The organism is Devosia albogilva (assembly GCF_042685625.1).
Lineage (GTDB): Bacteria > Pseudomonadota > Alphaproteobacteria > Rhizobiales > Devosiaceae > Devosia > Devosia albogilva.
The window spans coordinates 1-111124 of sequence record NZ_JBHUNP010000001.1 but is presented as its reverse complement, the minus strand read 5'-3'; the positions used below and the strand labels follow the sequence as shown (position 1 = coordinate 111124).

Here is a 111124-nt window from a genome sequence, read left to right as displayed (position 1 = left end):
CCCGCCGTGCCCTTCATTCCCGTCTCTATGCCGATGAGACCGAACTCGTTCGAGGTCTGATCGCCGATACGGGGCTGGACGAGGCGGCACGGCAGGGCATTTCCGCCCGCGCCGTGGAGTTGGTGCAGGCGGTGCGCGGCGGCACCAAGCTCGGGCTGATGGAGAGCTTCCTCGCCGAATACGGGCTCGACAGCGAGGAAGGGCTGGCGCTGATGTCTCTTGCCGAGGCGCTGCTGCGCGTGCCGGACAGCGAGACGGTGGATGCGCTGATCCACGACAAGGTTGGCGGCGCCGATTGGGCCAGCCATTTCGGAGGTTCGCCGAACCCGCTGGTCAATTTCTCGTCCTGGGCGCTCAACCTGACCGCGGAAGTGCTGGGGGAGCCGGAAGTCGGACCGAAGAATGCGCTGCATCGCGCCGTGGCGCGACTGGGCGAACCGGTGATCCGCACCGCGGTGGGGCACGCGATGCGGCTGATGGGCAGCCAGTTCGTGTTCGGCCGTACCATCGATGAAGCGATCGGCCATGCGCGCAAACCGGAAGCGCTCGGTTACCGGTATTCCTACGACATGCTGGGTGAGGCGGCGCGTACGGCCGCGGATGCGCAGCGCTATTTCGAGGCGTATCTCCACGCCATCGAGGCGCTGACGCCGCACTGCATCCATGGCGCGGTGCGCGACAATCCCGGCATCTCGGTGAAGCTCAGTGCGCTGCATCCGCGCTACGAGGTGGCGCAGCGGGATCGGGTCATGGTCGAACTGGTGGAGGCGACCCGCAAGCTGGCGCTGGCGGCGGCCAAGGCAAACATGGGGTTCAATATAGACGCCGAGGAGGCGGACCGGCTCGACCTGTCGCTGGATGTGATCGAGGCGGTGCTCGAGACGCCGGAACTCGCGGGCTGGGACGGCTTCGGCGTGGTGGTGCAGGCCTATGGCAAGCGGGTGCTGCCGCTGATCGACTGGCTGGAGGCGACGGCGGCGCGGCTCGATCGCAAGATCATGGTGCGGCTGGTCAAGGGCGCCTATTGGGACGCCGAGATCAAGCGGGCGCAGGTGCTGGGGCTGCCGGACTACCCGGTCTATACCCGCAAGGCCGCGACCGATGTCAGCTATATCGCGGCGGCGCGGAAGCTGTTCGGGGCGGAGCACATCTACCCGCAGTTTGCGACGCACAATGCCCATACGGCGGCGGCGGTGCTGCATCTGGGCAATGCGGCGGGGCGCAGCCGCGACAGCTACGAATTCCAGCGCCTGCATGGCATGGGCGAACAGTTGCACGAGGTGCTGCGCAAGCAGCATGCGACGACGACGCGCATCTATGCGCCGGTGGGGGCGCACAAGGATCTGCTGGCCTATCTGGTGCGGCGGTTGCTCGAGAACGGCGCCAACGGATCGTTCGTGTATCAGATCGCCGACAACGATATCCCCGCCGAGGCAGTGGCGGAGGATCCGATCTGCAAGCTGCTGGCGCTGGGCGATGCCATCCCCAATTCGGCCATTCCGCAGCCGCTCGACATCTTCGGCGGCCGGCGGAACTCCAAGGGGCTGGACCTCACGGACCCGGTGGCGTTCGGGGAGGCCGATGCTGCGCGTGAGCGGTTCCGGACGCACCGGTGGCGGGCCGAGCCGCTGGGGGCAATGTCCGCGCCCGGCGGGGCGGAGTTGGCGGTGGTGAACCCGGCGGATCATGCGGATCAGGTCGGTGCGGTCGTTGAAGCGTCCGAGGCGCAGGTGCACGAGGCGTTTACCGCCGCGGTGGCGAGCGGTTGGGGCGGGCGGCCAGTGCAGGAGCGGGCCGAACTGCTGCGGCGAGTGGCGGACCTCTATGAGGCCAATGCCGTCGAGTTCTATGCGCTCTTGGCGCGGGAGGCCGGCAAGGTCTGGGCCGATGCAGTGTCGGAAGTGCGCGAGGCGGTGGATTTTCTGCGCTACTATGCCGATGAGGCAGCGAAGCTGACCGCGTCGCCGCGCGGGCCGTTCGTGTGCATCTCGCCCTGGAATTTCCCGTTGGCGATCTTCACCGGCCAGATTGCGGCGGCCCTGGTGGCGGGCAATCCGGTGCTGGCCAAGCCGGCGCCGCAGACGCCGCTGGTCGCCCATCGCGCGATGCAGTTGATGCACGAGGCCGGAGTGCCCAGGGATGCGGTGCAGTTGCTGCCCGGCGGACCACAGGTGGGGACGCTGCTGACCTCGAACCCGGCTCTGGCCGGAGTGGCGTTCACCGGCTCGCTGCCGACGGCGCGGGCGATCGAACGGGCGATGGCGGAACATGCCTCGCCGCAGGCGCCGCTGATCGCTGAAACCGGCGGGCTCAACGCCATGATCGTCGACACGACGGCGCTGACGGAGCAGGCGGTACGGGACGTGGTTGCGTCGGCCTTCCAGTCGGCGGGGCAGCGCTGCTCGGCGCTGCGCATCCTCTATGTTCAGGAGGAAGCAGCCGACCGCACCATCGAGATGCTGAAGGGGGCGATGGACGAACTGCGCCTCGGCAATCCGTGGGAACTGGCGACCGATGTGGGACCGATCATCGATCGGTCGGCGCGCGACAAGATCAGCACCTATGTCGCCGCGCGCGAGACACAGGTGGTCCACCGGCTGGCGGCGCCGGAGGGCGGCACCTTCGTTGCGCCGACGGTGATCCGGGTGGGTGGCATCGCCGATATTCCCGAGGAAATCTTCGGGCCGGTGCTGCATGTCGCGACGTTCCGCGGCGATCAGCTCGAGCAGGTGATCGCGGTGGTGAACGCTTCGGGCTTCGGGCTGACCTTCGGCATGCACACGCGCATCTCGTCGCGGGTGAAGCGGTTGGTCGGGCAGGTCCACGCCGGCAACATCTATGTCAACCGCAACCAGATCGGCGCGGTGGTGGGCTCGCAGCCGTTCGGTGGCGAGGGGCTGTCCGGCACAGGCCCAAAGGCGGGCGGGCCGCACTATCTGCCGCGGTTCACGGGAGCTGGCAGCAGCCTGCAGGATGGCGTGCTCGACCTGCCGGGGCCGACGGGGGAGAGCAATCGGCTCCACGTCGTGCCGCGCGGGACGCTGCTGTGCCTGGGGCCGAGCGAAGAGGACATGCTGGTGCAGCGGCAAATGGCGGAGCGGGCAGGATGCCGTGCCGAGGTTGCGGACGATGTCGCGGCGCTGGCCACGGCCGGCGGCTTCGATGCGGTTGCATGGTTCGGAGATGATGCCGGGCTCAAGCTGATCCGGCAGGCGCTGAGCCGTCGCGACGGCGCCTTGCTGCCGATCATTGCCGGTCCGCAGGATATCGGCCGGCTGCAGCTCGAGCGTCATGTGTGCATCGACACGACGGCGGCGGGCGGCAATGCGTCGCTGATTGCGTCGGCGGCTTAGGGGAGAGAACCCCCCCCAGCCTCCCCCGCAAGCGGGGGAGGGGCGGGCCGGCGTAACTCCGAACCTAGTGCCACACTCGGTCGACTCCTCCCCCGCTTGCGGGGGAGGTGGGGTGGGGGCCTGCGATGTTGGAAACGTCAGCCGCGGGCGGCTAGGACGGCGAGCTTGGCAGGGATCAGGAGCACGTCGCGGATGGTCTGCAGGCGTTCCGGTGTGTAGTGGCCGGCGACGTCGAGCAGGTTCATGCAGCCGACCAGCTCGTCCTTGAGGATGAGCGGGACGTTGACCACAGACTGGCAGCCCAGCGAGTTGATTAGCTCGTGGTCGAACAGCACCTTGGCGATGTCCTCGATGGTGTTGGCGACGAAGAACTCGCGCTTGCCGTGGACGATGTCGAACCAGGGGCCGTAGTTCAGCGGCTTGGTGCCGGAAGTGGGGTAGCTCACGGGATCGCTGGTATAGGCGCGGCGGGACAGCTCGGCTTCCATGTCGACCAGCATCACGGTGAACAGCTTGGCGCCGACGACGGCGCGGGCAAGGTCCTGCAGGGCGCGGAAGGCTTCTTCGGCGCTCTTGGCCTTGCTGATGGCGGCGTCGAAGGCGGCGAGGGCAGGGGTGTGGTCGGTCATTGGTCGTCCTTGGGGCTAGTTATTGGGTGGGGAGCCGCAGGGAATGACTGGCGGCCGTGCCCACCCGGCCTCCCCGAGAGGGAGGGGTGGAGCGAGTTTCAGGCGCCTTCGGTGGCGGCGAGCAGCTCGCGGGAATAGGGGTCGTTGAGCTTGCCGGCCTTGAGCTGCGCCACATCGGCGACCTCAACGATCCGGCCCTGGCGCATGACGGCGAGGCGATCGCAGAGGAAGCTCACCACCGGCAGGTTGTGGGTGACGAGCAGATAAGTGAGGCCCTGCTCGCGGCGGAGGCGCTTCAGCAGGTTGAGGATTTCGGCCTGAACGGAAACGTCGAGTGCGGAGGTTGGCTCGTCGAGCAGCAGCACCTTCGGCTCGAGCATCAGGGCGCGCGCGATGGCGACGCGCTGTCGCTGGCCGCCGGAGAGCTGATGGGGGAAGCGGAAGCGGAAACGCTGGTCGAGGCCGACGGCGCTGAGCATGGCTTCGACACGCTCGCCGCGGTTGCCGACGCCATGGATGGCGAGCGGTTCGGACAAGGTGGCGTCGATGGTCTTGCGGGGGTGCAGCGATCCGTAGGGATCCTGAAACACCATCTGCACCTGGCGCGATACGGCGCGATCGACATGGTGGCTGCGCGGCTCGCCCATGACCGAGATGGCGCCGGTCCAATCGGGGGCGAGGCCGGCGATGGCGCGCAGGATGGTGGACTTGCCGGAGCCGGATTCGCCAACCAGCGCAAAGCTCTCGCCTTCGCTGATGGTGAGGTCGACGCCGAACACCACCTTGGTGTCGCCGTAGGAGATATCGAGATCGGAAAGAGCGATGGCGTTCATGTGCCGGCCCACTGGGTGCGATCCAGCACCGGCAGTTCGTCCCGGGCTTCGTCGATGGTTGGCATGGCGGCGAGCAGGCCGCGCGTATAGGGGTGCTGGGCCTTGTCGAGCTCGCCGGCAGCGCATTCCTCGACCACGTGGCCGGCATTCATCACCAGGATGCGGTCGCAATAGCGGCTGACGAGATTGAGGTCGTGGCTGATCAGGATAAGCCCCATGCCCTTGCGGGTCACGAGATCGTCGATGATGTCGAGCACCTGCGCTTGCACCGAGACGTCTAGCGCCGAGGTCGGCTCGTCGGCGATCAGCAGTTCCGGCTCGGGGATCAGCATCATCGAGATCATGATGCGTTGCCCCATGCCGCCGGAGACTTCGTGCGGGTAGAGGCCGGCGACGCGCTCGGGATCGTTGATGCGGACCGCGTGGAGCATCTCGATCACGCGGGCCTGCACGTCACCGCGCGGCAGCTTTTGGTGCGCCACGAGCGCCTCGGCGATCTGGGCGCCGACGGTCATCACCGGATTGAGCGAGAATTTGGGGTCCTGCATCACCATCGAGATGCGGGCGCCGCGAATGTCCCGCATCTGTCGCTCGCTCTGGGCGAGGATGTCGATGCCGTCGAAATGCAGCCGGTCGGCAGTAACCTGGCCGGGCTTGCGGATGAGCTTGAGGATGGAGCGGCCGGTCATGGACTTGCCCGAGCCGGATTCGCCGACGATGCCCAGCCGCTCGCGCCCGAGGGTGAAGGACAGGCCCTTCACCACTTCGACGCGACCGCGGTGGGTGGGGAAGCTGACGCGCAGGTTTTCGACTTCGAGGAGGGTGTTCATGAGTGGGCCTCCTCATGCACAAGACCTGTGGAGGCATTCTCCCTCCCCCCCTCAGGGGGAGGGTTAGGGTGGGGGGTAGTCCGGTGTTCCGCCGATGGCCCCCCACCCTCGATCCCTCCCCTCAAGGGGGAGGGAGGCAAAGGAGCACAGAGAGCAATGCTCGCGGAGTAGAGAGTCATCAGCCTTTGCCCTCGCTCTTGGGGTCGAGCACGTCACGCAGGCCGTCGCCCAGGAAGCAGAAGCCGAGGGAGACGATGATGATGGCAAAGCCGGGCATGGTTGCGACCCACCACTGGTCGAGGATGAAGGTGCGGCCGCGCGAGATCATGGCGCCCCATTCCGGCAGCGGCGGCTGGGCGCCGAGGCCGAGGAAGCCGAGGCCGGCGGCGGTGAGGATCACGCCCGCCATGTCGAGGGTGACGCGCACGATCATCGAGGAGGTGCAGAGCGGCAGGATGTGCTGGACGATGACGCGGATGGGACCGCCGCCCGCAAGCTGTACGGCCGAGATGTATTCGGCATTGCGGATGGTCAGCGTCTCGGCCCGGGCAATACGGGCATAGGCGGGCCAGGAGGTGATGGCGATGGCGATGATGGCGTTGTTGATGCCTGGGCCGAGGGCGGCGACGAAAGCCAGCGCCAGGATCAGCTTGGGCAGCGACAGGAAGATGTCGGTGAAGCCCATCAACACGCGGTCGACCCAGCCGCCGAAATAGCCGGCGACGGCGCCGATCAGGAGGCCCAGCGGGGCGGAGATCAGGGCCACCAGCAGGACGATGGTCAGGGTGATCTGCGAGCCCCAGATCACGCGGGAGAAGATGTCCCGGCCCAGTTCGTCGGTGCCCATCCAGTATTCGCCCGAGGGCGGCAGCAGCCGCGCGGAGAGGTTCTGCCCGGTCGGGGAATAGGGCGCGATCCAGGGCGCGAAGGCGGCCGTCAGCAGCAGCAGGAGGATGATCGCCAGCCCGAGCGCCGAGAGCGGATTGCGCACCAGGGCGGTGACGACGCGGTAGAAGCGGCCGGCATTGGCCTGCAGGCGCGAAGTGGGGGAGTCGGCGAGAAGCCAGTCGCGAGTGGACATCAGCGGGCCCTCGGGTCGAGGACGCGGTAGAGCACGTCCGAGATCTTGTTGATGGCAATGAACACGGCGCCGACGACCAGGGTAGCGCCGAGCACGGCGTTCATGTCGGCGTTGAGCAGGGCGGTGGTGAGATAGTTGCCGATGCCGGGCCAGGAGAACACGGTCTCGATCATGACGGAGCCTTCGAGCAGGCCGGCATAAGAGAGGCCGACGACCGTGATCAGCGGCACGCGGATGGGCTTGAAGGCGTGGCGCCAGATCACCACGCGTTCGGAGAGGCCCTTCACCCGGGCGGTGGTGACGAACTCCTGGCTCAACTGCTCGAGCATGAAGGAGCGGGTCATGCGGGCGATATAGGCGAGGCTGAAGAAGCCGAGCACCGAGGCCGGCAGGATGATGTGGGACACGGCGTTCCAGAAGATGTCGATCTCGCCGCGGATGAGGCTGTCGACCAGGATCATGCCGGTGACGGGCTCAACCAGGCCATCGTAAAAGATGTCGAGGCGCCCGGGGCCGCCAACCCAGCGCAGACGGGCGTAGAACACGGCGAGACCGACGAGGCCGAGCCAGAAGGCGGGGACGGAATAACCGAGCAGGCCGACGACGCGGATGGTCTGATCGAGCCAGGAGCCCTGGCGGGCGGCGGCAGTGACGCCGAGCGGCACGCCCAGGGCAACGCCAATCAGGATGCCGAGGGTAGCCATCTCGAAAGTGGCTGGGAAGAAGCGGCTGAGATCCTCGATGACTGGGCGGCCGGTGGACACGGACTGGCCGAGATCGCCAGTGAAGACGCTGCCGACATAAGAGATGAACTGCTGCCACAGCGGGCGATCGAGGCCCATGGCGATCTTGGCGGCGTCGTATTGCGCCTGGGTGGCGCGGTCACCGACGACGGACAGGACCGGATCGATGGGGATCACGCGGCCGATGAAGAAGGTGATGGCGAGCAGGCCGAGGAAGGTCAGAAACAGCGTCAGCGCGAAGCTGCCCAAGGTGACAACGCCGCGTCCGACACGGCGGCGCTGGGCGCCGTAGTCCGGCGGCTGGGTCAGGTTCTGCTCTAGCGCCACGGTGGTTCTTTCGCTCGAAAACAATGACTTGCCGGCGCTTCCGGAACCTGTCCGGGCGCTCGGGTCGCTTCACATGGTCCTTCCATTCTACAAGGAAGTTTGCTTATATCAAAAAAATTTTGGTGGGGCGGTCCGTGAGCGAAGCGGCGGTGATGGAGGAGAGGCGGCACCCCAAGGTCGGGGCTCTGATCCGTGCCCGCCGTCGCCAGCAGCAGATGACGCTGGTTGAACTCGGCGAGGCCGCCGACGTCTCCGTTGGCTATCTAAGCCAGGTGGAGCGCGACCATGCGACCCCGTCGCTCGGCACTCTGGCGCAGATCGCCCGGGCTCTTGAGGTCAGCATCGACTACTTCGTTTCGGCGCCGGCGACGCATGAGGCGCTGACGCGGGCAGGGGAGCGCAACCGCTTCTCGGTCGACGGCTCCTCGATCATCTATGAGCGGCTGGGCACGGAGTTTCCCGGCAATCAGCTCTCGAGCTTTCTGATGACGGTGCCGCCCGGCTATCGCTCGGAAACGGTCGCCCATGAGGGCGAGGAAATCCTGTTCGTGCTGGAAGGCTCCATCACCCAGCGCCTCGATGGCGAGGAGATGGTGATGAATGCCGGCGACAGCCTGCATTTCCGCGGCAATCGCCCCCATTCGTGGTCCAACCACACGGACAAACCGGCGCGCCTGCTCTGGACCGGCACGCTGGCTCTCTTTCGCTCCACCGCCCGCCCTCGCGCCGCGGCGGCGAAACCGAAAACCGGCGTCAACAAGCCGGTTAAGAAGCAAGTCACCCACAAGGAGAAACGCTCATGAAGCTCTTCCGCGCTGCCCTTCTGGCATCCGCGCTCACCCTGCCGCTGGCAGCCGGAGCTGCCTTTGCGGCGACGCCGGCCGATGCGCTGGTGATCGCCCAGAACATCGACGACATCGTCGCGCTCGATCCGGCTCAGGCCTACGAGTTCTCGGCCGGCGAGATCAACGCCAACCTCTATGACAAGCTGGTGCAGTACGACGCCGAGGACACCACCGTTCTCGCGCCCGGCCTTGCCAGCGAGTGGGTGGCCGACGAGGAAGCCAAGTCACTGACCTTCACCATGCGCGAGGGCGCCACCTTCGCCTCCGGCAACCCGGTGCGCCCGGAAGACGTGAAGTTCTCCTTCAAGCGCGTGGTGACGTTGAACCTCACCCCGGCCTTTATCCTGACCCAGCTCGGCTGGACCCCGGAGAACATCGACGAGATGGTGACGGTCGACGGCAACACCGTCACCGTGAAGTGGACCGGCGACTTCGCTTCGGCCTTCGTGCTGAACGTGCTCGCCGCCCGTCCCGGCGCCATCGTCGACGAAGTGCTGGTGATGGAGCACGAGGAGAATGGTGACTGGGGCAATGCCTGGCTCAACACCAACTCGGCCGGTTCCGGCCCCTATGTGCTGACCGACTACCGTCCGGCCGAACTCGTTCGCCTCACCGCCAACGAGAACTACTGGAACGGTGCCCCGGCGATGAACCAGGTGCTGATCCGTCACGTGGCCGAAGCGGCGACCCAGCAGTTGCTCTTGACCTCGGGCGACATCGACATCGCCAAGAACCTGACCCCCGACCAGATCGGCGGCCTGGGTGACGGCGTGAAGGTCGAGACCTATCCGCAGGCGGCCGTGCACTTCTTGTCGTTCAACCAGAAGACCGAAGAGCTGACCCCGCCGGCCGTGTGGGAAGCCGCGCGTTACCTCGTCGACTATGATGGGATGACCGAGACCTTCCTCAAGGGCCAGATGGAAAAGCACCAGGCATTCTGGCCGAAGGGCTTCCCGGGTTCCTATGACGAAACCCCGTTCAGCCTCGACGTCGAGAAGGCCAAGCAGATCCTGGCCGACGCTGGTGTCGAGACCCCGATCGATGTCACCCTCGACGTGATCAACTCGGCGCCGTTCACCGACATCGCGCAGTCGCTGCAGGCGACGTTTGCCGAGGCCGGCATCAACTTCGAGATCCTGCCCGGCACCGGCGCGCAGGTGATCACGAAGTATCGCGACCGTACTCACGAAGCCATGCTGCTGTACTGGGGCCCGGACTTCATGGACCCGCACTCGAACGCCAAGGCGTTTGCGTACAACTCCAACAATGCGGACGACAACTACACGGCAACCACCACCTGGCGGAACGCCTGGGCCGTGCCGCAGGAGATGAACGACGCCGTCAACGCGGCGCTGGCCGAAGCCGACCAGGACACCCGTAACGAGATGTATACGGAACTGCAGAAGCAGGTTCAGGCCGAAAGCCCGATCGTGATCATGTTCCAGGCGGCGCTGCAGATCGCCATGGCCGAGAACGTCGAGGGCTATGTGAACGGCTCGAACTCGGACTTCGTCTACTACCGGCTCGTGACCAAGAACTGATCCTCGGATCAGCAAGCGAAACTGCGGCGGCCCTGATGGCCGCCGCAGGCGTTTTCAGACCGCGGTATAGCCGCCGTCGACCAGATAGTAGCTGCCGGTGACGAACGAGGCGTCGTCCGAGAGCAGGAAGCGCACCACCTTCGCCACTTCCTCCGCCCGCCCAAGGCGCCCGAGCGGATGGCGCGAGACGAGCTGGGTGCGGGCCTCATCCGGCAGGTTGCCGAGGAGCGGAGTGTCGATATAGGCAGGGCCGACGCAGTTGATGCGCAGTCCCTGCGGCCCGTATTCAGCGGCGGCGTTCTTGGTGAGGCCCACCACGCCGTGCTTGGCGGCAGTGTAGGCGCCGTTGCCGATCGCGGCGACCGTGCCGTGGATCGAGGCCATGTTGACGATGGCGCTTTCGGCCGCGCCGGCCTGGACCATGGCCGGGATCTGATAGCGCATGCCGTAGAGGACGCCATTGAGGTTGATGTCGATGACGCGGTTCCAGTCGTCGAGATCGACATCGCCTGCGGGGGCCGACTTGCCGCCGATGCCGGCATTGTTCACGGCGTAGTGGAGCTTGCCGTAGGTGCTGAGTGCGAATTCCACGGCGGCCTTGTTGTCGGCCGCGGAGGCGCTGTTGGCGATCACGGTCGCCGCCTGGCCGCCAGTGGCGGCGATCTCGCCGGCGACGCGGTCGGCGCCCTCCTGGCTGATGTCGGCCAGCACGACCCTGGCGCCGAGTGACGCCAGCTCCTTGGCGATGGCTTCGCCGATGCCGGAACCGGCGCCGGTCACCAGCGCAACCTTGTCCTTGAACGTCATGGCTGTGTCCTCCGGTTGATGCTGTGGGGCAGGTGCTAGGTCGAAATGCTCAGAATGTGGCTCTCGAAGGCCACAAAGTCCCCCTCGATGGGAGTGCCCTGGTCCACAAGGGTCCGTTCGCCGGTGATGCGCAGATAGCCTTCCGAGACGACCTGCTCGATGATCTCGTCGAGTTCGCGTTCGTCGCTGAAGCCGATGCTGGTGCCGTTGCTGAGGGTGAGTTGATAATCGGCCATGGAGGGCTCCTCGTGGTTGCCCTGCTCAACGCTCTACCCGGAGGATGGGTCCATCCGGGCTGCCGCATGATCGACTACTTGATGATCAGCACCGGTACGGTGGAGCGGGCCAGAACTTCCGTGGCCTGGCTGCCGAGGATCAGCCGCCGCAGTCCGCGATTGCCATGCGAGCCCATCAGTATGGTGTCGCAGCCGCGGGATTCGGCCTCTTGCAGGATCGCGTCGGCCGGGCGTTGGCGCGGCGCGTACACGGTTTCAGCACTTACGCCGAGCTCTGATGCGCGGTTGGCCGCCGCGTTGAGGATCTTCGCCGCGCCGTCTCGGTAAGCTTCCTCGAGCCGTTCCACGAGCGGTCCGGCGCTCAAGGTGCCAAAGCCGCCGCTTCCGATGCCGGTGCTGATGGGATCGCTGGCGGTGAGAAAGGTCACGCGTGAGCCATGGGATTTCGCCAGATCCAGCCCAGCCTCCAGCGCCTTGTTGCTCAAATCGGAGCCATCTATCGCGATCAGCAGGTTCTGGAACATCGTCGTCTCCTCGGGACATGTGCGGGGAGACGATAGCCGCTCGCCCTATGGCGTCAACAAGGCGAAGGAGGCAGCCTCCGCGGCACGCCGCCGCGCTGGCGATGGAATTCCATTCTCTGTCGCCCAAGGCCGGTGGTCGGGTTTTGCCTTTCGCTGCGGACCTTTGGGACCGATGATGTCGCTCCGGCGCGGACGATCCGATAACATCGGATTACCTTTCCCGCAGGACTATCAGATGCGTCTTTCCTTTGTTGCTGCTGCCGCGATGTTGCTGGCGGCCCCCGTTGCTGCCCAGGCCGCCGACGTCACCCCGCTGGTGACGGCTGAATGGCTCAAGGCCAATGCCGCCGACGAGAACGTCGTCATCCTCGACATTCGCGACGACATCGAGGCGACCGACCTGGGTGACCTGCCCTATGTCGCCAACGCCGTCGTGGCGCCCTATGGGAGCGCCGGCTGGCGCACCGAGGTCCAGGGCGTGCCCGGCCAGATTCCGGCGGACGAGCAGATCGCCGAGCTGATCGGCGGCCTCGGTATCGATGGCGACGATCATGTGGTGATCGTGCCGTGGGGCACGGATTCGTCCGAATTCGGCGGCGCCACCCGCGTCTACTGGACGTTCAAGTATCTCGGGCACGACGCCGTCTCAATCCTCGACGGCGGCTGGCGCCAGTATGACGCCCAGGGCGGCGAACGCGTCGCCGAGCCGGTGACGCCGGTGGCGGTGGAGTTCCCCTACGAGGTACAGCCGCAGTTGCGCGCGACCACCGAGGACGTGGTTGCCGCACTCGAAGCCGGCACCAAGCTGGTCGATGGCCGCCCCGAGGAGCAGTATCTGGGCCAGGGCAAGAGCCCTGTGGCCCGCGTCGCCGGCACCCTGCCTGGCGCCGTCAACATCCCGCATTCCTCGTTCTACAGCGCCGAATATGCGAGCTTCGCCCTGCCGGAGACCATTGCCGCGCTGGCGGAGGGCGTCGGCCTTGCCGAGGACGAAGAGAACATCGTGTTCTGCAACACCGGCCACTGGGCCTCGATCGCCTGGTTCGCGCTGAGCGAAGTGGCCGGCAACAAGAACACCGCCATGTATGACGGCTCCATGGCCGAGTGGACTGCCGATCCGGCCCGCCCGGTTCAGTAAGCCCACCGACATGATCTTCGGGTTTGGGTGTTGCACTCGATCGGTGCGGCATCCAAACCTTTTTGTGCATTCCGCTGATTGAGTCCCATGACTGACCTGACCGCCTCCGCGCCGAAGCTTGCTCCGCCTCCTATCGCCTTCGACCGCGCCCCCTTCTTTGTTTCCGCCGCGATGCTGCTGGTCGGCTTCGCGCTCATCACCCTGCTGGTCGATCTGCGCCAGGGCACCCTGTTCCTGATCGGCGGTGGCCTTGGCGTGGCGCTCTACCATGGCTCCTTCGGCTTTACCGGCGGCTGGCGCCGCATGGTGGTGGAGCGCCGCGGCCGCGGCATGCGCGCCCAGATGCTGACCATCGGCGTTGCCGCCCTGGCGATGATCCCGCTGGTTGCCGCCGGCAATATCGGCGGCCAGCCGATGGTCGGGGCGATGGCGCCGGTCGGCGTCTCGGTGCTGCTCGGTGCGGCCATGTTCGGGCTCGGCATGCAACTCGGCGGCGGCTGTGGCTCGGGCACATTGTTCACCGTCGGCGGCGGCTCCGCCCGCATGCTGGTGACGCTGGTGTTCTTCATCGTCGGGGCACTGGTCGGCACGGCGCACTTGCCGTTCTGGCTCGAACAGCCGGCCCTGCCGGCCGTCAGCATCGGCGCCGAGCTCGGCGTCGGCTTTGCCGTGGCGGCGACGGTTGCCGGTCTCGCCCTGGTGGCGCTGATCACGGCCGTGATCGAAAAGCGCGTCCATGGGGACATCGAGCGGGAGCCCGTTCCCAAGAGCGGCGACTGGAGCTGGATCTGGCGTGGTCCGTGGCCGCTGGTCGGCGCCGGCCTGGTGCTGGCACTGCTCAACATCGCCACGCTGCTGCTGGCCGGTCATCCGTGGTCGATCACCTATGGTTTCGGATTGTGGGGCGCCAAGATCGCGCAGGCGGTCGGCATCGACGTCGCGAGCTGGGAATTCTGGACCTGGCCGGCGCAGGCGCAGGCACTGAACTCCAGCGTGCTCGCCGATTCCGTGTCGGTCATGGATTTCGGCCTGGTGCTGGGCGCCGCAGTGGCTGCCGCCGTGGCCGGCAAGTTCGCGCCCAAGGCCAAGCTGCCGCTGGGTTCGCTGCTGGCGGCCGTGGTCGGCGGCCTGCTGATGGGCTATGGCGCGCGGCTGTCCTTCGGCTGCAATATCGGTGCGCTGTTCTCGGGCATTGCCACGGGAAGCCTGCATGGCTGGCTGTGGTTCGCGGCCGCCTTTGTCGGCTCCATCGGCGGCATCGCCCTTCGTCCTGTGTTTGGTCTCGACGGATTTGCCAAGAAATGAGCGCCCGCAACACTCTCCTCTTCGGTGCAGCGCTCGCCGTCACCACTGCCGCCGTGGCCTATGACCACATCAGCAATCCGGTGCCGCCTCGCCCCGTCTATGGCGGCACCGCTGCTGCGGCCGGCAACGCGCCGTGCGCCGCTGCCCCCTGTGCGGCCGGCGCGGCGCTAGCGCCCTGCGCTGCAGGGGCGCCGACTGCCGTTTCGAAAGCGCCGCCGCCACCGCCGCCCGCCGCGGCACCTTGTGCGGCCGGTGCACCGCAACTGGCAGCGCCGCCACCGCCACCGGCTACGCCGCCTGCTGCCGGCAAGGCGCCGCCACCGCCGCCGCCCGCAACACCTCCCGCCGCCGCCACGCCGTTGCAGGCGCCGCCACCACCGCCCCAGGCCAAGCCTGCAGGCGAGGAGGCGCCGGACCTGGTGGTTGGAGGGCAGTAAGGTGTCCGACGATGCCCGCGAGAGAGCCTTGGCCGAGATCGCCTTCTGCGAGGCGGTGCTGGCCAAGGGCGGCCAGACGGTCTTGACCGAGACCTTTGCGGGCGTGTCGAGCATCGATGCCTGGGAGCACTACCCACCCGGCGACGTGTTCGATCCGGCCAGCAATTCGCAGTGGTTCTACCACTGCCATCCGGCCAGCGAAGGTTCCGCCGAGCACGGCCACTTCCATTGCTTCCTGCGGCCCGAGGGGCCGCAGGGGCCGATCCATCATCTCGTCGCGGTGGGAGTGGATGCCAACGGCAAGCTGCTGCGTCTGTTCACCGTCAACCAGTGGGTGGTGGGCGATGACTGGGCCGATGCCGAGGCGACCATTCCGTTGCTATCGCGGTTCGACATGCAGATGCCGCGGCCGTCCTATCTGGTGAACCGCTGGCTCACCGCGGTGCTGGCGGCGTATGAGGCGGAAATCGCCGACTTGCTGCGCCAGCGGGATCGGGTGCTCGCCGGCCATCGGTCGGCCGACGGCGTTCCCGTTCGAGAGGACCGCTCGCTCGAGGTGACATCCGAACTGCTGATCAGCGCCGTGCGGTAATGGCAAGCTGCGCGAAACGGCAGCCGGATTAGTCCAGCACCGCCTTGAGGAATTCGCGGGTGCGGTCCTCGCTGGGGTCGGTGAACAGCTCTTCCGGCGTGCCTTGCTCGCGGATCTTGCCCCGGTCGAAGAAACAGACGCGGTCTGAGATCTCCCGGGCGAAGCGCATCTCGTGCGTGACCAGCAGCATGGTTAGGTCGTGCTCCTCGGCGAGCATACCGATGACGTTGAGGACCTCCCCTACCAGTTCCGGGTCGAGTGCTGACGTCGGCTCGTCGAAGAGCAGCACGTTGGGCCGCATGGCAAGGGCGCGGGCGATGCCGACGCGCTGCTGCTGGCCGCCGGAGAGCTGGTGCGGGTATTTCTGCGCCTGATCGGCCAGGCCAACGAGCTCGAGCAGTTCCTCGGCGCGTAGGCGGGCGTCCTGCTTGGACAGGCCCAAAACCTTGGTAGGCGCTTCGGTGATGTTGCGCAGCACGGTCATGTGCGGGAACAGGTTGAACTGCTGGAACACCATGCCGAGCTGGGCGCGCATCTTGCGCAGATGCGCTTCGCTGGCCGGCTTGAGGCCGTCGGGTTCCGGTTCGTGCCATAGGGGCTCGCCCGCGACGGTGACGACGCCGTCGTCGATGTTCTCGAGCGTCATCAGGATGCGGAGGACCGTCGACTTGCCGGAGCCAGATGGGCCGATGATGGACACCTTCTCGCCCTTGGCAACTTGGAAATCGAGCTTGTTGAGCACGGTGAGGTCACCGAACCGCTTCACCACCTTGTCGAACTTGATGATTGGGTCGTCGGTCATTTCAAGGGGATTCCCTGTTTCGGCAGCCAGTTGTCGAGCAGGCGCACGCCTGCCGAGGCCACCAGCGTCATGATGAGGTAGAGCGCGCCGACCATCGACAACGGCACGAGATAGTTGAAGGTGCGGTCGCCGACGATCTTGGCGACGTTGAGCATTTCCAGCACGGTCACGACCGAGAGGACGGGCACGTCCTTCATGATCGAGACGAGGTAGTTGCCCATTGCCGGCACGATGCGGGGCACCGCCTGCGGCACCACGATATGGGTGAAGGCGCGGGACGGCGAGAGATTGAGGGCTCGCGCCGCCTCGCGCTGGTCTCGTCCCACCGCTTCCAGGCCGGCCCGGTACACTTCGGAGGTGTAGGCGCTGTACTGGATGCCGAGGGCGAGCGCCCCGGTCATGAACGCGGGCAGCAGGATGCCGTATTCGGGCAGCACGTAGTAAAGAAAGAACAGTTGCACCAGGAGCGGTGTGTCGCGAATGAATTCGGTCACGATCGTTGCCGGCCAGGAGATGATCCGCGCCGGAGCCGCCTTGAGCACAGCCCAGAACAGGCCGAGCACCAGAGCGACAAGGAAGCCGAGAACGGTGGCCTGGATCGTCACCACCATGCCGGTGAGCAGGATCGGCAGGATTGATATGGCGAAGGCGAGGGGACTGGAGAGGTCCCATTCATATCCGAAAAGCATGGGTCAGCTCCTCACCGCGCGCCAGCGGCCGACATAGGCTTCAAGGGCACGCATGAGCGCGGTCAGCACCAGAGCCATGCCGAAATAGGTGAGCAGCAGCATCGAATAGATGGTGGTGCTGTCCTGGGTGAAATTGCGGATCTGCTCGGCGCGGAAGGTGAGATCGCCGAGACTGATCAGCGAAACCAGCGCAGTATCCTTGAGGTTCTGCACGGCCAGGTTGCCGAAGGACGGCATCATTTCGGGCACAGCCTGTGGAATGGTGATGTTCCACAGGGCCTGGCGGGGCGTGAAGTTCAGGGCACGCGCGGCTTCGTACTGGTCCTTGTGCACCGCTTGGATGGCGCCGCGCACGACCTCCGCGCCGTAGGCGCCGATGTTGAGGCCGAGGGCGAGAACGCCGGCGAGCACCGGCGGCAGCCGCAGGTCCAGCCCGATCGCCATGCCCGCGATGGGCAGTGCGAAATACAGCCAGAACAGTTGCACCAGCAGGGATGTGCCGCGGAACACCTCAATATAGGCAACCGAGATGGATTTGATGGCGATGTTGGAGGAGAGTTTGCCGAGGCCGAAGGCGAAGGCGAGGATCGCACCCAGTATGGTCGAATAGGCGGTCAACTGTATGGTAACCCAGGCCCCCTCCATCAGGGCCGGGAAATACTCAGTCCAATGCATGACAGTGTCTCTTGCAAGGGTGGAACGCATTTCGGGCGGGCGCCGGAGCGCCCGCCCAAATCCGCGCCTTGGGAGCCGATTACTCTGCGGCGCAGAGCTCTTCGGTCGTGCGGGCGGTCGAACCGTCGATATCGGCCTGGGTGAAGCCGTAGCTCGACAGCGTCTCGCTCCATTCGTCGGTCTGCTTGTAGTCGGCCAGCGCCTGGTTGACCGCGTCACGCAGTTCTTCATTGCCGCTGGCGAAGGTGAAGCCACCCCAGCTGCGCACTTCCTCACCATCGATCACCGGATCGGTGAAGTCGCCGGCGACTTCCACATCGTCGCTCTGGTCGGCCAGGCCGCTCGCGGTGAGGCTGGTTGCCGCGTAAGCGTCGGCTCGGCCGGTCGACACGGTGGAGATCGCGTCGGCATTGGCGGCGATGGTCACGAGATTGCCCTCGGGCACGCCCAGCTTCTGCATCATCTCGAGCTGGTCGGCGCCGGCCATGATCGCCACCTTGAGTTCGGTGTTCTCGGCGAAGTCCGAATAGGCGTGGATGTCCTTGGGATTGCCGGCGGCGACGAGCAGGCCTTCACCATAGGAGGTGTTGGGCTCCGAAAAGAGCACCTGCTGGCAGCGGTCGGGGAGGATGGCCATCTCGGCAGCGACCATGTCGAAGCGATCGGCGCGCAGGCCCGGGATCAGCGACGAGAAATTGGTGGTGACCCACTCGATGTTCTCGACGCCGAGTTCTTCCATGATGGCTTTCGCCACGTCGGGGCCAGCTCCCATGGCTTCGCCGTTCGGGTCGACATAGCCGTAGGGGATCTCGTTGGCGACGGCGATGCGGATCGAGCCCGATTCCTGGATCTCGGCCAGGGTCGCGGCGGTGACGGCGGTGGACGCCAGCGCTGCCGTGGTGATGGCGGCCAGCGCTGCAACTGCGGTCTTTCGGATAGTCATGTGTGTACTCCTGAATTGTGGTCTTCGGGCGGTGAAACCGGCTGGAGCCCATCCAATCAGCCGGAAAAGGAGGACGCGCGTCGCGTGGGAGCGCGCGGCGGTAAAGGGGTTTTCGTGGGGAAGTGGCCGTCTTGCGTGCCGCTTCGGGCAGCCGCCGGCCTCTCTGTGAGGTTGTTCGGGTCTCGATGTCGGCTCGAGCGACATCACACGAGCTTGCCGCCTTCGATCGAGATCGGACCTTGGGGATTGCGCGAACTCAGGAAGGCCGGACGTGGGGCCTTGGCGGCGAAGGGGGCGACCACCCGGTTGGACCAGGCATTGTAGACAAAAAAGGCGTTTGAGCGCGGGAAGGGCGTGATGTTGCCGTTCGAGCCGTGCAGCGTGTTGCAGTCGAACAGGATCACGGTGCCCGCCCTGCCGGCCGCGTAGTCGATCCCGAACGTCTCCGCCATGCGGGTCAGGCTGTCATGCGACGGGACGCCGATTTCCTGCTTCTTGAGCGAGGTCTTGTGGTTGTCGTCCGGCGTTTCGCCGGCACAGGCCACGAAGGTCTTGTGCGAGCCGGGCATCAGCATCAGCGGACCGTTGAGCGCATCGTTGTCGGTCAGCAGCACCGAGGCCGAGATGGCGCGCATGCGTGGCATGCCATCCTCGGCGTGCCAGGTCTCGAAGTCGGAGTGCCAGTAGAACTCCTTGCCGGTGAAGCCCGGTTTGTAGTTCAGGCGGGACTGGTGGAGGTACACCTCGTCGTCGAGCAGGTAGCTGACGCGACCGGCGATGCGCTTGTCGCGTGCCAGGCGATCGAACAGGGTACTCTGCTCATCGAGGCGGAACACCGTCCGCACCTCGTCAGAGCCCGGCTCGGTGATGACGTTCTCCGCGGCGAGTTGGGTTTCGCCCGACCGCATACGCGCCGACTCCGCTTGCAGCGCGGCCACTTCAGTGGCCGAGAACACACCCTTCAGGATCAGAAACCCGTCCTTGTCGAACTGATGTGTCTCTGCTCGCGTCAGCGGCGCTTCGGGGGTCCATTTGCCCCAAACGACCGGGTCCTTGCGCTCCTGCCACTGCTCCTCGGGCAGGCGGGTGGGGTAGTCATCCTGGCTGGAGATGTCGATTGCGGACTGTGTCATGGTTTTTCCGTCTTTTCTGTTTGCTGCGCGAGACGCTGGAGCGTCTTCGAAGACCGGGGGTCAGGCGGAGCCGGCGAGTTCGAGGATGATCCGCCGGTCGAATGGACCGATGCTGACGCTATATTCGGTGAGCCCGCTCGACTGCTGGCGACGGTCGAACGGCTCGATCTGGCGCATCTGCGCCTTGAGGCGCCGTGCGATCGAGGTGAACAGGTCCCAGGACGGCTCATCGTCATGGCGGATGGTGCACTGGAGGGTGGTCACCCGGTCACAGGCCGGGCGCGACAGCACATCCACAACAAGCCGGCTGCCAAGGTGGTCGCCCTGCGCGTCATCGCTGACGCAAACCTGCCAAAGGAACAGGGTGTCCGTTTGCTCGGGCAAGACATAGCCGGTGGCCCACCCGAGGACTTCTCCCCCCCGCTCGGCGACCGCACTGGTGCCGGCAAAGTGGGTCGCCTGCAGCCGGATGGAGCGGGGCGAATGCTCCTCGAGCAGCGGCATGGACCTGGTCAGCGACCAGATCTGATCGTTGTCGGCCACACATGGCCTGCGAATGGTCGCAGGATGTGTGACCGCAGCATGCCGACGCAGCGCGCCGGCATCGTGCATCACTGAGGTGCCATAAATCATCCTGCCGATAGTTAGCTGCACGGAACTAAATATCAAGGCGAAATCTGCCTAAGTTCGGTCGCATTATGCGGCGCAGTCGCGCTAGTGGGCTGTATCTAAATGGTTCTCGTCGCTCGTGTATGGGCGTAATATGTTTGTCCACAGGGGTGCATGCAGACGCGCGGAGCGTCCAATCGTTAGCTCCGGTGAATCAAATCGTTAGCCCAATGCGATCTCTGTTGGGTTCTGCCAAGCGTCGCGCTAGAAGTGCTCGGATTATCGCCAGAGTAGTGCCGTGGAAGACCGAACCAAGTTGGCCTTGACCGCGATGCGCAAGATCCTGCGCACGACGGAACTGAACTCAAAGCAGTTGATGCGTGAAACGGGGCTGACCCCCTCACAACTCGTTTTCATGCAGTTGCTCGATGCGGAGGGCGAGCGGACGGCAGGATATGTCGCCGGGCGCATGGGCATCACCCAAGCCACCACGACGGCGCTGCTGCAGAAGCTGGAAATAGCCGGGATGATCCAGCGCCGGCGCGGAGACAAGGACCGCCGCCAGGTGCTGCTATCGTTGACGGAGGCCGGACGGAAGGTGCTCGACGTCGCTCCGGACGGCGTTCATGCCCAGTTTCTCGCCCAGTTCTCCGCCCTCAAGGATTGGGAGCAGCAGATGCTGGTTGCCGCGCTCGAGCGGGTTGCGGACATGCTCGACAACAGCCAGGAGGATGCTGCCGCCGTTTTCGACCACGTGGTGGAACTCTCGAGCGACGAGCGCTGACAGCCAGATGTTCGCGGCATTGCCCGCCGCGAACGAAGAGGCGTACTCGTGTCAGGCCGCAGCGGGGCGCCTGGGCATGCCAGGCTGATCCCAACTGCGCCGACGCCATTGCAGGGCCGCGATGATGCCGATCAGCAGGAAGGCCGGCAGATAGAGCAGTTCCTGCGGCGGCCGCTGGGTGTTCGGCAACAGCACGCGGGTGACGGTCTGTCCGGCCTCGAGGCCAAGGCGCTCGGCCTGGCTGCGGAAGCGGACGTTGACCACCTGGGTCTGGCCGGCGAAGCTGGTGACCTGGATGCCGGCATTCGTCAGCCGCTCGACGCCCTCACCGCTCTCGCCCAGGGGAAGTCTCATCACGCGGGTATAGTCATTGCCGCCGAGGTCGACGCCTGCGACTTCCACCCGCAGGAAGGTGCCGGGCCCGGCGTCCTCGGCGATCTGCACGATGTTCTCTGCCGGCGCGTCCATGGTCGCCGGCACGAGGCGATCCATGAACATGCCCGGCAGGAACAGCATGGCGCAGGCCAGCAGCAGGGCGGCAGTCTCGTAGAGGCGGCTGCGGGTGATGAAGATCTGCTGGGTGACGGAGACAAAGACCAGCATGCCAGCCAGGGCACTGGTCACTACCAGGACGAACTTCAGCCAGTTGTCGACACCAATCAACAGGAGCTGATGGTTGAAGATGAAGATCAGTGGCAGGATCGCCGTGCGCATCTCGTAAGTGAAGGCCTGGACGCCGGTCTTGACCGGGTCAGCACGCGAGATCGCCGAGGCGGCGAATGATGCCAGCCCCACGGGCGGCGTCACGTCGGCCATCAGACCGAAATAGAAGACGTAAAGGTGCACGGCCACCAGTGCGACGGCGACGTCGTTGAGGGTCGCGACGTCGACGATGACGGGCGCGATCAGGGTCGCCACCACGACATAGTTTGCCGTGGTCGGCATGCCGAGCCCAAGGACCATGCAAATTACTGCGGTCATCAGCAGCATGATGATCAGATTGCCGCCCGAGAGGGTGATGACGATCTCGGTGAGTGCCAGACCGATTCCGGTCAGCGCCACGGTGCCGACCACGATGCCGGCTGCGGCGGTGGCGATGGCGATGCCGATCATGTTGCGCGAGCCGGTCACAAGCCCGTCGAGTAGGTCCGAAAAGCCGGCCCGGAACTCGGACCATATGTGCCGGCCGCCCCGGAAAAGGGCAATGAGCGGCCGTTGCGTGATCACCAGGAACATCAGCGCACAGGTGCCGTAGAAGGCCGAAAGCCCCGGCGAGAGCTCTTCCACCATCAGGCACCAGACGAGGATGAAGACCGGCATCAGATAGTGGACGCCGGCGGGTGCCACCTCGAGCGTGTCGGGCAGCTTCACCTCGGTGGCGTTGGGATCGTCCACCTCAAGATCCGGATAGCGAGCGCGGAAGGCGACGGAGCCGACATAGATCGCCAACGCCCCGATGCCAACGGCCCAGCTTGCGGCGGAGCCGAACAGTGTGCGCGTCCAGCCCAGGCCATAATAGACCAGCCCGCAGAAGAGCACGAAGGCAGCGGCGGTCATGCCGAACAGCGCCAGGCTCATCAGCCGTGACCGGCTCCGCTCGCGCGGCAGGCCTTTGAGGTTGGCCTTTCGCGCTTCGATGTCGACCAGGTAGAAGAGCGAGATGTAGGTGAGAAGCGCCGGAATGATCGCGTGCCGCACCACCTCGGAATAGGGAATGCCGACATATTCGGCGATCAGGAAGGCCGCGGCGCCCATCACCGGCGGCATCAACTGGCCGTTGACGGAGGCCGACACTTCCACCGCACCGGCCTTGACCGGATCGTAGCCGACCCGCTTCATCAGGGGGATGGTGAAGGTGCCGGTGGTCACCACATTGGCGACCGACGAGCCGGAGATGAGACCCGTCGCACCGGAGCCCAGGACCGCAGCCTTGGCCGGGCCGCCGCGCAGGTGACCGAGCAGCGCGAAGGCGACCTTGATAAAGTAGTTGCCGGCTCCGGCTTTCTCGAGCAGCGAGCCGAACAGCACGAACAGGAAGACGAAGGCGGTGGAAACGCCAAGCGCGACGCCGAAAACGCCTTCGCTGGTCAGCCAGTACTGGGTGGCCATGCGGCTGATCGAAGCGCCGCGATGGGCGAACAGGTCCGGCATGTAGGGGCCGAAATAGGCATAGGCGAGGAACAGCAGGCAGACGATGGGCAGGGCGATCCCGATGGAGCGGCGCGCCGCCTCGAGCAACAGCACGACGCCCAGTATGCCGACGACCAGATCAGTCGTGGTGGGGAGGCCCGGGCGCGCGGACAATTCACTCTGGAAGACGAAGAGGTAGGCCGAGCATCCGGCCGCGATCAGCCCGATGATCCAGTCCAGCCACGGCACGTGGTCGCGCGGTGATTTGCGGGTGGCCGGGAACGCAGCAAAGACCAGAAAGATGGCGAAGGCCAGGTGGATGGCCCGGGCCTCGGTGGCGTTGAACACCCCGATCCGCAACTGGAAGGGCAGGGGCGAGGCGTACCAGAGTTGGAAGAGAGCCCAGAGCAGCGGGACCACGAACAGCACGGTCCGGGCGGCGCGGCTGCGCGGCTGCCGGCCGCCGGTGTCAGCTTCGGCGACGAGCCGTTCGAGTTCGGCCCGGTCGTGTACCTCCGGCTCGACCGAAGCCGGGCCGACAACGCCATTGTCTTTGCTCATCACCAACTCGCTGCAGCAGAAAAGGCGGCGGCCCGGAGGCCGCCGTCCGAGGCTTTCTTACTCGATCCAGCCGCGCTCGCGGTAGTAGCGCTCGGCACCGGGGTGCAGCGGAGCCGACAGGCCGTCGACGACCATGTTCTCCTCGCTCAGATTGGCGAGGGCCGGGTGCAGGCTCTTGAAGGTATCGAAGTTCTCGAACACCGAGCTCACCAGCGCATAAACCGCGTCGTCCGGAGTGCTGGTCGAGGCAGCGAGAGCTGCAAGCACGCCGAAGGTCTGCACGTCTTCTTCGTTGTTGGCATAGGTGCCGCCGGGGATGGTGGCCTCGGCATAGTAGGGGTTTTCTTCGATCAGCTGATCGATCGCATCACCGGTGATCGGCACCAGCTGCGCTTCGCAGGTGGTGGTCGGGTCGGCGATGTTGGCCGAGGGGTGACCCACACCGTAGATGAAGGCGTCGATCTGGTTGTCGCAGAGCGCCGGGCCGTGCTCGTCCGGGCGGAGCTCGGAAGCAAGGCTCAGATCGGAGCGGGACATGCCCATGGCCTCGAGGATGATATCCATCGAGGTCTGAGTGCCCGAACCCGGCGCGCCGATGTTGACGCGCTTGCCAGCGAGATCGGCAAATTCCTCGATGCCGGCATCGGCGCGGGCCACGAGGGTGAACGGCTCGGGATGGAGCGAGAACACGGCGCGCATGTCGCCCCAGGGACCGGCATCGGCGAAGTCCTGCTCACCTTCGACGGCGTAGTACATGACGTCCGACTGGGTGACGCCGAAATCAAGCTCGCCCTGCTTGATGGCGTTCAGATTGTAGACGGAAGCTGCCGTGGATTCGACCGAACAGCGGAAGCCGTGCTCGTCGCGTGTCTGGTTCATCAGGCGGCAGATGGCACCGCCCGCGGCATAGTAGACGCCGGTGACGCCGCCCGTTCCGATGGTGATGAATTGCTGCTGTGCCTGTGCAGCTCCCGTGCCGGCGAGGAGCGTAGCAGTGGCCAGGGTGAGTAGCGTGCGTTTCATATATTCGCTTCCGTCTTCTTGCAGTCGTCCGGAAGTGGCCGACTTTCGTAGCTGCGGCCGAAGCCGCAACCGAGAAAGCGGCATTAAGGCAAGCTTTACACCGAGGGGCAAGCATCAGATTGGCAGAATGCCATTTCTGGCTCATAAGGTGCGGCGCGAAATTTTGCTCAAGAGCGAACGGGAATGAAGATCATCGTCATTGGTGCCGGCGTCGTCGGCTTGGCCACCGCGTGGCGGTTGTCCCTTGCGGGCCATGAGGTCACCGTCGTCGACAGCGCTGCATCCGCCGGCGCCGGGACAAGTTTCGCCAATGGTGCCCAGCTCAGCTACTCCTATGTGGCGCCGCTGGCCGATCCTTCCGTCTGGGGGCAGTTGCCGAAGCTGCTGACCGACCCGGATTCGCCGGTCCAGTTCCGGCCCGGCGCCGATCTGTTCCAATATCGCTGGCTGCTGCAGTTCCTGGCTGCGTGCAATCAGCGGCAAGCTCATGCCACCATCGATCGGCTGGGCATGATCGCGGATCTCAGCAAGCATATCCTGCATGACAGCGAGGAGCTGCGAACCGCGGATTTCTGCTGGACAAGGACGGGCAAGCTCGTCGTCTACAGCAGCGAGAAGAGTTTCGCCTCCGCGCGGCAGCATGCCGAATACCAGGCGCAGGGCGGTGTCGACAAACGCGCTGTCGGCCGGGAAGAATGTCTCGCGATCGAGCCCGCCCTGGCGTCCATCGGCCACCGGATCGTGGGCGGACTGTTCTCCCCGGGCGACGAAGCCGGCGACGCCCTGATGTTGTGTCGGGAGTTCGAGCGGTTGCTGAGCCAGGCTGAAAGGCCAGCAACCTTCCTCTATGACACCACGGTCACCAGGCTCGTGCGTGAGAAGGGCGTGCTGCGCGGCCTCGACACCAGTCGCGGGCATCTGGAGGCAGATCTCTATGTTCTGGCCGCCGGTGTCCAGGCGCGCGCGCTGGGGCGTACTGCCGGTCTCGACCTGCCGATCTACCCCATCAAGGGCTACAGCCTCTCGGTTCCGGTTGCCGCGCCGGCAGCGGCGCCGACGGTCAGCATCACCGATGCCATGCGAAAAGTCGTTCTCGCCCGCCTGGGCGAGACGCTGCGCATCGCGGGTGCCGCCGACCTCGTGGGCGAGAATCTCTCCATCGACACTCGCCGCGTGGGCAAACTGCTGGCCGATGCACGTTCGGACTTTCCCGATGCTGCCGACTGGTCAAACCCGGTCTTGTGGTCCGGGCTGCGCCCGGCGACCCCGACAGGGCAGCCGATGATCGGCGAAAGCGGCGTCGAGCGTCTGCTTCTTAATGTCGGACACGGCGCCCTCGGATTCACGCTGGCCTTGGGATCGGCCGAGCTCCTGGCTCGCGAGATCTGAGGCGCGAAACGGCTGCGTTCAGCCGAGCATCACCAAGCCGGCTATCAGAACTGCGGTGAAGGCGCCATTCAGCGCCATGGCGATGCCGGAGAATGCGCCCGCGGTGTCGCTGACCTGCAGAGCCCTCGCGGTACCAATGCCATGGGATGCAACGCCCACGGCGAAGCCGCGCGCAGCATAATTCTGAATGCCGAGCGCATTCATCAGAGGGGTAACGATCACAGCTCCGGTGATGCCCGTAAGGATGACGAGCACAGCGGCGAGCGAAGGGATGCCGCCAAGGCCCTTCGCCAGTTCCATGGCGATGGGTGCGCTGACCGACTTCGGCGCGATGGACGCGAGCACATCTGCCGGGGCGCCAAACAGGGCGACAATGGCAAGAGCGCTGCCCATCGCCGTCAGCGAGCCCGCGACCAGCGCCACCGCTATCGGCAGCAGCGCCCGCTTCACCGCATGGAGGTTGCGGAAGAGTGGGATGGCCAGTGAGACCGTGGCAGGCCCCAGCAGGAAATGCACGAACTGCGCGCCTTCGAAGTAGACCGGATAGGAGGTGTCGCTGAGGAGCAGCAGAGGAATGATCAGGGCTGCTGTCAGCAGCACGCTGTTGGCGAAGGGCGGGTTACCTATGGCTTCCGCGATACGCAGAGACAGTATGTAGGCGGCCAGGGTGATCCCGAGCCAGGTGAGGGGTGACGCGGCAAGATAGATCCAGATGTCGCCGAGCGCGGTCATCTGCGCCCCCTCGTCAACCATTTCTCGGTGGCGATGAAGGCTCCCACAGTGACGAGCAGGGTCAGGATGGTAGACCCGAGAACGGCCAGGAGCAGTGGGCCACCCCAATCCCGTATCAAGCCGCCATACTGCATGATGCCGACTGCTGACGGGACGAAGAGTAGCGACAGAATGCCGAGCAAGCCGTCGGCCGTGGCAATGACCGGCCGCGCCCGCTCACCGATCATGGTCAGCAACCACAGCAGCAGCAACATGCCAGCCACGGGACCGGGGAAAATCATCGATGGGGTGACCAGGCGCAGCAACTGCACCAAGGCTTCGCCCGCGAGTTGGCAAAGCACCAGCAACGCGAAACCGGCCACCCCATCAGCCGGTTTCAGGGGCTTCGCCGTCAGATCAGCCATTCGGGGCAAGTCTGCTTCTCAGAGTGTCCGATCGAGACCATTCTTCACGACCCGTCCATTGGCCATGATCAGCGGCATGTGGGCGCCATCGTCCTGCAGCAGGGTGATGTCTTCGAGCGGGTTGCCATCGACCACGAGCAGGTCGGCATAGGCATTCTCTGCAATCGTGCCGGCCAAGCCCTCCAGCCGGCAGAGACGGGCGCCGATCGTGGTGGCGGAGCGGATGATCTCGGCCGGGCTCAACACCTTGGCGAGAAGCTCGAATTCCATGCAGTGGTATTTGCGGACTCGCCGAGGAGGTCCGAGCCGAAGGCCATCGGCAAGCCGGCATCGCGCATGATTTCCAGAGAGCGCAGGCCGCCGCTGCGGACGGTCTCGATCTTGGAAAACTCGGCAGCCCCAAGGCCGAGTGCCTCGCCTTCGAGCGCAAGTGCATCGTAGGCCACCAGCGTCGGCACGGCGATGCAGCCCTGTTCGGCAGCGAGCCTGGCGGTCTCGGGTTCGATGAGATTGCAATGCTCGAGCGAGTGCACACCGAGCTCGACGCAGCGGCGGATGGCCTTGTCGGTATAGACATGGGCGGAGACGTATAGGCATTGTCGGCCTCCTCCACCATGGCTGCGATCTCTTCGCGCGAATACTGGATGGAGTGGATCGGGTCATTGGGCGAGGACACACCGCCATTGGCCATGACCTTGATGAAGTTCGCGCCCTCCTTGATCATGGTACGGCAGGCAGCGCGAACGTTGTCGACGCCGTCGACGATGAGGCCCATCGTACCCAGCCGGTCCGACATGATGCCCGGGCGGTCGTCGGTCCGCTTCCTGCCTCAACACCGACTATATCGACCTCTATCAGTTGCACCGGTTCGATTACGACACCCCGCTCGAAGAGACGCTGGACGCGCTCAACGATGTCGTGCGCGCCGGCAAGGTGCGCTATCTCGGTGCCTCCTCCATGCATGCCTGGCAGTTCATGAAGGCCCTGGGGCTGCAGCGAGCCCATGGCTGGGCACCGTTCGTGTCGATGCAGCCGCACTACAACCTCATCTATCGGGAGGAAGAGCGCGAAATGCTTCCGCTTTGCCGCTCCGAGGGCATTGGCGTCATTCCATGGAGTCCGCTGGCGCGCGGACGCCTGGCGGGCCGCACCGATGCCGGAACCACCCGCGCCCAGACCGACAAGACCGCTTCGGCTCTCTATGATCGCACCAAGGACGCCGATGAGGCCGTCATTGCCGCCGTTCGGGCGGTCGCCGAGCGCCATGGCCGCTCGCCGGCGCAGATTGCCTATGCGTGGGTGGCGAGCCGCCCCGGCATCACTGCGCCGATCGTCGGCATTTCCAAGCTGCACCAGTTCGACGACGCCGTTGCCGCCCTCGAGGTCAGGCTGACCGACGAGGATGTGGAGCAGCTCGAGGCTCCATACGAGCCCAAGCGCGTCGCCGGGCACGTTTAGGGACAAGAGAGATGAACATCGGCAAGGAACTCGCTGAACTCACCGCCGGCATCGATGCGCTCTACCGCAGGACGCCGCGCTCGGACGGTTTCCTGGACAAAGAAGGTCTCATTCCCGTCGCCATGGCAGAGGTGTCCCCGCTGCCGTTGCGCGACTACGTCGACGCACGCGAGAAGCTGCAGGCGCTAGCTGCGCGGCTGCCGGCGGAAGCCGAAAGCCCGCTGCGCGCGGACTATGTGGGCGAGATGATCGACTCGCTCCTGGCGCTGCTCGACACATTCGAGGGCAGGCCGATCAGCTTCGACGATCGCGTTGCCCGTTAGATTCGCGTGCCGCAGACGTTGGTGCCCACCGATGAACTTGAGGGCTACCGCACCACCATCCGCGAAAAGCTCGATGAACTAGGTTACACCGGCGGCAGTCTGATCGAGGACTTCGAGCGCTGGGAAGCCCAGGCTCGTGTGCCGGTGGATCAGGTTCTGTCCGTGCTCAGCGACCTGATTTCCGAGGCACGCGATCGGGTGACCGCCTCCATGTATCCCTTCTCCCACGAAGGCATGGAGCCCGAGGGCGTGTCGGCGGTGCCGTTCTCCGCCTACTGCGACTATCCCACCCGCAAGGTGCTGCTCAATCTGGACTTCCCCTATACGCGGTTCTCGCTGAAGCATCTGGCGACGCACGAAGTGTTTCCCGGGCACCTCGTACACATGAACATCCGCGAAAAGGCCGTAGCCGCCGGCACCATGCCGCTCGATGGGGCACAGGTGGTGACGAGTTCAGCCAGTTCCGCCCTGTTCGAAGGCATTGCCGACAACGGCATGTTCTTCCTCGACTGGGTGAATGGACCGGAAGACGAACTCGGGGTGGCGCTCCAGCGGCTGCGCAGCGCCATGCGCTGCAACGCCGCCTGGATGATGCATGCGCAGGGCATGACACTGGACGAAATCGTGCCCGTGGTGGCGGAGACCGCCCTGCAGGATCCGGTGACGGCGCGCTCCCGGCTCGCCTTCCTCAATCACGATCTGCGAGCACCGTTCGTCTACGCCTACTACGGCGGTGACATGGCGGTGCACGCGGTGTGGAAGACCGTGGCTCCAGAGGAGCGCAAGGCATTCTTCGACTACATCTACGGCAACATGCATACGCCGAACACGCTGGCCAAATACTGGAAGCCGGCCTAGGCGCGGTTATGTCAGGTCGGCGCGACGTGGCGCCGATACCTTGTGGACCCTGAACTGAGGACTCGGCAGCATCTGCCGCCGAGTTCGGGACCTCCAGCGTCTTGCCTCAAGCCTCGATGTGGGCATCACGCAGATGCTTAGTCCTTAGCGAGCGACTCACGAAAACAGCACGCCGCCGTTGATGTCGTAGCAGGCGCCGGTGATGTAGGCGGCGTCGGCGGAAGCGAGGAAGGCGACGAGGGCTGCGTAGGGCGAGAGAGGATGAAGACTGCGCAGGCCGCCAACGTGGCACCGACAATCACCGGAAGAACTGGGTGAGGGCTGCCGGCGATCAGCAGCGCTGCGAAGCTGCAGGACATTGCGATGATGGCCACGATCTTGGCCTGCAGGGGTATGGCGCGGGAATCGCGCCACGCCCGTACTGGTTGTCCGAGAGCTGGGTGATTGACCAGCCAGTGCTCAAATCGGGGGGAAGACCGGGAGAAACAGGCTGCTGCGGCGATGAAGAATGGCGTCGTGGGTAGAACGGGCAGGACGATTCCCGCTCCGCCGAGCGCAAGGAGAAATAAGCCTGCTGTTGTGAGCAGCGGGCCTCGGACCGTCCCTATCATGCATCTTCCCCGTCTAGCAGCCGCAACGCCTCTGCCCCGAGTCGTGCATGGTGGGCGATGTCGTCGAACAGGCTGGCGAATTCCGCGAACACGCTGCGGTCGGCCTCGTGGAAGCTAATGTCCTCCAGTTCTGCGAGCAGGCCCACAAGCGCGGCAATGGCGGCGCGGTGCTGCCGCGAGGACATCAGGTGACATCGCGTTACGCGCTGCTGTTCCATTTCCGCAAACCGACCGAGGGCCTCGTTGACGCGTTGGCGGCAGTCACAGTCAACTGCCACCGAGCCGATGATAGAGCGAATGCGGCCTACCAGTGCCTCGGCATCAGAGGCAGTTCCGGAAGGCTCATGATGGAGTAGGATGCGGGTCCTGATCATGCGTCGCTCCGAGCCATTCTGCCCCCTTAGGTTGTCCGGGGTGGTAAGCGCACCCTAGAGACTGCCGCCGCAGGGAACCTTGACACAGCGCAAAGACGGGACAGCGCATGCCGGCCTTCGCGCTGCGCAGGCCCATGGCAGTGCATGTCGTCTACGGGTCAAGAGTATAGCTCGAGACCTCGGGTCATGTGGAGGTGGGACTTACCCGAGCGGGGCCTGGCGCTCGAAGGTTGCGCCGATGGCGAAGTGCGACAGCAACAGGGCGTCGGCTGCGGCTTCGTCGCGGTCGAGAATCGCGGTGAGCAGTTGGCTGTGGTGGTCAGCCAAGTAGTTCTCGAGCTCGGGCAGGGCGGTGATGCGGACGCGACGCTCGTAGTGCGAACGGCGCAGCAGCGCCGCGATGGCTGCGTGCAGGCTCTCCAGCATCGGCGCGTGTGCGGCGGCGATGATGGCCTCGTGGAATGCGAAGTCCGCCTCGGCGCCGGCCACCGGGTCGTGGAGCGTCGCCTTGAGTTCGGCAAGGCGAGAACGAAGCAGGGTGATGTCCGCTGCCGTCGAGCGCTGGCATGCGAGCCGGATCGCCTGGCGCTCGATGGCGATACGAGCCTCGAGGATGTCTTCTACGGCATCGTGCTGCTGCGCCAGCATCAGCGTAAACACGTCACCCATCTCGCTGAAGTCCGGCTTGCGAACGATGCTGCCGAATCCGTGTCGTATCTCCACGACGCCGATGGCCGACAGGGCCCGCAGCACTTCGCGTACCACAGGGCGGCTGACACCAAGCCTTAGCGCCAGTTCGCGCTCGGGCAGCAGCCGGTCGCCTGACTTGAGCGCGCCCGACAGCAACTGCTCGCGCAGGAAGCCGAACACCTTGTCGTAGTGCGGACCGGCCTCGTCGCCACCGCGGGTCAGCGTTGCATCCATTCCCACCCCCGTCACCGGAGCGATGATCTCCCGCGACTGGCTTGTCAAGCCGCACTTGCATGAGTGGTAATACCACGGTATGAACACCATCAGCAATCAGGGAAGAGGAGGCTCCTGATGTCAAGCGAGGCTGAGCAAAAGGGTGGGGGGCTTGTGATCCCGCGCCGCACCGCGCTGGGACTGGCCTCGGACCACGCCGGCTTTCCCATGAAGCGTTACGTGCACGACATCATGGCTGCCCATTGCGACCGGGTGATCAGCCTTGGTGCGACGTCCGAAGAGCCTGTGGACTTCCCCGATGTGACACGCAGTGCGGTCGAACTGATCCGAACCGGGCAAGCAGAGCGGGTCATCCTGGTCTGTGGCACCGGCGCCGGCGCCTGCATCGCCGCCAACAAAGTCAACGGCATTCGCGCTGCCGTGGCGCACGACACCTATGTGGCGCGCCAGTGCGTGGAGCATGACGACGTCAACGTGCTGTGCATGGGCGCCTGGATCATCGGTCCGCAGATCATGGCGCAGGTGGTTCGCGCCTTCCTGGCCGCCGAGTTTTCCACCGAGGCGCATTTCCGTCGGCGGGTCGCCAAGCTTGGCGACCTCGAGGCCGAGATGCGCGGCGAAAAATCCTGAACACGAGACAGAGGAGAAATCGTTGGACCAGGCCAAACGCAAAGAGATTCTGGACACAGTCGCCAAGCTGCGCGTCACCGACATTCGGGACGGCATGGACTGGGTCGGCTTGCACCACGTCGGCACCGTGGATCCGGAAATCCGCCCGCTCTACCGTACCAAGGCGGCGGGCTTTGCCCAGACCTACAAGCACATTCCGACCCAGATCCGGGTGCCGGAACTGTCGCCCGAGGATTACACCAAGTGGGCCTATGAATACTGGTACGGCCAGCTCTGGAACATGGGCGACTTCCGCGAGCAGGTGGGCGAGGGCGACTTCCTCGTCATCGACACCATGGGCCAGAAGACACCGGCGATCGGCTCCATGGACTCGATGGTCTGGGCCGCCCGTGGCGTGAAGGGCGTGCTGACCAATGGCGGTGCCCGTGACACCGATGAGCAACTTTACCAGAAGGCGATGCCGTGCTGGCACCGCTGGGTGGTGCAGCCGATGTATCAGGGGCGCGTGGAATTCGGCGAGCCCAACTCGACCGTGAATATCGGTGGCGCCACAGTGCGCCCGGGTGACCTCGTGGTGGCGGACGGCGACGGCGCCATTGTCGTGCCGCAGGACGTCATTGAGGACGTGCTCTACTACGCCAAGCAGGAGTCCGAGAACGATCGCTACGACCGCTCCATGCTGTTTGAAGCGCTGGGCATTGCTCCTGACGAGTCGACCCAGTCGATGTTCCCCGACATGCCCCCGCACCCGTATCGAAAGAACCGCGAAGACTTCATGAAGCGGCTGGGCAAGAAATAAGCCCTCACCCTCGTGCAATCCCTCGGCGCCCTTCGGGGCGCCTTTTTGTCTGCGGAGAGGGCTCTGGGAAAAGGAGAACGGCGCCGACCCGTGGCCAGGTCGACGCCGCTCCTTCCGGGAGGAAACTCGAGAGGTCAGATGCGTTCCAGCATCAGGCCCCAATCCTGGGTGTCCGGCCGCTGCGGCAGGACCAGAACCGAACTGCGCGGCACGGTCAGCACATCACCCGGTTCGCCCCACTGGCCGCTACGAGGATCGAAGAAGCGCGGCCGGTACTTGGCGCCGACGTCGACGCCACGCAGCTTGGCTTCCAGTGGCGCCTGATCCTCGAAATAGAGCATGAACCAGCTTCGGTCAGGGGTACGCGCGCAGTAACTCCAGCCATGGTAGGCGAAGTCCGGACCTGCCTTGTTCGGCATCACCAGATCAGCCATGGGCTCGAGCTGGCGATAGGCCTCGCCCTTGACCATCGCGAAGGTCTTGAGGTGCCGCACTTCGGCGCCGGACTGCCAGCGGAAGCTATCCCACATCTTGTAGAGCGACTCCGGCTCGATGTCGGACTGCCAGATGCCTTCGGCGCCATAGATGAAGCCCGCGAGCCCACCCGACAGGAAGCTGCCATAGAGGCCGGAGCGGACGTAGTAGCGATCCTCGCGGCTGTCCGGCGGCACCCGGAGCGGGTAGGGGGTGCCGAGCTGGTGCAAGCCAGCGTAGTAGGGTTCGCCGTTGATCGCCGGCTTGGTTGGCGCCGACTGGTGGATCTCGGTCAGGTACCAGTAGGTGTAGTGCTCTCGCACATTTCCCGACTGGTGGAGGTCGACCCAGCTATCCGCTCCGAAGTTCACGAGCGTCGACGGGTTCGGATTTGCCGACAACAGCGTGCCGAACGGCGGCTTTCCGTGGCGCTCGAGCGCGATCTCGATCGGCACCGAGTACTCGGAGGCTGGGATGGTCTGCTCGAAATAGTCGTAGTGGATGGGGCTCAGGATGGTGATGTTGGCCTGGTAGCGCGCGAACACGTAATTCACGTAGCGCGAGTAGGACTCGTTCCAGTCGTGGAACTTCTGCCAGGCCTGCCCGGTGTCGCGCCGCGCCACTTCGATGAACGGCACGAAGCCCTGCTCGTTGAGGTGATCGATCTTCCGGTCGAGCACCTTGAAGTATTCCGGATTGATCCGGTCCATGTCAGGGAACACATCCTCGAAGCCGGGGACCTTGCCCGGGAACTCGAACGGCCGGCCCCCTTCGTTGTGCATGTCCTTGGCGGATTCGGTGCCGGGCTGCTTCCAGGCGGCGCGCACCCAGGTGCCGTCTTCCATCTGCAGGCTGTTGGGCTTGCCGTCATTGGCCCAGGCTGGCTGGGCGGCGATCAGGCCGACGCAGTTATAGCCTTGGGATTTACGAAGGGCGACATAGTCGTTGAGCGTCGCATCCGGACCGACGCTGGCCGGGTCGCCAGGACCTTCGCCGAGCGGAAAGCGGAAGCTCGGCACCGACCACCAGGTATCGCCGAGCAGGAAGAATGGGGTGCCATCGGCATACTGCAGACCGCGCTTGTCCGCAGTGGCGACTATCATGCCGCGCAGGTTCGGGTTGGCGGCCTTCTCGGCCTCGCTTGCGGCACGTGCCGAGAAGCTGCCGGTCTTGCCATCGAGGCCGGCATCGCCCACCGAGGAGCCGGAGCGCCAATGCCACTCGCCGGGTGCCGTCGCCAGCACGCGCACGACGAACTCCTTGCCGCCGTTCCAAAAGCCGTAGACTCGCTTGGAGAAACCCGGGCCTTCGAGGTCCACCCAGACGTCGACCTCGACATAGGAGTTTGCGTACTCCGCTTCGGCGTTCAGGACCAAGTCGAGCTTGGTCCAGACCGGCACCTCTCCTGCCGCCATGGACGATTCCTCCCTGTATTGCCCTCTGGTGAGCGCCTAGCGGCCGACCCACTCCGGCTTGTTCTTGTTGACGAAGGCGGTGACGCCGCGCCGGAAGTCCTCGCTGCCGTAGATCAGCGAAACCAGATCGTCGGCGGGGTCGATCTCGCGTGGGGAAAGGCGGCGCATCGCTTCCTTGCTGACCCTCAGCGTCAGCGGCGCGTTGGCGAGCAGCTTGTCGACGATCTCGGACGCCGCGGCGTCCATCTCGTCGCGCTCGGCTACGCGAGTGACGAAGCCGGCGGTGAACGCCTCGTCGGCGTCGATGAACTCGGCGAGCAACAGCATGCGCTTGGCACGTGTCTCGCCGAAGCCGCCCATAATGCGCGCGTAGGTTTCCATGGAGACGCAGTTGCCGATGGTCCGCGCGATCGGGGTGCCGAACTTGGCGCCCTTCGCCGCAAGACGGATGTCGCAGCAGGCGGCGATGTTCAGCCCACCACCGACGGCCCAGCCGTCGATGATGCTGACCGTTGGCATAGGCATGTCCAGCAGCCGACGGAAATAGCGGTTCATCTTGGCTTCGTAGACAACGCCGTCCTGCCCGCCCTGGAACTCCTGGAACTGACTGATATCGGAGCCAGCGACGAAGGCCTGGCCGCCGGCGCCACGAAACGTCACTACCCGCACAGTCTCGTCCGCCGACAGCTCGGCGCAGATGGCATCGAGCTGCTCATACATCTCCCAGGTGAAGGCGTTGCGTGCCTCCGGGCGATCGAAGAGGACGTGAGCGACGGCGCCATCGCGGGTCAGGCGCACATTACCCGAAGCTGTGCTGGTCATGCTGCAAAGGCTCCGGCCTCGCTGAGGGTGTTCTGCTCGGTGTCGAGCCCCACTTCGGCGAGAATTTGTTCGGTATGCTCACCCAGCAGGGGCGGCGGCATGCGCACGGCGGCTGGGGTGGCCGAGAGCTTGGCGGGGAAGCCGAGTGCCTTGAAGCGACCTTCCACCGGATGCACGATCTCGATCACAGCTTCACGGTGCCGCACATGCTCATTGTCAAGCGACTTGGAGTAGTCGTAGATCGGCCCCGCGGGCACGCCTGCTGCATGGAAAGCCTCGACCCATTCCTCGGCAGTGCGGGTGACGAAGGTGGGTGCCAGCACCTGCGCGAGCTCGGAGCGACGGCGGACACGCTCGACATTGGTCGCGTAGAGCGGATCATCCTTCAACTCGGGCCGCCCGATCACATCGCAGAAGATCAGCCAGAGCTTCTGGTTGGCCGCTCCGACCACAAAGTCCCCGTCGGAAGCACGGAACGCTTGATAGGGAGCGCTCATACGGTTGGCGGTACCCAGCGGCCCGGGCGACTGTCCGGTTGCCCAATATTCGGTGCTTTCCCAGACGGAGAGGGCCAGCGCCGCATCGAGCAGGGAAGTGTCGATGTACTGCCCCCGTCCGGTCTTTTGCCGCCCGATCACCGCGCTCAGGATGCCGTAGGCGGCGAACATGCCGGCGCCGAGGTCACCGACAGGAATTCCGGATTTCACCGGCTCGGCACCAACCAGGCCAGTGGCGCTGATCACGCCAGCCATGGCCTGGGCGATAAGGTCGAAGCCCGGGCGCTGCGACCATGGTCCGGTCTGCCCGAAACCCGAGATGCTGGCATAGATGAGCCGGGGGTTGATCTTCGACAGGGTTTCGTAGTCGGCGGCGAGCCGCTTGGTGACTCCGGGGCGGCCGTTCTCGACCAGGATATCGGCCGTTTCGACTAGCCGGTGCAGCACCCGCCGCCCAGCTTCGGACTTGAGGTTCAGGGTGATCGATCGCTTGTTGCGGTTGAGCGCGAGGAAGCCGGGGCTGTCTTCACCCTTCATGCGAAAGCCCATCGACTTGCGCGTCTGGTCACCAACGCCGGGCGGCTCGATTTTGATGACGTCCGCACCCATGTCGCCGAGCAGCATGCAGCAGAACGGCCCGGCCATGACCTGGCTCATGTCGAGCACCCGCAATCCCGCGAGCGGCGACATGTTTGCCGGAGTTGACCCGTATTGGTCGTTCATTGCCTACCTCCATGCTGGTCCTGATCATCTATGATCGGCCAAATCTTGTATGCAAGAAATCGATAATGGCAAAGTTCCGGCACTGCAACTGCCGTATTGTGTTTTTTTGTGGGATTGCATACGAGCAGGTATGGACGACACCGACCAGATAGCCCAGCCCGTCGACGACGATGCCGCCACTGGCGGTCGCCGGAAGGGGCAACTGCATACAGAAGCTGCAGCGCATCTGCGCTCGATGGTCCTGTCCGGCGAGTTGCCGCCAGGCACCCGATTACGGGAGCAGCAGCTTTGCACCGAGCTCGGCGTGTCGCGCACGCCTGTGCGAGAGGCCCTGCGTACCCTTGCTGCCGAAGGTCTGGTGGATCTGCTGCCCAACCGCAGCGTGGTCGTCTCGCAGTTGCATGCCCCTGACGTGGCGGACCTTTTTACGGTCTTCGGGACCATTGAAGGGCTCGCGGCCGAGCTTGCCTGCCAGAAGATAACCGAGGCAGAAGTTGCGGAAATCGGGCGTTTACTGGCGGCGATGGTGGATTATCACGCTGCTCGAGAGCGCGCTGAGTACATGCGGATCAACCAGCTGATCCATCAGCGCACGGTGGAGATTGCGGCCAATCCGGTGCTCTATTCGGTGTGGCAATCCCTGGTGCCGCGAGTGGAACGTGCACGCGCGCTTGCGAACCTCGACACCGGTCGCTGGACCCAGGCGCTGATCGAGCACACCAAGATGTTCACGGCTCTTGCTGCCCGTGATGGGGCCATGCTTGGGCCTCTGACTCGCAAGCATTTCGAGAACAGCCTTCCCTATATCGCGCCGCAGCTGGATACCTCGCCGAACCGGTAAGGCTACGGCGAATGACGAATTTTTTGCAGCGCTTGCCCTTCTGCGGGTGTTGACACCCCCCGATCTTGCATACAAGAATGCGCCCAATAACGAGCACGCGGCCACTGTGGACCGGAGTGCATTTGGGAGTGAGATTGCATGTCAGAAGCGAGCTTTACGGATTCTCAGGGTCGCGCCGTGGATCCCTACAAGATCCGCAAGTATTTCCAGCCGCTGCGCGTCGTCGACGTCGTGGACGCGATGGATGGGCTTGGTTATTTCAACATCGGACTCGTTTCGCAGGAAATCCGGCCGCTCTGGCTCGGCATGAAGTTCTGGGGCCCGGCGGTGACGCAGCGCTGCGTCCCGGCCAACAAGCCGATGTGGAAGCTCGACACGACTGAAGAGATCGTCGGCGCTCACGGCATCTGGTTTAACAAGCACGGCCACAAAGGCCGTGGTCTCACCGACCTCGTGAAGGAGGGATCGGTGGTGGTCACCGATACCGGTAGCTCCGGTGAAGTCGGCTTCTTCGGCTCGGAAAACGTGCTGGCCCTGCAGGCGGCGGGTGCTGTCGGCATCGTCACCAACGGCTATTGCCGCGACACTGGCGAAGTCACCATGCAGAAGACCCCGATGGTCTGCCGCGAGCGTGGCCGCACCATCATTCCGGGTCGCATTGAGGTGGTCGAACTCAACACCACCATCGGCATCGGCGGTGCCCAGGTTCGTCCGGGTGACATCGTCGGCTGTGACGATGATGGGCTCGTGGTCGTACCGATCGAGATCGCACGTGAAGTCGCGCTCCATGCCAAGGCGGTCCTTGCCGCCGACATGAAGGCGCGCCGCGGTCGTTACGATGCTCTCGGGCGTGCTCACGACGAGACCGTCGATACCGACGCGCTCGATCGCTACTACGCCGAACTCGAAGCCTGATCCAGGCGCGGTCCGGTGCGTATCCTCGACGCTCACCAGCACTTCTGGGACTTGTCGGCCAACTATCTGCCTTGGCTGGCCGACAAGCCCGTGAACTTCCGCTACGGCAACTACGACGCCATCAAGCGCAACTACATGCCGGAGGACCTTCGGGCCGACGCGGCGGAGTTCGAGTTGGTCGGCAGCGTGTTCATCGAAACGGAATGGAATCCCGAGGACCCTGCGGGCGAAGTCGCCTGGGTCGCCGGGGTTCGCGACACCTCCGGGCTTCCGAGTGTGATGGTGGCGCAGGCGTGGCTCGACCGCGCAGATGCGCCCGACGTTCTTGCTGGGCACGGGCGAACCTCGTTCGTGCGCGGCATCCGGCACAAGCCAAAGGCTGCTGCTGCGCCCACGGATGTGATGAAGGGGGCGCCCGGCTCGATGGGCGACCCTGCCTGGCGTCGCGGCTATGCACTATTAGCGCCGAACGGCCTGTCCTTCGACCTGCAGACGCCATGGTGGCACCTGGCGGAAGCGGCTGACCTGGTTCAGGCCTTTCCCGAGACGCAACTGATCCTGAATCACACCGGCCTTCCGGCCGACCGCTCCGATGAGGGGCTCGCCGGCTGGCGCGAGGCGATGCGCATCCTGGCCAGGAACAGCAATGCCGCCGTGAAGATTTCTGGACTTGGGCAGCGGGGCCAGCGCTGGTCAGCGGATGCCAATCGCGGCGTGGTTCTGGACACGATCGACATCTTCGGGATCGACCGCTGCATGTTCGCTTCGAACTTTCCCGTCGATAGCCTTGTCGGAGACTATCGCACCATCTTCTCCGGGTTTGCGGAGATCGTCTCCGATCTGCCGGCTGCGGAGCAGGAGAAGCTGTTCCTCGGCAACGCCGCACGCATCTACCGCATCGATCTGGAGGAACGCTCATGAGCGACAAACCCGCGATAGGCATTGTCGGTCTTGGCATCATGGGGGCGCCTGTCGCTCTCAACCTCGCTTCGCGCGGGTACAAGGTCACCGCCTGGAACCTGGAGCGCGAGTACTATGATCGCGTTAAGGATGAAGGCGTCGCGTGGGCGGAGAGCCCGGCCGAGCTGTGGGAAACATGCGACATCGCCCTAGTCTGCGTGCTCGGCGACGATGCGCTCGAGGATGTGGCTCTTGGCGACAACGGCTTTGCCGCAGGGCAGGGTAGGGCGAAGCTCGTCATCGACCTGTCGACGTCCTCGCCCAGCGCGACCGTCGATATTGCCGAGCGCTTCAAGGACAAGACGGGCGCCGATTGGCTCGACGCGCCGATGTCGGGTGGTCCGCAGCCGGCGCGGGAAGGCAATCTTGCCCTGATGGTGGGCGGCGACGAGGCTGTGTTCAAGCGCACCGAGACGCTACTGCGCGATATCGGATCCAATGTTACCTATATGGGGCCGCTCGGATCGGGCCAGAAGACGAAGGTGCTGAACCAGGCGATCGTCGGGGTGAACTACATCCTGATGGCGGAATTGCTCGCCACTGCGAAGGCGGCGGGGATCGACCCGAAGCTGCTGCCGGTGTGCCTCAAGGGCGGGCTGGCCGACAGCTCGATCCTGCAGCGCATCTACACGCAGATGATGAACGATGATTTCGATCCGCCGCGCTCCTACGCACGCCAGGTGAACAAGGACCTGAAGTCGGTCCACAAGTTCCTGGGCGAACTCGACCTCGACATGCCGATGATCGAACTGGCGGTGACCCGCTACGGCGAGTTCGCCAAGGGCAACGACATGGCCGACAGCGCTTCCGTGTCGCGGCTGTACCAGAGGGACTGACGAGCATGCTGTTCATCGTGAGTGGCCGCGACCAGCCCAACGGCATCGAAGCGAGGCTCAAGCACCGCGCCGCTCACCGGGCGTATTACAGCGCGCTCGGCGACGATCTGGTGCTTGCCGGTCCGTACCTGGACGCCGCCGGCGAGCCGATCGGCAGCATGATCATCATGCGCGCGGCCAGCCAGGAAGCGGCGGAGGCGTTTGCCCGTGCAGACCCCTACTGGGTGGAGCGGGTATTCGCCGATCTCACCGTTTCACGCTGGGACTGGTTCATGAAGCGTCCCGACGGGCTGGTTTCCTAGCTCGTTCTGTATGCAAACAGGTCTGGATGGTAGAGCGGGACAACGCCGCTCTGCCACCTGATAGGCTGTCCTTCCTGCACGCATGTCCCTCGTAACCCCTTGATTTAGCGACTGTCATCCTGATCTTGAGCCCGGATCCTTCCCGTTAAAAAACGGTGTCTCTGCATACATTCTGCGATTGACACTTGCCTACCTTGCATACAAGACTAGCGATGGTGATGGGGGAGAATAGCGAGTGATGAACGCTCGCCACATCACAGAAGTCGGCGCCGGTGCACAGCCGTGACGACGATTGCAACAAGGAGGAAGCCATGACTAATTCCGTGAGGGCCGGCGCCACCCGTCGACTCTTCCTCGCTGGCACGGCCATTACGCTGGCTCTCAGCGTCACCGCTACCAGCCTGCCTGTCGCTGCTCAGGACCTGACCGGCGACATTCGGTTCAGCTGGTGGGGCGGCCAGGTCCGCAACGACAAGACTGACCGGATCATCCAGCTCTTTGAGGAGCAGAATCCCGGTGTGACAATCGCGCGTGAAAACGCCGACTTCGCGCCCTATTGGGAACGCCTGACCATTCAGTCGACGGGCAATAACCAGCCCTGCGCCATCACCATGCAGACCCGGTGGCTGGCAACCTACGCACGACCCGACATCCTGATGCCGCTCGATGATCTCGTGGCTGACGGCACGCTGGACGTCACCGGCATTCCGGAGTCGGTGATGAGCGGTGCCCGGGGTGCCGACGGCAATCTCTACATGATCCCGCATGGCGTGTTCTATTTCGCGCTCATGTACAACGAGCAGATGCTCGAGGACGCGATCGCTGCGGGTGTCGAGCCGCTGGAGTGGCCCTATACTTGGGATGAGTACGCCGATCACCTCCGTGCCGTGCAGGCGACGCTGTCGGACGGGGCAGTGGCCACCCACAACATGGGCCGTGAACCAGACGCTTTCGTTCCGTGGGTGCAGTCCCATGGCGAAAAGGTCTTCGACGGATCCAAGGTCGCCTTCTCGCGCGATATCGCTATCGCCTGGTTCAACTACTGGGAGACCTTGCGCAACGAAGGCGTGACGGAATCTCCGGAAGAGATGATCAGCGAGAACAGCGCTCTCGTCGAAGAATCCAATCTTGCGAATGCCCGCGGCTATGCCACGAACCGTCCGCCGAACCAGCTCGGCTCGGTTCAGACGGTGGTGGACACCGTGAGCCCTGGTACCACCATCAATACCCGGCCGTACCCGACCGGTCCTGATGGCACCATCGGCATGGACCTGGGTTCGAACGGCATCGCCATCGGCGCTAACTGCACGGCCGAGCAGCTGCCGGCAACGACCGCATGGATCAACTTCTGGACCCAGAATCCGGAAGCCGCAGCGATCTACCAGTCGGACAACGGCGTCGTTGCCATTCCGGAACTCGCTGCTGCCCAGGCAGCCGACCCAGAGACGCAGCCGACCCAGGTCCGCCACATCGAGCTGTACCAGCAGGTCGTCGACGACGCGAAGCCGGTGATTTGGCCCGCGGGCGGCTACCAGGCCATGACCGACGTGCTGAACCGCACCTATGACGCCGTGGCCTTCGGCCAGCTCAGCGTCGAGGACGGCGCAGACCAGCTCATTGCCGAGCTTCAGCAGCAGCTCGACCAGGCGGCGCCGAGATAAGCTTCTGCCTACGCCATGCGGGCGTCGAGACGTCCGCATGTGCCCCGCGGCCACGGGGCGGTGCCCTTACCGCCCCGTTGGCACCTTGAGCGCAGCCGCGAGATGGGACTTCTGATGAGCACACTGGATTCACCCAACAATCCCGTCCTGACGGCTTCCGAGCCGGGGCGACCGGCACGCGTGGTGCCCGAAAAGCGCACCGGTTCCGCTCTCAAGAAAGCCGACAACCGGGCTGCCTACCTGTTTCTGCTGCCGTGGATCACCGGCATCGTGCTGATCACGGCCCTTCCGATGCTGGCCTCTCTTTATCTCAGCTTCACCAACTACGCGGTGATCGGGTGGCCGACGTGGGTTGGCCTCGACAACTACATCCGCCTGTTCACGGCTGACCGACGCTTCATCACCTCGATCTGGGTGACCCTGAAATATGTGGGGTTCTCGGTGCCGCTGGTGCTGCTGTTTGCCCTGACCATCGCCGTCGCCCTCAACCGGGGTCTACGTGGGCTCGCGATCTACCGCTCGCTATTCTACGTGCCATCGCTGATCGGCGCGAGCGTGGGTATCGGCCTGCTCTGGAAAGAGGTGTTCGGCGAGCGCGGCGTGGTCAACGAGATCCTCGGTTGGTTCGGCATTGCGGGCCGCGGGTGGATCAACAACCCGACCTTCGCGCTGCCGACCGTCATCACGCTCAACGTGTGGACCTTCGGTGCCTCGATGGTGATCTTCCTCGCGGCGCTGCGGCAAATCCCGGAATCCTACTACGAGGCCGCCTCCATCGACGGGGCCAATGCCTGGCAGCGCTTCCGGCGCATCACCCTGCCGCTGCTGACGCCGGTGATCTTCTTCAACACCGTGCTTCAGTTGATCGGCTCCTTCCAGGCCTTCACGCAGGCCTTCGTGGTGTCCAACGGCCGCGGCGGACCCGTCGACGCGACGCTGCTGTACTCGCTCTATCTCTACCAGCAGGCCTTCCAGCAGATGCAGATGGGGTACGCCTCGGCGATGGCCTGGATCCTGCTGATCGCCATCGGCCTCGCCACCGCGCTGCTGTTCTGGTCCTCTCGCTATTGGGTGTTCTATGGCGACCGCTAAGACCTACGATCCCGAACTCCTCCGCGCCGAAAAGCGCCGCCGCGCCAACCTTAAGCGGCTCAAGGGCCTCGGCCTCCATGCCCTGCTGATCACGCTGCTCGGCATCATGCTCTATCCGGTGATCTGGATGGTGTTCAGCGCCTTGCGGCCGGAAGCCGAGATCTTCGGCGACATGGGGTTCATCCCCACCAACTGGACGCTCGAGAACTTCCAGCGCGGCTGGCAGCTCTACGGCAATCTGACCTTCACCCAGTTCTACATCAACTCGTTCGTGCTCTGCGCGCTGTCGATCGTGGGCAATCTGCTGGCCTGCTCCATGGCGGCCTATGCGTTCGCCCGCCTGGAGTTCCGGGGCAAATGGATACTGTTCGCGATCATGCTGGGCACCATGATGCTGCCCATCCATGTGCAGTTGATTCCGCAGTACATCTTCTTCCTCAACATCGGCTGGGTGAACACCATCCTGCCGCTGGTGGTGCCCAAGTTCCTCGCCCACGACGCCTTCTTCATCTTCCTCATGGTGCAGTTCATGCGCACCCTGCCGGCGGAGCTGGAACAGGCGGCAGTGGTGGACGGTGCGTCGTACTGGCAGCGCTACTGGCGCATCATCCTGCCCTTGTCGATGCCGGCGCTTGCCACCACGGCCGTGTTCACCTTCATCAACACCTACAACGACTTTTTCAGCCAGCTGATCTACCTCACCGACACCAATCGCATGACCGTGCCGGTGGCGTTGCGCCTGTTCCTCGACCCGAGCGGTGGTGCCTCCTCCTTTGGTGGCCTGTTCGCGATGGTGCTCGTCTCGATCGGACCGGTGCTCGGCTTCTTCCTGGCTTCGCAGCGACTGCTCACCAAGGGCATCGCTACCCAAGGCTTCAAGTGACCGGTCGGAGACTCCTATGGCCAGCGTAACCCTTCAGAACCTGACCAAGACCTATGCCGGCGGTCAGCTCAAGGCCGTGAACGGCGTGTCGCTCGACATCGAGGATGGCGAGTTCCTCGTGCTCGTCGGTCCCTCCGGATGCGGCAAATCCACGGCCTTGCGCATGATCGCCGGGCTCGAGGAGATCAGCGACGGCGCCGTGTGGATCGGCGACGACTTTGTCAACGACGTGCATCCCAAGGATCGTGACATCGCCATGGTGTTCCAGTCCTACGCGCTCTATCCGCACATGAGCGTCTACGACAACATCGCCTTCCCTCTGCAGATCGCGAAGCTTCCCAAGGCCGAGATCGACCGGCGGGTTCAGGAGGCCGCGCGCGTCCTTGAGCTCGAGGCTTATCTCAAGCGTCGCCCCGGCCACCTTTCGGGCGGTCAGCGTCAGCGCGTGGCCATGGGCCGTGCGATCGTGCGGCAGCCGGCTGTGTTCTTGATGGACGAGCCGCTGTCCAATCTCGACGCCAAGCTCCGTGTGCAGATGCGTGCGGAAATCGCCTCACTCCAGCATCGGCTCGGCGTCACCACGATCTATGTGACGCATGACCAGGTCGAAGCCATGACCATGGGTCACCGCGTCGCCATCCTCAAGGATGGGGTGCTGCAGCAGGTGGATACGCCGGCCAACATCTACAACAGGCCACGCAACACTTTCGTCGCTGCCTTCATCGGTTCGCCCACCATGAACATGTACTGGGCGACACTGGAAGGGCAGGGGGACAGCCTCGGCGTTCGGCTCGGCAGTCATCTGTTGAAGGTGCCGGCGAGCACAGCGGCGCAGCACCGCGGGCTCTCCCGCTATGCCGGCAAGCGGCTGATCGTCGGCATTCGTCCGGAAGACATCGCCGACGCGTCCACCCTGCCGCAGGCGGATGCGGCCAACACCGTCACCTCCAAGGTGGACCTGGTCGAAGCCTTGGGTTCGGACGTCATCGTTCACCTCGGCATCGATGCTGAAGCAGCGGAAGTGCGCAGCTCTGACAGCCTCGACGAGATCAAGGCTGACGCCAACAAGTCACGCTGTGTGGCCCGTTTCACCAACAAGAGCCAGGTTCGGCTCGGCGACACCGCCACGGTGCTGCTCGACACCGAGCGCATGCACTTTTTCGACGGGGACACCGGCGAAGCCATCCGCGACTGAACGGTCGCGGCTCCGATCACCACCACCCATCAACGCCAACAGGAATCAAGTAATGGCCATCAACTCTGATACCCTCGCGATCCTTCGCAAGGTACGTACCTCTGACGTCACCGACGCGCTCGACTCCATGGGCTACATGAACACCTACGAGATGGACCCGCGTCTGCGGCCGCTGTTTCCGGGCGTGTTCTTCGCTGGCATCGCCACCACGGCCGAGTTCAACATCATCAATCGCCACATTCCGGCGATGAGCTATGACGAGTTCGACGACCGTCAGTACAAGCGTAACCCCGACCGGACCACGCATCCCGACGCCCTCTGGCCAGCGGGCCACAGCTTCGGCGCCCCGGACGAAGTGCACGTGATCGACACCAAGCAGTCGCGCTGCGGGCTGCTCGGCTCGAACAACCTCCTCGACGCGCGCGTGAAGGGCTCGGTAGGCTTTGTCATCGACGGCGCCTGCCGTGACTCCGGCGAGTGCATCATGCAGAAGGACCCTGTGTTCTGCTCTGTCCGCTCCATGCGCCACATGGCCGGCCGCCTTGAACTCGCTTCCGTCAACAAGCCGATCACCTGCGGCGGTGTGTATGTCCGGCCCGGCGACGGCGTGATTGCCGATGACGACGGCATCGTCGTCATTCCGCAGGAGGATGCTGAAGAGGTCGCAAAGCGCGCCTGGCGCGTCCAGGACAAGGACCGCCGCATGCGTCGTGCGTTCTACGAAAAGCTGGGCATGCCCTTCGACAAGACGGTCGAGCTCGAAGAGCGTCCTTGGTAAAGGTCATGAGCAGGCGTTACCGGCGCCTGCTCAACCTTCTGGATCCAAATGCACTCCTTGCTCAAAAGAATGCAGGACGTGGTCGGCGAACGCCACGTACTCGTCGGTGACCGACAGACGCGGCGCTACCGCAAGGGGTACCGTTTTGGCGAGGGCAAGGTGCTTGCTGTGGTGCGGCCCGGCACCCTTCTGGAGCAATGGCGCGTCCTCCAGGCGTGCGTTGCTAACGACGTCATCGTTATCTGCCAAGCGGCGAATACGGGTCTCACCGGCGGCTCTACGCCGGCCGGTGAGGGCTACGATCGGCCCATCGTCATCATCAACACGCTGAGGATCGATCGCATCGATCTGCTGGGGGCAGGGGAGCAGGTGGTCTGCCTGCCCGGCGCCACGTTGGACAAGCTGGAGAAACGTCTCCGCGCCATCGGCCGCGAGCCGCACTCCGTCATTGGGTCATCCTGCATCGGCGCTTCCGTCACCGGCGGCGTGTGCAACAATTCCGGTGGCTCCCTGGTGCGCCGAGGGCCGGCCTTTACGCAGATGGCCCTTTTTGCCCAGGTGGACGCCGTCGGACGCCTGCACCTCGTCAATCATCTCGGCATCGAACTCGGCAGCAACCCGGAAGAAATCCTGGCGCGCCTCGACGGCCAGCGATACCGGCCCGAGGATGTGCGCAGCGACGGCAACCTTTGGGCCTCGGACCGCGCCTATTCCGACCATATCCGCGACATCGACGCCCCGACCCCGGCCCGGTTCAACGCCGACCCGCGCCGTCACTACGAAGCTTCCGGATCCGCGGGCAAAGTTGCGGTGTTCGCGCTGCGCCTCGACACCTTCCCTGCCGACAAGGACGTCACCGTCTTCTACATCGGCAGCAATGATCCTGCTGAACTGGCCGAGATCCGCCGCGACGTGCTTGGTGGCTTCCGTAACCTGCCGATTGCCGGAGAATACATGCATCGCGGGGCCTATGATCTGGCACACCGTTACGGCAAGGACCTTTTCCTGTTCATCCGAGCGTTCGGCACCGACAATGTGCCGAAGGCCTATGCAGCCAAGAGCTGGTTTGACGGCGTGACCGAAAGCACCGGCCTCGGCGGGCATGTCAGTGACCGTCTGCTGCAGTTCTTCGCGCGGCTGTTCCCTGAGCACCTGCCGGCGCGCCTGAACGCGTTCCGGGATCGCTATGCGCACCACTTGCTGCTCAAGATGGGCGGCGAGGGGGTGGCCGAGGCTCGCGAATACCTGGCAAGGCGCTTCCCCACTGCGGTCGGAGACTTCTTCGAATGCACGGCGCGGGAGGGAGCGGACGCCTATCTCAACCGGTTCGTGGTCGGAGGCGCCGTGGTTCGCTACCGCGACGTCCATCCACGCGACGTCGAAGACATCGTCGCGCTGGACGTCGCTTTGCCACGCAACACGCTGGCCTGGTTCGAGACCCTGCCGGCAGACCTGCAGGCGCGCTTCGAAACCACCATGTATTGCGGGCACTTCCTCTGTCACGTGATGCACCAGGAATATCTTGTCCGAAAGGGCGAGGACTGCCACGCCATTGAGCAGGAACTGCTCCGCCTGTTGGACCTCCGCGGTGCCGAATATCCGGCGGAGCACAATGTCGGGCACCTCTACGAGGCCAAGCCCGCCCTAAAGGATTTCTACCGCTCGCTCGATCCCACGAACACCTTCAATCCCGGTATTGGCGGCACGTCGAAGCTGCGGCACTGGCATCCTCCGGAGGCTCCGGCGGGCCATCCGGTGGAGACGGTGGAATGAGGATCGCCGCGGAAGAAGCGCGGGCGCTTGCACGGACCTTGCTGGAGCGGGCAGGGGCACCCGTAGCGCATGCGACGCTGCAGGCAGACGTTTTGCTCGAAGGGGAGTTGCGCGGCCATCCGTCCCATGGCCTGCAGCGCTTGCCGCGACTGCTGAACCGCATCGAGCGCGGCCTCGCCGATCCAGCCGCCACTGGCGCGCAGTCCTGGCGCAAGGCCGGATTGCTCGAGGTCGACGGAAATGCAGGGCTCGGCCCCGTGGTCGCGACGCGTGCCATCGACGCGCTGCTCTCCCGTGTCGGCCAAACGGGTGTTGCCGTGGCCGCCGTGCGCAACGCCAATCATCTCGGCATGCTGGCGGGCTATGTGGAGCGGATCGCCGCAGCCGGGTCGGTCGGCATCGCTCTTTCCACCAGTGAGGCGCTGGTCCATCCGCACGGCGGCACCAGGGCCATGCTGGGGACCAACCCCATTGCCGTTGCCGTTCCCACTGCCGGCGCACCGTTCGTACTCGACCTCGCGACCAGCGTCGTGTCCATGGGCAAGATCCATGACCATGCGCTGCGTGGCGCCACCATTCCGCAAGGCTGGGCTCTCGACGCGAACGGGGACCCGACTACCGATGCCATCCAAGCAAAAAGCGGCGCCATCGCACCGTTCGGCGGCGCCAAGGGCTACGCCCTCGGCCTTGCCTTCGAGTTGCTTGTCGGGGCCCTGGCAGGATCCCCCTTTGCGCCCGACGTGCGTGGCACACTCGATGCAGAGCACAAGGCGAACAAGGGCGATGTCTTCATCGTCATCGAGCCCAACGGCGCCCCTGAACTCGCCGAGCGCATCTCGGCCTACCTTGATGCGCTTCGATCCAGCCGTCCGGCCGATCCCAGCCGACCGGTAACGGTCCCTGGCGACGGTGCACGCGCACGCCGTGAGGCGGCCCTCCAGGGCGGCATCGAGATTCCAGACCAGCTCTGGCGAGACCTACAAAGCCGCCTTTCCAAGGACATCCAGTCATGAGCCTGTTTGCAGCCCTCCGCCTGCCGCGCGAAATCCTCTTCGGCGCCGGCCAGCGACACGTCCTGGGCGAGGTCGCCGCCAGGCTGGGAGCGCGCGCGCTGGTGTGCACCGACGCCCGTCTCGCAGCCGAGCCCGTGTTTGAAGAGATGCTGCAGCACCTGCGGCAAGCTGGCCTCGGAGTGCAGGTCGACAGCGAGGTGCTGCCGGACGTGCCACGCGACTCCTGTGCTCATGCCGCCGAGCGCGCCCGGAGTTTTGCGCCGGACCTCGTCGTCGGCATCGGCGGCGGCAGTTGCCTCGACCTTGCCAAGACGGTTGCCTTGCTGCTCCGTCACGGCGGCACGCCGGACCAGTACTATGGCGAAGGCAAGGTGCCCGGCCCGATCCTGCCGGTGATCGCCGTTCCCACTACGGCCGGCACAGGCTCGGAGGTCACGCCTGTGGCCGTGCTGTCCGATCCCGACCGCACCATGAAGGTCGGCATCTCCAGCCCCCATTTGATCCCCTCGGCGGCGATCTGCGACCCGGAGCTGACGCTGACCTGTCCTCCAAGCCTCACCGCCATCACCGGCGCGGACGCCCTAACGCACGCGATCGAAGCCTTTACTGCTCGCACGCGGGAGGCCACGCCGGCGCTGGCACAGGAGCGGGTCTTTGTCGGCAAGAGTGCCATCACCGACCATTTCGCGCTGCTGGCCATCGGCAAGCTGGCCCGCAGCCTCGAGCGCGCTGTCACGGATGGGAATTCCCTAGAGGCGCGGTCTGACGTCATGATGGGCGCGCTGGCGGCCGGCGCCGCCTTCGGCACGGCCGGCACTGCTGCCGCTCATGCGATACAGTACCCCATCGGCACCATCACTCACACCGCCCACGGTCTGGGAGTTGCCTGCATGCTGCCCTATGTGATGGCCTACAATCGGCCGAACATCACGCCTGAGCTTGCCAGCATCGCTCGCGAAATGGGCGAGACCGGTCCGGACGACGCTTCCCTTGCTGATGCTGCTGTTCACGCAGTGAAATCCTTGTTCGATCGGATCGGCATCGCGCCGGATCTGCGTAAGCTTGGCCTGCCGGAAGAGCGGCTCGCCTGGACGGGCGAGCAGGCGCTGACCATTGGCCGGCTGATCGACAACAACCCGCGACCGTTCGACGCCGCCAGCATGGATCGCCTGCTCCGGGCCGCCTATGACGGACACCTGGACCTAGTCCCCTGAGTTTGAAGAGGAAAATCGTCATGACCACCACGCTGGATTGCGCCCGCTACGCCAAGGGCCTGTTCATTGGCGGCGAGTGGATTCCCGGCGGGGGCATTCCGGTGGTGAATCCTTCGACCGAGGCCGTGCTGGCCGAGGTGGCCGATGCCAATGAAGCTGACGCCGCGCGGGCAGTCGATGCCGCGCATGCCGCGGCGCGCGGCTGGCGCAACACGCCTCCGCGCCGACGCGCCGAAATCCTCCGTCGCTGCTACGACTTAATGATGAGCCGCATCGATGAACTCACCATGCTGATCTCGCTGGAGAACGGCAAGGCGCTGAGTGATGCGCGCGGGGAGGTTGCCTACGCGGCGGAGTTCTTCCGCTGGTATTCTGAAGAAGCGGTGCGGATCGGCGGTGACTTCCGCCTCGCTCCGGCAGGCACCAACCGCATCCTTGTCGATCATGAGCCGATCGGCATTGCCGTGCTGATCACGCCGTGGAACTTCCCCGCCGCCATGGCCACGCGCAAGATCGCGCCTGCCTTGGCGGCGGGTTGTACCGTCATCCTGAAGCCGGCCACAGAGACTCCGCTGACCGCCTATGCGCTGGCCGAGCTGTTTGCCGAGGCAGGGGTACCGGCGGGCGTGGTCAACGTCCTGACCACCCGCCAAGCGGGCCCGATGACTTCAGCCATGTTGCGTGACCCGCGCGTGCGCAAGCTGTCCTTCACCGGCTCCACTGGTGTGGGACGCACACTGCTCGCCGAAGCGGCCAAGAACGTCATCAGTTCCTCCATGGAGCTCGGCGGCAACGCACCCTTCGTCGTCTTCGACGATGCCGATCTCGATGCTGCTCTCGACGGCGCCATGGTCGCCAAGATGCGCAACGCCGGCGAGGCCTGCACGGCTGCCAACCGGTTCCTGGTGCAGGACGGCATCTACGACAGCTTCGCCAAGGGGCTCACCGAGCGCATGGGCGCGCTAAAGCTTGGGGCAGGGACCGATCCGGCGACCAATTGCGGGCCGATGATCACCCGCAAGGCTGTCGACAAGATCGAGCTGCTCGTCGCCAACGCGGTGGAACAGGGCGCCCGCATTCTCCTCGGCGGCAAGCGAGTCGAGGGGCCCGGATTCTTCTATCCGCCCACGGTGCTGGCCGACGTGTCCGCCCAGGCAAAGATGGCCCGCGAGGAGATCTTCGGGCCGGTTGCGCCGCTCTATCGCTTCAGCCGCGACGACGAGGCCATCGCGATGGCCAACGACACCGAGTACGGGCTCGCCGCTTACGTCTATACACGCGACATGAACCGCGGGCTGCGGGTAGCCGAGCAAGTGGAGGCCGGCATGATCGGGCTCAACCGTGGCCTTGTATCGGATCCCGCGGCACCCTTCGGCGGCGTCAAACAGAGCGGTCTCGGCCGCGAGGGCGGCGTCCATGGCATCATGGAATACCTCGAGCCGAAATACGTCGCCCTTCCGACATTCTGATCGGCGGCGCGAACACTGGCCGCGTGGGACTTCTGTCCCACTCAGCCCCGCCTCGGCCCAGTCGGTCGAGGTGAAGCAGTTGGTCTGAAACAGACATGGACGACAAAGGGGACGCCTGGAACACTAAACCGGCAGAATGAGCGTTGCCTTGGTCCGCGACATGTCGTTCGGATACAAGGACCAATGCCCTTGGGGCACCACAAGATTTGCAAAGCGTCGCTGCGCGCTGCGCGCTGCGGCTGCCCTTCAGCTAATCGTATCCCTCCGAAGCTGATTGGGCGTCATTCCATAGGCTCGCCTGAAGTGCTCGTAGAACTGGCTCTGGCTCGAGAATCCCGCCTGAAACGCAACATTGGCGACGGTCAGGTTGCTGTCGAACAGCAGGCTGCGGGCGCGGATAAGGCGTATCCGGAGAACGAACTTCTGAATCGAGATATGCATGACGCGGGAAAAAACGTCCGCCGCATAGTTGGGATGCAGCCCCACGACCCGCGCGATATCCGCTGACGAAAGCGGATCGGCGATGTTCTCTACGATATGGCGGACCATGCGAACGACATAGCGCACAGGCGTGGCGGTGCGAGTGCGAGCGCCGGTCTTTTCGAGCCAGGCGGGGAGCAGCGTTTCCCAACCGGTGATAGCGGCGCGACGGAACATGGTGCCGATCTCCGTGCGGACCAGGTCTGCGCGAAGGGAATTGCCGCTGCGATAGTCGGCGTACCAGCGCTCCAGCATGTCGAGGCCGCCGCATTCCGGTGAGAGCTGGATGACACCGCCGCCCATCAAGGTTTCGGTGAGACGCCCCAGTTGCGGCATTTCCAGAAATGCGTCCATCGGCAGATAGATATTGAGCTGCCTGGCTTCGGCGGTGCACCGCAAGCCCACCGTCTGGTGTGGAATACCTGCCCAGAAGGCGACGAGTTGCCCCGCTTCCACCGAGACCCGGCCGCCGTCGAAGGCATAGTCCATGCTCCCTTGGGTCAGCCAGTTGAACTCGATGTGCCCGTGGCTGTGCGGCGCCGGCATCAATTGCGGCGCGAAGGCGCGAATGCCGAAGCGCCCGAAGGCTTTACCGGACGCATAGAAACTCCGATCCGAGCGCGGCATGGGTCGAGGCGCCTTTTCGCGAGGGCGCGAGGAGAGAGCATTGCTCATCACGATCGTCGGCATAATCTGAGAAATCCGGAATAAGTCTCTATCATTCCGGATTGCTTCGACGCAGGCAAGTCGTAGGCTCTCATCGTGCACGGGATCCCCAGAGCCAGCGGGAGTGACTGGCTCGCGGCACGACGCTGTCCCGTTGCGAAGGGAGGTTCTGTTGAAAAAACCTATTTATGCCCTTAGCGGGGCAGGACTTTTGCTGTCCGTTTCCATGCTGGCCATTCCGGCGCAGGAACTAACGGGCGAGCTGCCCGATCCGCCGGAATTTACCGCCCAGAGCGAGCCGATCTTCGTGTCGGTGAGCGATATTCTCGAGTACAGGGCGCTGCCCGAATATCACGAGCCGGGCTGGGTCACGTCCAAATATGTCGATGCCGGCACGCTGCCTCCGGTGGCCGAGCGACTGCCCAAGGAGCCGCTGGTCTACAAGGCCGCCAACATGCCCGACGGGATCGGCGTTTATGGCGACACCATGCGCCATGTGATCGGCGGGCGGCCCGAAGGCTGGAATTATATCGGCGGGCAATCGCAGGGCTGGGGCGGCATCGATATCGGGCTCTCCGAGTGCCTGACCCGCACAGGGCCGCTGTTCATGATCAAGGCGGACGAGCTGGAGCCGCTGCCGAATCTGGCCAAGAGCTGGGAATGGTCCGAGGACGGGCATGAGTTGACCATGCACCTGATCGAAGGGGCGAAATGGTCCGACGGCGATCCGTTCGACGCCGAAGACGTGATGTTCTACTGGGACGATCACATCATGGACCCCAACGTCTCCCCGCTCAATGGCGGGACGCCAGAGACCTTCGGTGAGGGTACGACGCTGGAGGCGATCGACCCCTACACCATCAAGTGGACGTTCAAGGAAAGCCGGCCCACGCAATATCTCTATGCGATGGCCTATGGCACCTTCTGCCCGGGGCCGAGCCATATCCTCAAGCCCGAGCACCCCAAATACAATGCCGACAACACTTATGACGAGTACAAGAATGCCTTCCCGCCCGAATACATGAACATCCCGGTGATGGGGGCATGGGTGCCGGTGGAATACCGGCCGGACGACATCATCGTGATGCGCCGCAACCCCTACTACTGGAAGGTCGACGAGAACGGGAACCAGTTGCCCTATCTCGACGAGATGCATTACCGGCTCTCGACCTGGGCGGATCGCGACGTGCAGGCGGTGGCCGGCTCGGGCGATTTCTCCAACCTCGAACAGGCGGAAAGCTATGTCGAGGCGCTGCGCCGCTCGGCCGAGGAAACGGCTCCGGCGCGCCTCCAGTTCGGCGCCCGCACCATCGGCTATGCGCTGGAGATGAACCTCTCCGGCAATGGCTGGGGCGAGCCGGACGAGCGCGCGCAGAGGGTGCGTGAACTCAACCGGAACCTCGACTTCCGCAAGGCGGTGTCGATCGCTCTGGATCGGCAGCGCCTGGGTGAATCGCTGGTGCGCGGCCCGTTCACCGCCATCTATCCGGGCGGGCTCTATGCCGGCACGGCCTATTACGACAAGGCCTCGACGGTCTACTATCCCTACAATCTGGAAGCGGCAGGAACGCTGCTGGACGGGATCGGGCTGACCGATACGGACGGCAATGGCATCCGCAACTTCCCCGATGGGGGCGGCGACGTCGAAATCACGCTGCTGGCCAACACGGACTATGGCACCGACACCAACCTGGCCGAAGGCGTCATCGCCATGATGGAGCCCCTGGGGCTGCGCGTCATCGCCAACTTCCAGGCGGGTACGGCGCGTGACGACATGCAGCAGGCAGGCCAGTTCGACTGGCATGTCCGGCGGCAGGGTACCGAGATGGTGGCGGTCGTGCAGGGCACCTCGTCACTCGCCCCGACCGGGCCGCGCACCAGCTACTTCCACCGCGGGGGTACGGATGGCACCGTCGACATGCTGCCCTTCGAGGAGGAGATGGTGGATGTCGTCAACGCCTTCATTGCCTCGAGCGACAATGCGGAACGCGCCGAGCTCATGAAGCAGTACCAGCGCCTGTTCACCGAGAATGTCTATTCGGTGGGGCTGACCCAGTATCCGGGCGCGCTGATCATCAACAAGCGCTTCGCCAATATCCCCGCCGGCGCCCCGATCTTCCAGTTCAACTGGGCCGAGGACAACATCATCCGCGAGCGGGTGTTCGTTCCCGAGGACCGGCAGGGCGATTACGAACTCCATCCCGAGACGCTTCCGGGCGAACCGGGCGGCGCGGGGCCGGTGTAGGCCGGTCTGCACACTCTCCCTTGTTGCGAGAGGTGCAGGACCTGGCGCTTGCCAGGTGCGTGACCGAGCGGGGGCGGAGGCACCACGCGGTGTGTGTGTCTCCCCCCTCCCTTGATCCCTCCCCCGAGGGGGAGGGTGTCGACTGGAACGCTGGGTTCCCTCCCAGCACCTCCTCCTAACCTCCCCCGTCAAGGGGAGGTGCCGCCCGGTGATCGTGACAAGATCCCGTCCTATTCGAGAGGCTTGCGGCCATGCTCCGATTTCTGATCCTGAGGGTGCTGGGCGCCATTCCGCTGCTGTTCCTGCTCAGCGTGGTGACCTTTGCCATCATCCAGGCGCCACCGGGCGACTATGGCGACACCATCCGCTCCATGCTGATCAACCAGGGCGGAGCCGCGCCTGACGTGGCCGAGGCACAGGCCGAGATCTATCGCGAAGCCCATGGCCTCAACGATCCGATGATCACCCAGTATTTCCGCTGGATCACCGGCATCGTCACCCGTTTTGATTTCGGCCATTCCTTCTTCTACAACAAGCCCGTGGGCCAGGTCGTAGCCGAGCGCCTGCCCGCCACCATCGCCCTGGCGCTGGTCTGCCACCTGCTCGCCTCGGGCCTGGGCATTGGTCTCGGTATCCTGGCCGCCACCCGGCAATATTCCTGGGTGGATACCGCGCTGGGCTTCCTCTCCTTCCTCGGCATGACCATTCCGCGGTTCCTGCTGGCGATCATCATCCTCTACATCCTCGTCTTCCGCCTCAATGTGAGCGAGGTGGGCATGTTCTTTTCGGCGCGCTATGGCGGTGCCCCCTGGAGCTGGGACAAGTTCGTCAACCTCGTCCAGCACATCTGGCCGGTCGTGTTCATCGCCACCTTCGGCGGGCTCGCCTACAACATGCGTGTCATGCGCGGGAACCTGCTGGACGTGCTCAACAGCCAGTATGTGGAAACGGCGCGCGCCAAGGGCCTGCCCGAAGGTGCCGTGATCATGAAGCATGCCGTTCCCAATGCGCTTCATCCCCTCATCGCCTATCAGGGCGTCGCCTTGCCCTACATGCTTACCGGTGAGATCGAGGTCGCCATCGTCTTTGGCCTCGCCACCGTGGGCCCGGCCATCGTCGGCTCCATGGGCGTCGGCGACGTTTATGTCACGGCCACCTTCATGCTCGTGCTCGCGGCAACCCTGATCGTCGGCAACATCATCTCCGACATGCTGCTGGTCGCGCTCGATCCCCGGGTTCGCCTGGGCGGAGGCAGCGAATGACCGATATCGATACCCGTTCGTCAATCCCGCTTCCCACAGACCCGGCCGGCGGCCCCATGCCGACCCCAGCTACCGAGGCGGATGCGCCACCCGTCCACGTGCGCTTCGGCAATGGCAGCGAAGGCTATGCGAGCCTCGTCTGGCGCCGGTTTCGCCGCTCGCCTATGGGGATGGTAGGCTTGGTGCTGGTCGTCCTGATGCTGGTCGTCTCGGTCTTCGCCGACTTCTTCGCGCCCATGGACCCAAAGGCTGCTCACTTGCCCTTCGCGCCACCGGATGTGATCGCCTTCGAAGACCCACAGGGCAAATTCAGCCTCATTCCCTATGTCTATCCCATCGGCGATACCGGCGAATTCGACCCGGTCACCTTCCAGCCGCTGACTGGGCTGATCAGGGATAACCCGACACCCACCGGCTTCTTCGTCGAGGGCTTCGAATACAAGTTCGTCTGGTTCATCCCGTCCAACATTCACTTCTTTGGTTCGGTCGACGGGCGGCCGATCCATCTCCTGGGCACCGATAAATTCGGACGCGATATTCTCTCGCGCGGCATCATCGGCTCGCGCATCAGCCTGATGATCGCGCTGGCCGTGGTGACCCTGACGACGCTCGTCGGTACGCTGGTCGGCATCACCTCCGGCTATATCGGCGGACGGCTGGATGCCTGGGTGCAGCGCTTCGTCGACTTCGTCCTGGCCTTCCCGCAACTGCCGCTCTACCTGGCGCTGACCTCGCTCATCCCGGTGACGGCACCGTCCAACGTCTTCCTCAGCTTCGTCATCTTCGTCATGGCGGTGCTGGGCTGGGCGCAACTGAGCCGCGAAGTGCGCTCCAAGACGCTGTCACTGGCGCGCATCGACTATGTGCGTGCCGCCATTGCCGTGGGCGCCACCGACGGCCGCATCATCACCCGGCACATCCTGCCCAACGTGCTGAGTCACATCATCGTGGCGGTGTCGCTGGCCATTCCCAGTGTCGTGCTGCTCGAGAGCTTCCTGGGATTCCTCGGCTTCGCGGTGAAGCCGCCGCTGATCTCCTGGGGCCTGATGCTGCAGGATACCGGCACCTTCTCGGTGATCGGTTCCTATCCCTGGATTCTCTCACCCGTGGTCTTCGTGCTGATCACCGTCTTCGCCTTCAATGCGTTGGGTGACGGGCTGCGCGACGCTGTCGACCCCTATTGAAGCCAGGCCCATGACCGACACCGTTATCACCCCTGTTTCTGCCACCCGCCACGACCTGGGCCTGCATGGTCGCGAACTGATCCTCGACGCCCGCAATATCGGCGTGAACTTCAAGGTCGAGGGCGGCGTGGTCAACGCGGTGCGCGACGTCTCCTTCCAGCTGCATAAGGGCGAAACCATTGCGCTGGTCGGCGAATCCGGCTCGGGCAAGTCCGTCACCGCCCGCACGCTGATGAAGCTTCTCACCAAGCGGGCGACCATCCTGCCCGAGACGCAGATCACGCTCAGCGGCAGGAACATCGTCGCCATGGGCGACCGCGAGATGCGCCGGCTGCGCGGCAACGACATCGCCATGATCTTCCAGGAGCCGATGAGTTCGCTCAATCCGGTCTATACGATCGGCCAGCAGGTCTGCGAAATCCTGCACCTGCACAACAAGATGAGCAGCAAGCAGGCCATGGCCCGCGCCGAGGAACTGCTGGCGGAAGTGCAGATACCCGAGCCAGCCGCCCGGCTGCGGCAATATCCGCACCAACTCTCTGGCGGCCAGCGCCAGCGGGTGATGATCGCCATGGCGCTCGCCAACCGGCCCGACGTGCTGATCGCCGACGAGCCGACGACGGCCCTCGACGTGACGGTGCAGGCCCAGATCCTCAACCTCATCAAGGACCTCAAGGACAAGTACGGCATGGCGGTGATCCTCATCACCCATGACCTGACCATCGTCCGGCAATTCTCCGAGTATGTCTATGTGATGCAGAACGGGCGGGTGCAGGAGCACAACACGACCGAGGCGCTGTTCGCCAATCCGCAGCACCCCTACACCAGGCATTTGCTGGCCTCCGAGCCGCGGGGCACCGCCCTGGCCCTGGAGGAGGGCGCCCATGAGGCGGTGCTCGAGGGAAAGGAAGTCAAGGTCACCTATACGCTGAAGCGCGGGGGCTTTTTCAAGCCGGACTTCTTCGAGCTCAAGGCGGTGGACAATCTCGACATCAAGCTGATGCGCCACGAGACGTTGGGCATCGTGGGGGAGTCGGGCTCGGGCAAGACCACGTTCGGGCAGGCGCTGATCCGGCTCATCAACAATCAGGGCGGCCAGATCTGGTTCGACGGCGAGCCGATCCACGACAAGAGCCGCGCCGCCATGCGGCCGCTGCGCAGTCGCATGCAGATCGTCTTCCAGGACCCCTTCGCCAGTCTCAATCCGCGCATGTCCATTCGCCAGATCATCGAGGAAGGTCTGATCGTCAATGGCATCGGCGCCAACAGCCGCGAGCGCGTCGATCGCGTGCGCCAGGCGCTGCGGGATGCCGGCATGCCCGACACCATTCTCCAGCGCTTCCCGCACGAATTCTCCGGCGGCCAGCGCCAGCGCATCGCCATTGCGCGGGCCATTGCGCTCGAGCCCGAATTCATCCTGCTCGACGAGCCGACCTCGGCGCTGGACCTGTCGGTACAGGCCCAGATCATCGACCTCCTGCGCAAACTGCAGGACGAAAAGGGCCTCTCCTATCTCTTCATCAGCCACGACCTCAAGGTCGTCCGCGCTCTCTGCCACCGCGTCATGGTCATGCAACGCGGCAAGATCGTCGAAGAAGGGCCGGTGGCCGATGTCCTCACCAATCCCCAGACCGAATACACGGCCCGCCTCGTGCGCGCCGCGTTCGAGATAGCCGCCTAATCGGAGCATCCAATGGCAAACCCCAAGATCACCTTCATCGGTGCAGGCTCGTCGGTGTTCATGAAGAACATCGTCGGCGACATTCTGCAGCGGCCGGCCTTGGCCGGCGCGCAGATCCGCCTGATGGACATCAACCCTACGCGGCTGGAAGAAAGCGAGATCATCGCTAAAAAGCTCATCGCCACCCTGGATGTACCGGCGACGGTCGAAACCTATTCCAACCAGCGCCAGGCACTCGACGGCACCAACTTCGTCGTCGTGTGCTTCCAGATCGGCGGTTATGAACCCTCCACCGTGGTCGATTTCGAGGTGCCAAGGAAATACAACCTGCGCCAGACCATCGCCGATACGCTCGGCGTCGGCGGCATCATGCGCGGCATCCGCACCGTGCCGCATCTGTGGAGCATCTGCGAGGATATGCTGCAGGTGGCGCCGGACGCCATCATGCTCCAATACGTCAATCCGATGGCCATCAACACTTGGGCCATCGCCGAGAAGTATCCGACGATCAAGCAGGTCGGGCTCTGCCATTCGGTGCAGGGCACCGCGCATGAGCTCGCACACGATCTCGACATTCCCTACGAGGAAATCCGCTACCGCTCGGCCGGCATCAACCACATGGCATTCTTCCTGAACTTCGAGCATCGCCAGCCGGACGGAACCTACAAGGACCTTTATCCGGAACTGCATCGCGCCTATCGCGAGGGGCGAGCGCCCAAGCCGGGCTGGAACCCTCGCTGCCCCAACAAGGTGCGCTACGAGATGATGACGCGCCTGGGCTATTTCGTGACCGAAAGCTCCGAGCATTTCGCCGAATACACGCCATATTTCATCAAGGAAGGGCGCGAAGACCTCATCGAAAAGTTCGGCATCCCGCTCGACGAGTACCCCAAGCGTTGTGTCGAACAGATCGCCCGGTGGAAGCAGACGTCGGAAGACTACAAGATGGCTGACCGGATCGAGGTCAGACAATCCAAGGAATACGCTTCTTCCATCGTCAACTCGGTGTGGACCGGCGAGCCGTCGGTGATCTACGGGAACCTAAAGAACAACGGCGTCATCACCTCGCTGCCTTTCAATGCGGCAGTGGAAGTGCCGTGCCTTGTCGATGACAACGGCTTGCAGCCCACCTTCATCGGCGACCTACCGCCACAGCTTACGGCACTCATCCGCACCAACATCAATGTGCAGGAGCTGACCGTGCGGGCGCTAATCGAGGAAAACCGCGAGCACATCTATCACGCCGCGATGATGGACCCGCATACGGCGGCCGAACTCGACCTCGATCAGATCTGGAACCTGGTCGACGATCTCATCGAGGCGCATGGCAGCATGCTGCCCGAATGGGCGCGTGGGCCGCGGAAGCAGAGGGTAGCATAGTCCGATCAGCGCCTCCCTTGATCGGAGCGCCCCGGCGCGCGAGTGCCGGGGCAGTCAGCCATCTCTTGCACATCTGCGGGCCAGGTTCCTCAGAAGCCTCCAATCAATGATGGGCGCCGCTCATCTCGCGCAGTTCTTCCACCGAGCGGACGCGCTTGCGGGCAGCGCCTTCCCAGTCGCGGGTCTTGATCGTCGATTTGGCCAGACGCTCCCGGGCCGCCGGTACAGCCTCGGCATATTGTGGCAGCCATTCGGCTTGCGCCACCACCATCTCGTCCACCATGGCCCATACTTCATCGGGCGTGCAAATGGCGCCCACCAGCGGATCATGCAACACCGCCAGCTTCAGCGTATTGATGTCGCCCGTCATTGCTGCCTCGACCGATAGCCTCTGCACGCCGATCGACACTGTACAGGTCGCGGCGCAGGCCGTCGGCAGCGTGACGCCCTCGATCATGTTGATGCCGAACCGGTCGACATAACCGGGGCTCTCGATGATGGCGTCGTCGGGCAGGTTGGTGATGATGCCATTGTTGCGCCGGTTGAAGTGGCCGCGATAGGGGCGCCCGGTTTCCATCGCCTCGATGATGTAGCTGGCATGCTCGCCCGTCCGCTTGTGCTCGGAAAGCGGCTTGGCAGCCTGTTCCTTGAACATCGGGAAGTCGGTCTCGAACCAGTTCCGCCGCTCGGTCGAATAGCGGAGATAGCCGCCCGTTTCCCCGTGGATCCAGTCGCTCATGTCGATCCAGCGGCCGATCTCCTCGGGCCGCTTGCGATACCAGGGCAGGTATTCGGACAGGTGTCCGTTGCTTTCGGTCGAATAGACGCCGAAGCGCCTCAGCACGTCGATCCGCACCTTCTCGGTCCTGGAATAGACCGGGTGCGCCTCGAACCCGGCGATCAGCTCGTCCGCCTCGATCTTCCGCCCCTTGGCCCGAATATCGATGTACCAAGTCTGGTGGTTGATGCCCGAGCAGACATAGTCGAGTTCGTCGTCCCGCACGCCCAGCACTTGCGCAATCTGGTGCGCACCGTGCTGCACGCCGTGGCAGAGCCCGACGACATTGACCCCGCCATACATCTCGGCTGCCCAGGTGTTCATCGCCATGGGGTTGGCATAGTTGAGGAACAGCGCGCCCGGTTCGGCGACTTCGCGTATGTCCTTGCAGAAATCGAGGATCACCGGAATGTTGCGCTGGCCATAGAGGATGCCGCCGGCACACAACGTATCGCCGACGCACTGGTCGACCCCGTATTTCAGTGGGATGTTGACGTCGATAGCGAAGGCCTCCAGCCCACCGACGCGCACGCAGGACATCACATATCGCGCGCCGGCGATCGCGTCCCGCCGATTGGTGGTGGCCGTGACCTTGGCCGGAAGCTTGTTCACCGTCACGATGGTCTCGATCACCTGACGGACCATGTCCAGATTGTGCGGATTGATGTCCGTCAGGGCGAATTCGACATCGGCGAATTCCGGCACGGTCAGCAGGTCCGAAATGAGCGTCTTGGTGAAGCCGATCGAGCCTGCGCCGATCACTGTAACCTTGAATGACATCCTGTCCTCCCGGCTGCGCCGGATCTGGCGCAGTGAGGCCTTACTAGCTCGCGCCTCACCTCCCGTGATAGAGAAAGCTTGTGCGAACCAGGGTGATTTTGTGCTCTCCCGTCTGCTTGACCATGGCCATGACATTCGCGTGCTGAACGTGCGCAAATCGCCCGTGCCGCTGCACTGCATGGCGATCAGCGCCGGCTACGAGCAGCGCCGTAACGAGGTCTATTCCTGGGACGGGCTGCAGCGTGGGAGTTCCCCCTTCGTGGTGATCCAGCACACGTTGGTCGGTCTGGGGCGACTGGACTTTGCTGGAGTGCGGCACCGTCTTCGGCCGGGCGACACCATGGTGCTCACCCTACCGCACGCGCACAGGTACTGGCTGGAGCGGGGCGGCCATTGGGAGTATTTCTGGATGGTGCTCAATGGTCGGGAGGCCTTGCGGCTTGCGCGGGAAGTCATCGCGGCTCACGGTCCGGTGCTCACCCCGCCGTCGGCAATCATCGATCGGCTTGCCGAGGCGTGCCTGACCCTGGTTGGGAGACCAGACATAAGTGGCGGTGATGCCTCTGCTGCCGCTTACGCCGCCATGGCAGCGCTTCATGACTGTGCCTTCGGCGTCGAGTACCAGCCTACGGCCGACCTCCCCGCCGCCATGCAGCGCGTAGCACGCTACGTGGAGATGAACGTCGGATCCGTACTGCCGGTGGAGCAACTGGCAGCGGTCGCGCAAATGAGCCGGGCGCACTTCGTGCGGCAGTTCACCGCCACGTTCGGCATGCCACCATCCGAATGGGTGTTGCAACAACGGCTCGACCGCGCGGAAAGGCTGCTGGTCGCCACCGACATGACTGTAGCCACGATTGCGGACCTCACCGGCTTTTCCAGCGGAAACTACCTATGCAAGTGCTTCCGCCGCCACCGGCACACGTCCCCTCTGCAATTTCGCAAGAGTCAACGCATCAATGGATAGCAAGCCCTTTGAGCGGACGTTCGACCCTTACTTTGCCGCTTCACCTGGATGCCCGACATCAGCATGAGAAGGATATTGGCCTAGTCCTGAAGCAAAGAAACGCACGGAAGTGCCTAGAAGGGGAGGGACTGCCGTCCTCTCACGCCTACGGCTACTATTGGTGCCCTTGGCAGCCAGAACCGGACAGTCCGCTTCCGGCCCCATATACGATCCGCCTAGTGTTCGTCGGCATACCCTTCGAGGAAAGGGATAGCAAAGTCACTGACCAGCGGTGAGGCGACAATCTCGTAATGGGTTTGGTTCGGGATGACCGCCAAGCGGCTTGCGCCGACATTCTCTCGCTGCCAGCCACCTTCCCGCCGCCGCCGAGCAGTTCGAAGAACTCTACGGCTTTGGCGATGCGCACAGAGTCCCAGTCGGCGAAGATGAGCAAGGTTGGTGCCTCGACCTCGCGCACTTCAGCACTCCAGTCGTAGTCTTGCGACAGGATGCCGCCGATTTCCCTGACCGCCTCCACCCACTTAGGTTTCGTGGACCGGCGTACCGACTAGGCTCTCGGCGGCGGCAACCGGGTCGGCGCCTATGCCTCTCATGCCATCGAAGTTGTAGTCATGCCAGTTCGAGAACGCGAAGGCGGCCGAGACGATCACCAAGCGGTCGACCACGTCGGGATGGTCGATGGCGAGCCGCAAAGCTGTGGCGCCGCCGAGCGAATAGCCCATTTCGTCTACCTTCTCGTGTCCGAGGCCTTGATCAACTCGGCAATGTCCGTCGCCATAGCTTCGAAGGTCATCGGGCGGCCGAGCGCGCCGGTCCCGCCGTGGCCCTGCAGGTCCACCCCGATGACCTGCCGATGCTCGGCAAGGCGAGCGATGTTCGGACCGAAAGCTTCGAGCCAACTCAGGCCACCGTGGAGCAGGACGAGCGGCTCGCCCACTCCGTATGTCTGGTACCACACCTGCACGCCGTTAACGGCGGCATAGCCGCTCTCGTTTGGTTCCGGTACTTCCGACATTGCAACCTCCTGGGCGGTGGCGGGAAAGGCAGCGGCGACAGCCATCGTCGCGGCGGCGAGAAGTTGAACCATGCGTCGTCTGGACATTCTCGTCTCTCTCAACTTGAGTTCATCGGGCTTGCGGCGGCATCTGGTATTCGAGCTGCATCGCGACGATTTCGGCGGTGTTGTCGCCGTAGCGTCCGGCGATCGACGCGAGGGTGCGATCGAGCGCGTCAGTTGCGGTTTCACCGGGGTTCACTGAGACGATGGTCTGGTCCGGCCAAGCGGGCGTGATCTCGTCCGCCAGCACGCGGATGCCGTTTGCCGTGGCGATTTCGGCAGTCGGCGCAAAGCTGGTTGCTTTCGACCGGTAGGTCCGGGACCAGGCGTCGGCGACCAAGCTCAGGGACAGCCCGTCGATACCAGGATAGAGGGCGACGCCCAGGTTTTCGCGGTTCCACAAGGCAAGGGCGTTGTCCATCACGCCGGTGGCGAAGTCGCGGGTGAACCTGAAGTTGCCGCTGGCGTGGCGTGCATCCCAGTCTTCGACGCCGAAATCGCGTGCCACCGCCTGCGCCCTGTCGCGACCGGCAATGGCCTCGATCAGCGTCAGCATCATCGGCATGAAGTGCTGCCCTTGCGCGGATGGAAGGGGACGTGTCGCGGACTCCCTGCATGAAAAGTGCCTTTAACTGCCCGGATGGTGGCTGGCTCGATCGACCTGCAGCAGACACCCGCCGACCTGCACTGTCCGTGCTCATCATCCACGGGCCCCGAGAATCCAATCATCGCGGTGAACGCTGCCCACAGGCAGGAGCACGTGATCCCCGGCGCAGACGCTCCCACATGCCAATATTCGGACCAAACCGGCGCGGGACTCACCGCAAGGGAGCCAAGCCACTTTCAACGACGGTAGGCGGTATCGTATTCGCAGGTCGTATTCTGCGGCGCGCTCACGCCGGTTTGTCGTTGACGACAAGCTCTTGCCGCTTGGCGTCCATCACCTTCTGCGCGGTGTCCTCGTCGTGGTAGGGACCCAGGGTTCCAGAGGCAGCCCCCTTGCTCCATTCAACCAGGTAACCACCATCTGTCCGCCTGATGGTCGCCGCTGGATCGTCATTCATCTCGCCACCAGGGGTCAGGTTTGTATCATCGGTCATCGCTGTCCTCTCCTGAGTTGTGATCGCCGACGGTTGTGCTCAGCGCGAAGCTCGTGTGCAGGATGTCATGCGGTCCGGATGCGCAGCAAGCACCGGAGTCCCGGTTGTGATGCTCATACCACCATCGCATTCCACGCTGGTCGCGTAGCGTCGTCTGATGGACCGTATGGTGGTGGCAGCAATCAACCGTCATCGGGCCCGCCGGGACAGCACCACTCCACCGCCCCTCTCGGGCGCAGTGGCATTCCGAAATGGACGATCTGCTGGAGCTGCCCCGCGACGTTCAGATTTGGCGCATGCTTCGGATGGACAGTGGACGAACTCGTTGATCGTTTGCGGGCCATAAACCGCACCGAGCGCGTGAAGGCCGAATTGGCCCGTGGGACTTTCCGTGGGACTTTTGGTCCCATCCAGCCCCACCATAGCCTATTCGATGCCATTTCGTTCTCAGCCCCCTTAAAATCAGGGTTGCGCTAAAGTCCCGGAATCTCTATGTCTCCGCGCAGTCGGGGCGTAGCGCAGCCTGGTAGCGCATTTGTCTGGGGGACAAAGGGTCGTCGGTTCAAATCCGGCCGCTCCGACCATCTTCTTCCCACCCCATCAGCCGCAGGAACGTCGACCGGAGTGCCGATGCCGCTGTCATCTGGTGAAGTCGGGCCGGCGCTTTCCCTGTGGACCGAAACCGGTGGCTGCGAGGTCGGGCGCCTGCTCAACCGCTCCGAGAACGAGACGTTTCTGGTGGAGACGGGGCAGGGCGCCTTCACGCTGCGCGTGCACCGCGTCGGCTACCAGAGCCGTCCAGCCATCGAGAGCGAACTGGCCTGGCTGAGTGCCCTGCGGCGCGACACCAACCTCGATATTCCCGAACCCGTGCCCGGGCGCGACGGCGGGTTGCTGCAGAGCTTCGTCACCACCACCGGCGAGCCGCGGCTCGCGGTGCTGTTCCGCTTCGTCAGCGGCAGCGAACCACAGCCCGATGACGATCTCGTGGGGCTGTTCGGCAGGCTCGGGGAATATGCGGCGGTCCTGCATGGACACACCGAAAAGTGGCAACGGCCCAGCGGGTTCGAGCGCCCCGTCTGGGAGGCTGCGACCATTCTCGATGCCGACGCGCCCTGGGGCGACTGGCGCCTCGCTCCCGGGGTGGATCGCAGTGTCCGTTCGGTGCTCGACCGGCTCGATTCGGCGCTGTGGCTCCGCCTCGCGGAATACGGGAAGAGTCCTGAGCGCTTCGGGTTGATTCATGCCGATATGCGGCTCGGCAACCTCTTGGTCGAAGGGGATCGCGTGACGCTGATCGACTTCGACGATTGCGGCTTTTGCTGGTTCGCCTACGACTTCGCCGCCGCCATTTCCTTCCATGAAACCCAGCCGGTCATCCCCGGGCTCAAGGCCGCGTGGCTGGAGGGATATACGCGCATCCGCAAGCTTGATGCTGCCGACCTCAAGTCGCTCGATGCCATGGTGATGTTGCGGCGCATGGCGCTCCTGGCCTGGATCGGCTCGCATGCGGACACCGCGCTGGCGCAACAGCATATGGACGGGTTCGCCGCCGGCACGGCGGAACTGGCCGAGCGTTATCTCGCCGGCGCACTCTGGCCGGAGGGGTAAGCGGATTTCCGCTGGGCCAGCCGCGCCGACGTTCCGCGAGCCGGCTCGGATGGAGCGCGGCGCTGGGATGCCGGCTTTGCTGGTGGCGCGAATCTAGCGACACTGAAACCCCAGATCAGGCCGAAGCACAGCCACATATGGCGCCAGTGCTCGCCCTCGTGCAGAGACGCGCCGAGCACCACTCCGATCAGGGAAAACAGCAGCACTATGGGGATCTCGCTGCCGGTGCGCCGGTGATTGCGTAGCGACACCACGAAGCTGGTGATCACCAGCGTCACCCAGGCGACGCCCCCGCCCCAGCCATAGTTCACGAAGGAACTAAGCCAAATATTGTGGATCGGTTCAGGGAAGATCTTCTCGAGCTGGAGCACGCCGATCCCGATGGGGTTCTGCGCGATCATCGGCAACACCAGCAGGTAACGGTTGTAGCGGCCCTGTTCGCCGAGGTCATAGGCCTTGGCGAAGGTCAGCCGGTCGAGAAGAATTTCGGTGAACTCCGCCGAGATCAGGCTGGCGACGCCGAATAGCGAGATGCCGATGATCAGCACCCCGCTGCCGATCAGCACCAGCCGGCGGGGATGCCGGCGGTTCTGGTAGAAGATGTAGCCGAACAGGCAGAAGGCAGCGGCGACGATGGCGATGCGCGAGAACGACAGCAGGATGCCCAGCAAGATCAGCGCCATGGCCCCGAGCAGCAGCAGCTTGCTGCTGCGTGGGCGAGCCAGCATATAGGCGCAGAACACCGCTGCCGGGATCAGGAACGTCCCGTACATGTTCGGGTCGTCGATAAGAGCCCTGGCGCGACCGTCCCAGGTCAGTTGTGGGTGCTGAAGCACGAAGCCGACGGCGCCGAGCACCGAGGCGATGACGCAGGAGACGATATAGACCTTCATGAAGGTCTCGAAGTGCCGGCGTTCCCAACTCATCGACACGAAAGCGCCGATAAAGCCGATCGAGATGGCGAAGGTCTTGGCGAGGAGTTCGAAGGTAACGAACTCCTCGGACAGATGCGGGAGCGACGCCAGCATGTAGGAGACTGCCCAGGCGCCAAGGATGAGCGAGAAGGTCAGGGTCCGCCGCGTCACCTCCTGCTGGGGAAACAGCGTCAGGTGCACGAGCGTGATCAGGAACGAGCCGATATAGAGCAGGTCCACCGGCGAGGGCCGCATCAGCGTGAAGTTCATCGCCAGCACGGCGACGAGGAACACGAAGTTCCGCGTGCTGAAGACGGCGAAGCGGAGGCCGGGCAGGCTGACCCCCAGGTGTGGACGGGCGACGCGGGCATGAACGTCGGTCATGACGCCAACCCGTAACCGAGAAGGAACTCCATCTCCCCGCGGCCCTCGCAATCGGTGCGGTTGGACACGAAGTGAGTGGTCACCCATTCAGCCCGGCAGCGATAGACGGGGATGGTGCCGGGTTGAGGATCCGCGAACAGCCAGCCGGCCGTTCGCTCCCGAATATAGCCGGCGGGGCAGGCTCCATCCTCCGCCAGCATCTGCTCGAGTTGACCGGAGCGGTCGCTGACGCATTCCGCCAGCTTGACGCTCGGCACGCCATCGGGCGCTCGCGTCAGCATGTAGGCGACGATGGCATCGTGACGATAGGCCTGCCTGTCGCCGGTGAGAGGACCTGTGGAACTGATGTAGCTTGCCTGCTCAGGATGCACCCAGCGACTGAGGGCGAGCCCGGTCTGAACCGCGGCAGGTTCATCAGCCACTGTCAGTGTCACCTCGTGATGCACCAGGTACCGGCTCTCGAACCCTTTGCCGCCGGGGACATGGAGATAGCTCAGCAGGAATGGCCCGCTGACGGTGTTGCTGCCCGTATCGGGGTCGAGGATGGTGGTATAGGCGACCAGAGCCGTGTCGACCGGCCGCTCCCATGAGGACGGGTCGACCGGCAGCAGCGGGTCCTTGACGTCGACGAAGTTCACCTTGTCCTCGGACAGCGACAGCCGCACGCCCTCGAACCACTCGTCACTGGTGACTGCGGCCACGAGACCGAGATCGTCGAGATAGCCGGCAGTCGGACCGATGAAGCCGATATCCGTGGCTTCGCCGCCCAGGCCTGGCTGGTGCCAGTTCCCCTCATGGTACTTGCGCCAGCCCGTCAGGTCCCGTAGCGGGGTGCGGGCGACGACCGTCTGCCAGTCCGAGGCCCGGAGGCAGTAGGCGTACAAGAACCCGTCTTGGCCATCGACCATGGTGCAGTCGCCTTCGCCGGTGGTTTGCCCTGGCGTTGGGCTGTCGGTCCCAGTGATGACGGTGCCGAGATCGGTCCAGTTCAGCCCGTCATCGGAAGAGACGGCGATCGCCATCGACTTGTCCGTGTGACCCGCATTGTAGTCGCAGTTGCGTTCCTGGTGGACGAAGCCAAGCACCGCGTCGCCGTCACGCAGGGCCGTCGTCAGCCAGCGCCCGCAGTCGCTCTGGCTGCCCGCTGGACCAGGAACCAGAACCTCGCGGCGCTCCCCGCGCATGTCCCATGCATCGCGCCCATCGACGGCATAGGTCGCGCCGTTGGCCGTGAACCCGCGGAACGTGCCATCGGCCAGCCTAAGGCCGGTGAACGGCGCGTCGAGTTCGTCGGGAAAGGGGCCGCGGACAACGGCGGGTGGTCCGACGCGGATGGTGATGCACTCGAGGCAGAGTTCCGGCTGCCCCTGCGCCGGCAAGGGCGTGGCCACCAGCAGTGCGAGAGCCGCAACCGACAGCAAACCTCCTCTTGTCTGTGAGGCGGTCCGGGCCATACCGTCAGTACGCGTTCTCGGAGTTCAGCAGCCGGATCGGCGTCATCAGCACGATGTAAATGTCGAGCAGGATCGACCAGTTCTCGATATAGTAGAGGTCGTGGTTCACGCGCTGCATGATCTTGTCGAGCGTGTCGGTTTCGCCACGCCAGCCATTGATCTGGGCCCAGCCAGTCATGCCAGGCTTCACCCGGTGCCGGGCAAAATAGCCTTCCACCGCCTCATAATAGAGCTTGTTGTCGGCCTTGGCCTGCAGCGCATGCGGTCGGGGACCGACGATCGACAGCTCGCCCTTGAGCACGTTGAACAGTTGCGGAAGCTCGTCGATCGAGGTCTTGCGGATGAAGCGGCCGACGCGAGTGACGCGCGGGTCGTCCTTGGTGACCAGCTTGGCGGCCGCAGCATCGAGCATGTCGGTGCGCATCGAGCGGAATTTGTAGATCCGGATCAACTCGTTGTTGAAGCCGTGCCGGTGCTGCACGAAGAACACCGGTCCCTTGCTCTCGAGCTTGATGGCGATGGCGGTGATCAGCATCACCGGCGACAGCAGCACCAGTGCTGTCAGGGCCACGACCTTGTCGAAGATCCACTTGAACACCAGGTTCCAGTCCGAGATCGGACGGTCCGCCATGTCGAACACGGCGACGTCGCCGACATAGGAATAGGCCCGGTCGGTGAACTTCAGTTGGCTCATGTGGGCGGAGAGCCGGATATCCACCGGCAGCACCCAGAGCTGGGTCAGCATCGCCAGCACGCGCTTCTCGGCCGAAAGTGGCATGGAGACGATCACGAGGTCGACAGGCGTGCGGCGGGCGAACTCGATAAGATCGGAGACAGTGCCCAGCTTGGCGTAGCCGGCGACCATATCGGGCGAGCGCCCGTCGACGCGGTCGTCGAACAGGCCGAGCAGTTCGATGTCGTTGCTGGCCGAGGCTTCCATGCGCTGGATCAGGATTTCGGCGTCCTTGCCGCCTCCGACGATCACGGTGCGGCGGCGGAGCCGACCCTTGTTGGTCCAGCTCCAGACCAGGGTGCGCAGTGCCGTCCGAAACGCCACGAGCAGCAGGGCACCACCAACGAACCATCCGGCAACCCAGACACGCGACAGCTCGTCACCGGCCTTGAAGAAGAACAGCCCGGCCAGCAAGACCAGCATGACCACGGTCCAGGCCGCCAGTACCCGCACGAACTGACTCGCGCCGGTGCGATAGGCCGCGATCCGGTGTGCGCCCGCGACGTTGAAGAGCACATTCGCCAGCAGGCTCGCGGCCAGGATGATTGGCACGTAGAGAGTGGGCTGGTCCGGAAGGACGTAAGCCTCATAGATGCCATAGCCGAGCAGGGCCAATAGCGCCGCTTCGATCAGCTGGACGATTCCGCTGACCACCGGACCCGAAAGCCGCGATTCCACCGGCTTGCCAATCACCGCCTCGGCTTGGGGCGAGAGAGCAGGCTCTACGCGCACGGAACCCGCGCGCGTGGCGTGCTGCTCAACGGCCTGCTTGGGGTCGACGCGGTACATACGGCTTGCTGGTCCCTCTCGCCGGCATCCTGCACCGCTCACGCTTAAGACTAGATGAAACGCCGCTATCGACTTGTGTGCATCGTGGACCGGTAGACCGCCTCAATGGCATCGACCATCGGCCCCACCGCGAATTCTTCCAGCACCCGTTCCCGCAGGCGCAGGGCAGCTTCGGCCGCCTCGGTTGGATCGTCCAGCGCCGCCTGCATGGCTGAGGTCAGTGCAGAGGCTTCACCGGGCGCAACGAGCCGTTTGGAGTCGGGGCCGAAAATCTCGGGCACGCCGCCGACACGGGTGGCGATTACCGGCAGGCCGGCCGCGGCGGCTTCCAGCACCACATAGGGCAGGGACTCTGCGAGCGACGGTACAATGACAACCCGCCCGCGAGCGAACATCTTGCGCGCCGGTTGCGCTCCGGCGAGCACGACGCGATCGCCAACGCCAAGCCCGGCAATCGTCTGCTCCAGAGCGCTCCGGTCAGGTCCGTCGCCTGCCATCACCAGCGTGGCCGGTGATCCATCCGTCCGCCGGATCGTTGCGAGTGCCTCCACCAGCGGAATGATCCCCTTGAGCAGCCGCAGTTCCCCAACGAAGACAAAGTCTGCCGCGTCCGGCGCCGCAGATACGAGCTCGAATTCGTCCGGCCGCAGTCCGTTGTGGATCACACGGGTGGGGCAGCGCGGGGCGCCGATCAGCCGGGCATAGGTGGTTTCGGCGAAATTGCTTTCGAACAGGATTGCGGAGGTCTGCCGCATCAACTGCCGCTCGAGCGCATGGAACAGCCGACCGGATCGCGACTGGGCGGAAAAATGCAGCACCCCGCCATGGGGCGTATAGAACACGCTGCCGCGGGCACCCGCGAAGCGCGCCAGCCGAGCGTAGAACCCGCCCTTGGCGCCATGACCGTGGATGATGTCGGCGCCGATCCTACCCGCGAGCCGCCGGACCGCCAGCGTGGTAGTCAGGTCCGCGACGCCGAAAAGGCGAGGCATAGCAAGCCGATGGATTCCGAACTTGGCGTGTTGCTCGAGCTCCGCGAGCCGTGCTTCGGTCTGCCCATCGCTGGCGAGCGTATCGACCACCAGCCCCACCTCGTGCCCTTTGGCCGCCAAGCCACAGGTGAGATCGGCGACATGCCGAAACAGCCCGCCCACCGGCGCACGCATAACTTGCAGGATGCGCATCGGCCGGTCAGCCATAGGGAATCAGAACCAGCGTTCGAGGACGACGATGGTGTCGCCCGGCCGGATCGGATGGTCGAGGTCGACGGTGGATTTCACCATCTGGCTGCCCTGGCGGCGGTAGAGCACCGCCCGGTTCCGATCCGCGGTGTCGCTGAACCCGCCGGCCGTCGCGATCGCCGCACGCACCGTCATGCCGTAGACATAGGGGAACTGGCCGGCATTGCCGACTTCGCCCTGAATGAAGAATGGCCGCGACTCGGCGACTTCCACCGCCACGTCCGGGTTGCGCATGTAGCCGTTGGCGAGCGCCGCCGCGAGCCGGTCGGCAGCCCCATTCGCCGTGGTGCCGCGCACCGGCACCGGGCCGACCAGCGGGAAGGCGATAGACCCGGAATCATCGATCCGGTAGGTCGAGCTCAGTTCGGCATCGCCATAGACGGTGACCCGCACCACGTCGCCGGTGTCGAGTTCATACGCGCCCTGGGTGTCCACCATATAGGTGGCCGGCCGGGTGGCGCAGCCAGACAGCAGCAGGGCCAGGGTCAGAACGGGCAGCAAGCGGCGCATGCGACTCTCGCGGGGGTTTACCTGCCCCAAATGTCGGCGCGGCATGGTTAACAAACTGCTTCCGACCGCCACTTCCCCATGCGCGGTGCAACACCCTTAACGGAATGCTTACCACGATCGCGGGATAGTCCGGGCGCAAACGCGGGGGTTGCCGGTGGCATTCGAGTCGGTCGCAAGGGAAGAGCAAATTGACGTCGGCGCCATACTGTCGGCGCTGGTCCGGCGGCTGCCCCGCATTTTGCTGGTTACCCTGCTGCTCCTGGCGATCACCTATGTGATCGTGCTGTTCATGCCGCGGCTTTATGAGTCCTCGGCGTCGATCCTGGTCGAGCCCCGCAGCAACGTCTATGTCCGCTCCGCCAACGAGCAGGCGCCCACCATCACCGGCGCGGAAACCGGCGTGGTGTCGAGTCAGATCGAACTGCTCCGCTCCCGCGACACGCTGATGCGCGTCATCGACGAACTCGATCTGCGCGACGTGCCGGAGTTCAACGGTGTCGGCGATGGCAGCCTGTCGCCGCTCGCGACCCTCGGTCGCCTGCTCGGTCGCGGCGGCTCGGCCAATCTCGACGAAACCGTACTCAACAATCTTTATGCGCGCCTCAACGTCGCTCAGGAGCGCGACTCGCGCATCATTTCGGTCGGAGTGATGTCGACCGACCCGGAGCTTGCTGCCCGCATCGCCAATTCTCTCGCCAACGCCCATGTCGAGCGCCGCGCCGAACTGTCGCTGACCGACACCGCCCGCGCCTCCGAATGGCTGGCCGAGGAGATCGAGCGCCTGCGCGTCGCGGTGGTCGAGGCCGAAACCGCGGTAGCCGACTTCAAGGTCGCAAACGACCTCTATGTCGGCGGCAACAACACCACGCTGCTGGACCAGCAGCTCTCTACGCTCGCCGGCCAGATCAATGCTGCCCAGGAGCGGCGCACCACAGCGCTGTCCCGCGCCAGCCTCATCCGTGGCCTGCTGCAGCAGGGCGAGTCGGTGGAAGGCATCCCGGGCATTCGCGACTCCGTGTCCATCCAGCAGTTGTCGCAGCAGAAGGCACAACTGCAGGCCGAGATGGCGCAGCGTTCCGCGACCCTGCTGCCGAACCACCCCACCATGCGCGCGCTTGCAGCGCAGATTTCCGAGCTCACCACCCAGATCAACGCCGAGGCGCGGCGGATTGCCGATGCGATCGAGGCCGAGGCCGAGGTGGAGGCGGGCACCGAAGCCTCTCTGCGCGAGCAGTTGAGCGGGCTGAAGGCCTCTGCCTCTACGGCCACGACAGACAATGTCACGCTCGACAGCCTCGAGCGCGAAGCCAAGGCGCAGCGCGACCTGCTGGAAAGCTATCTGCTGCGCTACAACGAGGCCAATTCCCGCACGGAAACCAGTTCGACCCTGCCGGACGTGCGTGTGGTCAGCGTCGCGGCGCCGTCTGTCGTACCGGCCTCACCGAAGACGAGCTTGATCCTGGCCGCCGTCGGTTTCGTGTCGATAGCAGTCCAGGCCGGTGCCGTGATCTTCGGAGAACTGATGTCGGGCCGCGCAGTGGTTGCCGTAAACGGCTACGAGCGCCCGCAGGACGAGCTCGAGGAAGTTCCCTTCGACGAAGAGGATCTGGAGCCTGACCAGCGCTGGCAGGAGCCCGTGGACGTCGTCGAGGTGGAGCCAGAGGAGTACCCGCCGGCTGCCGCTGAAATTTCCGCCGAACAGCCCGAGTGGAACGGCGACCCGGCGATTACGGATCACGAGCCGGAGCCGGGCGCAGCCGATGAGGCCGTGCGGGCAGCGCTCGAAGACGATCCTGGCGCGCCCGAGGATGATGCCGTTGTGCCGGAAACCGACCCGATGGAGCCGGAGGCAGTCGCCGCCACGGCTAGTATCACGGGTCTGCTCTCCACGGCTCAGCTCTCCTCCGATCTGGTCCTCGGCCGCACCCATCTGCTGATGCTCGCTGGCGCAGGGTTGCACGACACCGTCGAAAAGCTGGCCGAAGCGCTCAGCGAGGACGCTCTGGCGCGAGGGCTCAGCGTCGCCCTTATCGATGCCGGCAGTGCCCGTCGCAGCGAGGAGCCGGGCCTGACGGATCTGGCCCGCGGTGTCGCCAGCTTCGGCGACGTGGTGCACAAATCCGCCGACAACAGCTTTGCTGAAGTGCCATGGGGCCGGCTCGCCGCCCTGGACCTCGGAAACACCCGTCCGCTCACCCTGGTTGAAGCCCTTGGCGATATCTACGAGGTCGTCATCGTCAATACCGGCATGCTCGGGCCGGGAACGCCGCTATCGGTGCTGGCCGAGCTGGGTGGTCGGCTGGTGCTGGTGCCGACCAGTCCCGAAGATGTGGCCTCGCTTGCAACAGCACGCGAGGGGCTGCGCGATGTCGGCTTCGATGCGGTCGAGATCGCAGCTCCGCCGGCGCAGGTCGCCGCCTGAGCATGTCGCTCAAGTACTCGGCCATCCGGGCCACGTTTGAAGCTCTGTGGCTGTCGCGTCTGCCCGGTTTGATCCGGCGGCTCTCGGCCTCACGCGGGGTGATCTTCACCCTGCACCGGGTCCTGCCGGAGGCACCGGCGGCATTCTCGCCCAATGCGATCCTGCAGGTCCGCCCCGATTTCCTCGACTACGTGCTCGAGCGGGTGAGGGCGCTTGGGCTCGACATCGTCACCCTCGACGAAGCCGTCGAGCGGCTTGCGTCACCGAGGGCAGGGCGGCGCTTCGTGGTCCTGACCTTCGACGATGGCTACCGCGACAATCTCGTGCACGCCCTACCGATCCTTCAGCGCCACCAGGCGCCGTTCACCCTCTACGTACCGACGGGGCTGGTCGATGCTACCGGCGAGATCTGGTGGCAGGCGATCGAGGACATCATCGCTGCTCACGACGCGGTCCGCCTTCCTGCCGGTGAGGCGGCACTCCCCACTGCAACGCTGGCGGAGAAGCAATCCGCCTTCGACACCTTGTATTGGCAGATGCGCAAGATGCCCGAGGCGGAGCGGGTGGAACTTGCGCGCAGCATCGCCGGGCTGCATGGGTATGATCTCGCCCAGCAGTGCCGCGAGCTGATCGTGGATTGGAGCGAACTCGCCACCATTGCTGCCGATCCGCTCTGCACCATTGGCGCGCATACCGTTCGGCACTACGAACTGGCCAAGCTGACCGAGGCGGAAGCGCGAAGCGAGATGGCAGAGTCCGTCGAGGTGATCGACCAGCGGCTCGGCCTTCGGCCCGTTCATTTCTCCTATCCGCTCGGCGGCCCGCTTTCTGCCGGTGAGCGAGAGTTCGGGCTGGCGCGAGAGCTCGGCTTTCGCACGGCGGTGACCACGCGGCCCGGCGGGCTCTACCCCCGTCATCTCGAAGCGCTGCACGCCCTGCCGCGTATCTCGCTCAATGGTTACTTCCAGAAGCGCCGCTATGTGGATGTTTTTGCCACAGGAGCGGTGTTCTCCCTGCTCGGGCGGGTCACCGGCTGACCTTCACGCGGGGGCTTGAGCATCCAGCGGATGATCACGGCGGCTGGCAGGAACCAGCCCATGCCGGCAATGGCGAAATAGACGATCAGCACCCACCAGGGCAGCCCTTCCGGCAGCACCAGGTAGACGGCCGTGGCAAGCGTCACCCAGAACACCACGGAGGCGGGCAGCAGCAGGGCGCCGATCAATTTGCGGTGACGCTGGTTCATCTGCGACAAGGGGGTCTCTTGCAGGTGCGATGGTGCGGGCTTACCACTCCGCTGCCGTCTTCGATACCGGGAACAGCGCCTTGACGATCGCCCAAAATGCCGCACTGAGCCATGAACGCCTCGCCGGTGACCGGCTCCGGCCGGTGCGCATCTGGCTCTATGGCCTCGCCGCCTTCGTGCTGCTGATCGTCGTCGTCGGCGGCATCACCCGGCTGACCGAGTCCGGGCTATCGATCACCAGTTGGAAGCCGATCTCCGGCACAATCCCGCCGCTCTCGGAAGCAGACTGGAACGCTGAGTTCGAGGCCTACAAGCAGATCCCGCAATACACCGTCGTCCATTCCTGGATGAGCCTCGACGACTTCAAGTTCATCTTCTTCTGGGAGTGGTTCCACCGGTTGCTGGCCCGGGCGCTGGGCCTCGTCTTCCTGGTGCCTTTCGCCATCTTTCTGTTCCAGAAGCGGCTGTCGCGCGACCTAGCGGTGCCGCTGTTCGTGCTCTTTCTTCTCGGCGGCTTTCAGGGCTTCCTGGGTTGGTGGATGGTCAGTTCGGGGCTCACCGAACTCACTTCGGTGTCGCAATACCGGCTGGCCGCGCACCTCACCGCCGCCTCGTTCCTGTTCATTGCGCTGCTCTATGTCGCCCGCTCGCTGGAGCCGGGCAGGGTGGTCGGTCGGGTCAGCGGTCGGCAGATCGCCGCCGCGGTCATTCTCCTGGTTGGGGTGATCATCCAGATCGCCGCCGGAGCCTTTGTTGCAGGGCTTGATGCCGGTATGGGCTACCAGACCTGGCCGCTGATGGACGGGGCGGTCATCCCCAAGGGCATGCTGGTGATGGAGCCGGCCTGGCGCAACTTCTTCGAGAACGCACTGACGGTGCAGTTCATCCACCGCACCATCGCCTATGCCATCGTCGCCTATGTTGCCTACCTGATCTGGCGCCGCTGGCGCGATGGCGGCTTCGGCGGGGTGCATGGCTGGCTCCCGCTGCTCGGCATGCTGGTGCTGTTGCAGGTGGGCCTTGGCATTGCCACGCTGCTGACGAGCGTGCCGATCAGCTTGGCGGTCGGGCACCAGGCGCTCGCCTTCATGCTGGCTGGAACCGTGGCGGCCTACATTGCCGACCTCCGGCGCGCTCGAATATAGCGGTATCATCGTACCGCTCTTGTAAGTGACTGTTTTCGTTGTCGAAAAACACAGCGCTTGACGGGGGAGCAAATCACCCGTACACGACCCGCCGAACTGCCGCTTTCCTCCCTGGGTGAAGGCGCGCGAGCCCCGAAAATCTTGGGAATTTAGCAATGAGCACTTACTCGGCGAAACCGAGCGAGATCGAAAAGAAGTGGATCCTGATCGACGCCGAAGGGCTCGTCGTGGGTCGCGTCGCCTCGATCATCGCTTCGCGCCTGCGTGGCAAGCACAAGGCCACCTTCACCCCCCACATGGACATGGGTGACAACATCATCGTCATCAACGCCGGCAAGGTGAAGCTGACGGGCCGCAAGCTCGACCAGCATCGCTTCCACTGGCACACCGGCTATCCGGGTGGCATCAAGGACCGCACCGCGCGCCAGCTGCTGGAAGGCCGTTTCCCCGAGCGCGTGCTCGAGAACGCCGTCCGCCGCATGATGCCGGGTGGCCCGCTGACCCGTGCGCAGCTGCGGAACCTCCGCGTCTATGCCGGTGCCGAGCATCCTCATGAAGCGCAGAACCCGACCAAGCTGGACGTGGCTGCGATGAACTCCAAGAACGCGCGGGTGAAGTAACATGGCCGACACCATCAACTCCCTCGAGGACCTCGGCACCGTCGCTCCTGCTGCTGCCGCCAACACCGCTCCGGTGCACGAGCAGAAGCTCGACGCCTTCGGTCGCGCCTATGCCACCGGCAAGCGCAAGAACGCCGTTGCTCGCGTCTGGATCAAGCCGGGCAAGGGCAAGGTCACCGTCAACGGCCGCGAGTTCGAGCGTTATTTCGCCCGTCCCGTGCTGCAGCTGATCGTGAAGCAGCCGATCGTCGCCACTGACCGTCTCGACCAGTATGACGTCACCGTCACCGTTGCCGGTGGTGGTCTCAGCGGCCAGGCTGGTGCCGTTCGTCACGGTATCTCCAAGGCGCTGAACTACTTCGAGCCGGCCCTGCGCCCTGTGCTCAAGAAGGGTGGCTTCCTGACCCGCGACGCGCGCGTCGTGGAACGCAAGAAGTACGGCAAGGCCAAGGCCCGCCGGTCCTTCCAGTTCTCCAAGCGCTAAGCTTCGGATCATCGACATTCGAAAGGGCCGGGAAACCGGCCCTTTCTTTTTGCGGCATACCCGGCCGGCGCCGCCCTGCGCCATGCCGGCGATCTGGATCTTGAGCAACGACGGCCGCATGGTGGAGTGGCATGCATGTGGAAGATCGCGCTTCTGGTTGTTGCAGCGCTGCTCGTGGGCGGCCTCGCCGTGGCTCACTTGCTGTACCGTCAGGCCGCCAGCGAAGCCGAAGCCGCACTGGAAGCGGTAGCCGCTCGGGCCAAGCCGTCGATGGGTCGTTTCGAGATGGGCATGGTCGCCGGCCTGCCGGAGGTGGCACAGCGCTATTTCGCTCACGCCATCCAGCCCGGCACGCCGCTGCTCACCACCGTCAAGCTTCGGATGCAGGGCACGTTCCTGCTGGGCAACAGAGACGCCTACCAGAGCTATGACCTCGAAGCGGTGCAGGTGCTGGCACCGCCTGCTGAATTCGTCTGGGTGCCGACGATGCGATCGGGCCTTCTGACTATCAGCGGCTCCGACGGCATGGTGCAGGGCGAAGGGTGGACGCGCTTCTGGGTCCTCGGACTTGCGCCGGTGGTCAACCAGGGCGCCTCTGCGGACCTGAACCGTTCCGCTATGACGCGGGCTGCCATGGAGGCCGTATGGGCACCTGCGAGCCTGTTGCCCGCCAATGGCGCAACTTGGGAACAGATCGGGCCAAATACGGCCCGAGTGACCGTTCCCATCGGCGCGCAGCCCATCGAGATCACCCTCGGACCGAGCGGCGAGGTGATCGAAATGGTGTCCATGCGCTGGAGCAACGAGAATCCAGACAAGACCTTCCGTCTGCAGCCCTTCGGGGGGACTGTTGAAGCGGAGGCTGTCTTCGGTGGCTTTACGATTCCGAGCCGATTGAAGATCGGCAATCACTTCGGCGCGGACCAATACCTGCCGTTCTTCCAGGTCGACATCGTCGACGCCTCGTATCTCTCGAACCACTTCCCCTTCGCAGGAGGTGCCCCGATGCGCGCCGCAAAGCTGCTCTCCGGCGGGTGCTTCCACTAACATGTTATTCCCGGTGGCGTTTCGCAAAGGAAACGCCATGCCGCGCCTTTCCTGCGGAACGGGCGTAATTTCGCGGCTAATTTCGAGGCAGCGTGCCTGTTTTCGCGGCGCCTCGGCATCCACGGGAAAAAGATGTCACCCACCACCATATCGTCTGCACGCCCCGCACGTGCCCCCAAGCCGTTCTATACCAGCTTCGGCTTCCAGGTTCTGGTCAGCCTGGTCGTCGGTCTCATCCTGGGGCTGATCGCCCGCAACATGGGGCCCGACGCCGCCGGCAACGCCAACTGGCTCACCCAGACCCTGTCCACCATCGGCTCGTCCTTCGTGTCGCTGCTGCGGGCACTGGTGCCGGTGCTGGTCTTCACCGCCATCGTGGCGTCGATTGCCAATCTGCGCGAGCTCAACAACGCGGCGCGCCTGGTGTGGCAGACGCTGCTCTGGTTCGCCCTCACGGCCCTGATCGCCGTGGTCATCGGCATCGCCCTCGGCCTGATCCTGCAGCCCGGCCTCAACACCGCCGTGACCGCTGAAGCTGCTCGTGCGCCGTCGAGCACCGGTTCCTGGCTCGACTTCCTCAAGGGCCTGATCCCGGCCAACATCTTCGGTCTCACCGCCTCGACACGCGTGGGCGATAGCGGCGCCACCACCAGCCTCAGCTTCAACGTGCTGCAGATCCTGGTGATCTCGATCGTCATCGGCGTCGCCGCCTTGCGCGTCGGCCCGGCCGCCGATCCGTTCATCGCCTTCACCCGCTCCTTCCTCAAGGTGATCCACAAGGTTCTGTGGTGGGTGATCCGCCTGACCCCGATCGGCACCGTCGGCCTGCTCGGCAACGCCGTTGCAGTCTATGGGTGGGATGCACTGGCGCAGCTCGGCGCCTACTCGATCGCCATCTATATCGGCCTCGCCCTGGTGCTGTTCGTGGTCTATCCGGTGCTGCTGTCGGCGAACGGGCTCAACCCGATCCGCTACTTCCAGAGCGCCTGGCCGGCCATCCAGCTCGCCTTCGTGTCGCGCTCCTCGATCGGCACCCTGCCGCTGACCGAGCGCATCACCGAGAAGAACCTCGGCGTGCCGCGTGAATATGCCGCTTTCGCGGTGCCGCTCGGGGCCACCACCAAGATGGACGGCTGCGCTGCCATCTACCCGGCGATCTCGGCGATCTTCGTCGCCCAGTTCTTCGGCGTGCCGCTCGAGCTGCAGCACTACCTGCTGATCGCCTTCGTGTCGGTGATCGGCTCCTCGGCCACTGCGGGCCTGACCGGCGCCACCGTCATGCTGACGCTGACGCTGTCCACCCTCGGCCTGCCGCTCGAAGGCGTCGGTCTCCTGCTCGCGGTCGATCCGATCCTCGACATGGGCCGCACGGCGGTCAACGTGGCCGGCCAAGCGCTGGTGCCGACCATCGTCGCCAAGCGTCAGGGCATTCTCGACCAGGCCACCTATGATCGCGGCGAGAGCGTCGAGCATCTCGATGTCGAGCCCGAGGCCGTGCCGGCCCAGTAAGCCGTGGTTCATCGCAGAGTTGAAAGGGAGGCTTCGGCCTCCCTTTTTCCTTGGACGGATAGGGTTGCCAGGCGTGCCAAGGCGCCGCCCGGCCGGATGGCGTCGCGGAGACACGGTGACGGGCGGCCATCGGCCCTTCCGAAACTAGAGAACGGACCAAAGGCCGCCCGTCACGGGTTCGGGTTTTTGGCGGGTCCGGACTCAGGCGCAACCATTATCGCAGGCGCGGCTGCCGACTTTCTGCCCACCTGAGGAGACGCCTCTCCTCACCGTCCTCCCCGCCCGACCCTGCGTCTGGGCCGCGTGACCGGCGGGGATGGGGGAGTGTAGGAGCAGGTGACAGGGGCGGGGATAGTTTCGACTAAGCCGAGTGTCTCCAGATGCTTAGCCGACGAGCTTGAGGGCAGGGCGCTTGCGCGCCGGCTTCACCTTGCCGGCCCGGCCCCGCCGGACCCCGCGAACATAGTTGGCCATCACGCGTTCGATGACGGCGATGGCCTTCTCCGCGCCGTCCTCGGCCCGCAGGCGCTCGGCGACGTCGGCAGCATTGCGGCGATAGCTGTCGTTGGTGGTGAGGTCAGTGAGGGCATCGGCCAAGATCTCGGCCGTCATCTTCCTCAGGCGCACGGGCTTCGGTCCGCAGCCGAGTTCATAGACGCGGCGGCCCCAATAGGGCTGGTCCATGGCCTGGGGAACCACGAAGGTCGGGCGGCCGAGATGGAGGCCTGCAGCCGTGGTGCCGGCGCCGCCATGGTGCACCACCGCACTGACATAGCGGAACAGCCGGTCATGCGGGGCCTTTTCGAGCGCAAACACAGTGCTGGGCAGCTCGCGCGAGTCGATGCCGCCCCAGCCGCGCGCGACCACGGCGCGGCCACCCCAGAGCTCCATCGCCTCCTTGAGGATGCGCGTGTTGCGCTCGGCGCCGAACGGCATCGAGCCGAAGCCGATATAGACCGGTGCCGGGCCGGCGGCGAGGAAGGCCTCGAATTCGGGGGAAGGGGTCCAGCCGCTATTGTCCTTGGTGCACCAATAGCCGGTGATGATCGCGGTCTTCGGCCAGTCGCGGGGACGCGGCGAGACGGCCGCCGAATAGGCGTAGAGCGTCGTCAGCGGCGAGCCGTCGGTATTGGTGAAGACACCGCCCATGATGCGGGCATCAAGGCCCATCAGCTCGCGGCGCAGCTTGTTGCGCGGCAGGTTCCAGTAGGCCTGCTGCACGGTGGCGGCGGTGTAGGAGAGCTTGTTGAGCGCCGGGCCAAGATCGTCGGCGACGTAGTACATCGACAGCGGGAACTCGCTGGTGGAGTTCATTGGCTGTAGCGCCGTCATGATCGCCGGCACGTCCAGCGCCTCGGCGATGTCGATGCCGAAGCTGGTGTTCATGTTGACGATGATGGCATCTGCGCCCTGGCACATGGTCCAGGCATTGCGCGCCGCCGTATCGCAGATCTGCTGGCCCTGCCGGAGCAGCGAGGGGCCGTTGATGAGCATGGACGAGCTCATCGCGTTCTCGAAGCGCGAATCGCGCAGGAAGGACTGAATGGAGGGGCCGAGCGAGTGGAACTCGATGCCGTAGCTGGTGACCAGGGATTCGAATTCTTCGGTGGCGCCGAGGACCACGGAGTAGCCGTGGTGCATGAGGGCAATGCCTAAACCGATATAGGGCTGAACGTCGCCTTGCGTACCAATCGTAACCAGGGCGATGCGCTTCAAGATCGAACCTCACAGTGGCCGCGTGGCATGGAGGTCGTGGCGTCCAGCGCCATTTACAACCCCCTTCGAGGATTTATGAACGGCCCTCGTCGATAACCGGTTTCATTACAAAACTCGGGTTTGAAGGGCAAGGGACATGCCTTCTGCGTACACTGACTTTTCGGCTGGAGCCATGCTCGCCGCCAGTGTCGCGGTCGCCGCATTCGCAGCGGCCGCCGCCGCAGCATACGCCCGCTAGCTCTTCCCGTTGGCCACGCCAGGCGTGGCCGGGAAGAGCCGAATAGAGCCAGCACCTGACGAAATCGTCGGGTTTAACCCCGTTTGAACCACAATTCTGCGACTATCCTGCGCTCCGAAGCGCTGCCGTCGCGCCCCGGACTTCGAGGATTCCATGAGCGAAGATTTTCACCGCATCCGCCGCCTGCCACCGTACGTTTTTGCCCATATCGACCCGCTGAAGGCCAAGGCCCGGGCCGAGGGCGTGGATGTGATCGACCTCGGCATGGGCAATCCGGACATGCCGACGCCGCAGCACATCGTCGAGAAGCTGCAGGAAACCGTGGCCAATGCCCGCACCCACCGCTATTCGACCTCGCGCGGCATTCCAGGCCTGCGCAAGGCGCAGGCGAGCTATTATGGCCGCCGGTTCGGCGTGAAGCTCAATCCCGACACCCAGATCGTGGCGACGCTGGGTTCCAAGGAAGGGTTCGCCAACATGGCCTCGGCCATCACCGCGCCGGGCGACGTGGTGCTGGTGCCCAACCCGACCTACCCGATCCACTCCTTCGGCTTCATCATGAGCGGGGGCGTGGTGCGCTCCATGCCGGCCGATCCCGGCGAGGACTTCATGCGCTCGCTCGATCGGGCCGTGCGGCACTCGATCCCCAAGCCGATCGCGCTGGTGCTGAACTATCCGGCCAACCCCACGGCCTACACCGCCGACCTCGATTTCTACGCCGAGGTGGTGAAGTATTGTAAGGCCAACGACATCTTCATCCTCTCCGATCTCGCCTATTCCGAGATCTATTTCGACGAGGACGCTCCGCCGCCTTCCGTGCTGCAGATCCCGGGGGCCATGGACATTGCCGTCGAGTTCACCTCGATGTCGAAGACCTATTCGATGCCGGGCTGGCGCGTCGGGTTCGCCGTGGGCAACGAGCGGCTGATCGCGGCCCTGGCACGCGTCAAATCCTATCTCGATTATGGCGCCTTCACGCCGATCCAGGTGGCCGCGGCGGCGGCGCTGAATGGCTCGGACGATGTGATCGAGGAAGTGCGCAGGGTCTACAAGTCACGCCGTGACGTGATGGTGGAAAGCTTTGCGCGCTCCGGCTGGACCATCCCGGTTCCCAAGGCGACGATGTTCGCCTGGGCGCCGATCCCGCCGCAGTTCGCGCATCTCGGCTCGCTCGAGTTCGCCAAGCTGATGATCCAGGAGACCGGCGTGGCCGTGGCGCCAGGTGTCGGCTTTGGCGAGTATGGCGACCAGTATATCCGCCTCGCTTTCGTCGAGAACGAGCAGCGCATCCGTCAGGCCGCGCGCAACATCAAGAAGCTGCTCGGCTCCAAGACCGGACAGGGCAATGTGGTGCCGCTGACGGCCTAAAGCCGGGCGCTCTTCGCTGTGCATGCCAGAGGGCGCGGTGCATGCCGCGTCCTCTCTGCTTTTTGGGGACAATAGGTCAGTCCCTACAGAGAAATAGTGCCGGTGCTGGACTTCCTGCTTGTTCCTATTGACGGCTAGGCGAATTCCTATGCAGATGGCGCCACCATGAGTGACATCGCCTCCTTCCGCCAATCCGTCGAAAGCTTCATCTCCGCCCGTGGCTGGACGCCGACCCGGTTCGGGCGGACCATTGCCGGCGACCCGCTGTTCGTTTTCGACCTCAGGGAAGGGCGTGAGCCGCGCTCGGACACCCGTCAGCGCATTCTCCGCGCCATGCAGGAATATGGCGAGGGGGAAGCGCTGGCGCCGCTGCGGGTGGGCGTGGCCGGGCTCGGCAATGTCGGGGCGACGCTTGTACGCATCCTGCAAAAGGACGGCGCCGACCTCAAACGAAAACTGGGTCGACAGCTCGAGGTGGTTGCCGTTGCCGCGCGCTCGCGATCCCGCGACCGCGGCATCGACATTTCGGGGCTCCAGTGGTTCGACGACCCCGTGGCGCTCGCCAAATCCGACGGCATCGACCTGTTTGTCGAGCTGATCGGTGGCGAGGACGGGCCGGCTTTTGCAGCGGTCAAGGCGGCGCTCGAGATCGGCCGGCCGGTGGTGACCGCCAACAAGGCGCTGCTCGCCAAGCACGGCGTCGCCCTGGCGAAGCTGGCGGAAGAAAGCGGCACCCAGCTCGGCTTCGAGGCCGCGGTGGCCGGCGGCATTCCGGTGATCAAGACGCTGCGCGAGGGGCTCGGCTCGGCCCGGATCGCCAAGGTGTTCGGCATCATGAACGGCACCTGCAACTACATCCTCACCCGCATGGGCAATGAAGACATCAGCTTCGCCGACTGCCTCAAGGATGCGCAGGCGCTCGGCTATGCCGAGGCCGACCCGACCTTCGACGTCGAAGGCTTCGACACCGCCCACAAGCTGTCGATCCTCTCCACGCTCTGCTTCGGCTACGAGATCGCGCCGGAAAAGATCCGGGTCGAAGGTATCTCCCGCATCACCCAGCAGGATATCCGCGTCGCCGCGGACCTCGGCTACAAGATCAAGCTGCTCGGGATCGCCCAGCGCACCGAGCATGGTATCGAGCAGCGCGTTCACCCCACCTTCGTGCCGCGCGGCAGCGCCATCGCCGGCGTCGATGGGGTGATGAATGCCGTCGCGCTCGAGACTGACCATGTGCACGAACTGCTGTTGGCGGGGCCCGGGGCCGGCGGGCCGCCCACGGCGTCGTCGGTGCTCTCCGACATGCTGGACATTGCCCGTGGCACCAAGGTGCCGCCGCTCGGCGTGCCCAGCGCCGAACTGATGCCCTATGTGGAAGCGCCCATGCGGGCGCATGAGGGTGGGTACTACATCCGCTTCAATGCCAAGGATGTCCCCGGCGCCCTGGCGTCCATCGCCACCCGCATGAGCGAGCACAGCATCTCCATCGATTCCGTCATCCAGCGGTCAGATCTGAATGCCAAGACGGTGGCGGCGGACGGGTCCGCCACCCGGACGGTGGTGATGATCACGCAACAGACTTTGGAATCATCGGTGCGCGAAACGCTTGCGCAGATCGCCGCCGACGGTTTCATTGTCGGTGAGCCGCAAGTGATCCGCATCGAGGCGCTCTGACCTCGCGGACCGAAAAAGAACGGCGGGGGAGACATGGAACTGAGCAAGGCCCTTGGCGACAAGGGACCCGCCCATCTGCATCGCAGCCTGACGCTTGAACTGGTTCGCGTGACCGAGCGCGCCGCCATTGCTGCTGCTGCCTGGCGCGGCAAGGGCAACGAGAAGGCTGCCGACGATGCGTCCGTCGCCGCCATGAAGGCCGAACTCGATCGCGTCGATATCGCCGGCCGGATCGTGATCGGCGAAGGCGAGCAGCATGAATGCGATGCCCTGTTCGTGGGCGAGGTCGTGGGTACCGGGCACGGCCCGCAGGTGGACATCGCCGTTGACCCGCTCGAGGGCGTCACCTCCTGCGCCAAGAACCAGCCCGATTCGCTGGTGGTCCTCGCCATGGCCGAGCGCGGCGGGCTGCTGAACGTCGCCCGCAATCTCTATATGCACAAGATCGCCATCGGTCGCGATTATGCACCCGGAACGGTCCATATCGACTGGACCGCAACCGAGAACGTGACCGCGCTCGCGAAGGCCAAGGGCGTGCCGCTGTCGGAAATCACCGCCATCGTGCTCGACCGGCCGCGCCACGCGAGCCTCATCGAGGAGCTGCGCACGGCCGGGGTGGCGGTGAAGCTGATCAGCGACGGCGATATCGCCGGTGTCATCCATGCCGTGAACACCGAAGACACCGGCGTCGACATCTATCTGGGCTCTGGCGGTGCGCCCGAGGGTGTGCTGGCGGCGGCAGCGCTGCGCTGCATCGGCGGCCAGATGCAGTGCAAGCTGATCCTCGACACGCCCGACAAGCGCGAACGCGCCATTTCCATGGGCATCCAGAACCCCAACCGCGTCTACGAGGTCGGCGATCTCGCTTCGGGCGATGTGCTGTTCGCGGCCACCGGCATCACCGATGGCAGCCTGATCGAGGGCGTGCGGCTGAAGCGTGACGCGGTAGTGACCAATACCATCGTCATGCGCAGCTGGAGTCAGACGGCGCGCTGGATCAAGGCGCAGCACGCGCGATAAGCCGCGACACCGCGAGCCTTTCCCCCAGCCGGCAAATCGCCTACCACTCCGCCCCATGCTGGACACGCCGCGATCTTTTCTGGATGTGACCCGATCCGTCGGCGGCCGCGCCTGGGTCGACAGGCTGGACATGGCCGGTACGCGGCTGGCGACTGCCATCTCGCAGCGGCACGACATCCCCGAAATTCTCGGACGGGTGATGGCCGGCCGCGGCGTCGGGCTCGATGAAGCAGGCTCCTACCTCGAGCCGACCATCCGGAGCCTGATGCCGGATCCCTCGACCCTGACCGCCATGGACGCGCTGGCCGAGCGCCTGGCGGGGGCAATCACCGACAACGAATCCGTGGCCCTGTTCGGCGACTATGACGTCGACGGCGCCTGCGCCACGGCGCTGATGGCGCGGTATCTGCGCCATTTCGGCCTCGAGCCGCGGGTTCACATCCCGGACCGCATCTTCGAAGGCTATGGGCCGAACATCGGGGCGATCGACAAGCTCATCGATGGCGGGGCAACGCTCATCGTCACCCTCGACTGCGGAACCACCAGCGACGAGCCTATCGCCCATGCCCGCCGCCGTGGCGTCGACGTGCTGGTGATCGACCATCACCTGTCCGACCACGAGCTGCCGCCGGCAACCGCGCTGGTCAATCCGAACCGCGCCGACGACATCTCCGGCCTGTCCTATCTTTGCGCCGCCGGCGTGACCTTTATGGTGCTGGTGGCGGTCAACCGGCTGCTGCGCCAGCGCGGCGGCACCGGACTGCCGGACCTGCTGAAGCTCCTCGATCTCGTGGCGCTCGCCACCGTGTGCGATGTGGTGCCGCTGGTGGGGCTGAACCGCGCCTTCGTGGTGCGTGGCCTCGAGGTGGCGCGTCGCGGCGACAATCCCGGTATCGCTGCCCTGGCGCTGGCGGCACGGGTGGGCGGACCCATAAACCCGTATCATCTCGGTTACCTGATCGGGCCGCGCATCAATGCCGGTGGCCGCATCGGCAATGCGGCGCTGGGCACCGAACTGCTGACCGTCGAGGACGAACACCATGCCCTCGCCATCGCCTCCCGCCTCGACGAACTCAATGGCGAGCGACAGCGCATCGAAGTCGAGGCGGTGGAGCAGGCGACTGCCGTAGCCGAGCTGGAAATCGGCTCGGGAGAGGGGCCGCCGGTGCTGGTGCTCGCCTCGGCCGAGTGGCACCCGGGCGTGGTCGGGCTGATCGCGGCGCGGCTGCGCGAGCGCTTCGACCGCCCGGCGTTCGCCATCGCCCTCGGCCCCGATGGGGGCGGCACCGGCTCGGGCCGATCCGTGCCGGGTGTCGATCTCGGCCGTGCGGTCATCGCCGCGGTAGAATCGGGGCTGATCCCGAAGGGCGGCGGGCATGCCATGGCCGCCGGCGTGACGCTTAGGCCCGGTCAACTCAGCGCCTTCCGCGGCTATGTCTCCGAGGCGCTTGCGGCCGATGTGGCCAAGGCGCGCGCGGCAACCTCACTGGCGGTGGATGCGGCGGTGACGGCGCGCGGCGCTTCGGTGGAACTCGTCAAGGCCATCGAACGGGCGGGCCCGTTCGGCGCCGGCAATCCCAATCCGGTGTTCGCCTTCCCGGCGCATCGCGCCCGCTTCGCCCAGGTGGTGGGGAAGGGGGGGCATATCAGCTTCTCGCTCGCCTCCGAGGATGGGGCGCGGCTCAAGGCCATAGCCTTTCGCGCCGCCAATACACCCCTTGGCGATATTCTGCTGCGTGAACAGGACGTGCCGCTCCATTTCGCCGGCACCTTGTCCCTCGACCACTATCAGGGGCGCGAGCAGGTGCAGCTCCGTGCGCTGGACGTTGCCCGCCCGCGCAGTTGAGGAGTTGCAACTGCCACCCTGCCGTGGAGTTGAGAGGCCAGCGGAGGCAATGTCATGGCAAACGTCACCTATCAGCCGGTCGATGAGCCGAAGGCGGTGGCGCCGGAGGTCTGGGTGGTCGACAGCGGACCACTCCGTATCGCTGGCATGCCGATCCCGGTGCGGATGACGGTTATCCGACTGCCCGATGGCGGCCTGCTGCTGCACTCCGCGACGCAGTTCAGTTTCGAGTTGCTGCGCATGCTTGAGGCTCTGGGCGCGATCCGTCATCTGGTGGCGCCGAACACTGTGCACTGGACCTATGTGCGCGAGTGGCAGTCGCATTGCCCGGCAGCGATCACCTGGGGTGCGCCGGGCCTGAGGCGCCGGAAAGCGGTGGCCGAAGCGGGGCTGCACATCGGTCGGGATCTGGCCGACGGCACCACGCCTGAATGGCAGGACGTCATCGAAACAGTGGTGGTGCATGGCAGGGGTATCGCCGAAGCGGCGCTGTTCCATCGGCCGAGCGGCACGCTGGTGCTGACCGACCTGGTCGTCAACGTCGAGCCGCGGAAGCTGCCGTTGCCGGTGAGCGTGGGTGCCAGACTGGTGGGCGCTGCGGCTCCGCATGGGCGCGCGCCGGTTTATGCGAGGGCGGCGTTCAAGGCCGGAGGAGAGCGGGCCGCGGCCGCAGCAGCGCGATTGGTTGCCCTTCAGCCGGAGCGGGTCATCTTTGCGCACGGCCGGTGGTTTGAATCCAACGGTGCAGCCGAACTGCGCCGTTCTCTCGACTGGCTGCTTCCGGGCTGAGCTGGCAAACTCTTGTAAGTGCTGCTTGCATATCCATTTGTGGCGGCTAAAGTGCAGCGGCATTCACCGGATCGTGTAGTCCGGTGCTCGTGGGTGTACCCGCGATCTACCGCGGCGGCAGCCGTCAAGGCGCTCCGCCCGGCTCGTGTAAGAACTGGAACCGGCGGTTCGATGACCAAGACTGCAGTTGACGATACGCGTACCGGGGGCACGCTCTGGACCCGCTTCGCATCCTGGACCCTGGATGCAGTCGGCTCGCGCATGTTGGGCAATCCCAAGCACGGGGCGGTCACGGTGATCCTGCCCAATGGGCGTACCCGCACCCTCGGTAATCCGGCAACCGGCGAACACGCCGTGCTGCGGCTCAACAATTTCTCCGTACTCACCGAGGCGATGCGCCGCGGCACCGTTGGCTTTGCCGCCGCCTACATGAACGGCGACATCGAGGTCGACGACCTCACCGCCCTGTTCCGCTTCTTCCTGCAGAACCGTGACTTGTTCGATCAGGCCAATCACGGCTTTTTCCGCAAGGCCGCATCGGACCTCCACTACCACCTGTCCCGCCGCAACACTCTGGAAGGCTCCAGGAAGAACATCGCCGAGCACTACGACCTCGGCAACGACTTCTACGGCCAGTGGCTGGACCCTTCGATGACCTACTCGTCGGCCATATTCCTGTCCGGCGACCAGAGCCTCGAGGAAGCGCAACTGACCAAGTACCGCCGCGTCGCTGACATGGCGGGCGTTCGCACGGGCAGTTCCATCCTCGAGATTGGCTGCGGCTGGGGCGGCTTCGCCGAAACCATCGCCCGCGACTACAACGCGACCCTGCGCGGCATTACCCTCTCCGCTGAGCAGTTGAAATACGGCCAGGAACGCCTGAGGCGGCAGGGGCTCGACGACAAAGCCGAACTGGTGTTCGAGGACTACCGGCACACCACCGGGGCGTACGACCATGTCTGCTCGATCGAGATGATCGAGGCTGTCGGCGAGGACAACTGGCCGAGCTACTTCCAGGCGGTACGCGACCGCCTGAAGCCCGGCGGAACGGCGGCCATCCAGGCGATCACCATCGATGAATCCGATTTCGACGGCTATCGCAGCGGCCCGGACTTCATCCAGCGCTACATCTTCCCGGGCGGCATGCTGCTGACCAAGACGGTGATGAAGGAGTTCGGCGAGCGCTACGGGCTCGTGCTCGAGAACGTGGAGAATTTCCGTCTCAGCTATGCGCGCACCCTGCGCCTGTGGCGTGAGCGCTTCCTCGAGCGCTGGCCGGTGATCGCACCGCTCGGCTACGACGAGCGCTTCAAGCGCAAGTGGGTGTACTATCTCAGCTATTGCGAGGCGGGCTTCACCGAAGGCACGATAGACGTCGGCATCTACCAGTATCGCCGGCCGAACTAGGTGATGGAGGCGGCCGCATCCTGATGCTACGCCATCCTGGGTCAGCCGCTTAAGGGCGGGCGGTGAGCGGCTGGCAGTCTGGACCCGAGGCGGCGTAGGGTTCGGCCAGGCGCCAGGAGCGCCTGTAGGTCAGGCCCTTGCCAATCTCCTGGTGCAGTCGATACCGGGCGAGCAGTGCGGCGAAGTCCTTGTCCCGGAGAAAAAGGTCCATCAGCAGGGCGTCATCAATGATGACAGCGGGAGGACGGCACCGCATGTCCGCGACCGTTTCCGTTCGCACACGCTGTACCAGCTTGGTCAACTGGTAGGAGAGCTGTCCGCCTTGGGCGGCCCGATACACAGGGGAAGAGTTGGTACGCCCAAGGGGAATCGAACCCCTGTTTACGCCGTGAGAGGGCGTCGTCCTGACCGCTAGACGATGGGCGCACAGTCAACGCTCAGTGTGTACCGCCTACCGCTTGCCGGAGCAAGGGGAGGTGGTACGCCCTAGGGGAATCGAACCCCTCTCTGCACCGTGAAAGGGTGCCGTCCTAACCGATAGACGAAGGGCGCCTGAACGCTGCGGCTCGTATAGTCAGCTTATCCGGTTTGTGCAACCCACTAAGCCGCTTAGCCGCGAAAGTTTTCAACAGCCCGAGAAAGTGACGGGGCGGCTGTAGCCACGCGGGCGATCGCGCACGTCGACATGTATGAACTGCCGCCCCGGATAACAACCGAGGCCGCCGACGCTGCCCGAGCGCATGGCAAAGGCGATCAGCTCGCGCTTGTCGACGCCGGGGATGTAGAAATCGGCGGCCATGCACTTGGTGTGGTAGGAATTGTCGGCGCCGCCGGCGGCCGCATTGTGGTGCCCATCGCGGTAGCCGGAGCTCATGATGATCTTCTTGCCGAAGTGTCCCTCGAACTCCCAGATCAGGAAGCGCAGCTTCGGCGAGATGCAGAAGGCATTGACCTCCCGGCTCGACACGATGGTGCCCCAGTCGGAGCGTTTGCCGGCATAGGCCGCCCCGCTGGAACTGGCGAACATGGCCATCGGCACGCACGCCGAGAGTGCCAGGGCGGCAACGGCAGCGGCGGCGATGGAGCGAAAAAGAGAATACATGCGACTTCCCGCTGGACGGCTGTTGCGGAAGGGCAACAGGCAATGTTCCTGCTGGTGAGGTCGCTAAAATACGAAGGGTTTCGCTAACCGCCGGATAACTCCAGTGGTTAGCGATGTGTTACCTATCGGCTCTACCAGGTGCCGGTGTTCGGCATGGAGGCCCAGGGCTCCTGCGGGTCGAGATGGCCGTCCTGAATCAACTCGACGGAGATCCCATCGGGCGATTTGACGAAAGCCATGTGCCCGTCACGGGGCGGGCGATGGATGGTGAAGCCCATGTCCATCAGGTGCTGGCAGAGTTTGTAGATGTCGTTCACCCGGTAGGCGAGGTGGCCGAAATTGCGGCCGCCGGTATAGACTTCCGGATCCCAGTTGTAGGTGAGTTCCACTTCCCCACCGGTGTCACCGGGGGCGCGGAGGAAGATCAGGGTGAACCGGCCCTTTTCGTTCTCGGTGCGGCGCACTTCCTCGAGGCCCAGCCCTTCGCAATAAAAGCGCAGGCTTTCCTCGACATTGGCGACGCGCACCATGGTGTGCAGGTACTTCACTGCTTGTCCTCCTGTGGTTGGATCGGCGCCTGCCTAGCAAGCCGGGGCGGGAGGGACAATTCCAAACAGAGTCTTAACAACTCAGCCTGAATCGGCCACAGTGCCCTATCTGTTGGCGTACCCCCGCTGATCGCGGGGTGGTTGAGGGGCGTTTGGGCATGGGGGCCAAGTTCGGCAGTGACGGCAGGCAATCCGCGGAGTCTCCGGACAAGACCGGGACGACGGAGAGCCATCATTCGCCCGACAACGCGAACAGCCTCGACACTGTCGAGATTTCCGGCGCCATCAAATGGTTCGATGCCGGCAAGGGCTTCGGCTTCATCGTTCCCGACAACGGCATGCCGGACGTGCTGCTGCACGTCACCTGCCTGCGGCGCGATGGCTACCAGACCGCCTATGAGGGCGCGCGCATCGTTGTCGAGGCGCTGAACCGTCCCGGTGGACTGCAGGCGTTCCGCATCGTCTCGATGGACGAATCGACTGCCCGGCATCCGTCGCAGATGTCGCCGCCGCGCACTCATGTGGTGGTGGAGCCGACCTCGTCGATGGTGCGGCTTGAGGTGAAGTGGTTCAACCGCATCCGCGGTTTCGGCTTCCTCTCCGCCGGCGACGGCGCGCCGGATGTGTTCGTCCACATGGAAACGCTGCGCCGCTTCGGCATCACCGAACTGCGTCCGGGTCAGCATGTGCTGGTCCGTTACGGCAATGGGCCGAAGGGCCTCATGGTCGCCGAAATTCGCCCGGATGGTTGGGGCGAGGCTCCGTCCTCGCACTAGAGGACCCCATGTTGCCCAAGCTCACATCCGTCGGCGCCGCAGTGGCTGCCATCCTGTTCGCCATGCCGCTGGCCGCCTGCAGCGACGAGGGGCGGCTGACGCTCCACACCGCCAGCGGTGAGTATGCCTTCACGGTCGAGATCGCCGACGAACCGGCGGAGCGGCAGCGCGGCCTGATGTATCGCGAGGAACTCGCCGACGACGCGGGGATGCTGTTCGACTTCCAGGAGGAGCGGGTCGTCTCGTTCTGGATGAGCAACACCCTGATTCCGCTCGACATGATCTTCATCGGCGCCGACGGCGTGGTGAAGACGATCCATGTCAATGCCCGGCCGCTGGACCTCACCTCGATCTCGTCGCAGGTGCCGGTGCGATACGTGCTGGAGATTCCGGGCGGGCGGTCGGTCGAGATCGGCCTCGAGCCGGGCGACGAGGTGGAACATCCGCTGATCGGAACGGCGGCCGACTAGAGCCGGTGGATCACCATGCAGTCGATGACTGCCCACAGATGCAGGCTCGCGCCGATGACCACGAAGACGTGCCACAGCGCGTTCTGGAACTTCAGCCGTTCCCACAAATGGAAGACGATCCCGGCCGAATAGGTGATGCCGCCGGCCAGCAGCAGCCATAGAGTGCTCGCGGGCAGGGTCTGCGCCAGCGCCTGGAACACCGTCACGCCGCTCCAGCCGATCGCGAGATAGAGCAGGATCGCCATGCGGCCGAAGCGCTCCGGCACCAGGAGCTTCAGCGCAACGCCTACCAGCGAGGCGCCCCAGACGAAGGCGGTCAGCACGATGCCGTGCGTGGTTCCGCCGAGCGTGGCGAGGAACGGGGTGTAGGATCCAGCGATGAACAGGAAGATGGCGGCCTGGTCCAGTCGGGCCAGCCAGCGCTTCGCCGGGGTGATCGGCCACATATTGTAGGCAAGGGAGACCCCGAGGACGACAACGAGAGTCGCGACATAGACCACCAGCGCCGGCACGGCTTCCGGCGCTGTGCCCAGCACGGCGAAGGCGATCAGGATGGCGCCGGCGGCAACGGCGACCACCAGCCCCAGCACGTGCACCACGCCGTCCACCACCATCTCGGCGAGGGTGAAGGGGCGGCGCTTCCACCAGTGGATATCGGGGGCAGGTGCGTTCAAGGTCTTCTCCGTTGGGGCAGCAGTCTGGTCCGTGAGATATGACCATAACCTTGCCGGCCGGCGCCGGTTCACCGGCGTCGTAAAGTGCCGGCAAACGCATCTGGTGAACAACCCGTTCCAAGCGCTTGACGGGTAACGGTGCCGTTACGTAGCAGCGAGGGGTTCCTTTTCGAGAGCTCAAGTGTCTCCCGTACCCGTTCTTGTTGCCCTGGCCGATCCCGTCCGCTGCCGCATCGTCGAGATGCTGCGCGCGGAGGCCCAGCCTGTTCACCGCATCGCCGCGGCCTTTCCGATCTCGCGTCCCGCCATTTCGCGGCACCTCAAGGTGCTCAAGCGTGCGCGCCTGATCAGCGAGAAGAAGGTGGGGCGCGAGAACATCTATGTGCTGCACCCGCGGCGGCTCGAACCGGTGCGCAAGTGGCTCGACGGCATCCATCCGGCGCCTGTCGCTGCTACTGAGGCGGCGCTTCCGGCCGAAGTGGCTGTGCCTGCCACCCCTGTCGCCAAGCCCGCCCCACGCAAGGCCGCCCGGTCGGTTCCGGCCAAGACGCCGGCCGAACCGGCTCCGCCGCCGCCGGTGGCTGCTACACCCAAGCCGAGCCCGAAGCCGGCGCTCGAGCAGATGGGCTTCGATTTTTAAGCCGGACGGTGGGCTGCTCCCAAACGCAAGTTGGGAGCACCGCCACGCAGCCCCATCCCCAGATAGTTGATCGCTGGCGCGGCAACGCGATGGCGGAGCAGTCGTTGTCTGCGGGCGAGCAGACAGACAGGGATGACTCAGATGAACACGGTCGCGAAGCTCACGGCAGTTGCAGCTATCCTCGCCACCACCTCAGGTCTAGCGATGGCGCAGGGCGCCGTTGACGCGAACGCAAGTGCGACTTCCGGCAGCGATTCCGCAGCAAACGTCAGCGCCGATGCTGAAGTGAACTATGATTCGATCATCTCGAACCTGCAGGGGTCCGACGTATCGTCTGCCGATATCGTGGCGTTGGGAGCGGACGCGCAGATCGACATCGTCACGCTCTCTGAATTGCAGGGCAACGCGGGTGACGATGGCGAGGCCGTGGGCGAGGCCGTCAGTTCCCAGGCGACGATGCTCGCTGAACTCACCGCTGCCATAGAGGCCAATGCCGACGTACAGGCCGCCCTTGCCGCCGAGGGCTTTACCTCTGACGACATTGTTGCCGTCGCCTCGAGCAGCGAGGGCAACCTGACCATTGTTGTGGACGACGCGAGATAGTCTTCCTCCACCAAGGCCTGCTTCCGATCCTGCAGGGTAGGGGTGCATCCGTTCTGGCCGGCGATGCCTTGTGACGCCGCAACCTAGCCGGAGACATTCAGATGTTGAAACGCCTGCTCTTGCTCGCTCTCGTGACCTTCACTTTCGGAGCAACCCTGACCGGGTGCGATGCGCCGGATGTGGAGGATGCCGAAGTGGAGGTGGACGACTGAGGGGCGGAACGGTCGGCGCTGCCTGTCGTTCGTCTCCTTCAGTCCAGCATGGAGGGGACGATGCAGTTTCCACCGCTTGAGCCGACCCTGCCGACCGACATTCCACCGCCACCGCCGGGAGATCTTCCCGATCCTGACTTGCCCGGTGGGGACGATCCGGCCGAACAACCCGACTACGAGCCGGGACCCGACCTGCCGGACCCGGCTCCGGAGGACATTCCGCCGCCGGTGTGACGTGTTGTGGTGATGAACGAGGCCCTCTGGCGATCCCGACAGGATTCGAACCTGTGACCAACAGCTTAGAAGGCTGCTGCTCTATCCAGCTGAGCTACGGGACCGAGCGAGGGGTAGTGCACGTTTAGCGCATTTTGCCGCCGAGGGAACGCCCTTAGTGGCGCGGGGCGGTGCTGGCGCGGATGATGAGGTCCGAGCTCAGGACCATGCGGCGGGGGACGCGGCTGTGCGGCTCGCCCTCGATGACGTCGATGAGCGCCTGCGCTGCCAGCCGGCCCACTGCGGCGCAAGGCTGGCGCATGGTGGTGAGCGGCGGCACGTAATGCTGCGCCAGGGCGATATCGTCGAAACCGACCACAGAGACATCGCGCGGGCATTCGACGCCGGCGCCGCGTAGCGCGGTGAGAAAGCCGATAGCGCTTTCGTCATTGGCGGTGAACACGGCTGTCGGCCGGTCCGGTAGGGCAAGGAAAGCTGCAGCGGCAGCCCGCCCGTCTTCCATGGCAAATCCGCCCTCGAGCAGCCATTCAGGATGCAGCGGCAGGCCGGCCTGTGCCAGTGCGGCGGCGAATCCCTGCTGGCGCTCGCTGGTCAACACATTGCCGTCGGGGCCGCGGATATGGGCGATGCGACGATGCCCAAGTTCGATCAGGTGCCGCGTTGCCCGCTCGGCAGCATAGGCATTGTCGGTCTTGACCGTGTGGAAGGGCGAATCGGGGATCTCCTCGCAGGCCACGACCAGCGGCACGGGGGAGGGCGCCGTGCGCAGAATCATCAACTGCTCGAGGTCGACCGAGCCATCGAACAGCACCAGCCCATCCACCCGGTTGGAGATGAAGTACTCGCGGATGCGGCGCCCGGGATCGTCGCCGGAGAATCGGTTGGCGACGAGCACGCCATAGCCGCGTGCGGAGGCCTCCCGCTCCACGGCATCGAGAATGTTGGCGAAGAAGGTATTGCGAATGTCCGGGAGCGCCACGAGGATGGTGCGGGCGGTCTTCTGACGCAGCGAGCGGGCCGACTGGTTGAGGGTGTAGCCCGTTGCCTCGATCGCATCCGAAACGCGCTGACGGGTATCGTCGCTGACCCGCTCCGGCATCGACAGGGCCCGGCTGACGGTGGCCGTCGAGACCTGTGCAAACCGGGCAACGTCTTGAATCGTCGGCGCTTTTTTAACCAGGCTCATGTCTGGCAGCGCCCCCTCCGCGCAGCGTTACCCAAACTGTCTAAATGCGACTTGACAGGTCTGCAAGCTGTGTATGAAACTCCTGAAATCGATTGCAGAACTTTCGGGGCTCCGGAAATGCAATCGATTACACGCAGCCAGCTCGGGACACCTCGAAAGAAGGTGGCCTTGCGGCTGGCGGCACCGCGGGGCGTTCCGCTCCAAGTGATCGTTGGGAGGACTATTCCATGAAGAAGTTTGCAGTGGTTGCCACTATGGCGACCGCTCTGCTCGGCTCCACCGCTATCCATGCCGCCGAGCTCGAAGTCACGCACTGGTGGACTTCGGCCGGTGAAGCTGCGGCCATTGCCGAATTCGCCAAGGTCTTCGAAGAAGAAACGGGCCACACCTGGGTCGACTCCGCGCTGTCCGGCTCGGGCACCGGCGCCAACCCGGTGATCATCAGCCGCATCATCGGCGGCGACCCGATGGGCGCCACCCAGATGAACACCGGCCGCGACGCCGAAGAACTCATCCAGGCCGGCCTGATGCGCGACCTGACCGAGATCGTCGGCGACATGAACATCGAAGAGTTCTACGTGGACGCTTCGCTGCTTGAGCCCTGCCGTTACGAAGGCGGTCTCTACTGTCTGCCGATCAACATCCACTCGTGGGACTGGCTGTGGCTCTCCACCGCTGCCTATGAAGAGATCGGTCAGCCCGTGCCGACCAACTGGGACGAATATGTCGCGTCCTGGCCGGCCCTCCAGGAAGCCGGCATCCTGCCGTTCGGCCTCGCCACCGGCTGGCCCTTCTCGGGTATCCCGGGTGCTCTGATGGCCGGTCTCGGTGGTCCGGAACTGGTGCTCGCCATCAACCGTGACAAGGACCCTGAGGCTGTTCGTGGCCCCGAGTTCCGCAAGGTCGCTGAAGCTCTCGACAACCTGCGTTCGGTCGTCTCGCCCGAAACCATGGTCCCGTCCTTCGGTGACGTTGGCAATCAGCTCCTGGAAGGCACTGCTGCCGGCAACATCCACGGCGACTGGCTCGCCGGCGACCTGCAGATCGCAGGCGGCGTCCCGGGCGAAGACTACGAGTGTCTGCCGGGCCTCGGCTTCGGCACCCAGCTCAGCGGTGGTGGCGACTCCTTCTACTTCCTTCCGGTCCTGCCGGAAGGCACCGATCCGGAAGTGATCCAGGCTCAGGAGCAGCTCGCTCGCATCCTGATCTCGCCCGAAGCCCAGCTGAACTTCAACCTGGTCAAGGGCTCCATGCCGATCCGCACCGACATCGATCTGTCGGGTGCCAATGCGTGCATGCAGAAGGCCATCGCTCTGCTCGACAACGGCCTGCTGCCGTCGGGTGACTTCTCGCTCTCGAGCGACGTCCAGCAGCAGCTGCAGGACCTCAACACCGAGTTCCTCGACGACGACAGCATCACTGTCGACGACTACATCGAGCGCTACGCCTCGATCATCGAGTCGGCTGAGTAACATTCCGGCTATCCGGTTGGGAGTTCGCTCCCAATGAGGAAAATGGTGGTCGGCCTTGCACACAAGGTCGGCCACCTTCTCTTGGAGAAATATTCATGGCGGACACTGCCGTTCCCTTGGAAGCAGGAGTCGAGACGGTCCACCGTCCTGGCCTGCTGAAGAGAATCCTGCTTCACAACCTGCCCGCCAAGATCGCTGCACTGCCCATGGTGGCCACGGTGCTGGTCGTCTTCGTCGGCTGCACCATCTGGACGATCTACTACTCGTTCACCAATTCCAAGCTCCTGCCGACGGGCAAGTTCGTCGGTTTCGACCAGTATGAGCGCCTGTTCGCGACCTCCCGGTGGAACGTCTCGGTCTGGAACCTTCTCGCTTATGGTTCCATGTCGCTGGTGTTCACGCTGGTCATCGGCTTCATCCTTGCGGTGCTGATCGACCAGAAGATCCGGTTCGAGAGCGCCTTCCGCACCATCATGCTCTATCCCTTCGCCCTGTCCTTCATCGTGACGGGCCTGGTGTGGCAGTGGATCATGAACCCCACGCTCGGCCTGCAGGGCACGATGCGCAGCCTCGGGTGGGAAAACTTCACCTTCGACTGGATCGCCAACCCGCGCATGGTGCTGTTTGCCCTGCTGATCGCCGGGCTTTGGCACGGCACCGGTTTCTGCATGGTGCTGATGCTGGCAGGGCTGCGCAGCGTCGACGAGGAAGTGTGGAAGGCAGCGCGTGTCGACGGCATTCCGACCTGGCGCACCTATGTGTCGATCGTGCTTCCCATGATGCGCGGCGTGCTCGTCACTGCCGTGGTGATCATCGGCTCGGGCATCGTGCGCCTCTATGACCTCGTGGTGGCACTCACCAATGGCGGCCCCGGCATTTCGTCGGAAGTGCCGGCCAAATACGTGCTCAACTACATGTTCTCGGGCGGCAATATCGGCCAGGGCCTGGCCGGCGCGTCCATGATGCTGCTGACGGTGCTGATCATCATGATCCCGTGGGCCTATCTCGAATTCGGCGGAAAGGGGCGCCGCACATGAGCCAGACTGCAACCATGACCGGCCCGGCGCCCACAGCCTCCGACAACGTCGTCGAGGCGCGCGGCCCCCGGCCCAGGCCGTTCTTCACCCCGAAGAAGATCATCCTCTATTCGATCCTCGTCTTCTTCTCGCTCTACTATTTGTTCCCGCTCTATGTGATGCTCTCGACATCGCTGAAGACGATGCCGGAAATCCGTTTCGGCAACATCTTCGCGCTGCCCACGGCACCGAACTTCGACGCCTGGGTCAAAGCCTGGGGCAGCGCCTGTACGGGCCTGACCTGTCAGGGTCTGTCCCCCGGCTTCTGGAACTCGGTGAAGATCACCATTCCGTCCACCATCGTGTCGATCTTCATCGCGGCGGTGAACGGTTATGCTCTGGTCAACTGGCGCTTCAAGGGTTCGGAGATCTTCTTCTCGATCCTGATCTTCGGCTCGTTCATCCCCTACCAGGTGATGCTCTACCCGCTGGTGATCATCACTCGCGAACTCGGCATCTTCGGCACACTGCAGGCCGTGATCCTGGTCCACACCATTTTCGGCATGCCCATCCTGACGCTGCTGTTCCGCAACTACTTCGCGTCGTTGCCGCAGGAGCTGTTCAAGGCCGCGCGTGTCGACGGGGCAGGGTTCTGGCGCATCTTCTTCGAGATCATGCTGCCCATGTCGCTACCGATCTTCGTGGTGGCGCTGATCCTGCAGGTCACCGGTATCTGGAACGACTTCCTGTTCGGCGTGGTCTTCTCGGGCACGCAGAACTACCCGATGACCGTCCAGCTCAACAACATCGTCAACTCGGCCCAGGGCACGCCCGAATACAACGTGAACATGGCCGCCACCGTTCTGACCGGTCTCGTGCCGCTCATTGTTTACTTCGTGTCCGGCAAGTGGTTCGTCCGCGGCGTCGCTGCCGGTGCGGTGAAGGGATAATCGAATGCAACCCAGCGTTTCCATCCGCGACCTGTCGCTCAACTTCGGCAATGTGAAGGTGCTCGAGCACCTGAACCTCGACATCGCGCAGGGCGAGTTCATCGTCCTGCTCGGGCCCTCCGGTTGCGGCAAGTCCACCTTGCTGAACTGCGTTGCCGGCCTGCTCGACGTCTCCGACGGCCAGATCTTCATCAACGGCAAGAACGTCACCTGGCTCGAGCCCAAGGACCGCGGCATCGGCATGGTGTTCCAGTCCTATGCGCTCTATCCGCAGATGAGCGTCGAGAAGAACCTCAGCTTCGGCCTGCGCGTCGCCGGCATGCCCAAGGACGAGATCAACCGCCGCGTCCAGCGCGCTGCCGAGATCCTGCAGATCCAGCCGCTGCTGCAGCGCAAGCCCGCCAACCTGTCGGGTGGCCAGCGCCAGCGCGTCGCCATCGGCCGCGCCCTGGTGCGTGACGTGGACGTGTTCCTGTTCGACGAGCCGCTGTCCAACCTCGACGCCAAGCTCCGCTCCGACCTGCGCGTCGAGATCAAGCGGCTGCACCAGCGCCTGAAGAACACCATGATCTACGTGACCCACGATCAGATCGAGGCGCTGACCCTGGCCGACCGTATCGCCATCATGAAGAACGGCGTGATCCAGCAGTTGGCCGATCCACACACCATCTACAACAAGCCCGTGAACCTTTACGTCGCCGGCTTCATCGGTTCGCCCTCGATGAACTTCATCGATGGCCGGATCGAGGGTTCGGACTTCATCGCCGAAGACGGCACGCGAGTGCCCGTCGCTGCCTATGAGTTCGCCGGCAAGACGTCGGGTGCCACCAAGGCGGTGCTCGGTGTTCGTCCGGAGCACATTGCAGTGGGCGAGGCGGCGGCCGGCCTGCCGTTCACGACCGAGACCGAAATCGAGATCGTCGAGCCGATGGGTTCCGACACCCTCGCCTGGACCACGATCGCCGGAAAGTCGGTGACTTTCCGCGCCGACAGCGACATTCCGCTCCAGGCCGGGCAGAAGGTTCTCGTCGGTTTCGATCCGGCGCGCGGCTCGTTCTTCGACGCCGAGAGCACCAACCGGCTCTAGGAGCCGACTGCGGCACAGCATTCCGCCATCGCCTCGGGGCGGTGGCCTCTTTCATACGACCTGAGGCAATCATGGAATTCTCCTATCAACTCTACAGCGCCCGCAACGAGGCGTCGCTCGACGATACCCTGAAGACGCTGAAATCGCTCGGCTACAGCCAGGTCGAGGGCTGGGGTGGCCAGTTCGGCGATCCGGCCGCGCTGGTTCAGAGCCTGAAGAATGCCGGCCTCACCATGCCGACCGCGCATATGGGCTACAGCCAGCTCGAAGACACCGATGCGGTGCTGAAGATCGTCGATGCCGTCGGCATCCAGACGGTCTACTGCCCGGCACCGCCGTCGGAGGAGTTCCGCAACGGTGGTGGCGACTGGCAGGATTTTGCCGAGGGCCTCGCCCGTATGGCGGCTGCCTTCAAGGCCGCCGGCAAGGGCTTCGGCTACCACAACCATCACTGGGAATTCGGCAAGGTCAACGGCAAGACCCCGATCGAGATCATCCTCGATGCTTCCCCGGACCTGCAGTGGGAAATGGACCTTGCCTGGGTGGTGAAGGCCAATGAGGATCCGGTCGCCTGGATGGACCGCCTCGGCAGCCGCATCACCGCTATCCACGTCAAGGACATCGCCCCCGCCGGCGAGGCTCTGGACGAAGACGGCTGGGCCGATGTGGGCCAGGGCACGCTCGACTGGAAGAAGCTGCTGGCCGATGCCAAGGCGAAGACCCGCGCCACCTATTTCGTTGCCGAACACGACAAGCCCAGCGATGCGATCCGCTTCGCCCGCCGGTCCATGGACGCCCTCAAGGGCTACGGAGCTTAAAGCATGGCGAAGACTTATGGCGTCGGCATCATGGGTGCCGGCAACATCTCGAGCGCCTATCTGCGTCTCGCGCCGCTGTTCAAGAACCTCGAAGTTCGCGCGGTTGCCGACATCGTTCCCGAGGCCGCCCAGAAGCGCGCCGAGGAGTTCGGTGTCGCCGCTCAAACGCCGGATGAGCTGCTGAAGAACAGCGAGATCGACGTCGTCGTCAATCTCACCATCCCGGCGACGCACTACAAGGTGTCGATGGACATCGTCTCGGCCGGCAAGCACGCCTATTCCGAGAAGCCGTTCGTACTGAGCCTCGAAGAGGGCATGGCGCTGCGCAAGGCCGCCGAAGACCGCAATCTTGCGGTCGGCTCGGCCCCGGACACCTTCCTCGGCGGTGCCCACCAGCAGGCGCGCGAGATCATCGACTCCGGCAAGCTCGGCAAGATCATGAGCGGCACCACGCATGTGATGAGCCGCGGCATGGAGCACTGGCATCCGAACCCGGACTTCTTCTTCCAGCCCGGCGGCGGCCCGATCCTTGATCTCGGCCCGTACTACGTCACCAACCTGATCCACTTCCTCGGCCCGGTGCGGCGGCTCTCCGCCTTCACCAACATGGCCCGTGCGGAGCGCGTGGTGACGGCTCCGGGTCCGTACCAGGGCACCACCATCAAGGTCGGCACCCCGACCACGATCCATGGCGTGCTGGAGTTCCATTCGGGCGCCATCATCACCATCGGTACGAGCTGGGACGTGGCGAGCCACGGCCACCACAACATTGAGCTCTACGGCACCGAAGGCACCATCTATGTGCCGGATCCGAACTTCTTCGGCGGTGACCTCGTCACGGCTGACATCGAGGGCAAGAAGACCCCGGTCGAGCCGTGGGACCATCCCTTCGGCAAGCCGAACCAGGGACTCGACACCGATCAGCCGCGCTCCAACTACCGCGCTGCCGGCCTTTCCGACATGATGCTGTCGGTCGAGAACGGCACCACGGCCCGCTGCGGTATCGACGTGGCGCTCCATGCCGTGGACGTGCTGACCAGCCTGCTCAAGGCCGGCGAAAGCGGCCAGGTGCTGACCCTGTCGACCACCTGCGAGCGTCCGCGGGCCCTTGGTCCCGAAGAGGCACGCGCCCTGCTGCGCGCCTGAGGAACGTACCGCGTTGACAGCGTTCCGGCGCCGGTCAACAGTGGATGAAAGCCTGGACAGGCGGCGGGCAATCGCCGCCTGTTCCATATCCGGCACCGGTGCCGGGCAAGCGAGAACAGGTCCCGCTCCATGCGGAGGGCAGGGACCGCCAGCAAGGGAGTGACTTCATGCGCACCATCAAGGGTCCGGCGATTTTCCTCGCCCAGTTCGCGGGCGACGCGGCTCCGTTCGACAACCTCGACAATATCTGCCGCTGGGCTGCCGGCCTCGGCTACAAGGGCGTGCAGATCCCGACCTGGGTGTCTAGCTTCATCGATCTCGAAAAGGCGGCGAACTCAAAGGCCTATGCCGACGAGATCAAGGGGATCGTGAACAGCCACGGGCTGGAGATCACCGAACTGTCGACGCACCTTCAGGGTCAGCTCGTCGCGGTGCATCCGGCCTATGACACCGCCTTCGACGGCTTTGCCCCGGCGTCCGTACACGGCAACCCGAAGGCGCGCCAGGAATGGGCCGTCCAGACGATGATGAACGCCGCCAAGGCGTCGCAGAATCTCGGGCTCAAGGGGCACGCCACCTTCTCCGGTGCGCTGGCCTGGCCATACCTCTATCCCTGGCCTCAGCGCCCGCCGGTCTCGTCGAGGAAGCCTTCGACGAACTCGCCCGCCGCTGGACGCCGATCCTCAACGCCTTCGACGAGGCCGGGGTCGATGTCTGCTACGAGATCCATCCGGGCGAGGATCTCCATGACGGCATCAGTTACGAGATGTTCCTCGAGCGCGTGAACAACCATCCGCGCGCCAACCTGCTGTACGATCCGAGCCACTTCGTGCTGCAGCAGCTCGACTATCTCGACTACATCGACATCTACCACGAGCGCATCCGCGCCTTCCACGTGAAGGACGCCGAGTTCAACCCCACCGGCCGCCAGGGCGTCTATGGCGGTTTCCAGAGTTGGGTGAACCGGGCAGGGCGCTTCCGGTCGATCGGCGACGGCCAGGTCGATTTCCCCGCGATCTTCTCCAAGCTCACCGCTCACGACTTCGACGGCTGGGCCGTGCTCGAGTGGGAATGCGCGCTGAAGCATCCCGAGGACGGAGCACGCGAAGGTGCCGAGCTCATCCAGAGCTACATCATCCGCGTCACCGAGAAGGCGTTCGACGACTTCGCCGGTGCCGGCACCGACCAGGCTGCCAACCGCAAGATGCTCGGATTGAGCTGAATCGTCCCCGAAACACTGCAGATGGCGCGTCACCGGTAACGAAACGCAGACCGATCGCGCCGTCTGCGCTGCACAAGACTGACCTGAGGAGGCACCGAAAATGGCTGAGAACGGCGCACGGCGCATTCGCCTGGGCATGGTTGGTGGTGGCACGGGAGCCTTCATCGGCTATGTCCATCGCATCGCCGCCCGCATCGACGGGGACTACGATCTGGTGGCCGGCGCACTGTCGTCGCGGCCCGAAGTGGCCAAGGAATCTGGGGAAAATCTCGGTCTGGCCGAGGATCGCATCTACACCTCCTACGAGGAGATGGCACGCGCCGAAGCCGCCCGTCCGGACGGCATCGAGGCCGTGGCGATTGTCACCCCCAACCACATGCACTACGGCCCGGCCAAGGCCTTCCTCGAGGCCGGCATCCACGTGATCTGCGACAAGCCGATCACCTCAACCATCGAAGACGCCCGCGCCCTGGCGCAGGTGCAGCCGAAGAACGGCGCCAAGTTCTTGCTGACGCACAATTATACCGGCTATCCGCTGGTGCGGCAGGCCCGTGAATTGGTGGCTTCCGGCGCGCTCGGCACCATCCGTGTCGTGCAGGTAGAGTACCCGCAGGACTGGCTCACCGAGGCGACCGGCGAGGAGAACAAGCAGGCTGCCTGGCGTACCGATCCGGCCCGTTCCGGCGCCGGCGGCTGCATCGGCGACATCGGTACCCATGCCTACAACCTCGCCCGCTTCGTCACCGGGCTGAGGACGGAGGCCGTTTCGGCCGACCTCGACAGCTTCGTGCCGGGTCGTCAGCTCGACGACAACGTCCATATCATGCTGCGCTTCGAGGGCGGCGCGAAGGGCATGCTGTGGGCGAGCCAGGTAGCCGTGGGCAACGAGAATGGCCTGCAGTTGCGCGTCTATGGCGACAAGGGCGGCCTCGAATGGCGCCAGGACAACCCGAACTACATGTGGTTCACCGAGTTCGGTAAGCCCAAGCAGTTGCTGACCCGCGGTGGTTCGATCTCGGTGCCGCCGGCGGCTTCGATGAACGTCCGCATCCCCTCCGGTCACCCCGAGGGCTATCTCGAAGCCTTTGCGACGCTCTACTCGCAATTTGCGGCAGTGATCCGTGGCGAAGGCCAGGACTATGAAGCGCTGCTGCCGTCGCTGGCGGATGGCGTCGAGGGCATGCAGTTCATCATGGCCTCGGTGAAGTCGAGCCAGAACGATGCGAAGTGGACTCGCTTCAGCGAGGTCTAGGCTGCGCGACAGAGACGCGATTCATGGCCATCGGGTTCGCCCGGTGGCCTTTTTCTTATTGAACCCGCGTGGCGGTGAACCCCTCGGCCTCGAGCAGTTCGATGACGTTGGTTGGTCCGACGAGGTGAGCGGCCCCGACGATGACCAGCGCGTCAATGTCGTCTGCGAGCAGTTGCGACAGCGGCTCCACCCAGTTGCGGTTACGCTGATAGAGCAGGCGGTCGAGGAAAGCGTCCTCGAAACCACCCATCTCCATCTGGAACAGGTGTGCGATGCGGTCGGCGGTGCCGGCCTGCCAATGGTGGATCATCTTGCTCATCAGCTTCGGCATGCTGTCGAGTTCGTCCAGCGTGGCCTGCAGCATGACGAGTTGCTCCTCGTCTGAGGCGCCGGCCAGCACATCCAACTGCTCCTCACCCGTCTCGAGATGGATGAGCCGGTCGGGCTCGATCTCTGGTTCAATCTGGAATTCGACGCCGGGCTGGTCGTAGCCAAGTGCCATCATCGCCGCCACGGAGATGGTGTTGGCAGCCATCCAGGGCCGCATGGCCAGCAATGAGCCCACCGGCACATCGTAGGCCGAACTCTGCGCCCTCAGCGTCGCCTCTAGGTCGTCGTCGATGACATCGGTCAGCAGCGTGCCATCGACATAGACACCGCGTGCTATGGCCGCGGCACCGACTTGAGCCTGTGCCAGCGGGCTGACGTCGGTTTCGAGCACGATCTTGTCGGCCGCGGCGAGGCGCTCGTCGAACAGCGGCGTGCGCCAGTCGATGCCGTCGGGCAGGACGTGGAAGGAGCCGAACAGGTAGATCGCGCTGTCCGCGTCGCTGACCTTCCACATGGCGGGTGCGGCCGCCACGGAAGACGCAAGGGGCAGCAGAAGGGCGAGAGGCAGGGCAAATCTGAGCATGGTGCATTGTGTCCCGCCGGCATGCTGCGGCAAGCCGGAGGCTCTGCGGGTTGATCCGGTCGCCCGCCTTCGCTACACGGGGCGCCAGCAACAAGGACGAGTTGAATGCGCGCGGAAACCGAAAAGGCCGTAGCCGAAATCGAGCAGGTGCTGAGCCTGCTGAGGAGGCATCTTTGACTGGGATACAGCTGAACTCCGCTCGCGGCGCTGAGCGCCGAAACCGAATCCCGGACTTCTGGAACGATCCCGAGAAGGCTCGGGTGCGCATGCGCGAGCGCGACGACCTTGATGTCGCCGTCAAGGCCGTGCGCGAACTGGAAGCCGGGATCCGCGACAATGTCGAACTGATCGAACTCGGCGAAGCCGAGGGCGACGAGGGCGTCGTCAAGGAAGCCGAAGCGGCGCTGCTCGAGCTCAAGCAATCGGCGCGCCGGCACCAGATCGAGACCCTGCTTTCGGGCGAGGTCGACGCCAACGACTGCTATGTCGAAATCCACGCTGGCGCGCGGTGGTACCGAGTCGCAGGACTGGGCGAGCATGCTGTTGCGCATGTACACCCGCTGGGCCGAGCGCCGGAAGCTCAAGGTGGAAACCATCGAGTTCCACGACGGCGAAGAAGCCGGCATCAAGTCCGCCACCATCCAGGTGAAGGGCCACAATGCCTATGGTTGGCTGAAGACCGAAAGTGGCGTGCACCGGCTGGTGCGCATCAGTCCCTATGACTCGGCTGCCCGCCGCCACACCAGCTTTTCGAGCGTCTGGGTCTATCCGGTGATCGACGACACCATCGACATCGAGATCCGCGACAGCGACCTGAAGGTGGATACCTATCGCTCGTCCGGCGCCGGTGGGCAGCACGTTAACACCACCGACTCCGCGATCCGCATCACCCACATCCCGACCGGGATCATTGTCGCCTGCCAGCAGGAGCGTAGCCAGCACAAGAACCGTGCGACGGCCATGAACATGCTGCGGGCGCGTCTCTACGAGCTGGAGATGCAGAAGCGGGAAGAAGCGGCCAACGCCCAGGCAGCCAGCAAGACCGATATCGGCTGGGGTCACCAGATCCGCTCCTACGTGCTGCAGCCCTATCAGATGGTCAAGGATCTGCGGACGGGCGTCGAAAGCGGGCAGCCCTCGCTGGTGCTCGACGGAGATCTCGACCAGTTCATGGAAGCGGCCCTGGCACAACGCGTCGGCGTTGCCACGGACGTCACGGCGGACGCGGACTAGCGGTTAAATCAGCGCCAGCAACTGCCGCCCGGCCTCAAGGAACTCCTTGGGGTTCAGGGCGGTGTCGTTGCGGCGCACCTCGAAGTGCAGGTGCGGACCGGTGGAGCGGCCGGTGGAGCCGACCTTGGCGATGGGCGTGCCGGTGTTCACGCGCTGGTCCTTTTCCACCATATAGGCGGAGAGATGGCCATAGCGGGTGATGAAACCGCTGCTGTGGGTCACCTCCACCGTCTTGCCGTAACCGGACTTCTGCCCAACGAAGGTGACGACGCCTGCGGCGGCGCTGAAGACACTGGTGCCGCTGGGCGCCGCGAAATCGAGTCCGGCGTGGAAGGCGCGTGAGCCGGTGAACGGGTCCTTGCGGTTGCCGAAGCCGGAGGACTGGCGATAGCCATCGCTGATCGGCATATGGACCGGGGCCGCATCGATGCTCTGCCGTGCGGCCTGGTAGCGGATCAGGGCAGCCAGCACGGCGTTGGCATCCTCTACCGCTGGGCTGAGTGCCGCATCCTCCACCGGCGCCAGAAGCGGCCCGCCCACGCCCTCTTCGACGGGCGGCAGGGTGACCGGAATGCCGAGTCGCGTCAGCGTCGAGACGATCCCCTCGGTGCGCTCGCTGGCGGTCGATGCGATGGAAGCCATGGCCGAGCGAGTCTCGGTCATCATCTGGTCGATCGAGGCGGCCGTGGCGGCGATGTCGGGATTGCCGGAGGCCGTCGTGGGTACGGTGATGGCGGCTGTCGTGGGGGTTGCCGCGGGGCGATGCCAAGTGCGTCGGCCTTGTCGACCAGGACCTTCACCAACTGGTGTTGTTCGAGGAGGACTTCCTGCTGCTGCGCCAGTTCCTGCAACTGCAGGTTCATGTCGCCGGCCTGGGCGTAGTTGCGCGAGTGCAGGCGGTCGATCTCGACCCGGAGTTCGGCGATGCGATCCTCGTAGGCAGAGATGATCTGGTCGGTCTTGCCGCTCCAGAGCCGGGCGATGTCGGAGTGCAGCAACAGGGCGGTCCCGAGCAGGGCATTGCCGCCGAGCAGCAGCACGAACATCGAGTAGAACAGGGCGGGTGAATCCGGTGACCGACGCTGGCTCGTGCCTGTTCGAAACTGCTTCGAGCCTGCATCCCAGCGACTCCACTCACGCGACCATGGTGAGCGGAGTATGAACCGTGATGGTTAGCAGTGTGTTAGCCGCCTGAACGGCCTCAAGGACCTTCTGGGCGTGACCCTTGATCCGGGTGGCCCTGATGATGCGCGCGATCTTGCCTTCGGCATCCACGATGAAGGACGTGCGGATCAGGCCCATGAACTCCCGGCCATAGAGTTTCTTCAACTGCCACAAGCCATAAGCCTCGATGGCAAGACGATCGGGATCAGCCGCGAGCGGCAGCTTCAGCCCGTATTTGCGGCGGAAGCGAATGTGGCTCTCAACCGAGTCGGGAGAGATGCCGACGAGGCGGGCGCCGGCGGCGGCGAATTGATCGGCGCGTTCGGAGAACTCGATGTTCTCGTCGACGCAGCCGCCGGAGTCATCCTCGGGATAGAAGAAGAGCACAACGGTATGCCCCCGATGGTCGGAAAGCGTGAAGCTTGTCCCGTCGTCGAGCGGCAGGGTGAGGTCTGGGGCAGGATCGCCTTCGCGCAGTGTGGTCACGCCCAACTCCTTCCCCGCAGAAATTAACCGGTTTCGCGCCATATTACAGCCAGTATGATCAAACAACAGACTGCCTGCGGCGGTTGATTCTGACGAGGTGCCAGACATAGCGGCCCAGCCTGACACCGGACCCAAGTGAGCGCGACTTCTCCCCCCGCGGATATACCTACCGCGCCCAAGCCCAATACCCGCCGGCACCCGCGCGCCACACAGCCAAGTTGCGGTGTGGTTTTTGGGC

The 111124-nt window shown here is 64.6% G+C and carries 109 protein-coding genes, 4 tRNA genes and 2 pseudogenes (1 of these 115 cut by a window edge); 64 read left to right on the top strand and 51 right to left on the bottom strand.

Translation table 11 applies throughout. The features are described 5' to 3' along the window. Nucleotides 1-3353 carry the 3' portion of a bifunctional proline dehydrogenase/L-glutamate gamma-semialdehyde dehydrogenase PutA gene (putA, locus tag ACFSX5_RS00575; RefSeq protein ID WP_386830778.1) on the top strand. 19 nt of this gene lie to the left of the window's left edge, so 3353 of the gene's 3372 nt are visible here — the last part of the coding sequence; its start codon lies off the left edge, out of view; it ends in the stop codon at nucleotides 3351-3353. Between the two features lie 137 nt (nucleotides 3354-3490). Here putA and ACFSX5_RS00570 read toward each other — a convergent pair whose 3' ends face one another. The 5 genes from ACFSX5_RS00570 to ACFSX5_RS00550 all read right to left on the bottom strand — a co-directional run bounded on the left by ACFSX5_RS00570 (nucleotide 3491) and on the right by ACFSX5_RS00550 (nucleotide 7796). Beyond that, complete coding sequence (locus ACFSX5_RS00570; RefSeq protein WP_386830776.1) at nucleotides 3491-3982, bottom strand: GAF domain-containing protein; 492 nt, start codon at nucleotides 3980-3982, stop codon at nucleotides 3491-3493. Between the two features lie 98 nt (nucleotides 3983-4080). Continuing rightward, nucleotides 4081-4815, bottom strand: coding sequence for an ABC transporter ATP-binding protein (locus tag ACFSX5_RS00565; RefSeq protein ID WP_386830774.1), 735 nt, complete (start codon nucleotides 4813-4815; stop codon nucleotides 4081-4083). Next, nucleotides 4812-5645 (bottom strand): ABC transporter ATP-binding protein, encoded by an 834-nt coding sequence (locus ACFSX5_RS00560; protein WP_386830772.1) that lies wholly within the window; start codon nucleotides 5643-5645, stop codon nucleotides 4812-4814. Before ACFSX5_RS00560 ends, ACFSX5_RS00565 begins: the two co-directional genes overlap by 4 nt. A gap of 178 nt (nucleotides 5646-5823) precedes the next feature. Beyond that, nucleotides 5824-6726, bottom strand: a complete 903-nt coding sequence (locus tag ACFSX5_RS00555; protein WP_386830770.1) for an ABC transporter permease — start codon at nucleotides 6724-6726, stop codon at nucleotides 5824-5826. Then, complete coding sequence (locus ACFSX5_RS00550; RefSeq protein WP_386830768.1) at nucleotides 6726-7796, bottom strand: ABC transporter permease; 1071 nt, start codon at nucleotides 7794-7796, stop codon at nucleotides 6726-6728. Before ACFSX5_RS00550 ends, ACFSX5_RS00555 begins: the two co-directional genes overlap by 1 nt. Nucleotides 7797-7948: 152 nt before the next feature. Here ACFSX5_RS00550 and ACFSX5_RS00545 point away from each other — a divergent pair, with 152 nt between their 5' ends. Together ACFSX5_RS00545 and ACFSX5_RS00540 are read left to right on the top strand one after the other, a co-directional pair. After that, nucleotides 7949-8599, top strand: a complete 651-nt coding sequence (locus tag ACFSX5_RS00545) for a helix-turn-helix domain-containing protein (protein ID WP_386835538.1) — start codon at nucleotides 7949-7951, stop codon at nucleotides 8597-8599. After that, a complete protein-coding gene (locus ACFSX5_RS00540; RefSeq protein ID WP_386830766.1) occupies nucleotides 8596-10182 on the top strand; it encodes an ABC transporter substrate-binding protein in 1587 nt (528 codons plus the stop codon). The genes ACFSX5_RS00545 and ACFSX5_RS00540 overlap by 4 nt, the downstream gene beginning before the upstream one ends. A 54-nt stretch (nucleotides 10183-10236) precedes the next feature. Here ACFSX5_RS00540 and ACFSX5_RS00535 read toward each other — a convergent pair whose 3' ends face one another. The 3 genes from ACFSX5_RS00535 to ACFSX5_RS00525 form a co-directional block, all read right to left on the bottom strand. Continuing rightward, a complete protein-coding gene (locus ACFSX5_RS00535; RefSeq protein WP_386830764.1) occupies nucleotides 10237-10989 on the bottom strand; it encodes an SDR family NAD(P)-dependent oxidoreductase in 753 nt (250 codons plus the stop codon). 35 nt (nucleotides 10990-11024) lie between these two features. Further along, nucleotides 11025-11225 carry a hypothetical protein gene (locus ACFSX5_RS00530; RefSeq protein WP_386830762.1) on the bottom strand — a complete coding sequence of 67 codons (201 nt, stop codon included), beginning with the start codon at nucleotides 11223-11225 and terminating at the stop codon, nucleotides 11025-11027. Nucleotides 11226-11299: 74 nt separating this feature from the next. Next, complete coding sequence (locus ACFSX5_RS00525) at nucleotides 11300-11749, bottom strand: universal stress protein (protein ID WP_386830761.1); 450 nt, start codon at nucleotides 11747-11749, stop codon at nucleotides 11300-11302. 235 nt (nucleotides 11750-11984) lie between these two features. On the opposite strand from ACFSX5_RS00525, the gene ACFSX5_RS00520 reads away from it, so the two are divergent. From ACFSX5_RS00520 to ACFSX5_RS00505, 4 genes are all read left to right on the top strand, one after another. Next, entirely contained in the window at nucleotides 11985-12887 is a 903-nt protein-coding gene (locus ACFSX5_RS00520) for a sulfurtransferase (protein WP_386830759.1), read from the top strand. Between the two features lie 87 nt (nucleotides 12888-12974). Beyond that, the gene (locus ACFSX5_RS00515) at nucleotides 12975-14192 is read left to right on the top strand and encodes a YeeE/YedE family protein (protein WP_386830757.1); all 1218 of its coding nucleotides are present in this window, start codon (nucleotides 12975-12977) and stop codon (nucleotides 14190-14192) included. Then, nucleotides 14189-14629 carry a hypothetical protein gene (locus tag ACFSX5_RS00510; protein WP_386830755.1) on the top strand — a complete coding sequence of 147 codons (441 nt, stop codon included), beginning with the start codon at nucleotides 14189-14191 and terminating at the stop codon, nucleotides 14627-14629. The genes ACFSX5_RS00515 and ACFSX5_RS00510 overlap by 4 nt, the downstream gene beginning before the upstream one ends. A gap of 1 nt (nucleotide 14630) precedes the next feature. Next, nucleotides 14631-15221, top strand: coding sequence for a DUF6969 family protein (locus tag ACFSX5_RS00505; protein WP_386830753.1), 591 nt, complete (start codon nucleotides 14631-14633; stop codon nucleotides 15219-15221). Nucleotides 15222-15249: 28 nt separating this feature from the next. Here the strand turns inward: ACFSX5_RS00505 and ehuA are convergent, their stop codons facing one another. From ehuA to ACFSX5_RS00475, 6 genes are all read right to left on the bottom strand, one after another. Next, nucleotides 15250-16023 carry an ectoine/hydroxyectoine ABC transporter ATP-binding protein EhuA gene (gene ehuA, locus ACFSX5_RS00500; protein WP_386830751.1) on the bottom strand — a complete coding sequence of 258 codons (774 nt, stop codon included), beginning with the start codon at nucleotides 16021-16023 and terminating at the stop codon, nucleotides 15250-15252. Continuing rightward, entirely contained in the window at nucleotides 16020-16712 is a 693-nt protein-coding gene (gene ehuD / locus ACFSX5_RS00495) for an ectoine/hydroxyectoine ABC transporter permease subunit EhuD (protein WP_386830749.1), read from the bottom strand. Before ehuD ends, ehuA begins: the two co-directional genes overlap by 4 nt. A gap of 3 nt (nucleotides 16713-16715) precedes the next feature. Next, nucleotides 16716-17387 carry an ectoine/hydroxyectoine ABC transporter permease subunit EhuC gene (gene ehuC / locus ACFSX5_RS00490; RefSeq protein ID WP_386830747.1) on the bottom strand — a complete coding sequence of 224 codons (672 nt, stop codon included), beginning with the start codon at nucleotides 17385-17387 and terminating at the stop codon, nucleotides 16716-16718. A 79-nt stretch (nucleotides 17388-17466) separates the two neighbouring features. After that, nucleotides 17467-18330: an ectoine/hydroxyectoine ABC transporter substrate-binding protein EhuB gene (ehuB, locus tag ACFSX5_RS00485; RefSeq protein WP_386830745.1), complete on the bottom strand. Its 864-nt coding sequence runs from the start codon at nucleotides 18328-18330 to the stop codon at nucleotides 17467-17469. A 203-nt stretch (nucleotides 18331-18533) separates the two neighbouring features. After that, on the bottom strand, nucleotides 18534-19463 hold the full coding sequence (thpD, locus tag ACFSX5_RS00480) for an ectoine hydroxylase (protein ID WP_386830743.1): 930 nt from the start codon (nucleotides 19461-19463) through the stop codon (nucleotides 18534-18536). Nucleotides 19464-19523: 60 nt separating this feature from the next. Beyond that, on the bottom strand, nucleotides 19524-20006 hold the full coding sequence (locus ACFSX5_RS00475; RefSeq protein ID WP_386830741.1) for a GNAT family N-acetyltransferase: 483 nt from the start codon (nucleotides 20004-20006) through the stop codon (nucleotides 19524-19526). A gap of 364 nt (nucleotides 20007-20370) precedes the next feature. Between ACFSX5_RS00475 and ACFSX5_RS00470 the strand changes: the two genes are divergently transcribed. Then, on the top strand, nucleotides 20371-20856 hold the full coding sequence (locus ACFSX5_RS00470; RefSeq protein WP_386830740.1) for a MarR family winged helix-turn-helix transcriptional regulator: 486 nt from the start codon (nucleotides 20371-20373) through the stop codon (nucleotides 20854-20856). 51 nt (nucleotides 20857-20907) lie between these two features. On the opposite strand, the gene ACFSX5_RS00465 is transcribed toward ACFSX5_RS00470, so the two are convergent. Both ACFSX5_RS00465 and ACFSX5_RS00460 read right to left on the bottom strand, forming a co-directional pair. Further along, nucleotides 20908-23547, bottom strand: a complete 2640-nt coding sequence (locus ACFSX5_RS00465; RefSeq protein WP_386830738.1) for a TRAP transporter permease — start codon at nucleotides 23545-23547, stop codon at nucleotides 20908-20910. A gap of 57 nt (nucleotides 23548-23604) precedes the next feature. Further along, nucleotides 23605-24570, bottom strand: a complete 966-nt coding sequence (locus tag ACFSX5_RS00460) for a TAXI family TRAP transporter solute-binding subunit (RefSeq protein WP_386830736.1) — start codon at nucleotides 24568-24570, stop codon at nucleotides 23605-23607. A 183-nt stretch (nucleotides 24571-24753) separates the two neighbouring features. Here ACFSX5_RS00460 and ACFSX5_RS00455 point away from each other — a divergent pair, with 183 nt between their 5' ends. Further along, nucleotides 24754-25959: a D-amino acid dehydrogenase gene (locus ACFSX5_RS00455; protein WP_386830735.1), complete on the top strand. Its 1206-nt coding sequence runs from the start codon at nucleotides 24754-24756 to the stop codon at nucleotides 25957-25959. An 18-nt stretch (nucleotides 25960-25977) separates the two neighbouring features. Here the strand turns inward: ACFSX5_RS00455 and ACFSX5_RS00450 are convergent, their stop codons facing one another. Genes ACFSX5_RS00450 through ACFSX5_RS00435 form a run of 4 tightly spaced genes read right to left on the bottom strand, consistent with a single transcriptional unit; the run spans nucleotide 25978 to nucleotide 27628 of the window. Next, nucleotides 25978-26691 (bottom strand): LrgB family protein, encoded by a 714-nt coding sequence (locus ACFSX5_RS00450; RefSeq protein ID WP_386830733.1) that lies wholly within the window; start codon nucleotides 26689-26691, stop codon nucleotides 25978-25980. Continuing rightward, nucleotides 26688-27095 (bottom strand): CidA/LrgA family protein, encoded by a 408-nt coding sequence (locus ACFSX5_RS00445; RefSeq protein ID WP_386830731.1) that lies wholly within the window; start codon nucleotides 27093-27095, stop codon nucleotides 26688-26690. The genes ACFSX5_RS00450 and ACFSX5_RS00445 overlap by 4 nt, the downstream gene beginning before the upstream one ends. A gap of 18 nt (nucleotides 27096-27113) precedes the next feature. After that, nucleotides 27114-27365 (bottom strand): amidohydrolase family protein, encoded by a 252-nt coding sequence (locus ACFSX5_RS00440; protein ID WP_386830729.1) that lies wholly within the window; start codon nucleotides 27363-27365, stop codon nucleotides 27114-27116. Further along, on the bottom strand, nucleotides 27335-27628 hold the full coding sequence (locus ACFSX5_RS00435) for a hypothetical protein (protein WP_386830727.1): 294 nt from the start codon (nucleotides 27626-27628) through the stop codon (nucleotides 27335-27337). Before ACFSX5_RS00435 ends, ACFSX5_RS00440 begins: the two co-directional genes overlap by 31 nt. A gap of 295 nt (nucleotides 27629-27923) precedes the next feature. Here ACFSX5_RS00435 and ACFSX5_RS00430 point away from each other — a divergent pair. The 3 genes and pseudogenes from ACFSX5_RS00430 to ACFSX5_RS00420 all read left to right on the top strand — a co-directional run. Beyond that, a pseudogene (locus tag ACFSX5_RS00430) lies at nucleotides 27924-28553 on the top strand (aldo/keto reductase); the annotation flags it as partial. Between the two features lie 11 nt (nucleotides 28554-28564). Then, nucleotides 28565-28876: a hypothetical protein gene (locus tag ACFSX5_RS00425; protein WP_386830726.1), complete on the top strand. Its 312-nt coding sequence runs from the start codon at nucleotides 28565-28567 to the stop codon at nucleotides 28874-28876. Between the two features lie 21 nt (nucleotides 28877-28897). After that, nucleotides 28898-29734 carry a hypothetical protein gene (locus ACFSX5_RS00420; RefSeq protein ID WP_386830724.1) on the top strand — a complete coding sequence of 279 codons (837 nt, stop codon included), beginning with the start codon at nucleotides 28898-28900 and terminating at the stop codon, nucleotides 29732-29734. 137 nt (nucleotides 29735-29871) lie between these two features. On the opposite strand, the gene ACFSX5_RS00415 is transcribed toward ACFSX5_RS00420, so the two are convergent. The 3 genes from ACFSX5_RS00415 to ACFSX5_RS00405 all read right to left on the bottom strand — a co-directional run bounded on the left by ACFSX5_RS00415 (nucleotide 29872) and on the right by ACFSX5_RS00405 (nucleotide 31691). Continuing rightward, the gene (locus ACFSX5_RS00415) at nucleotides 29872-30345 is read right to left on the bottom strand and encodes a YbaN family protein (protein ID WP_386830722.1); all 474 of its coding nucleotides are present in this window, start codon (nucleotides 30343-30345) and stop codon (nucleotides 29872-29874) included. Beyond that, on the bottom strand, nucleotides 30342-30719 hold the full coding sequence (locus tag ACFSX5_RS00410) for a hypothetical protein (protein WP_386830720.1): 378 nt from the start codon (nucleotides 30717-30719) through the stop codon (nucleotides 30342-30344). The genes ACFSX5_RS00415 and ACFSX5_RS00410 overlap by 4 nt, the downstream gene beginning before the upstream one ends. 201 nt (nucleotides 30720-30920) lie before the next feature. Beyond that, nucleotides 30921-31691 carry a FadR/GntR family transcriptional regulator gene (locus tag ACFSX5_RS00405; protein ID WP_386830718.1) on the bottom strand — a complete coding sequence of 257 codons (771 nt, stop codon included), beginning with the start codon at nucleotides 31689-31691 and terminating at the stop codon, nucleotides 30921-30923. Nucleotides 31692-31760: 69 nt separating this feature from the next. Here ACFSX5_RS00405 and ACFSX5_RS00400 point away from each other — a divergent pair, with 69 nt between their 5' ends. Further along, nucleotides 31761-32273, top strand: coding sequence for an RpiB/LacA/LacB family sugar-phosphate isomerase (locus tag ACFSX5_RS00400; protein ID WP_386830716.1), 513 nt, complete (start codon nucleotides 31761-31763; stop codon nucleotides 32271-32273). A 22-nt stretch (nucleotides 32274-32295) separates the two neighbouring features. Next, complete coding sequence (locus ACFSX5_RS00395; RefSeq protein WP_386830714.1) at nucleotides 32296-33072, top strand: RraA family protein; 777 nt, start codon at nucleotides 32296-32298, stop codon at nucleotides 33070-33072. Between the two features lie 134 nt (nucleotides 33073-33206). Here ACFSX5_RS00395 and ACFSX5_RS00390 read toward each other — a convergent pair whose 3' ends face one another. From ACFSX5_RS00390 to ACFSX5_RS00380, 3 genes are read right to left on the bottom strand one after another with little or no spacing between them, the layout of a single operon-like run. Further along, the gene (locus ACFSX5_RS00390; protein WP_386830713.1) at nucleotides 33207-34961 is read right to left on the bottom strand and encodes an apiosidase-like domain-containing protein; all 1755 of its coding nucleotides are present in this window, start codon (nucleotides 34959-34961) and stop codon (nucleotides 33207-33209) included. Nucleotides 34962-34997: 36 nt separating this feature from the next. After that, on the bottom strand, nucleotides 34998-35783 hold the full coding sequence (locus tag ACFSX5_RS00385; RefSeq protein WP_386830711.1) for an enoyl-CoA hydratase/isomerase family protein: 786 nt from the start codon (nucleotides 35781-35783) through the stop codon (nucleotides 34998-35000). Further along, nucleotides 35780-37003 (bottom strand): CaiB/BaiF CoA transferase family protein, encoded by a 1224-nt coding sequence (locus ACFSX5_RS00380; protein ID WP_386830709.1) that lies wholly within the window; start codon nucleotides 37001-37003, stop codon nucleotides 35780-35782. The genes ACFSX5_RS00385 and ACFSX5_RS00380 overlap by 4 nt, the downstream gene beginning before the upstream one ends. Nucleotides 37004-37133: 130 nt before the next feature. Between ACFSX5_RS00380 and ACFSX5_RS00375 the strand changes: the two genes are divergently transcribed. From ACFSX5_RS00375 to ACFSX5_RS00310, 14 genes are all read left to right on the top strand, one after another. After that, the gene (locus ACFSX5_RS00375) at nucleotides 37134-37844 is read left to right on the top strand and encodes a GntR family transcriptional regulator (RefSeq protein WP_386830707.1); all 711 of its coding nucleotides are present in this window, start codon (nucleotides 37134-37136) and stop codon (nucleotides 37842-37844) included. Between the two features lie 177 nt (nucleotides 37845-38021). Beyond that, nucleotides 38022-38759, top strand: coding sequence for an RraA family protein (locus tag ACFSX5_RS00370; protein ID WP_386830705.1), 738 nt, complete (start codon nucleotides 38022-38024; stop codon nucleotides 38757-38759). 15 nt (nucleotides 38760-38774) lie between these two features. Beyond that, nucleotides 38775-39680, top strand: a complete 906-nt coding sequence (locus tag ACFSX5_RS00365) for an amidohydrolase family protein (RefSeq protein WP_386830703.1) — start codon at nucleotides 38775-38777, stop codon at nucleotides 39678-39680. Further along, nucleotides 39677-40555, top strand: coding sequence for an NAD(P)-dependent oxidoreductase (locus ACFSX5_RS00360; protein ID WP_386830701.1), 879 nt, complete (start codon nucleotides 39677-39679; stop codon nucleotides 40553-40555). Before ACFSX5_RS00365 ends, ACFSX5_RS00360 begins: the two co-directional genes overlap by 4 nt. Nucleotides 40556-40560: 5 nt before the next feature. Continuing rightward, entirely contained in the window at nucleotides 40561-40857 is a 297-nt protein-coding gene (locus tag ACFSX5_RS00355; RefSeq protein ID WP_386830699.1) for a YciI family protein, read from the top strand. Between the two features lie 311 nt (nucleotides 40858-41168). Beyond that, nucleotides 41169-42518 (top strand): ABC transporter substrate-binding protein, encoded by a 1350-nt coding sequence (locus ACFSX5_RS00350; RefSeq protein ID WP_386830697.1) that lies wholly within the window; start codon nucleotides 41169-41171, stop codon nucleotides 42516-42518. Between the two features lie 114 nt (nucleotides 42519-42632). Next, a complete protein-coding gene (locus tag ACFSX5_RS00345; protein WP_386830695.1) occupies nucleotides 42633-43610 on the top strand; it encodes a carbohydrate ABC transporter permease in 978 nt (325 codons plus the stop codon). Continuing rightward, nucleotides 43597-44493, top strand: a complete 897-nt coding sequence (locus ACFSX5_RS00340) for a carbohydrate ABC transporter permease (RefSeq protein WP_386830693.1) — start codon at nucleotides 43597-43599, stop codon at nucleotides 44491-44493. The genes ACFSX5_RS00345 and ACFSX5_RS00340 overlap by 14 nt, the downstream gene beginning before the upstream one ends. 16 nt (nucleotides 44494-44509) lie before the next feature. Next, nucleotides 44510-45688 carry an ABC transporter ATP-binding protein gene (locus ACFSX5_RS00335; protein WP_386830691.1) on the top strand — a complete coding sequence of 393 codons (1179 nt, stop codon included), beginning with the start codon at nucleotides 44510-44512 and terminating at the stop codon, nucleotides 45686-45688. Between the two features lie 52 nt (nucleotides 45689-45740). Further along, nucleotides 45741-46466: an RraA family protein gene (locus ACFSX5_RS00330; protein WP_386830689.1), complete on the top strand. Its 726-nt coding sequence runs from the start codon at nucleotides 45741-45743 to the stop codon at nucleotides 46464-46466. Nucleotides 46467-46514: 48 nt separating this feature from the next. Then, nucleotides 46515-48239 carry a D-lactate dehydrogenase gene (gene dld, locus ACFSX5_RS00325; protein ID WP_386830687.1) on the top strand — a complete coding sequence of 575 codons (1725 nt, stop codon included), beginning with the start codon at nucleotides 46515-46517 and terminating at the stop codon, nucleotides 48237-48239. Further along, nucleotides 48236-49252, top strand: coding sequence for an Ldh family oxidoreductase (locus tag ACFSX5_RS00320; protein WP_386830685.1), 1017 nt, complete (start codon nucleotides 48236-48238; stop codon nucleotides 49250-49252). The genes dld and ACFSX5_RS00320 overlap by 4 nt, the downstream gene beginning before the upstream one ends. Further along, a complete protein-coding gene (locus ACFSX5_RS00315; protein WP_386830683.1) occupies nucleotides 49249-50466 on the top strand; it encodes an iron-containing alcohol dehydrogenase in 1218 nt (405 codons plus the stop codon). Before ACFSX5_RS00320 ends, ACFSX5_RS00315 begins: the two co-directional genes overlap by 4 nt. A 20-nt stretch (nucleotides 50467-50486) precedes the next feature. Beyond that, entirely contained in the window at nucleotides 50487-51935 is a 1449-nt protein-coding gene (locus ACFSX5_RS00310) for an NAD-dependent succinate-semialdehyde dehydrogenase (RefSeq protein ID WP_386830681.1), read from the top strand. Between the two features lie 246 nt (nucleotides 51936-52181). Here the strand turns inward: ACFSX5_RS00310 and ACFSX5_RS00305 are convergent, their stop codons facing one another. Next, a complete protein-coding gene (locus ACFSX5_RS00305) occupies nucleotides 52182-53183 on the bottom strand; it encodes a helix-turn-helix domain-containing protein (RefSeq protein ID WP_386830679.1) in 1002 nt (333 codons plus the stop codon). A 124-nt stretch (nucleotides 53184-53307) separates the two neighbouring features. Between ACFSX5_RS00305 and ACFSX5_RS00300 the strand changes: the two genes are divergently transcribed. The 5 genes from ACFSX5_RS00300 (at nucleotide 53308) to melA (ACFSX5_RS00280) (ending at nucleotide 60833) form a co-directional block, all read left to right on the top strand. Continuing rightward, nucleotides 53308-55326, top strand: a complete 2019-nt coding sequence (locus ACFSX5_RS00300) for an ABC transporter substrate-binding protein (RefSeq protein ID WP_386835536.1) — start codon at nucleotides 53308-53310, stop codon at nucleotides 55324-55326. Between the two features lie 251 nt (nucleotides 55327-55577). Continuing rightward, nucleotides 55578-56588 carry an ABC transporter permease gene (locus ACFSX5_RS00295; protein ID WP_386830678.1) on the top strand — a complete coding sequence of 337 codons (1011 nt, stop codon included), beginning with the start codon at nucleotides 55578-55580 and terminating at the stop codon, nucleotides 56586-56588. Between the two features lie 56 nt (nucleotides 56589-56644). Next, nucleotides 56645-57772: an ABC transporter permease gene (locus tag ACFSX5_RS00290; RefSeq protein ID WP_386835535.1), complete on the top strand. Its 1128-nt coding sequence runs from the start codon at nucleotides 56645-56647 to the stop codon at nucleotides 57770-57772. 10 nt (nucleotides 57773-57782) lie between these two features. Continuing rightward, nucleotides 57783-59453, top strand: coding sequence for an ABC transporter ATP-binding protein (locus tag ACFSX5_RS00285; protein WP_386830676.1), 1671 nt, complete (start codon nucleotides 57783-57785; stop codon nucleotides 59451-59453). A gap of 12 nt (nucleotides 59454-59465) precedes the next feature. Continuing rightward, entirely contained in the window at nucleotides 59466-60833 is a 1368-nt protein-coding gene (melA, locus tag ACFSX5_RS00280) for an alpha-glucosidase/alpha-galactosidase (protein WP_386830674.1), read from the top strand. 103 nt (nucleotides 60834-60936) lie between these two features. On the opposite strand, the gene melA (ACFSX5_RS00275) is transcribed toward melA (ACFSX5_RS00280), so the two are convergent. Then, on the bottom strand, nucleotides 60937-62391 hold the full coding sequence (melA, locus tag ACFSX5_RS00275) for an alpha-glucosidase/alpha-galactosidase (protein WP_386830672.1): 1455 nt from the start codon (nucleotides 62389-62391) through the stop codon (nucleotides 60937-60939). Here melA (ACFSX5_RS00275) and ACFSX5_RS00270 point away from each other — a divergent pair. Next, on the top strand, nucleotides 62345-63358 hold the full coding sequence (locus tag ACFSX5_RS00270) for an AraC family transcriptional regulator (protein WP_386830670.1): 1014 nt from the start codon (nucleotides 62345-62347) through the stop codon (nucleotides 63356-63358). The two genes, melA (ACFSX5_RS00275) and ACFSX5_RS00270, sit on opposite strands and share 47 nt — an antisense overlap. Before the next feature lie 521 nt (nucleotides 63359-63879). Here the strand turns inward: ACFSX5_RS00270 and ACFSX5_RS00265 are convergent. The 4 genes from ACFSX5_RS00265 to ACFSX5_RS00250 form a co-directional block, all read right to left on the bottom strand. Further along, nucleotides 63880-64080, bottom strand: coding sequence for an alpha/beta fold hydrolase (locus ACFSX5_RS00265; protein ID WP_386830668.1), 201 nt, complete (start codon nucleotides 64078-64080; stop codon nucleotides 63880-63882). Nucleotides 64081-64085: 5 nt separating this feature from the next. Continuing rightward, entirely contained in the window at nucleotides 64086-64460 is a 375-nt protein-coding gene (locus ACFSX5_RS00260) for an alpha/beta fold hydrolase (RefSeq protein ID WP_386830666.1), read from the bottom strand. 22 nt (nucleotides 64461-64482) lie between these two features. Next, on the bottom strand, nucleotides 64483-64980 hold the full coding sequence (locus ACFSX5_RS00255; RefSeq protein ID WP_386830664.1) for a hypothetical protein: 498 nt from the start codon (nucleotides 64978-64980) through the stop codon (nucleotides 64483-64485). 328 nt (nucleotides 64981-65308) lie between these two features. Further along, the gene (locus ACFSX5_RS00250; RefSeq protein ID WP_386830662.1) at nucleotides 65309-65515 is read right to left on the bottom strand and encodes a hypothetical protein; all 207 of its coding nucleotides are present in this window, start codon (nucleotides 65513-65515) and stop codon (nucleotides 65309-65311) included. 507 nt (nucleotides 65516-66022) lie between these two features. On the opposite strand from ACFSX5_RS00250, the gene ACFSX5_RS00245 reads away from it, so the two are divergent. Further along, nucleotides 66023-66099 (top strand) — tRNA-Pro (locus tag ACFSX5_RS00245). 46 nt (nucleotides 66100-66145) lie between these two features. Next, nucleotides 66146-67126: a phosphotransferase enzyme family protein gene (locus tag ACFSX5_RS00240; protein WP_386830660.1), complete on the top strand. Its 981-nt coding sequence runs from the start codon at nucleotides 66146-66148 to the stop codon at nucleotides 67124-67126. On the opposite strand, the gene ACFSX5_RS00235 is transcribed toward ACFSX5_RS00240, so the two are convergent. The 5 genes from ACFSX5_RS00235 to ACFSX5_RS00215 form a co-directional block, all read right to left on the bottom strand. Then, on the bottom strand, nucleotides 67093-68424 hold the full coding sequence (locus tag ACFSX5_RS00235) for an O-antigen ligase family protein (protein ID WP_386830658.1): 1332 nt from the start codon (nucleotides 68422-68424) through the stop codon (nucleotides 67093-67095). The genes ACFSX5_RS00240 and ACFSX5_RS00235 overlap by 34 nt on opposite strands. Continuing rightward, complete coding sequence (locus ACFSX5_RS00230) at nucleotides 68421-69845, bottom strand: hypothetical protein (protein WP_386830657.1); 1425 nt, start codon at nucleotides 69843-69845, stop codon at nucleotides 68421-68423. The genes ACFSX5_RS00235 and ACFSX5_RS00230 overlap by 4 nt, the downstream gene beginning before the upstream one ends. Before the next feature lie 37 nt (nucleotides 69846-69882). Next, nucleotides 69883-71400 carry an undecaprenyl-phosphate glucose phosphotransferase gene (locus ACFSX5_RS00225; protein ID WP_386830655.1) on the bottom strand — a complete coding sequence of 506 codons (1518 nt, stop codon included), beginning with the start codon at nucleotides 71398-71400 and terminating at the stop codon, nucleotides 69883-69885. A 65-nt stretch (nucleotides 71401-71465) separates the two neighbouring features. After that, nucleotides 71466-72584: a glycosyltransferase family 4 protein gene (locus ACFSX5_RS00220; protein WP_386830653.1), complete on the bottom strand. Its 1119-nt coding sequence runs from the start codon at nucleotides 72582-72584 to the stop codon at nucleotides 71466-71468. Nucleotides 72585-72605: 21 nt separating this feature from the next. Next, the gene (locus tag ACFSX5_RS00215; RefSeq protein ID WP_386830652.1) at nucleotides 72606-73151 is read right to left on the bottom strand and encodes a polysaccharide biosynthesis/export family protein; all 546 of its coding nucleotides are present in this window, start codon (nucleotides 73149-73151) and stop codon (nucleotides 72606-72608) included. Nucleotides 73152-73305: 154 nt separating this feature from the next. Between ACFSX5_RS00215 and ACFSX5_RS00210 the strand changes: the two genes are divergently transcribed. After that, nucleotides 73306-75573 carry a Wzz/FepE/Etk N-terminal domain-containing protein gene (locus ACFSX5_RS00210; RefSeq protein WP_386830650.1) on the top strand — a complete coding sequence of 756 codons (2268 nt, stop codon included), beginning with the start codon at nucleotides 73306-73308 and terminating at the stop codon, nucleotides 75571-75573. A 2-nt stretch (nucleotides 75574-75575) separates the two neighbouring features. Further along, a complete protein-coding gene (locus tag ACFSX5_RS00205; protein WP_386830648.1) occupies nucleotides 75576-76610 on the top strand; it encodes a polysaccharide deacetylase family protein in 1035 nt (344 codons plus the stop codon). Here the strand turns inward: ACFSX5_RS00205 and ACFSX5_RS00200 are convergent. Beyond that, nucleotides 76550-76819 carry a DUF2842 domain-containing protein gene (locus tag ACFSX5_RS00200; protein WP_386835534.1) on the bottom strand — a complete coding sequence of 90 codons (270 nt, stop codon included), beginning with the start codon at nucleotides 76817-76819 and terminating at the stop codon, nucleotides 76550-76552. The genes ACFSX5_RS00205 and ACFSX5_RS00200 overlap by 61 nt on opposite strands. An 80-nt stretch (nucleotides 76820-76899) precedes the next feature. On the opposite strand from ACFSX5_RS00200, the gene ACFSX5_RS00195 reads away from it, so the two are divergent. The 5 genes from ACFSX5_RS00195 to ACFSX5_RS00175 all read left to right on the top strand — a co-directional run bounded on the left by ACFSX5_RS00195 (nucleotide 76900) and on the right by ACFSX5_RS00175 (nucleotide 81624). After that, on the top strand, nucleotides 76900-77964 hold the full coding sequence (locus tag ACFSX5_RS00195; protein WP_386830646.1) for a COX15/CtaA family protein: 1065 nt from the start codon (nucleotides 76900-76902) through the stop codon (nucleotides 77962-77964). Nucleotides 77965-78119: 155 nt separating this feature from the next. Further along, entirely contained in the window at nucleotides 78120-78584 is a 465-nt protein-coding gene (rplM, locus tag ACFSX5_RS00190; RefSeq protein WP_386830645.1) for a 50S ribosomal protein L13, read from the top strand. Between the two features lies 1 nt (nucleotide 78585). Then, the gene (rpsI, locus tag ACFSX5_RS00185; RefSeq protein WP_386830643.1) at nucleotides 78586-79068 is read left to right on the top strand and encodes a 30S ribosomal protein S9; all 483 of its coding nucleotides are present in this window, start codon (nucleotides 78586-78588) and stop codon (nucleotides 79066-79068) included. 135 nt (nucleotides 79069-79203) lie between these two features. Then, complete coding sequence (locus ACFSX5_RS00180; RefSeq protein ID WP_386830641.1) at nucleotides 79204-80115, top strand: DUF6544 family protein; 912 nt, start codon at nucleotides 79204-79206, stop codon at nucleotides 80113-80115. Nucleotides 80116-80247: 132 nt separating this feature from the next. Next, a complete protein-coding gene (locus ACFSX5_RS00175; RefSeq protein ID WP_386830639.1) occupies nucleotides 80248-81624 on the top strand; it encodes a dicarboxylate/amino acid:cation symporter in 1377 nt (458 codons plus the stop codon). Nucleotides 81625-82008: 384 nt separating this feature from the next. Here ACFSX5_RS00175 and ACFSX5_RS00170 read toward each other — a convergent pair whose 3' ends face one another. Continuing rightward, nucleotides 82009-83340: a glycosyltransferase gene (locus tag ACFSX5_RS00170; RefSeq protein WP_386830637.1), complete on the bottom strand. Its 1332-nt coding sequence runs from the start codon at nucleotides 83338-83340 to the stop codon at nucleotides 82009-82011. Between the two features lie 391 nt (nucleotides 83341-83731). Between ACFSX5_RS00170 and ACFSX5_RS00165 the strand changes: the two genes are divergently transcribed. From ACFSX5_RS00165 to ACFSX5_RS00140, 6 genes are all read left to right on the top strand, one after another. Beyond that, nucleotides 83732-84946, top strand: a complete 1215-nt coding sequence (locus ACFSX5_RS00165) for an LL-diaminopimelate aminotransferase (protein ID WP_386830635.1) — start codon at nucleotides 83732-83734, stop codon at nucleotides 84944-84946. Nucleotides 84947-85279: 333 nt separating this feature from the next. Next, complete coding sequence (locus ACFSX5_RS00160; RefSeq protein WP_386835533.1) at nucleotides 85280-86620, top strand: homoserine dehydrogenase; 1341 nt, start codon at nucleotides 85280-85282, stop codon at nucleotides 86618-86620. 33 nt (nucleotides 86621-86653) lie between these two features. Continuing rightward, the gene (gene glpX, locus ACFSX5_RS00155) at nucleotides 86654-87640 is read left to right on the top strand and encodes a class II fructose-bisphosphatase (protein ID WP_386830634.1); all 987 of its coding nucleotides are present in this window, start codon (nucleotides 86654-86656) and stop codon (nucleotides 87638-87640) included. 55 nt (nucleotides 87641-87695) lie between these two features. After that, the gene (gene recJ, locus ACFSX5_RS00150) at nucleotides 87696-89486 is read left to right on the top strand and encodes a single-stranded-DNA-specific exonuclease RecJ (protein ID WP_386830632.1); all 1791 of its coding nucleotides are present in this window, start codon (nucleotides 87696-87698) and stop codon (nucleotides 89484-89486) included. Between the two features lie 54 nt (nucleotides 89487-89540). Further along, a complete protein-coding gene (locus tag ACFSX5_RS00145; RefSeq protein ID WP_386830630.1) occupies nucleotides 89541-90275 on the top strand; it encodes a DUF4336 domain-containing protein in 735 nt (244 codons plus the stop codon). Between the two features lie 171 nt (nucleotides 90276-90446). Beyond that, entirely contained in the window at nucleotides 90447-91682 is a 1236-nt protein-coding gene (locus ACFSX5_RS00140; protein ID WP_386830628.1) for a class I SAM-dependent methyltransferase, read from the top strand. Between the two features lie 49 nt (nucleotides 91683-91731). Here the strand turns inward: ACFSX5_RS00140 and ACFSX5_RS00135 are convergent, their stop codons facing one another. The 5 genes from ACFSX5_RS00135 to ACFSX5_RS00115 all read right to left on the bottom strand — a co-directional run bounded on the left by ACFSX5_RS00135 (nucleotide 91732) and on the right by ACFSX5_RS00115 (nucleotide 93332). After that, entirely contained in the window at nucleotides 91732-91893 is a 162-nt protein-coding gene (locus ACFSX5_RS00135) for a hypothetical protein (RefSeq protein WP_386830626.1), read from the bottom strand. Nucleotides 91894-92033: 140 nt separating this feature from the next. Beyond that, nucleotides 92034-92108 (bottom strand) — tRNA-Glu (locus ACFSX5_RS00130). A 51-nt stretch (nucleotides 92109-92159) separates the two neighbouring features. Continuing rightward, a tRNA-Glu gene (locus tag ACFSX5_RS00125) sits at nucleotides 92160-92234 on the bottom strand. Between the two features lie 73 nt (nucleotides 92235-92307). Next, nucleotides 92308-92784 carry a YcbK family protein gene (locus ACFSX5_RS00120; protein ID WP_386830624.1) on the bottom strand — a complete coding sequence of 159 codons (477 nt, stop codon included), beginning with the start codon at nucleotides 92782-92784 and terminating at the stop codon, nucleotides 92308-92310. Between the two features lie 131 nt (nucleotides 92785-92915). Further along, entirely contained in the window at nucleotides 92916-93332 is a 417-nt protein-coding gene (locus ACFSX5_RS00115) for a VOC family protein (RefSeq protein WP_386830622.1), read from the bottom strand. A gap of 158 nt (nucleotides 93333-93490) precedes the next feature. Here ACFSX5_RS00115 and ACFSX5_RS00110 point away from each other — a divergent pair, with 158 nt between their 5' ends. Both ACFSX5_RS00110 and ACFSX5_RS00105 read left to right on the top strand, forming a co-directional pair. Beyond that, nucleotides 93491-94108, top strand: a complete 618-nt coding sequence (locus tag ACFSX5_RS00110; protein WP_386830620.1) for a cold-shock protein — start codon at nucleotides 93491-93493, stop codon at nucleotides 94106-94108. Nucleotides 94109-94116: 8 nt separating this feature from the next. Further along, the gene (locus ACFSX5_RS00105) at nucleotides 94117-94578 is read left to right on the top strand and encodes a DUF192 domain-containing protein (protein WP_386830619.1); all 462 of its coding nucleotides are present in this window, start codon (nucleotides 94117-94119) and stop codon (nucleotides 94576-94578) included. Here ACFSX5_RS00105 and trhA read toward each other — a convergent pair. Continuing rightward, nucleotides 94575-95252, bottom strand: a complete 678-nt coding sequence (trhA, locus tag ACFSX5_RS00100; RefSeq protein ID WP_386830617.1) for a PAQR family membrane homeostasis protein TrhA — start codon at nucleotides 95250-95252, stop codon at nucleotides 94575-94577. The two genes, ACFSX5_RS00105 and trhA, sit on opposite strands and share 4 nt — an antisense overlap. A gap of 181 nt (nucleotides 95253-95433) precedes the next feature. Here trhA and ACFSX5_RS00095 point away from each other — a divergent pair, with 181 nt between their 5' ends. The 3 genes from ACFSX5_RS00095 (at nucleotide 95434) to ACFSX5_RS00085 (ending at nucleotide 96941) form a co-directional block, all read left to right on the top strand. Further along, nucleotides 95434-95892 carry an ArsR/SmtB family transcription factor gene (locus tag ACFSX5_RS00095; RefSeq protein ID WP_386830615.1) on the top strand — a complete coding sequence of 153 codons (459 nt, stop codon included), beginning with the start codon at nucleotides 95434-95436 and terminating at the stop codon, nucleotides 95890-95892. A gap of 141 nt (nucleotides 95893-96033) precedes the next feature. Further along, nucleotides 96034-96495, top strand: coding sequence for a hypothetical protein (locus ACFSX5_RS00090; protein WP_386830613.1), 462 nt, complete (start codon nucleotides 96034-96036; stop codon nucleotides 96493-96495). Between the two features lie 272 nt (nucleotides 96496-96767). Next, entirely contained in the window at nucleotides 96768-96941 is a 174-nt protein-coding gene (locus tag ACFSX5_RS00085; RefSeq protein WP_386830611.1) for a hypothetical protein, read from the top strand. 27 nt (nucleotides 96942-96968) lie between these two features. Here the strand turns inward: ACFSX5_RS00085 and ACFSX5_RS00080 are convergent. Next, nucleotides 96969-97045, bottom strand: a tRNA-Arg gene (locus ACFSX5_RS00080). Between the two features lie 50 nt (nucleotides 97046-97095). Beyond that, nucleotides 97096-98127 (bottom strand): LacI family DNA-binding transcriptional regulator, encoded by a 1032-nt coding sequence (locus ACFSX5_RS00075; RefSeq protein WP_386830609.1) that lies wholly within the window; start codon nucleotides 98125-98127, stop codon nucleotides 97096-97098. Between the two features lie 227 nt (nucleotides 98128-98354). Here ACFSX5_RS00075 and ACFSX5_RS00070 point away from each other — a divergent pair, with 227 nt between their 5' ends. From ACFSX5_RS00070 to ACFSX5_RS00035, 8 genes are all read left to right on the top strand, one after another. After that, nucleotides 98355-99599 (top strand): ABC transporter substrate-binding protein, encoded by a 1245-nt coding sequence (locus ACFSX5_RS00070; RefSeq protein WP_386830607.1) that lies wholly within the window; start codon nucleotides 98355-98357, stop codon nucleotides 99597-99599. 95 nt (nucleotides 99600-99694) lie between these two features. Then, nucleotides 99695-100636, top strand: a complete 942-nt coding sequence (locus ACFSX5_RS00065; protein WP_386830605.1) for a carbohydrate ABC transporter permease — start codon at nucleotides 99695-99697, stop codon at nucleotides 100634-100636. Between the two features lie 14 nt (nucleotides 100637-100650). Beyond that, nucleotides 100651-101565, top strand: a complete 915-nt coding sequence (locus ACFSX5_RS00060) for a carbohydrate ABC transporter permease (RefSeq protein WP_386835531.1) — start codon at nucleotides 100651-100653, stop codon at nucleotides 101563-101565. Nucleotides 101566-101569: 4 nt separating this feature from the next. Continuing rightward, entirely contained in the window at nucleotides 101570-102652 is a 1083-nt protein-coding gene (locus ACFSX5_RS00055; RefSeq protein WP_386830603.1) for an ABC transporter ATP-binding protein, read from the top strand. A gap of 71 nt (nucleotides 102653-102723) precedes the next feature. After that, nucleotides 102724-103470, top strand: a complete 747-nt coding sequence (locus ACFSX5_RS00050; RefSeq protein ID WP_386830601.1) for a sugar phosphate isomerase/epimerase family protein — start codon at nucleotides 102724-102726, stop codon at nucleotides 103468-103470. A 3-nt stretch (nucleotides 103471-103473) separates the two neighbouring features. Beyond that, nucleotides 103474-104616, top strand: a complete 1143-nt coding sequence (locus ACFSX5_RS00045; RefSeq protein WP_386830599.1) for a Gfo/Idh/MocA family protein — start codon at nucleotides 103474-103476, stop codon at nucleotides 104614-104616. Nucleotides 104617-105124: 508 nt separating this feature from the next. Next, complete coding sequence (locus ACFSX5_RS00040) at nucleotides 105125-105838, top strand: sugar phosphate isomerase/epimerase family protein (RefSeq protein ID WP_386830598.1); 714 nt, start codon at nucleotides 105125-105127, stop codon at nucleotides 105836-105838. 100 nt (nucleotides 105839-105938) lie between these two features. Then, complete coding sequence (locus ACFSX5_RS00035; protein WP_386830596.1) at nucleotides 105939-107090, top strand: Gfo/Idh/MocA family protein; 1152 nt, start codon at nucleotides 105939-105941, stop codon at nucleotides 107088-107090. Nucleotides 107091-107145: 55 nt separating this feature from the next. On the opposite strand, the gene ACFSX5_RS00030 is transcribed toward ACFSX5_RS00035, so the two are convergent. Next, on the bottom strand, nucleotides 107146-108003 hold the full coding sequence (locus ACFSX5_RS00030) for a TraB/GumN family protein (protein ID WP_386830594.1): 858 nt from the start codon (nucleotides 108001-108003) through the stop codon (nucleotides 107146-107148). 266 nt (nucleotides 108004-108269) lie between these two features. Here ACFSX5_RS00030 and prfB (ACFSX5_RS00025) point away from each other — a divergent pair. Beyond that, a pseudogene (gene prfB / locus ACFSX5_RS00025) lies at nucleotides 108270-108449 on the top strand (peptide chain release factor 2); the annotation flags it as partial. A gap of 37 nt (nucleotides 108450-108486) precedes the next feature. Continuing rightward, entirely contained in the window at nucleotides 108487-109236 is a 750-nt protein-coding gene (gene prfB, locus ACFSX5_RS00020) for a peptide chain release factor 2 (RefSeq protein WP_386830592.1), read from the top strand. 3 nt (nucleotides 109237-109239) lie between these two features. Here the strand turns inward: prfB (ACFSX5_RS00020) and ACFSX5_RS00015 are convergent, their stop codons facing one another. The 3 genes from ACFSX5_RS00015 to ACFSX5_RS00005 form a co-directional block, all read right to left on the bottom strand. After that, a complete protein-coding gene (locus tag ACFSX5_RS00015) occupies nucleotides 109240-109899 on the bottom strand; it encodes a M23 family metallopeptidase (protein ID WP_386830590.1) in 660 nt (219 codons plus the stop codon). Next, on the bottom strand, nucleotides 109899-110282 hold the full coding sequence (locus ACFSX5_RS00010; RefSeq protein WP_386830589.1) for a hypothetical protein: 384 nt from the start codon (nucleotides 110280-110282) through the stop codon (nucleotides 109899-109901). Before ACFSX5_RS00010 ends, ACFSX5_RS00015 begins: the two co-directional genes overlap by 1 nt. Nucleotides 110283-110370: 88 nt before the next feature. After that, a complete protein-coding gene (locus ACFSX5_RS00005; RefSeq protein WP_386830587.1) occupies nucleotides 110371-110886 on the bottom strand; it encodes a peroxiredoxin in 516 nt (171 codons plus the stop codon). Between the last annotated feature and the right edge of the window lie 238 nt (nucleotides 110887-111124).

Excerpts from the sequence above, each read along its gene's own strand:
- ACFSX5_RS00570 (WP_386830776.1), bottom strand. The coding sequence starts at position 3,982 with ATGACCGACCACACCCCTGCCCTCGCCGCCTTCGACGCCGCCATCAGC.
- ACFSX5_RS00565 (WP_386830774.1), bottom strand. The coding sequence starts at position 4,815 with ATGAACGCCATCGCTCTTTCCGATCTCGATATCTCCTACGGCGACACC.
- ACFSX5_RS00560 (WP_386830772.1), bottom strand. The coding sequence starts at position 5,645 with ATGAACACCCTCCTCGAAGTCGAAAACCTGCGCGTCAGCTTCCCCACC.
- ACFSX5_RS00555 (WP_386830770.1), bottom strand. The coding sequence starts at position 6,726 with ATGTCCACTCGCGACTGGCTTCTCGCCGACTCCCCCACTTCGCGCCTG.
- ACFSX5_RS00545 (WP_386835538.1), top strand. The coding sequence starts at position 7,949 with ATGGAGGAGAGGCGGCACCCCAAGGTCGGGGCTCTGATCCGTGCCCGC.
- ACFSX5_RS00540 (WP_386830766.1), top strand. The coding sequence starts at position 8,596 with ATGAAGCTCTTCCGCGCTGCCCTTCTGGCATCCGCGCTCACCCTGCCG.
- ACFSX5_RS00535 (WP_386830764.1), bottom strand. The coding sequence starts at position 10,989 with ATGACGTTCAAGGACAAGGTTGCGCTGGTGACCGGCGCCGGTTCCGGC.
- ACFSX5_RS00530 (WP_386830762.1), bottom strand. The coding sequence starts at position 11,225 with ATGGCCGATTATCAACTCACCCTCAGCAACGGCACCAGCATCGGCTTC.
- ACFSX5_RS00525 (WP_386830761.1), bottom strand. The coding sequence starts at position 11,749 with ATGTTCCAGAACCTGCTGATCGCGATAGATGGCTCCGATTTGAGCAAC.
- ACFSX5_RS00520 (WP_386830759.1), top strand. The coding sequence starts at position 11,985 with ATGCGTCTTTCCTTTGTTGCTGCTGCCGCGATGTTGCTGGCGGCCCCC.
- ACFSX5_RS00515 (WP_386830757.1), top strand. The coding sequence starts at position 12,975 with ATGACTGACCTGACCGCCTCCGCGCCGAAGCTTGCTCCGCCTCCTATC.
- ACFSX5_RS00510 (WP_386830755.1), top strand. The coding sequence starts at position 14,189 with ATGAGCGCCCGCAACACTCTCCTCTTCGGTGCAGCGCTCGCCGTCACC.
- ehuA (WP_386830751.1), bottom strand. The coding sequence starts at position 16,023 with ATGACCGACGACCCAATCATCAAGTTCGACAAGGTGGTGAAGCGGTTC.
- ehuD (WP_386830749.1), bottom strand. The coding sequence starts at position 16,712 with ATGCTTTTCGGATATGAATGGGACCTCTCCAGTCCCCTCGCCTTCGCC.
- ehuC (WP_386830747.1), bottom strand. The coding sequence starts at position 17,387 with ATGCATTGGACTGAGTATTTCCCGGCCCTGATGGAGGGGGCCTGGGTT.
- ehuB (WP_386830745.1), bottom strand. The coding sequence starts at position 18,330 with ATGACTATCCGAAAGACCGCAGTTGCAGCGCTGGCCGCCATCACCACG.
- thpD (WP_386830743.1), bottom strand. The coding sequence starts at position 19,463 with ATGACACAGTCCGCAATCGACATCTCCAGCCAGGATGACTACCCCACC.
- ACFSX5_RS00465 (WP_386830738.1), bottom strand. The coding sequence starts at position 23,547 with ATGAGCAAAGACAATGGCGTTGTCGGCCCGGCTTCGGTCGAGCCGGAG.
- ACFSX5_RS00460 (WP_386830736.1), bottom strand. The coding sequence starts at position 24,570 with ATGAAACGCACGCTACTCACCCTGGCCACTGCTACGCTCCTCGCCGGC.
- ACFSX5_RS00455 (WP_386830735.1), top strand. The coding sequence starts at position 24,754 with ATGAAGATCATCGTCATTGGTGCCGGCGTCGTCGGCTTGGCCACCGCG.
- ACFSX5_RS00450 (WP_386830733.1), bottom strand. The coding sequence starts at position 26,691 with ATGACCGCGCTCGGCGACATCTGGATCTATCTTGCCGCGTCACCCCTC.
- ACFSX5_RS00445 (WP_386830731.1), bottom strand. The coding sequence starts at position 27,095 with ATGGCTGATCTGACGGCGAAGCCCCTGAAACCGGCTGATGGGGTGGCC.
- ACFSX5_RS00440 (WP_386830729.1), bottom strand. The coding sequence starts at position 27,365 with ATGGAATTCGAGCTTCTCGCCAAGGTGTTGAGCCCGGCCGAGATCATC.
- ACFSX5_RS00425 (WP_386830726.1), top strand. The coding sequence starts at position 28,565 with ATGAACATCGGCAAGGAACTCGCTGAACTCACCGCCGGCATCGATGCG.
- ACFSX5_RS00415 (WP_386830722.1), bottom strand. The coding sequence starts at position 30,345 with ATGATAGGGACGGTCCGAGGCCCGCTGCTCACAACAGCAGGCTTATTT.
- ACFSX5_RS00410 (WP_386830720.1), bottom strand. The coding sequence starts at position 30,719 with ATGATCAGGACCCGCATCCTACTCCATCATGAGCCTTCCGGAACTGCC.
- ACFSX5_RS00400 (WP_386830716.1), top strand. The coding sequence starts at position 31,761 with ATGTCAAGCGAGGCTGAGCAAAAGGGTGGGGGGCTTGTGATCCCGCGC.
- ACFSX5_RS00390 (WP_386830713.1), bottom strand. The coding sequence starts at position 34,961 with ATGGCGGCAGGAGAGGTGCCGGTCTGGACCAAGCTCGACTTGGTCCTG.
- ACFSX5_RS00385 (WP_386830711.1), bottom strand. The coding sequence starts at position 35,783 with ATGACCAGCACAGCTTCGGGTAATGTGCGCCTGACCCGCGATGGCGCC.
- ACFSX5_RS00380 (WP_386830709.1), bottom strand. The coding sequence starts at position 37,003 with ATGAACGACCAATACGGGTCAACTCCGGCAAACATGTCGCCGCTCGCG.
- ACFSX5_RS00375 (WP_386830707.1), top strand. The coding sequence starts at position 37,134 with ATGGACGACACCGACCAGATAGCCCAGCCCGTCGACGACGATGCCGCC.
- ACFSX5_RS00360 (WP_386830701.1), top strand. The coding sequence starts at position 39,677 with ATGAGCGACAAACCCGCGATAGGCATTGTCGGTCTTGGCATCATGGGG.
- ACFSX5_RS00355 (WP_386830699.1), top strand. The coding sequence starts at position 40,561 with ATGCTGTTCATCGTGAGTGGCCGCGACCAGCCCAACGGCATCGAAGCG.
- ACFSX5_RS00350 (WP_386830697.1), top strand. The coding sequence starts at position 41,169 with ATGACTAATTCCGTGAGGGCCGGCGCCACCCGTCGACTCTTCCTCGCT.
- ACFSX5_RS00345 (WP_386830695.1), top strand. The coding sequence starts at position 42,633 with ATGAGCACACTGGATTCACCCAACAATCCCGTCCTGACGGCTTCCGAG.
- ACFSX5_RS00340 (WP_386830693.1), top strand. The coding sequence starts at position 43,597 with ATGGCGACCGCTAAGACCTACGATCCCGAACTCCTCCGCGCCGAAAAG.
- ACFSX5_RS00335 (WP_386830691.1), top strand. The coding sequence starts at position 44,510 with ATGGCCAGCGTAACCCTTCAGAACCTGACCAAGACCTATGCCGGCGGT.
- ACFSX5_RS00330 (WP_386830689.1), top strand. The coding sequence starts at position 45,741 with ATGGCCATCAACTCTGATACCCTCGCGATCCTTCGCAAGGTACGTACC.
- dld (WP_386830687.1), top strand. The coding sequence starts at position 46,515 with ATGCACTCCTTGCTCAAAAGAATGCAGGACGTGGTCGGCGAACGCCAC.
- ACFSX5_RS00320 (WP_386830685.1), top strand. The coding sequence starts at position 48,236 with ATGAGGATCGCCGCGGAAGAAGCGCGGGCGCTTGCACGGACCTTGCTG.
- ACFSX5_RS00315 (WP_386830683.1), top strand. The coding sequence starts at position 49,249 with ATGAGCCTGTTTGCAGCCCTCCGCCTGCCGCGCGAAATCCTCTTCGGC.
- ACFSX5_RS00310 (WP_386830681.1), top strand. The coding sequence starts at position 50,487 with ATGACCACCACGCTGGATTGCGCCCGCTACGCCAAGGGCCTGTTCATT.
- ACFSX5_RS00300 (WP_386835536.1), top strand. The coding sequence starts at position 53,308 with ATGCTGGCCATTCCGGCGCAGGAACTAACGGGCGAGCTGCCCGATCCG.
- ACFSX5_RS00295 (WP_386830678.1), top strand. The coding sequence starts at position 55,578 with ATGCTCCGATTTCTGATCCTGAGGGTGCTGGGCGCCATTCCGCTGCTG.
- ACFSX5_RS00290 (WP_386835535.1), top strand. The coding sequence starts at position 56,645 with ATGCCGACCCCAGCTACCGAGGCGGATGCGCCACCCGTCCACGTGCGC.
- ACFSX5_RS00285 (WP_386830676.1), top strand. The coding sequence starts at position 57,783 with ATGACCGACACCGTTATCACCCCTGTTTCTGCCACCCGCCACGACCTG.
- melA (WP_386830674.1), top strand. The coding sequence starts at position 59,466 with ATGGCAAACCCCAAGATCACCTTCATCGGTGCAGGCTCGTCGGTGTTC.
- melA (WP_386830672.1), bottom strand. The coding sequence starts at position 62,391 with ATGTCATTCAAGGTTACAGTGATCGGCGCAGGCTCGATCGGCTTCACC.
- ACFSX5_RS00265 (WP_386830668.1), bottom strand. The coding sequence starts at position 64,080 with ATGGGCTATTCGCTCGGCGGCGCCACAGCTTTGCGGCTCGCCATCGAC.
- ACFSX5_RS00260 (WP_386830666.1), bottom strand. The coding sequence starts at position 64,460 with ATGTCCAGACGACGCATGGTTCAACTTCTCGCCGCCGCGACGATGGCT.
- ACFSX5_RS00255 (WP_386830664.1), bottom strand. The coding sequence starts at position 64,980 with ATGCCGATGATGCTGACGCTGATCGAGGCCATTGCCGGTCGCGACAGG.
- ACFSX5_RS00250 (WP_386830662.1), bottom strand. The coding sequence starts at position 65,515 with ATGACCGATGATACAAACCTGACCCCTGGTGGCGAGATGAATGACGAT.
- ACFSX5_RS00240 (WP_386830660.1), top strand. The coding sequence starts at position 66,146 with ATGCCGCTGTCATCTGGTGAAGTCGGGCCGGCGCTTTCCCTGTGGACC.
- ACFSX5_RS00235 (WP_386830658.1), bottom strand. The coding sequence starts at position 68,424 with ATGACCGACGTTCATGCCCGCGTCGCCCGTCCACACCTGGGGGTCAGC.
- ACFSX5_RS00225 (WP_386830655.1), bottom strand. The coding sequence starts at position 71,400 with ATGTACCGCGTCGACCCCAAGCAGGCCGTTGAGCAGCACGCCACGCGC.
- ACFSX5_RS00220 (WP_386830653.1), bottom strand. The coding sequence starts at position 72,584 with ATGCGCATCCTGCAAGTTATGCGTGCGCCGGTGGGCGGGCTGTTTCGG.
- ACFSX5_RS00215 (WP_386830652.1), bottom strand. The coding sequence starts at position 73,151 with ATGCGCCGCTTGCTGCCCGTTCTGACCCTGGCCCTGCTGCTGTCTGGC.
- ACFSX5_RS00205 (WP_386830648.1), top strand. The coding sequence starts at position 75,576 with ATGTCGCTCAAGTACTCGGCCATCCGGGCCACGTTTGAAGCTCTGTGG.
- ACFSX5_RS00200 (WP_386835534.1), bottom strand. The coding sequence starts at position 76,819 with ATGAACCAGCGTCACCGCAAATTGATCGGCGCCCTGCTGCTGCCCGCC.
- rplM (WP_386830645.1), top strand. The coding sequence starts at position 78,120 with ATGAGCACTTACTCGGCGAAACCGAGCGAGATCGAAAAGAAGTGGATC.
- rpsI (WP_386830643.1), top strand. The coding sequence starts at position 78,586 with ATGGCCGACACCATCAACTCCCTCGAGGACCTCGGCACCGTCGCTCCT.
- ACFSX5_RS00180 (WP_386830641.1), top strand. The coding sequence starts at position 79,204 with ATGTGGAAGATCGCGCTTCTGGTTGTTGCAGCGCTGCTCGTGGGCGGC.
- ACFSX5_RS00175 (WP_386830639.1), top strand. The coding sequence starts at position 80,248 with ATGTCACCCACCACCATATCGTCTGCACGCCCCGCACGTGCCCCCAAG.
- ACFSX5_RS00165 (WP_386830635.1), top strand. The coding sequence starts at position 83,732 with ATGAGCGAAGATTTTCACCGCATCCGCCGCCTGCCACCGTACGTTTTT.
- ACFSX5_RS00160 (WP_386835533.1), top strand. The coding sequence starts at position 85,280 with ATGCAGGAATATGGCGAGGGGGAAGCGCTGGCGCCGCTGCGGGTGGGC.
- glpX (WP_386830634.1), top strand. The coding sequence starts at position 86,654 with ATGGAACTGAGCAAGGCCCTTGGCGACAAGGGACCCGCCCATCTGCAT.
- recJ (WP_386830632.1), top strand. The coding sequence starts at position 87,696 with ATGCTGGACACGCCGCGATCTTTTCTGGATGTGACCCGATCCGTCGGC.
- ACFSX5_RS00145 (WP_386830630.1), top strand. The coding sequence starts at position 89,541 with ATGGCAAACGTCACCTATCAGCCGGTCGATGAGCCGAAGGCGGTGGCG.
- ACFSX5_RS00140 (WP_386830628.1), top strand. The coding sequence starts at position 90,447 with ATGACCAAGACTGCAGTTGACGATACGCGTACCGGGGGCACGCTCTGG.
- ACFSX5_RS00135 (WP_386830626.1), bottom strand. The coding sequence starts at position 91,893 with ATGGACCTTTTTCTCCGGGACAAGGACTTCGCCGCACTGCTCGCCCGG.
- ACFSX5_RS00120 (WP_386830624.1), bottom strand. The coding sequence starts at position 92,784 with ATGTATTCTCTTTTTCGCTCCATCGCCGCCGCTGCCGTTGCCGCCCTG.
- ACFSX5_RS00110 (WP_386830620.1), top strand. The coding sequence starts at position 93,491 with ATGGGGGCCAAGTTCGGCAGTGACGGCAGGCAATCCGCGGAGTCTCCG.
- ACFSX5_RS00105 (WP_386830619.1), top strand. The coding sequence starts at position 94,117 with ATGTTGCCCAAGCTCACATCCGTCGGCGCCGCAGTGGCTGCCATCCTG.
- ACFSX5_RS00090 (WP_386830613.1), top strand. The coding sequence starts at position 96,034 with ATGAACACGGTCGCGAAGCTCACGGCAGTTGCAGCTATCCTCGCCACC.
- ACFSX5_RS00085 (WP_386830611.1), top strand. The coding sequence starts at position 96,768 with ATGCAGTTTCCACCGCTTGAGCCGACCCTGCCGACCGACATTCCACCG.
- ACFSX5_RS00075 (WP_386830609.1), bottom strand. The coding sequence starts at position 98,127 with ATGAGCCTGGTTAAAAAAGCGCCGACGATTCAAGACGTTGCCCGGTTT.
- ACFSX5_RS00070 (WP_386830607.1), top strand. The coding sequence starts at position 98,355 with ATGAAGAAGTTTGCAGTGGTTGCCACTATGGCGACCGCTCTGCTCGGC.
- ACFSX5_RS00065 (WP_386830605.1), top strand. The coding sequence starts at position 99,695 with ATGGCGGACACTGCCGTTCCCTTGGAAGCAGGAGTCGAGACGGTCCAC.
- ACFSX5_RS00060 (WP_386835531.1), top strand. The coding sequence starts at position 100,651 with ATGACCGGCCCGGCGCCCACAGCCTCCGACAACGTCGTCGAGGCGCGC.
- ACFSX5_RS00055 (WP_386830603.1), top strand. The coding sequence starts at position 101,570 with ATGCAACCCAGCGTTTCCATCCGCGACCTGTCGCTCAACTTCGGCAAT.
- ACFSX5_RS00050 (WP_386830601.1), top strand. The coding sequence starts at position 102,724 with ATGGAATTCTCCTATCAACTCTACAGCGCCCGCAACGAGGCGTCGCTC.
- ACFSX5_RS00045 (WP_386830599.1), top strand. The coding sequence starts at position 103,474 with ATGGCGAAGACTTATGGCGTCGGCATCATGGGTGCCGGCAACATCTCG.
- ACFSX5_RS00040 (WP_386830598.1), top strand. The coding sequence starts at position 105,125 with ATGGGCCGTCCAGACGATGATGAACGCCGCCAAGGCGTCGCAGAATCT.
- ACFSX5_RS00035 (WP_386830596.1), top strand. The coding sequence starts at position 105,939 with ATGGCTGAGAACGGCGCACGGCGCATTCGCCTGGGCATGGTTGGTGGT.
- ACFSX5_RS00030 (WP_386830594.1), bottom strand. The coding sequence starts at position 108,003 with ATGCTCAGATTTGCCCTGCCTCTCGCCCTTCTGCTGCCCCTTGCGTCT.
- prfB (WP_386830592.1), top strand. The coding sequence starts at position 108,487 with ATGTCGAAATCCACGCTGGCGCGCGGTGGTACCGAGTCGCAGGACTGG.
- ACFSX5_RS00015 (WP_386830590.1), bottom strand. The coding sequence starts at position 109,899 with ATGACCGAGACTCGCTCGGCCATGGCTTCCATCGCATCGACCGCCAGC.
- ACFSX5_RS00010 (WP_386830589.1), bottom strand. The coding sequence starts at position 110,282 with ATGTTCGTGCTGCTGCTCGGCGGCAATGCCCTGCTCGGGACCGCCCTG.